Annotated in this window: 92 protein-coding genes and 1 riboswitch; of the genes, 53 read left to right on the top strand and 39 right to left on the bottom strand. The window is 68.9% G+C overall.

The window, feature by feature from the left end; all coding sequences use genetic code 11:
* Positions 1–966: 966 nt before the first annotated feature.
* The 4 genes from VKZ50_11420 to VKZ50_11435 all read left to right on the top strand — a co-directional run bounded on the left by VKZ50_11420 (position 967) and on the right by VKZ50_11435 (position 8,330).
* Entirely contained in the window at positions 967–2,688 is a 1,722-nt protein-coding gene (locus tag VKZ50_11420; GenBank protein ID HLJ60328.1) for a hypothetical protein, read from the top strand.
* A gap of 829 nt (positions 2,689–3,517) precedes the next feature.
* Positions 3,518–4,339, top strand: a complete 822-nt coding sequence (locus VKZ50_11425) for a hypothetical protein (GenBank protein HLJ60329.1) — start codon at positions 3,518–3,520, stop codon at positions 4,337–4,339.
* 344 nt (positions 4,340–4,683) lie between these two features.
* The gene (locus VKZ50_11430; protein HLJ60330.1) at positions 4,684–5,832 is read left to right on the top strand and encodes a glycosyltransferase family 4 protein; all 1,149 of its coding nucleotides are present in this window, start codon (positions 4,684–4,686) and stop codon (positions 5,830–5,832) included.
* Positions 5,833–6,086: 254 nt separating this feature from the next.
* Complete coding sequence (locus tag VKZ50_11435; GenBank protein HLJ60331.1) at positions 6,087–8,330, top strand: glycosyltransferase; 2,244 nt, start codon at positions 6,087–6,089, stop codon at positions 8,328–8,330.
* A 162-nt stretch (positions 8,331–8,492) separates the two neighbouring features.
* Here the strand turns inward: VKZ50_11435 and VKZ50_11440 are convergent, their stop codons facing one another.
* The 11 genes from VKZ50_11440 to VKZ50_11490 form a co-directional block, all read right to left on the bottom strand.
* Complete coding sequence (locus VKZ50_11440) at positions 8,493–9,326, bottom strand: hypothetical protein (GenBank protein HLJ60332.1); 834 nt, start codon at positions 9,324–9,326, stop codon at positions 8,493–8,495.
* Positions 9,327–9,905: 579 nt separating this feature from the next.
* Positions 9,906–11,771, bottom strand: coding sequence for a hypothetical protein (locus tag VKZ50_11445; GenBank protein ID HLJ60333.1), 1,866 nt, complete (start codon positions 11,769–11,771; stop codon positions 9,906–9,908).
* A 281-nt stretch (positions 11,772–12,052) separates the two neighbouring features.
* Positions 12,053–13,285, bottom strand: coding sequence for a glycosyltransferase (locus tag VKZ50_11450; protein ID HLJ60334.1), 1,233 nt, complete (start codon positions 13,283–13,285; stop codon positions 12,053–12,055).
* Positions 13,286–13,494: 209 nt separating this feature from the next.
* On the bottom strand, positions 13,495–14,802 hold the full coding sequence (locus VKZ50_11455; GenBank protein HLJ60335.1) for an ABC transporter ATP-binding protein: 1,308 nt from the start codon (positions 14,800–14,802) through the stop codon (positions 13,495–13,497).
* Positions 14,803–14,805: 3 nt separating this feature from the next.
* Positions 14,806–15,627 (bottom strand): ABC transporter permease, encoded by an 822-nt coding sequence (locus VKZ50_11460; GenBank protein HLJ60336.1) that lies wholly within the window; start codon positions 15,625–15,627, stop codon positions 14,806–14,808.
* Between the two features lie 118 nt (positions 15,628–15,745).
* A complete protein-coding gene (locus VKZ50_11465; GenBank protein HLJ60337.1) occupies positions 15,746–17,314 on the bottom strand; it encodes a hypothetical protein in 1,569 nt (522 codons plus the stop codon).
* Positions 17,315–17,390: 76 nt separating this feature from the next.
* On the bottom strand, positions 17,391–18,719 hold the full coding sequence (locus VKZ50_11470; GenBank protein HLJ60338.1) for a nucleotide sugar dehydrogenase: 1,329 nt from the start codon (positions 18,717–18,719) through the stop codon (positions 17,391–17,393).
* 7 nt (positions 18,720–18,726) lie between these two features.
* Positions 18,727–20,895 carry a Wzz/FepE/Etk N-terminal domain-containing protein gene (locus tag VKZ50_11475; GenBank protein ID HLJ60339.1) on the bottom strand — a complete coding sequence of 723 codons (2,169 nt, stop codon included), beginning with the start codon at positions 20,893–20,895 and terminating at the stop codon, positions 18,727–18,729.
* Between the two features lie 66 nt (positions 20,896–20,961).
* Complete coding sequence (locus VKZ50_11480) at positions 20,962–22,029, bottom strand: polysaccharide biosynthesis/export family protein (GenBank protein HLJ60340.1); 1,068 nt, start codon at positions 22,027–22,029, stop codon at positions 20,962–20,964.
* A 2-nt stretch (positions 22,030–22,031) separates the two neighbouring features.
* Positions 22,032–22,241 (bottom strand): hypothetical protein, encoded by a 210-nt coding sequence (locus VKZ50_11485; protein HLJ60341.1) that lies wholly within the window; start codon positions 22,239–22,241, stop codon positions 22,032–22,034.
* Positions 22,242–22,315: 74 nt separating this feature from the next.
* Positions 22,316–22,990 (bottom strand): response regulator transcription factor, encoded by a 675-nt coding sequence (locus tag VKZ50_11490; protein HLJ60342.1) that lies wholly within the window; start codon positions 22,988–22,990, stop codon positions 22,316–22,318.
* 644 nt (positions 22,991–23,634) lie between these two features.
* Here VKZ50_11490 and VKZ50_11495 point away from each other — a divergent pair.
* The 3 genes from VKZ50_11495 to VKZ50_11505 all read left to right on the top strand — a co-directional run bounded on the left by VKZ50_11495 (position 23,635) and on the right by VKZ50_11505 (position 26,007).
* Positions 23,635–24,339 (top strand): ATP-binding protein, encoded by a 705-nt coding sequence (locus VKZ50_11495; protein ID HLJ60343.1) that lies wholly within the window; start codon positions 23,635–23,637, stop codon positions 24,337–24,339.
* Between the two features lie 28 nt (positions 24,340–24,367).
* Positions 24,368–25,153 (top strand): response regulator transcription factor, encoded by a 786-nt coding sequence (locus VKZ50_11500; protein ID HLJ60344.1) that lies wholly within the window; start codon positions 24,368–24,370, stop codon positions 25,151–25,153.
* A gap of 135 nt (positions 25,154–25,288) precedes the next feature.
* Positions 25,289–25,366, top strand: a riboswitch (cyclic di-GMP riboswitch).
* Positions 25,367–25,431: 65 nt separating this feature from the next.
* Positions 25,432–26,007 carry a CAP domain-containing protein gene (locus tag VKZ50_11505; GenBank protein ID HLJ60345.1) on the top strand — a complete coding sequence of 192 codons (576 nt, stop codon included), beginning with the start codon at positions 25,432–25,434 and terminating at the stop codon, positions 26,005–26,007.
* Positions 26,008–26,011: 4 nt separating this feature from the next.
* Here VKZ50_11505 and VKZ50_11510 read toward each other — a convergent pair whose 3' ends face one another.
* Genes VKZ50_11510 through VKZ50_11520 form a run of 3 tightly spaced genes read right to left on the bottom strand, consistent with a single transcriptional unit; the run spans position 26,012 to position 28,676 of the window.
* Positions 26,012–27,115 carry a nucleotidyltransferase family protein gene (locus VKZ50_11510; protein ID HLJ60346.1) on the bottom strand — a complete coding sequence of 368 codons (1,104 nt, stop codon included), beginning with the start codon at positions 27,113–27,115 and terminating at the stop codon, positions 26,012–26,014.
* Positions 27,116–27,120: 5 nt separating this feature from the next.
* Positions 27,121–27,924: an ABC transporter permease gene (locus tag VKZ50_11515; protein HLJ60347.1), complete on the bottom strand. Its 804-nt coding sequence runs from the start codon at positions 27,922–27,924 to the stop codon at positions 27,121–27,123.
* Positions 27,921–28,676 carry an ABC transporter ATP-binding protein gene (locus tag VKZ50_11520; GenBank protein ID HLJ60348.1) on the bottom strand — a complete coding sequence of 252 codons (756 nt, stop codon included), beginning with the start codon at positions 28,674–28,676 and terminating at the stop codon, positions 27,921–27,923. Before VKZ50_11520 ends, VKZ50_11515 begins: the two co-directional genes overlap by 4 nt.
* A gap of 229 nt (positions 28,677–28,905) precedes the next feature.
* Here VKZ50_11520 and VKZ50_11525 point away from each other — a divergent pair, with 229 nt between their 5' ends.
* From VKZ50_11525 to VKZ50_11540, 4 genes are read left to right on the top strand one after another with little or no spacing between them, the layout of a single operon-like run.
* Positions 28,906–29,544 carry a hypothetical protein gene (locus VKZ50_11525; protein ID HLJ60349.1) on the top strand — a complete coding sequence of 213 codons (639 nt, stop codon included), beginning with the start codon at positions 28,906–28,908 and terminating at the stop codon, positions 29,542–29,544.
* Positions 29,516–30,130 (top strand): class E sortase, encoded by a 615-nt coding sequence (locus VKZ50_11530; GenBank protein ID HLJ60350.1) that lies wholly within the window; start codon positions 29,516–29,518, stop codon positions 30,128–30,130. Before VKZ50_11525 ends, VKZ50_11530 begins: the two co-directional genes overlap by 29 nt.
* Positions 30,117–30,434: a hypothetical protein gene (locus VKZ50_11535; GenBank protein HLJ60351.1), complete on the top strand. Its 318-nt coding sequence runs from the start codon at positions 30,117–30,119 to the stop codon at positions 30,432–30,434. The genes VKZ50_11530 and VKZ50_11535 overlap by 14 nt, the downstream gene beginning before the upstream one ends.
* Positions 30,431–31,261 (top strand): hypothetical protein, encoded by an 831-nt coding sequence (locus VKZ50_11540; protein ID HLJ60352.1) that lies wholly within the window; start codon positions 30,431–30,433, stop codon positions 31,259–31,261. Before VKZ50_11535 ends, VKZ50_11540 begins: the two co-directional genes overlap by 4 nt.
* A gap of 12 nt (positions 31,262–31,273) precedes the next feature.
* On the opposite strand, the gene VKZ50_11545 is transcribed toward VKZ50_11540, so the two are convergent.
* The 3 genes from VKZ50_11545 to VKZ50_11555 form a co-directional block, all read right to left on the bottom strand.
* Positions 31,274–32,128, bottom strand: coding sequence for an MBL fold metallo-hydrolase (locus VKZ50_11545; protein ID HLJ60353.1), 855 nt, complete (start codon positions 32,126–32,128; stop codon positions 31,274–31,276).
* Positions 32,129–32,155: 27 nt separating this feature from the next.
* Positions 32,156–33,433, bottom strand: coding sequence for a solute carrier family 23 protein (locus VKZ50_11550; GenBank protein ID HLJ60354.1), 1,278 nt, complete (start codon positions 33,431–33,433; stop codon positions 32,156–32,158).
* Positions 33,434–33,735: 302 nt separating this feature from the next.
* Positions 33,736–34,248 (bottom strand): DinB family protein, encoded by a 513-nt coding sequence (locus tag VKZ50_11555; protein HLJ60355.1) that lies wholly within the window; start codon positions 34,246–34,248, stop codon positions 33,736–33,738.
* 276 nt (positions 34,249–34,524) lie between these two features.
* On the opposite strand from VKZ50_11555, the gene VKZ50_11560 reads away from it, so the two are divergent.
* Positions 34,525–35,604, top strand: coding sequence for a dipeptidase (locus tag VKZ50_11560; GenBank protein ID HLJ60356.1), 1,080 nt, complete (start codon positions 34,525–34,527; stop codon positions 35,602–35,604).
* A 212-nt stretch (positions 35,605–35,816) separates the two neighbouring features.
* Here the strand turns inward: VKZ50_11560 and msrA are convergent, their stop codons facing one another.
* From msrA to VKZ50_11580, 4 genes are all read right to left on the bottom strand, one after another.
* Positions 35,817–36,374: a peptide-methionine (S)-S-oxide reductase MsrA gene (gene msrA / locus VKZ50_11565; GenBank protein HLJ60357.1), complete on the bottom strand. Its 558-nt coding sequence runs from the start codon at positions 36,372–36,374 to the stop codon at positions 35,817–35,819.
* 148 nt (positions 36,375–36,522) lie between these two features.
* Complete coding sequence (locus tag VKZ50_11570; protein HLJ60358.1) at positions 36,523–37,665, bottom strand: amidohydrolase family protein; 1,143 nt, start codon at positions 37,663–37,665, stop codon at positions 36,523–36,525.
* Between the two features lie 16 nt (positions 37,666–37,681).
* Complete coding sequence (locus VKZ50_11575) at positions 37,682–39,016, bottom strand: glutamine synthetase family protein (protein ID HLJ60359.1); 1,335 nt, start codon at positions 39,014–39,016, stop codon at positions 37,682–37,684.
* 755 nt (positions 39,017–39,771) lie between these two features.
* Positions 39,772–40,146 carry a VOC family protein gene (locus VKZ50_11580; protein HLJ60360.1) on the bottom strand — a complete coding sequence of 125 codons (375 nt, stop codon included), beginning with the start codon at positions 40,144–40,146 and terminating at the stop codon, positions 39,772–39,774.
* 279 nt (positions 40,147–40,425) lie between these two features.
* Here VKZ50_11580 and VKZ50_11585 point away from each other — a divergent pair, with 279 nt between their 5' ends.
* Entirely contained in the window at positions 40,426–41,433 is a 1,008-nt protein-coding gene (locus VKZ50_11585) for a plastocyanin/azurin family copper-binding protein (protein HLJ60361.1), read from the top strand.
* A gap of 150 nt (positions 41,434–41,583) precedes the next feature.
* Here the strand turns inward: VKZ50_11585 and VKZ50_11590 are convergent, their stop codons facing one another.
* The gene (locus tag VKZ50_11590; GenBank protein HLJ60362.1) at positions 41,584–42,144 is read right to left on the bottom strand and encodes a DNA-3-methyladenine glycosylase I; all 561 of its coding nucleotides are present in this window, start codon (positions 42,142–42,144) and stop codon (positions 41,584–41,586) included.
* Between the two features lie 206 nt (positions 42,145–42,350).
* On the opposite strand from VKZ50_11590, the gene VKZ50_11595 reads away from it, so the two are divergent.
* The 3 genes from VKZ50_11595 to VKZ50_11605 all read left to right on the top strand — a co-directional run bounded on the left by VKZ50_11595 (position 42,351) and on the right by VKZ50_11605 (position 46,558).
* Entirely contained in the window at positions 42,351–43,496 is a 1,146-nt protein-coding gene (locus VKZ50_11595; protein ID HLJ60363.1) for a hypothetical protein, read from the top strand.
* Positions 43,497–43,809: 313 nt separating this feature from the next.
* Positions 43,810–45,009, top strand: a complete 1,200-nt coding sequence (locus VKZ50_11600; protein ID HLJ60364.1) for a glycosyltransferase family A protein — start codon at positions 43,810–43,812, stop codon at positions 45,007–45,009.
* Positions 45,010–45,358: 349 nt separating this feature from the next.
* Complete coding sequence (locus tag VKZ50_11605) at positions 45,359–46,558, top strand: sodium:proton antiporter (protein HLJ60365.1); 1,200 nt, start codon at positions 45,359–45,361, stop codon at positions 46,556–46,558.
* Positions 46,559–46,576: 18 nt separating this feature from the next.
* On the opposite strand, the gene VKZ50_11610 is transcribed toward VKZ50_11605, so the two are convergent.
* Positions 46,577–47,155, bottom strand: coding sequence for a DcrB-related protein (locus VKZ50_11610; GenBank protein HLJ60366.1), 579 nt, complete (start codon positions 47,153–47,155; stop codon positions 46,577–46,579).
* A 313-nt stretch (positions 47,156–47,468) separates the two neighbouring features.
* Here VKZ50_11610 and ada point away from each other — a divergent pair, with 313 nt between their 5' ends.
* Positions 47,469–48,605 (top strand): bifunctional DNA-binding transcriptional regulator/O6-methylguanine-DNA methyltransferase Ada, encoded by a 1,137-nt coding sequence (gene ada, locus VKZ50_11615; GenBank protein ID HLJ60367.1) that lies wholly within the window; start codon positions 47,469–47,471, stop codon positions 48,603–48,605.
* Positions 48,606–48,623: 18 nt separating this feature from the next.
* Here ada and VKZ50_11620 read toward each other — a convergent pair whose 3' ends face one another.
* On the bottom strand, positions 48,624–49,511 hold the full coding sequence (locus VKZ50_11620; GenBank protein HLJ60368.1) for a DMT family transporter: 888 nt from the start codon (positions 49,509–49,511) through the stop codon (positions 48,624–48,626).
* A 69-nt stretch (positions 49,512–49,580) separates the two neighbouring features.
* Between VKZ50_11620 and VKZ50_11625 the strand changes: the two genes are divergently transcribed.
* The 4 genes from VKZ50_11625 (at position 49,581) to VKZ50_11640 (ending at position 53,041) form a co-directional block, all read left to right on the top strand.
* Positions 49,581–50,678 carry a Zn-dependent alcohol dehydrogenase gene (locus tag VKZ50_11625; protein HLJ60369.1) on the top strand — a complete coding sequence of 366 codons (1,098 nt, stop codon included), beginning with the start codon at positions 49,581–49,583 and terminating at the stop codon, positions 50,676–50,678.
* Positions 50,675–51,916, top strand: coding sequence for a D-alanyl-D-alanine carboxypeptidase family protein (locus VKZ50_11630; GenBank protein HLJ60370.1), 1,242 nt, complete (start codon positions 50,675–50,677; stop codon positions 51,914–51,916). The genes VKZ50_11625 and VKZ50_11630 overlap by 4 nt, the downstream gene beginning before the upstream one ends.
* Before the next feature lie 123 nt (positions 51,917–52,039).
* Positions 52,040–52,642: a DUF4337 domain-containing protein gene (locus tag VKZ50_11635; protein HLJ60371.1), complete on the top strand. Its 603-nt coding sequence runs from the start codon at positions 52,040–52,042 to the stop codon at positions 52,640–52,642.
* A 99-nt stretch (positions 52,643–52,741) separates the two neighbouring features.
* Positions 52,742–53,041 carry a hypothetical protein gene (locus tag VKZ50_11640; GenBank protein HLJ60372.1) on the top strand — a complete coding sequence of 100 codons (300 nt, stop codon included), beginning with the start codon at positions 52,742–52,744 and terminating at the stop codon, positions 53,039–53,041.
* 301 nt (positions 53,042–53,342) lie between these two features.
* On the opposite strand, the gene VKZ50_11645 is transcribed toward VKZ50_11640, so the two are convergent.
* Positions 53,343–54,320 (bottom strand): amidohydrolase family protein, encoded by a 978-nt coding sequence (locus VKZ50_11645; GenBank protein HLJ60373.1) that lies wholly within the window; start codon positions 54,318–54,320, stop codon positions 53,343–53,345.
* 211 nt (positions 54,321–54,531) lie between these two features.
* Here VKZ50_11645 and VKZ50_11650 point away from each other — a divergent pair, with 211 nt between their 5' ends.
* From VKZ50_11650 to VKZ50_11675, 6 genes are all read left to right on the top strand, one after another.
* Entirely contained in the window at positions 54,532–55,986 is a 1,455-nt protein-coding gene (locus VKZ50_11650; GenBank protein HLJ60374.1) for an aldehyde dehydrogenase family protein, read from the top strand.
* A 45-nt stretch (positions 55,987–56,031) separates the two neighbouring features.
* Positions 56,032–57,261 (top strand): M20 family metallopeptidase, encoded by a 1,230-nt coding sequence (locus VKZ50_11655; protein ID HLJ60375.1) that lies wholly within the window; start codon positions 56,032–56,034, stop codon positions 57,259–57,261.
* Complete coding sequence (locus tag VKZ50_11660; GenBank protein HLJ60376.1) at positions 57,258–58,109, top strand: energy-coupling factor transporter ATPase; 852 nt, start codon at positions 57,258–57,260, stop codon at positions 58,107–58,109. Before VKZ50_11655 ends, VKZ50_11660 begins: the two co-directional genes overlap by 4 nt.
* Positions 58,106–59,047, top strand: a complete 942-nt coding sequence (locus VKZ50_11665) for an energy-coupling factor transporter ATPase (GenBank protein HLJ60377.1) — start codon at positions 58,106–58,108, stop codon at positions 59,045–59,047. Before VKZ50_11660 ends, VKZ50_11665 begins: the two co-directional genes overlap by 4 nt.
* Positions 59,044–59,883 (top strand): energy-coupling factor transporter transmembrane component T, encoded by an 840-nt coding sequence (locus tag VKZ50_11670; protein ID HLJ60378.1) that lies wholly within the window; start codon positions 59,044–59,046, stop codon positions 59,881–59,883. Before VKZ50_11665 ends, VKZ50_11670 begins: the two co-directional genes overlap by 4 nt.
* Before the next feature lie 107 nt (positions 59,884–59,990).
* Positions 59,991–60,542, top strand: a complete 552-nt coding sequence (locus tag VKZ50_11675; protein HLJ60379.1) for an ECF transporter S component — start codon at positions 59,991–59,993, stop codon at positions 60,540–60,542.
* 57 nt (positions 60,543–60,599) lie between these two features.
* On the opposite strand, the gene VKZ50_11680 is transcribed toward VKZ50_11675, so the two are convergent.
* Positions 60,600–61,094: a QueT transporter family protein gene (locus VKZ50_11680; GenBank protein HLJ60380.1), complete on the bottom strand. Its 495-nt coding sequence runs from the start codon at positions 61,092–61,094 to the stop codon at positions 60,600–60,602.
* A complete protein-coding gene (gene queF, locus VKZ50_11685; GenBank protein ID HLJ60381.1) occupies positions 61,091–61,549 on the bottom strand; it encodes a preQ(1) synthase in 459 nt (152 codons plus the stop codon). Before queF ends, VKZ50_11680 begins: the two co-directional genes overlap by 4 nt.
* 193 nt (positions 61,550–61,742) lie before the next feature.
* Between queF and VKZ50_11690 the strand changes: the two genes are divergently transcribed.
* The 4 genes from VKZ50_11690 to VKZ50_11705 all read left to right on the top strand — a co-directional run bounded on the left by VKZ50_11690 (position 61,743) and on the right by VKZ50_11705 (position 66,142).
* Positions 61,743–62,438 (top strand): DEAD/DEAH box helicase, encoded by a 696-nt coding sequence (locus tag VKZ50_11690; GenBank protein ID HLJ60382.1) that lies wholly within the window; start codon positions 61,743–61,745, stop codon positions 62,436–62,438.
* Positions 62,439–62,506: 68 nt separating this feature from the next.
* A complete protein-coding gene (locus tag VKZ50_11695) occupies positions 62,507–63,355 on the top strand; it encodes a class I SAM-dependent methyltransferase (protein HLJ60383.1) in 849 nt (282 codons plus the stop codon).
* 154 nt (positions 63,356–63,509) lie between these two features.
* A complete protein-coding gene (locus VKZ50_11700; GenBank protein HLJ60384.1) occupies positions 63,510–64,730 on the top strand; it encodes a threonine synthase in 1,221 nt (406 codons plus the stop codon).
* Entirely contained in the window at positions 64,727–66,142 is a 1,416-nt protein-coding gene (locus VKZ50_11705) for an ATP-binding protein (GenBank protein HLJ60385.1), read from the top strand. The genes VKZ50_11700 and VKZ50_11705 overlap by 4 nt, the downstream gene beginning before the upstream one ends.
* 20 nt (positions 66,143–66,162) lie before the next feature.
* On the opposite strand, the gene VKZ50_11710 is transcribed toward VKZ50_11705, so the two are convergent.
* Together VKZ50_11710 and VKZ50_11715 are read right to left on the bottom strand one after the other, a co-directional pair.
* A complete protein-coding gene (locus VKZ50_11710; protein HLJ60386.1) occupies positions 66,163–67,071 on the bottom strand; it encodes an AEC family transporter in 909 nt (302 codons plus the stop codon).
* A 52-nt stretch (positions 67,072–67,123) separates the two neighbouring features.
* A complete protein-coding gene (locus tag VKZ50_11715) occupies positions 67,124–67,573 on the bottom strand; it encodes a VOC family protein (GenBank protein HLJ60387.1) in 450 nt (149 codons plus the stop codon).
* 269 nt (positions 67,574–67,842) lie between these two features.
* On the opposite strand from VKZ50_11715, the gene VKZ50_11720 reads away from it, so the two are divergent.
* From VKZ50_11720 to VKZ50_11800, 17 genes are all read left to right on the top strand, one after another.
* The gene (locus VKZ50_11720; protein ID HLJ60388.1) at positions 67,843–68,238 is read left to right on the top strand and encodes a cupin domain-containing protein; all 396 of its coding nucleotides are present in this window, start codon (positions 67,843–67,845) and stop codon (positions 68,236–68,238) included.
* A 132-nt stretch (positions 68,239–68,370) separates the two neighbouring features.
* Positions 68,371–69,363 (top strand): amidohydrolase family protein, encoded by a 993-nt coding sequence (locus VKZ50_11725; GenBank protein ID HLJ60389.1) that lies wholly within the window; start codon positions 68,371–68,373, stop codon positions 69,361–69,363.
* A gap of 84 nt (positions 69,364–69,447) precedes the next feature.
* A complete protein-coding gene (locus VKZ50_11730) occupies positions 69,448–70,740 on the top strand; it encodes an ABC transporter substrate-binding protein (protein HLJ60390.1) in 1,293 nt (430 codons plus the stop codon).
* A 78-nt stretch (positions 70,741–70,818) separates the two neighbouring features.
* Positions 70,819–71,676: a branched-chain amino acid ABC transporter permease gene (locus tag VKZ50_11735; protein HLJ60391.1), complete on the top strand. Its 858-nt coding sequence runs from the start codon at positions 70,819–70,821 to the stop codon at positions 71,674–71,676.
* Between the two features lie 2 nt (positions 71,677–71,678).
* Positions 71,679–72,698 carry a branched-chain amino acid ABC transporter permease gene (locus VKZ50_11740; protein HLJ60392.1) on the top strand — a complete coding sequence of 340 codons (1,020 nt, stop codon included), beginning with the start codon at positions 71,679–71,681 and terminating at the stop codon, positions 72,696–72,698.
* Positions 72,695–73,447, top strand: coding sequence for an ABC transporter ATP-binding protein (locus tag VKZ50_11745; protein HLJ60393.1), 753 nt, complete (start codon positions 72,695–72,697; stop codon positions 73,445–73,447). Before VKZ50_11740 ends, VKZ50_11745 begins: the two co-directional genes overlap by 4 nt.
* A gap of 2 nt (positions 73,448–73,449) precedes the next feature.
* Positions 73,450–74,148, top strand: coding sequence for an ABC transporter ATP-binding protein (locus tag VKZ50_11750; protein ID HLJ60394.1), 699 nt, complete (start codon positions 73,450–73,452; stop codon positions 74,146–74,148).
* Positions 74,149–74,308: 160 nt separating this feature from the next.
* Positions 74,309–75,547, top strand: coding sequence for an ABC transporter substrate-binding protein (locus VKZ50_11755; GenBank protein ID HLJ60395.1), 1,239 nt, complete (start codon positions 74,309–74,311; stop codon positions 75,545–75,547).
* Between the two features lie 36 nt (positions 75,548–75,583).
* Positions 75,584–76,630: a zinc-binding dehydrogenase gene (locus tag VKZ50_11760; GenBank protein ID HLJ60396.1), complete on the top strand. Its 1,047-nt coding sequence runs from the start codon at positions 75,584–75,586 to the stop codon at positions 76,628–76,630.
* Positions 76,623–77,972, top strand: a complete 1,350-nt coding sequence (locus VKZ50_11765) for a dihydroorotase family protein (GenBank protein ID HLJ60397.1) — start codon at positions 76,623–76,625, stop codon at positions 77,970–77,972. The genes VKZ50_11760 and VKZ50_11765 overlap by 8 nt, the downstream gene beginning before the upstream one ends.
* Before the next feature lie 66 nt (positions 77,973–78,038).
* On the top strand, positions 78,039–78,605 hold the full coding sequence (locus VKZ50_11770; GenBank protein ID HLJ60398.1) for a YSC84-related protein: 567 nt from the start codon (positions 78,039–78,041) through the stop codon (positions 78,603–78,605).
* Between the two features lie 185 nt (positions 78,606–78,790).
* Positions 78,791–80,653 (top strand): acyl-CoA synthetase FdrA, encoded by a 1,863-nt coding sequence (fdrA, locus tag VKZ50_11775; protein HLJ60399.1) that lies wholly within the window; start codon positions 78,791–78,793, stop codon positions 80,651–80,653.
* Between the two features lie 311 nt (positions 80,654–80,964).
* Entirely contained in the window at positions 80,965–81,915 is a 951-nt protein-coding gene (locus VKZ50_11780) for a DUF1116 domain-containing protein (GenBank protein ID HLJ60400.1), read from the top strand.
* A gap of 62 nt (positions 81,916–81,977) precedes the next feature.
* On the top strand, positions 81,978–82,802 hold the full coding sequence (locus VKZ50_11785) for a cyclase family protein (protein ID HLJ60401.1): 825 nt from the start codon (positions 81,978–81,980) through the stop codon (positions 82,800–82,802).
* Positions 82,803–82,814: 12 nt separating this feature from the next.
* Complete coding sequence (locus VKZ50_11790) at positions 82,815–83,996, top strand: CaiB/BaiF CoA-transferase family protein (GenBank protein HLJ60402.1); 1,182 nt, start codon at positions 82,815–82,817, stop codon at positions 83,994–83,996.
* Positions 83,996–85,756: an acetyl-CoA carboxylase carboxyl transferase subunit alpha gene (gene accA, locus VKZ50_11795; protein HLJ60403.1), complete on the top strand. Its 1,761-nt coding sequence runs from the start codon at positions 83,996–83,998 to the stop codon at positions 85,754–85,756. Before VKZ50_11790 ends, accA begins: the two co-directional genes overlap by 1 nt.
* A gap of 65 nt (positions 85,757–85,821) precedes the next feature.
* The gene (locus VKZ50_11800) at positions 85,822–86,358 is read left to right on the top strand and encodes a hypothetical protein (GenBank protein ID HLJ60404.1); all 537 of its coding nucleotides are present in this window, start codon (positions 85,822–85,824) and stop codon (positions 86,356–86,358) included.
* A 57-nt stretch (positions 86,359–86,415) separates the two neighbouring features.
* Here the strand turns inward: VKZ50_11800 and VKZ50_11805 are convergent, their stop codons facing one another.
* From VKZ50_11805 to cutA, 7 genes are all read right to left on the bottom strand, one after another.
* On the bottom strand, positions 86,416–86,913 hold the full coding sequence (locus VKZ50_11805; protein ID HLJ60405.1) for a hypothetical protein: 498 nt from the start codon (positions 86,911–86,913) through the stop codon (positions 86,416–86,418).
* Positions 86,914–87,108: 195 nt separating this feature from the next.
* Entirely contained in the window at positions 87,109–88,353 is a 1,245-nt protein-coding gene (locus VKZ50_11810) for a sugar ABC transporter substrate-binding protein (protein ID HLJ60406.1), read from the bottom strand.
* A 245-nt stretch (positions 88,354–88,598) separates the two neighbouring features.
* The gene (locus VKZ50_11815; protein ID HLJ60407.1) at positions 88,599–89,597 is read right to left on the bottom strand and encodes a DUF2877 domain-containing protein; all 999 of its coding nucleotides are present in this window, start codon (positions 89,595–89,597) and stop codon (positions 88,599–88,601) included.
* 66 nt (positions 89,598–89,663) lie between these two features.
* Positions 89,664–90,326, bottom strand: coding sequence for a (2Fe-2S)-binding protein (locus VKZ50_11820; protein ID HLJ60408.1), 663 nt, complete (start codon positions 90,324–90,326; stop codon positions 89,664–89,666).
* Entirely contained in the window at positions 90,326–91,198 is an 873-nt protein-coding gene (locus VKZ50_11825) for a xanthine dehydrogenase family protein subunit M (GenBank protein ID HLJ60409.1), read from the bottom strand. The genes VKZ50_11820 and VKZ50_11825 overlap by 1 nt, the downstream gene beginning before the upstream one ends.
* Complete coding sequence (locus VKZ50_11830) at positions 91,195–91,638, bottom strand: carbon monoxide dehydrogenase subunit G (protein HLJ60410.1); 444 nt, start codon at positions 91,636–91,638, stop codon at positions 91,195–91,197. Before VKZ50_11830 ends, VKZ50_11825 begins: the two co-directional genes overlap by 4 nt.
* Complete coding sequence (gene cutA / locus VKZ50_11835) at positions 91,635–93,968, bottom strand: aerobic carbon-monoxide dehydrogenase large subunit (GenBank protein ID HLJ60411.1); 2,334 nt, start codon at positions 93,966–93,968, stop codon at positions 91,635–91,637. Before cutA ends, VKZ50_11830 begins: the two co-directional genes overlap by 4 nt.
* A gap of 18 nt (positions 93,969–93,986) precedes the next feature.
* Between cutA and VKZ50_11840 the strand changes: the two genes are divergently transcribed.
* Positions 93,987–94,385, top strand: a complete 399-nt coding sequence (locus VKZ50_11840; protein ID HLJ60412.1) for a GIY-YIG nuclease family protein — start codon at positions 93,987–93,989, stop codon at positions 94,383–94,385.
* Between the two features lie 56 nt (positions 94,386–94,441).
* Here VKZ50_11840 and VKZ50_11845 read toward each other — a convergent pair whose 3' ends face one another.
* Positions 94,442–95,275, bottom strand: a complete 834-nt coding sequence (locus VKZ50_11845; GenBank protein HLJ60413.1) for an alpha/beta hydrolase — start codon at positions 95,273–95,275, stop codon at positions 94,442–94,444.
* Between the two features lie 410 nt (positions 95,276–95,685).
* Between VKZ50_11845 and VKZ50_11850 the strand changes: the two genes are divergently transcribed.
* Genes VKZ50_11850 through VKZ50_11865 form a run of 4 tightly spaced genes read left to right on the top strand, consistent with a single transcriptional unit; the run spans position 95,686 to position 99,703 of the window.
* Positions 95,686–96,663, top strand: coding sequence for a MoxR family ATPase (locus VKZ50_11850; protein HLJ60414.1), 978 nt, complete (start codon positions 95,686–95,688; stop codon positions 96,661–96,663).
* Positions 96,605–97,903, top strand: coding sequence for a VWA domain-containing protein (locus VKZ50_11855; protein HLJ60415.1), 1,299 nt, complete (start codon positions 96,605–96,607; stop codon positions 97,901–97,903). Before VKZ50_11850 ends, VKZ50_11855 begins: the two co-directional genes overlap by 59 nt.
* The gene (locus VKZ50_11860; GenBank protein ID HLJ60416.1) at positions 97,900–99,084 is read left to right on the top strand and encodes an XdhC/CoxI family protein; all 1,185 of its coding nucleotides are present in this window, start codon (positions 97,900–97,902) and stop codon (positions 99,082–99,084) included. Before VKZ50_11855 ends, VKZ50_11860 begins: the two co-directional genes overlap by 4 nt.
* A gap of 7 nt (positions 99,085–99,091) precedes the next feature.
* Positions 99,092–99,703, top strand: coding sequence for a nucleotidyltransferase family protein (locus tag VKZ50_11865; protein HLJ60417.1), 612 nt, complete (start codon positions 99,092–99,094; stop codon positions 99,701–99,703).
* Positions 99,704–99,760: 57 nt separating this feature from the next.
* On the opposite strand, the gene VKZ50_11870 is transcribed toward VKZ50_11865, so the two are convergent.
* Both VKZ50_11870 and fdhD read right to left on the bottom strand, forming a co-directional pair.
* The gene (locus VKZ50_11870) at positions 99,761–100,108 is read right to left on the bottom strand and encodes a hypothetical protein (protein HLJ60418.1); all 348 of its coding nucleotides are present in this window, start codon (positions 100,106–100,108) and stop codon (positions 99,761–99,763) included.
* 70 nt (positions 100,109–100,178) lie between these two features.
* Positions 100,179–101,105: a formate dehydrogenase accessory sulfurtransferase FdhD gene (gene fdhD, locus VKZ50_11875; GenBank protein HLJ60419.1), complete on the bottom strand. Its 927-nt coding sequence runs from the start codon at positions 101,103–101,105 to the stop codon at positions 100,179–100,181.
* Between the last annotated feature and the right edge of the window lie 234 nt (positions 101,106–101,339).

The raw sequence follows: 101,339 nt of genomic DNA on the forward strand, positions 1-101,339 counted from the left end.
ACCGTGCCCCGATGGACCTGTGTCAGGACCTGCACGCGCTGTTGATCCTTCTGACTCAACATGATCGTCTCCCTGGTCATAGTCCCAGGGTGACATAGTCACGGAACTGTTAGGGGGTGACATTATTGCTGAACTACTACAATCCGGAGAAGGCGGGATCATGTCTGCCGACCTTCTGTGATATAATCCAGCATGGTTGCGTGTGCAGTCGTCTGCTCGACAGCACAAATGAACGTTGTGCCCGAGGCATCGACGTTGTTCGAATCCACCGTACGTTGACCTGAGCGAGGCGGCGCCTGCGTGTTTGGGTTCTTTGACGAGATCCAGGGATCGACCGCGCGCACATGCATGCTCGATTCACTCCGATGTCCCGTTTTCGGTTCTGTGACTTCTTCGACCGTGCAACGTCGATTCACCCGATCCGGCTATCGGTGTGCGGCACTGTCGAGGTCGGAGCGCGGGCAGATATCGCGCCAACGCCCGCAGGGTGGAGGCGTGGCGCTTCTCCGTTCAAAACCCTGCAAAAGGAGAGTCGGCACGCAGTGAGGGACGATGCATAAATTGCCGATAGGGACCGTTCGCGGAGTCGCATTCAGTCGGAGGGTTCTTCTGCGCCTCGGAGCCACGCTCGCGGGCGCCGTTGGCGTCGGAGCAGCCAGCGTAGCATGCAAACCTATCTCCGGTGTAGATCCGCGGCACATCGCGTCGGGCGTGCTCGCTTCGGTCGCCCCGAAGAGCGCGTCGGGCGCAGGAAAGCTCACGCTTCAACAGAGCTTCATCACCGGGCAGGGAATGGCTGCCAATCTCGCGTGGAGTGATGACGGGACGGCGCTTTATGTCGCCAATGAAGAGTCTGACTCGACCGCTGCCATTCGGATAGACGCAAAGGTCCCGAGCCGTCCGTCGATTACCGGTGGGCTTGGCGGTCCGACCACCCAGGCTTGGGCAGTCGCGCAGAAGGATGGGTTGCTCGTCTTTTCGACCTCGCTCGGCAACACGACGGTGAGCCGGGTCGATCCGTCGACATGGAAGATCGCCTGGACCCAACGCATGCCGTCGCGCGGCCATGCGATCGCCACAGACGGCAAGTACGTCTACGTGCCGCTGGAGTCCAACCCCGGCCGTGTAGTTGTGCTTGATGCGCGTGGAGACCAACGCGGTGGCATCACCCTGGACCAGACCGACTGGTCAAATGGTGGAAGGGCGCAGACGATCTATAGCACCGTTTTCAACGAGCGCGTGAAGACCCTCGCCGTTGCGGTCGCCGGCGTCAATCGTGTCTTCCTGTTCGATGTTTCCAATCCGACCGCCCCGGCGCTGCGCGGAACGATTCCATCCCTCGGGAATCTGGCTACCGCCGGGACGAAGCTGTGGGTGAGCGAATCGAGCGAGATACACTGCTGGGACATTTCGGCACCGGCCTCACCCAAGCTGATGGGCACGCACAGCACGGCTGGGGCGCGTGTGGTCACCAGCTACGGCCAGGTGAGCGCAAACCGTGCGGGCACGCGTCTCTACGCACTGTACCAGGCCGCGAGCGTCGACGGGCATTCAACAAGCGCCGGGACGTCGGCCGGCCTTGCGGCGTTTGACTCGAGTGGGAGTACCCCGGGGCTCCTGCAGACGAACGAGTGGAAGCTCCCTGCCCAGAGCGCCGTTCCTACGGCATTGGCCGTTTCGTCAAAGGATGTTGTGGCGGTCACGTACTTCTGGTTCGGGGTCCGGTTGCATGCGGTGGCCGGCGACAACATCGTTCCGCTGAGTGTCGTGCAGACGGCTGGTGAATCCCGGGACGTCTATGTCGATGCCCAAGGCTATATCTATTCGTTTGGGGATTACCTGATCGGCGCCTACGATCCAAGCGGGAACCGACTGACAACGTACTACGACGGGCCCTATCACGAAGGAGGCTGGATCCGGTTCAAGGACGGCCTCGTGTTGTGCCCGGGAGGGTGGGCTGGCAATCAAGGTATCACCGGATGGGCGCTCTCGGGGGGCACGATCGCGAGAAAGTCGTTCTTCTGGGACGACGAACACAGTTGGGCCCTGGCGTTTGATGGCACGTACCTCTATCAGGGCGGGACGACCGGGGTCGTCGTGTATTCGGTTGGCTCCGCCGCAGATGGGTATCGCTTGACCCAGATCGGCGCTCTTGCCATTCCCGGTGCGGCTGGCAACACATCCGCCGTCGTACGGGCGATTGGATTGCACGGATCGGTGTTGTGGGGAACTGGGGACAAATGCGGCGTGGTGGCAGTGGACGTTAGCACGCCACAGTCCCCGAGGCTCCTGCGTCAAGATAGCTTCTCATACGCCACCAACGGTGGCCACTGTGCCGTCGTTGCCGCTCGAAACCGCATCTACGTCGGATGCGGCAGCGCGAGCGTCCGGATCTACAACCCGGCAACGATGGCCGCGAGTGGTTCGATCCCCGGGTATTTCGCGACCTTCCTGGACAAGGTCAACGACGACCTCCTGGTGCTCTCCCACTACGGAGATGGCATACAGCGCTTTGACAATGAGGGCGTGTATCTCTTCGATCTTCGACGGAACCCGGATTCCCCGACCCTCTTTGCACGCGCCCCGGACGACAGCTCCCCTAATTTTCGCGCACGGTACCTGAACGGGGCCATTTATCGGTGTCCCCTGTGGGGAGTCGAGAAACTCGCGATCGCAGGGTATCCATAGCACAGCAGGCGAGCCCGACGGGTTGATGGCCGCAGACGCTGTTCGACCTCCTTAGGGGTCCGGACAACGCGATGCCTGCCTGCGATGCGGATGCTGCCCCCGGTGTCTCGAGGGCGATCGTGCTGTGCGGGAAGCGCCCAAGGTCGTCGGGATGGGTCGAGACGACTTCGCCTCCCTGGGATGGCTCACCATCGTGGGCACGCTTGAGCGTCGGCCGGTCCCGCCCGTTCCCCTCGGGCGCCGCATGCCGCGAGGGCCCGGAACGGGCGCCGCTCGTTCCTCCCGCAAGACATGCTCTATACTTGACGTATATGGTGGAGTGTAGGGGTCCTGTGTGGTGACGGTGTCTGCGCGGAACATGCTGAGAGGGCTCCTTTTGGGCGGGCAGCTTCAGATCGTTCTCCCCATCCTTCAGGCGGAGCAATGGTTGGCCCCTCTCGAGATTCACGACCGGCAGGTGAGCCGGGCTCGCCAGATTCTCCGAAATGCCTATTCTCAGTTCGGGTTCTACCGCAGGAAGTTGGAAACGTCCGGGCTTGGCGGCGACATCATCGACACGTCCTTCGAATGGTCGCTCGTTCCTCCGCTACACCGATCGGAGATTAGTTCGTCTCTCGACGGTCAACTGTCAGCCCGGGCCTATGCCTGGCGCACGACGGGAGGCTCGACGGGGGCCCCTCTCAGAATCCCGCTTGACCGCAGTGCCTACTGTTGGTATATGGCCGGACAATGGCGGGGGCTCCAGTGGTGGGGGGTGGACGTCGGGGATCGAGGCGCCGTCTTGCTTTCCTCCGGCAGGCTAGGTCGGATCCAGGCGCTTGCAAGGCTGGTGAAGGACCGGGCCCTCAACTGGCTGACGTGGCCAGTCGATGATGCCTTCGATCAACGCGCGGACGCGGCACTGACGCGGATCGAGGCGTTTCGACCCGCGTTCATCTACGGGTATCCTTCGGCGCTGGCGCGCCTCGCGCAGCACCTGGTCCGTCGACGCTCGGCGCGAGGGCGCGGGCCTCGCCTGATCGTGACCTCTGGGGAGCATTTGTACGGATTCCAGCGGAAGCTGATCGAGCGCGCGTTTGGGAGCCCGGTCGTTGAGGAGTATGGGTGCAGTGAGGTCGGCTCGATCGCATTCCAATGTCCGGAAGGGAGGCTCCACGTCGCGGCTGAAAGCGTGCTCGTCGAAGCAATCGGCGCAGCAGAGGCCTCCGACCGTCCCGGCACGGTGCTGGTCACGGGGTTACGGAACCCGCTGGTCCCCTTGATTCGCTACGAAGTGGGCGACCTGGCTGCGCTCGGCACGGACCCCTGTCCTTGCGGCCGGGGGCTCCCCACGATTCGCGTCCTTGGACGGGTCGACGATCAGCTTTCGTTGAGGGGCGAACGAGTGCCTGCGCAAGTGGTCATCGATCGACTTCTGGCCTTGGTCAAGGGATCGGAGCATCTCGCGAGCGCGCGGCTCATCCAGCGTCATCCGTCCGCCCTGGTCCTTCAGATTGAGCTCGGCGACATTGGTCGGATCGAGGTGAATGATGTGGAGGACGCGGCGCGTCAGCTCGGCTATCCCATTACCGTCGAAGCCACGCCGCGACTTCCCCGGACGGCACAGGGGAAGATCCGCGCACTGGAGCACGAGTCGGGAGAGCGCGAATGACAACGACTCGCTCCGCCACTCCCGCTCGGCTGTGTCATGCGGCAACGATCCGTTGCATCGGACGTGTTGAGCCGCATTTGGCAGTCCGCCGCTGCTGTGCTGCCGCATGGCGGTTGCGCGCGCGTTGCGGAATCGCGAGACGGTTGTGAGGGGTTATACCTTGACGCCGGACGGCGCAGACTGGATGTCGTCCTTCGGAGAGGATAGGGGAATGCAAGTGATCAGGGCGGCCCATGTCGTGGTGAAGCCCTGTGGTATGGTTCGGGTTACGCGGTGATTGTCGACCCGCTGCAGAGTGTGCGCGCAACGACACGGGATCGCTGAGGGACCGAGAGGCTGTGAGCATGAGAAAAGTCCTGTTGATTACCGATGACTTTCCGCCCGTTATTGGGGGGCTGGCGAGATGGTACGAACGCGTGTGCACCGCCGTGCCACCGGATCGCGTGGTGGTACTTACCCCGCAGGTGCCCGAGGCTCACCGTTTTGATGTTCGGCAGCGCTATCGAATCGTCCGCCGACGCGTTCCCCGCGGCACTCACCCTCTGGGCCGATTGCTGCAAATCGCCCTTCTCGTGATCTATGCCGCGCGCATCGCGCGCCGCGAGCGGGCGCAGGTCATTCACATTGCGCATCTGCACTTGGGACTGATCGGGATCGCGCTCAAGCGCTGGCTCGGGACGCCGTACGTTCTCTATTTGCATGGCGGAGAGATGGCGCCTTACATGCGCTTTCGGCTCGTTCGGACTGTCGCACGGGCGATCGTTCGTGAGGCGTGCCTCATGGTGGTCAACAGCACGTTCACACGGCGGCACTTCGAGGCCTTAGGCATGAGCAATTCCCATGTTGAACTGCTGACCATGAGCGTCGAGACTGATCGGTTCCGCCCGGACCTGGACGTGCAGGAGACGCGAGTCAAGTACCATCTTGATGGGAAGCGGACTATCCTCACGGTGGGACGCCTCGTGGAGCGAAAAGGGCACGACATGATCATCCGGGCGCTCCGCAGCGTGCAGGAGCGTGCCGGTCCAACAGTGTACGTGATCGCGGGGACCGGGCCTCAGGAGGAGAAGCTGCGCAAACTCGCCGTTGACGTCGGGTGCGAGGGGGACGTTGTGTTTGCTGGCTACGTGGCCGAGGACCAGCTACCGCTCCTCTACGCGGCGTGTGATGTGTTCGCCATGCCAAGCCGTGCGCTCAACACTCGCGACGGCGTCGAGGGGTTTGGCATTGTGTTTCTTGAAGCCGGCGCCTGCGGGAAACCGGTGGTCGGAGGCCGCAGCGGCGGGATTGCGAATGCCGTGGCCGACGGGGTGACCGGGCTCCTCGTGGATCCGGTCGACGTCAACGACGTGACCGATGCGCTGGTCCGACTGCTCGTCCAACGGGAGGTGGCGCGACAATTGGGAGCAAGCGGGAGGCGACGGGCCGAATCGCTCAAGTCGGCATGGGAAGATGCCGTTCAGCGTATCTGGAATCTGCCATCGGTCGGGTAGCCGAGAGTATAGCCGCCGCATGTACCGGCAGGACGCGGGAAGACGGTCCGGGGATTCGGTCGCCGTTGCAGCGCGTCCTTGGCCAGAGATGTGCGGCCGGCCGGACCGGTTCGCTCTGACGGAATCTCGGCGGAAAGAACCCAGCGAGAGACGAACGGAGTCCGAACACGGGTTGCCTGGGTCTCACGCGGACTCTGGAAGCCGGTGGGAGCAACTGGCAACACCATTGCTGGCAAGGCGATAGGAGCGGAGTCGTGCGCGAGTTTCCCCATCTTGTGGACGTGATCGGTCAGTCCCGCAGCGAGGCGCCGCCTGCGCAGGACCGAGACGCGAGCCCGCGCGCCCCGCTCAAGGTATGTCTCGTCGCGCCGGTCGACGACGGGCAAGGATTCGCCGAGGACGCCGTACTCGGGATCACGACACTGGCGGATCATTTGGCCGGCGCCGGACATCTCGTGACCCTGCTCCTGCCTACCGCGGACGGGACGGACTCCGGCGCATTCGCCGAACGCATGCAGCGCGGGAAGAGTCGGGGGATCCAAGTCGTTCTCCTGCCCGCGGATACGGCTTTCGCGGTCGGGGCGTATGCGAATAACGGCCTTTCCTATCGCATCTTTCTGTGGCTGCGCGGTCAGCAATTCGACACGGTCCATTTCGCGGACCGGGGCGGCTACGCCTACTACAGTGTCCTAGCCAAACATCAGGGGCTTGCGTTTGGTAACACAGCGTTCGTCATCGACGCTTACGGGCCCACGCTGTGGGCGCAAGCCGGCGGTTTCCTCCCGCTCGGGGGTGTCGAACCGATAATCGCGGATTTTATGGAGCGTCAGAGCCTCTCGCTGGCGCAAGCTGTCGTAGCCTCAAGCCAGTATTTGCTGTCCTGGTTGGACCGTTCCGGTTGGCGCTTGCCCGATCACACGTACGTCGCGACCGGTGCGGGTACCGCGACCCCCAACGGCCGACCCGAGGATGCGCCGCGACCGCCCCGTGAAATCGTCTTCGCGATCTCCTGGGAGACCGACCTCGCGCTCTTTTGCGACGCGCTCGACCGAATCGGTCAACTGTCCCGCCCGGACGTGACCGTCATGTTCCTCATCAACACCGCGGGTTCGCAAAAGGAGGACATGCTCCGGAATGTCGCGCGTCGCGCCAAACGCTGGAAGTGGTCCGTACGCACACGCGCCTGCCGGACGTGGGCGGACGTTGGAGCGTATCTGGTGGCAGATGGGCAAATCGCGGTCATGGGCCCATCCGCGTGTGGCATCCCGTGTCACCTGTCTGACTTCCTGGCGACCGGCACCCCGCTCCTGGTCCCCGCGGTGGCCGGGATTCCCGAACTCGTGAGCGAGGTGGATCGCCCGCGTGCCTGCTTCGATCCGCTGCCTGGGCACCTCGCCGACCGATTGGCGCAGGTGGCTGTCGCAGGCATGCGGTCGGTGCGTCCAGGAGTAAGCGTGGACACGAACGCACACGCCTGGACGAAGTGGCATGAACTCCTGCGTCCACCGTTGGAGGGTGGGGGCGCCGCCGCGTCCCCGCAGCCGTCTTCTCCGCTCGTGACGGTCTGCCTGACCCACCACAATCGCCCGAGATATCTCGCGCAGGCCTTGGCATCGATTCGGGCTCAGGAATATCCTAACGTGGAAGTAGTTCTCGTCGACGACGGGAGCACGGACGCCGACGCGGTCGATTACGTGCGGCAGCTTGAGTCAGAGTTTGCCGCGCGAGGCTGGCCCCTTATCAGACAGGAGAATCGATTCTTAGGCGCAGCCCGCAACACGGCCGTCAAACACAGCCGAGGGAAGTATCTTCTCTTTATGGACGATGACAACTATGCGAAGCCGGGCGAAATCGCCACGTTCGTCACCGTGGCGGAGCGGACAGGCGCGCAAATTTTGACGTGTTTTGCGGACGTCTTCTCGGGGGAAGATGCCCCGGACGCGACCACCCGACCGTCCAAGCGGAACGTCGCACTCGGCGCAGCACTTGCCTTTGGAGTGTTTCATTGTGGATTTGGCGACGCGAATGCGCTGGTCCTGCGCGACGCGTGTCTTCGCGTGGGCGGGTTTTCCGAGGACTATGGCGTACCAGGAGTGGACTGGGAATTCTTCGCCCGGGCGGCGCTCGCGGGCACGAAGCTTGAGGTCGTGCCGGAGGCGCTCTTCTGGTACCGTGCGCATCGTAGGACGATCACGGGCAGCGGGAGGCAGCGTGAAGCCCATCTTCGGATCTTGCGACCCTATCTTGACGCGACGGGCCCCGAGTTGCGCAGTCTCCTGCTCTACACCACCGGCCAGTTCCTGGAAGACAGATATCCGAAGCCGGCTCGCGGTCTCGCCCAAGCCTTCTATCTGAGCCGGGCGATTGTCGCATGGGCCCGCGACTCCGATAGACGGATGGTGTCGTGGCTCTGGCGCAGTTTTGTCGCGACGGCGAGAGAATCCGGCTTGCGGAGCGCGGTGCGGGCCGCCATCCGCGCCGGGCAGAGGCGATGGTGAGGTTGGCGACGCTGGCTACAGAATGGGAAAACCCATGTGATCGTCCGCGGATCACTGTCAAGAGAAGAGCCGACCCCGCATCCTGAACTGGCGCAGAATCTCGCTTCAACACACGCGGCCATCGGTAGTGGTACCGTGACCGTGTCGGGGGCGGACCTCCCGTCAGGGCCTGCGCAGCCACCGAATCTCGGCGATCCGTTGCCAGACTCCCCGCGAAACTTCGACACACGCCCAGCCTAAGCAAAGCCCCCCGAACACCTCGGAGGTCCAATGATCGCCGAGGTCGACGAGCGATACCATCATGGCCGTCACGAGGATCGCGCCGACGGCCGGGGTCCGACGCAGCGCCGTGCCCGCGAGGAGCGTCATCCTTGTGACGTGGCCCGACGGGTATCCGTAGGCCGCATAGTCCCTCATCATGGCAATCAGCGCCCGCGGCACGCCGATGGCGAAGTGCTTGAGCAGCACCACAGTCGCTCCAATGGCGATCACGGCGGCGGCCGGCCACAACGATGTCGGTCGGCGCCGCCTGTCCCGCACGACGACGAGCAGCAACATGACCGTCACTGCCACCGCCACGAGCACCGCGGCGTTGGCGATCGAAGCCGCCGATACCCGCAAGTCGTCTGCCGGCCGCCGGAACTGCAGAAGCCTCAAGGCGTTAGGCGGACCGGGATGAACGATTACGTGTCCGAAGAAACCGACCACGAGACTCGCCCCGACCATGCCTACCGCCAGGGCCAGCATCGCGGACGCGTGTCGCTCATCACCCAGGACCAACAGGGCGAGGCCGATCGCTGCCACCAACGGGATGATCGTCGCCGCGTTTCCAAAGAATACAAGCGTCGCCGCAGCGCGCCCGACATCCACGCTCGGTATCGCGCTGTGCAGCCATATCGTGATGGCCCGATCGACGTCTGAGGCGACGGCAAGCGTTGACCCAACGGCAAGCGCGGCGAAGCAAATGAGGGCGACCGTCAGACGGAAAATGGACACGGGAGACCTTTCGCCACCGGACGGGTGCAGACCGATCCTTGCTTCGCTTCCCTCACTCCGTCCTGACCTGTGATGGACGCACAGGGCCATCGACGACGTGTCCGGTCCAGAACGGAAGCGATGCGCACAGACTCCAGTCGGCTCCTTTCTTGTCCCGCAGGATCTTACTGCGAGCGGTGTCATGACCTGCCGCGCCGCCTGCCTCAAATGAGGATACCACTGGGGCGGTGGGTTCGCGACGGATTTCTCGGACGATGCAGGTAATCAACGGAGAGGCGAGTGTCTTCGTTCATTCACGATCGGAGAGGAGGAGACACACGTCGATCATGCGCGAGATGACACGAATTTCGGGTCCCGCTGCCGTGCGTGCCGTGTGCTGGTGTGACCGTAGCGGGACAGGCTCTGCGCTGGGCGGTGTCCCGGTGGGCGGCGACGGGCACATGCCCGCAGATCCGTTAGGGACGCGGTGACGGCGAGGGCCCGACCGAACCGAGGATCGGTCAACACCGAACAAGCGACGTCACGGCGGACGCCAGCAGAACCACCGCGGCAGGAGGCGCGCCGCGTGCGTCGGTCACGCTAAAGACCGGTGAGCGCCAGCTCTTCGACGCCCCACAACGCGCAGCGGTAGAGACGCCCGTTCGCGACCCGGCAGCGGAAGTTGGGATCGTCGGAGATCGGGTAGTGGTCGACGAGTTCCGGTGCATCGGGATTGGTCAAGCCGTAGATCCGGAGCCCCTCGGGGGGATTGTACGACACCCCATCTCCGTAGTGACAGACGCACAGGTACGGCTTTTGCGTCGCGGGGCTGGTGTACGGCTCCACCCAGGTAGGAAAGATCCTGCCCGAATAGGGATCCGCGATGATGGCGCCCGTTCTCCTCAGGAGCCGCGGGTCGTAGATACGGACGCCGCTGCTTCCACACGCGGCGTAGACGCGGCCGGCGATGACGCAGAGACCGCAGATGCCATTGTCCTTGAACAAGTCGGCGTCGTGGAACACCACCACCATCGACGATGGATCGCGGACGTCGACGCACGCCACGCCGAACTTTGGACCAGCGACCCACGCTTGGGTCTTCCCGTTCAACATCACCCAGCGCGGGCGGACCGGGAGCGCACCGACCTGCGTCACGCTTAGTGGGTCCGATGGCACAATGCGTCCGGCAACGAACCCCCCGTCGCTACACACGTATAGATGCTCCGCCCCGTCGTACGCGGCGTCGGTCACACCCCCTCCGCCGAGACGGACCTCGCCGAGCCTTGATAGTTGGCCATCCGACACCGCGTACGCGCGCGGGAATCCGCTGCCCGTGTTGTTGTCGATGACCAGGATCGCCCCGCGCGCGTACGGACGCCACCCTTCGAATAGGCTCCCGATCTCGTTGTAGTGTGAGACCGCGCCGGCCGCAGATCTGCTGGTGACCACCCACCGGCCCAACACCGTTTGGTTGCCTGCGGTGTCCACATAGACGTCTCGGCACTCCCCGGTTGTTGGCACTGCGCTGGCGAGGCTCCATCCGTCGTCCGTGCTGCGGCGCCAGATCTCGACGCCGTAATAGTAGCTGGTCAGTGCAAGCACCCCGGCGGTTGCATCGACGGCGATGGCTCCCGGATCCACATATCTGCCATTCGTGAACTGGTGGGCAACGCGGCGCAAGGGCCGCGGCGTGCTATCGGAGACATCGAATACATAGAACCCGCTGACATGGCCGCCAGCGCTGGCCGGGCCGTCTTGAAACGTGACATACAGCCTCGTCCCGGCGGTGTTCACCGTCGGGCTGCCGAACGTGACCGGACCGTCCCCGCCGGTGGCGTGGCTCGGTGCCGCTGTGTATACACCGTGTTGACGGGGTGTCGCTGGAGTGCTCACGTCCCAGCAGCGCAGCGCCGGTCCGTCGCACATCCACACACGGGTCTTGTTCGCGGCGATGTTGCTCGTTCCCGGTCCGAACCTCGTGACATAGGACGGAGACGACGGATCCGCGACATCGAACGCGATCACACCGAGACGCGAGTCGCCGACGTACACATGGCCGGCGGCATGGACGGTCGCGTAGACTTTTTCGAACGTTCCGCCATGAAGCGCGCCGACTCCGAGGGTCGTTCCGTTTCTTCCGTTGAGCACGAGGAAGTTGCTGGTCCCTTCTTGCGCCAAGAACACGTTCGTGCCATCCGTGGCCACCGCATGCGTCTGCGCCGGGAGGGAGCGCTGCCAGACGCGGGCCAGCGTGGTCGGGTTGTACACCCCGACCGTTGCCCCCAACGACGACACGAAGGCCGCGAGCGATCCGGCGGCGCTGATGCCCCAACAGAACTGGAACGGAGCCGTCTCTGCAAGCAACGCCGGCGAGTCCGGCCTCGAGACGTCAAACGCGAGTTGATTCATGTAGGCGCTCTCTTCGTTCGCCATCAGCAGCACGGTTTTCGAGCCGACCGACAACAACGCACATTGCCCCGCGAATCCGTGCGGTGTACGAAGGAGAGCGACTCGAGCGAGCCGCGCCCTCGGCGGTCCGGGCGGACTGGCTGCCCAAACACGTGCCGTGCGAAGGGGGCGCTCCAGGCCCACCGCACCGACCGCGAAGAGCGCGACCCGCGTGATGAGGGCGCGTCGCGACGAGCGCGTGGCCTCGCCGATCCGCCTCGTCGGACGCTCCACCGTCATGCGGGTTGCCGATCCGGTCGGAGGCTCGTCCGGTTCATCGCGGACGCCGAGATGAACCGTCAAGGGCCGTGCGAGGATCGGCGTGAGCCCGCAGAGTCTCGATCACGGAGCTGAAGCCGCTGGTACACCGCGTTCAGTCGAGACGTGATGGTGGACCACGAGTATTCGGTCACCGCCGCGGAGCGCGCCGCTTCCCCAAGGCGCGCACGCCGGGCGGGATCTCGAAGGAGAGCGATCGTCGTCGCGGCGAACGTCTCGGCGTCGTCTGCGATCTCGATGTCTTGCCCCGCGCTGACGCGCAGCCCTTCGGCTCCGAGGGCGGTGGACACGACCGCCTTGCCCATCGACATCGCCTCGAGCACCTTGAGCCGCGTTCCCGAGCCCAGGCGGATTGGTACGATCGCGACGGCCGCCTTGGCGAGGTACGGACGGACGTCCGGGACCCAGCCGGTCACCTTCACTCCGGGGATGGTCTCGAGCTGCTTGATTTGCGGGCCGGGGTGCTGCCCTACGATACACAGACGGACGTCGGGGACCGCGCGTTGGATCAGCGGAAGGACCTTGCGGCAGAAGAACAGCATGGCGTCAACGTTCGGCAGGTACGTGAAGGTTGCCGTGAAGACCAGACCCTCGGGGTCTTCGTCGTCCGCCTGTGGGCGGAATTCGTCGATGTCGACGCCGTTTGGGATGACGGAGATGTTCGCCCGCGGCGCCAACCGCCGCAGTTGTTGCGCATCAACCTCGGACACCGCCAAGACCTCGTCATAACCGCGCAGGATCCTCTGTTGATACCTGGGCAACTTCACTGTGTCCGTGAGCAACAGAAACTTCGTCAGACCCGGACGGACGTGCTGGAGCAAGCGCCGGTAATACGTGGACTCGACATTGTGCATGTCGACCACCTTGGCGACGTCCCGGAGGTGCGTCGCGAGATGCGCCGTCTGCAGAAGCTCGACCTGCACGGCGTCGTATCGTCGCCGCTCGGTTTCCCGATGGAGCGCTTCCTCGAGGGCTGGGGAGTGCATCGTTACGCGGTAGTATGGCGCGGGCGACAACATGCCCGTTACGTGCGCGCCGAGCGACCGTCGTTGGGTCGGCACCATCACCGGGACGACTTTGTGGCAGTACGGTTGCAACGTGGAGGCCAGCTCATACTCGCGGTCATCATTCACGGCGGTGAGCAGGGTGAGGTCATGCCGCGATGCGAGCCCCCGGAGCAGGTGAAAGTTCCGAATCCGCCCGCCGGACGACGTGGCGGAGGGCAGGAACGGCGAAAGCATCAAGATGCGCATCACCGCACCCGGGCCGGCGCGGTCCGGCCCGGTTTCCGCGGCGCTCCCGCGGCTGGGCGTCTCATGCGGCCTGTCTCGTTACCGCGGCCGGTTGAGACGCACGCGGTCATCGATCTCCGTCTGCCGTTGGCGCCACGACATCCGCCGACCGTCGGGAAACCGGGGTCAAACGCCAGGACAGGGCCCTCCGTGAGGACGCAGACAAGTCGTCAGGGTCGCACGATTCCCGGCGCCGCCTGCAATTCCGGCGCATCAAGCATGGCGCGATCTGCCGGTGTCTCATCGAGACTCCATCGGTGCGGCACACGGATCGCGCCGAACTGCCAGGGTCCCGTGACGCCGGCGATCCCTTCGACCTCTTGGGGTACCTGGATCCGGAACGTGCTCGCGTGCGTCCAATCCACGAGTTCGGTCGCCCCGACGCTCTCCCGCACGGTCATCCACAACTCATACGTTCGGGGTCCCAGGGGGAGTGGCCCCATCTGGCAACTGACCATGTGGTGCCCGGGCGACAGGTGGAACGCTTGGTTGCGCTCGAGCATGGAGCACACGGTCAGCATCCCCGGGCGACCGTCGGTGATGCCGAGGCTGAACCACGGGCTGTGGATGTCGTGCTCCGCCTTCAGGTGGACACGAACGGTCACGGCTTCTCCGGTTTCGAATACAGAGCGCTCCCGGCCCGATCCGTCGTGGAGTGAGACATGCTCCACGATCAGGCCGCGCCCGCGAATCTCGGCACCGCCGGCCTTGCGCTGCACTTGCATCTGTTCCGTCCAGTCGATGTACTGTCGCAACACCTCGCGTACATCTCCGATCGCCGCGACCTTGCCACCAAGCAAGAACACAGCGCGTCGGCAGATCGCTTCAACGGTGGTGAGATTGTGCGAGACGAACAAGAGGGTCCTTCCGTCGCTCAGCAGTTGCGTCATTCGCTCGACGCACTTTGCCTGGAACCCGGCGTCCCCGACAGCTAGCGCCTCATCCACGACGAAGATCTCGGGATCCAGGTGGCTCGCGATCGAGAAGCCCAACCGCAGCTGCATCCCGGTGGAGTACATCTTGACCGACATGTCCAGCGAGTCCCACAGCTCGGCGAACTCGACGATCTCATCGAACCGGCGGGCAATTTGATCGCTGGACATGCCCATGATGCGGCCGTACAACCAGATGTTCTCACGACCGCTGAGCTCGGGATGCAGGCCAGCCCCCACCTCGATCAGGGCGCCGATGCGGCCGCGGACGCGAACGCGGCCTTTGGTGGGGAAGGAGATCCGGGTAAGCATTTTCAGCGCCGTGGTCTTGCCGGCGCCGTTCGGGCCGACGAGCGCAAACGACTCGCCCTCGGGCACCTCAAACGAGACGTGATCCAGGGCCAGACGACCCAGTGGCGCGGGCGCGTTCCGGCGAAGCTTCGCCACGAGCGCGCCTCGAAGGCGCGCGAGGTCGTGGCGGAGATGGAACTCACGCATGCCGCGGTACCGCTTGGAAACGTCCTCGAAGCGAACGGCCCAGCTCATGGCTTACACCGCATCCGCGAATCCCGGCTCCATGCGTTTGAAGAGCCAGTATCCCACGCACGCGATCGCGACCGCTTCAACGGTGCTGAGCGCCAGCAGCCGCGGATCCGGGGGAAGCCCCCGGGCCAGTACGCGGTGAAAGCCGTCGATCACGCCGGTCGCGGGGTTTGCGACGACATAGAGCGTCCGCCATCGTCCCTGCACGACCTCCAGCGGATACGCCACGGGAGTCGCGTACATCCACAACTGCATGGCCAGGGGGATCACGTACCGGATGTCCCGGTAGTAAACATTGAGCGCGCTGAAGGCCATGACGACGCCGGTGACTTGTACGGCAAGGATGGCCCACAGGGGGATCGCTAAGAACATGTACCACGACAGCCGGCCGCCGAGGAACGGCTCCAGGATCAGCACCAGGGTGAGTCCGATGCAGAAGTCGAGGCTGGAGCTCAGCACCGCCCCCAGCACCGGCGCTTCGCGGGGGAAGTAGATCTTACGAACCAATGCCGAATCCCGAAGCAGCGTCTGTGCGCCGAACGAGACGGAACTCTGCACGAAGAACCAAGGAACGAGCGCGGCCAGCGCCAGCGCGCCGTACGGCACGTTCCCGGTGTTGATGTGGGCGACCCGTCCGAACACCACGATGAATACCCCGAGGAATACTAAGGGTTGCAAGACCGCCCATGCGACGCCCAGCACGGCCTGCTTGTACTTGACTCGCGTGTCCCGCTCTGCGAACGCCCACACCACCTCGCGGTAGGCCCACAACTCGCGGAGACATCCCGCGAGATCCGAACGTTCCCCGTCGACGACGACCTCAATCACGATGACGCACGTCCCCCCAAGGTTAGCATTTCCATGTGCTTCCGACACCTGCAAGAACTCGCCGGCAGTCTGTACCGTCCCACAGACCGCGCCCAGCCGTCTGTTCTCATGGCCGGCCCTAGCCGTGTGGTCCGGAGAGAGTCCGCGGGGCGGTGAGCGCCGGCCGACTGCGCAACGGCGTCCAGAGTTCGCGGCGCGTACGGGGGGGCGATGGCTCAGGCTGCGGCCGCGGCGGTGTCTGCCGGAGCACCCTGAGTCGTCCCCACGGGTTCGCGGGAGCCGGTCCGGGGAGCAACAATGGATGACGCTCCCCCCCGTACGATCGTCGGCTCCCGATGCGTTCGCGAGGCGTTTCGGTGACCGACGCCGGCACGAGCACGCGATACAAGACGCCGATCACCGCCACGACCACGAAGAACGGGCTGCCCGTGTGCGTTGCCGAGATCGATGCGGCGAACACACTGTAGAAGGCGTAGCCGACGACGATCAAGCCGAGCCCCTGGACCAGTCCGGCCGATACCGGATCGGTCGCGGCGCGGCTCATCTCCCGAATGACACGGAACAGCGTCATGCTGAAGATCACGAAAATCGCCAGTCCGATGAGTCCGGTATAGAAGAGTTGCGTCACGTATTCGCTGTCGATGGCCCCCAGCGGAACGCTTCCCATCCCGAGACCGAGCAGCGGCGACGTTCCGAGCGCCCAGAGGGCGTAGTAGATTGGTGCCTGCGCCCGATAGAACACCGATGCGGATGCGGTCGAGGTTGGACCGGACGAGGTGTCCGGTGACAACACGCTCTGCAGCGTCACGATCCGGTGGGCGACACCCTCCGGATACACGAGCAAGGCGAGCGCGGCGATCGCCGGGACCGCGAACAGCAGCCACCGTTGTTCTTTCACGCCGACGTACAGCAGAATGAGCAGCGTGGCGACGATATAGTTCCGGCCGAGCGCGAGCGGCAGCGTGGCGATGGCGAACATCATGATCCCGCCAAGGATGACTCTGCCGGTCGGCGTGGACGAGCGCATCAACCCCAGCGCCAACGCCACGGCGACCATCGACGCCATCCCCGGCTCGTGGTACGGTGCGCCTTCGGGCCCGACCGCGATCGACTGGTTGGTATGGTACTGCCACAGCGAGTACAGGCTCAACGCGACCATGGACCCGAGGAGTACATACACCATCTTCCGCACGTCGGAGAGCGTCTCCAGCGTGTCTGCCGCGATGAGGAACAGCGCGACGAACTCGACCCGCTTGAGCATGTGGAGCGGCGAACTTTCATATTTATTGACCGTGAGCAGATGGACGGTGCCAAACAGGCTGCCCCACACGGTCGCCAAGATGCCGACGAGCGCGTAGGCGATCAGAATCCGGTCGAACGGCGTCTGGCGCCGCATCTTGCTGACGCACAGATGGGCCAGCCAGCCGATCACGAGCGGCACCATCATCAGATCCTCGCTGCGCACCGCCACCCCGTGCATTGGCAGATCCGGCGACAGCACCATCGCGGGGACGATCAGGTACAGGGCGATCCTCGTATTGAGCAGCGCCAGCACGGCCACCGCCGCGGCGATCATCCCGAGCAGCGCCTGGGCGCCCGGTAACAGGAGCGCGGCGAGCGCGCCGATCGCGCCGAGTCCGAGGGCGATGTAGAGTGGTGCCCGGCCGGGCGATGCGTGCCCGCTCATTCGGGTCGGTACACCCCGGCGGGCGTGACCCGCGCCGCCGAATCCGCGGCCGGGGTCCGGGACGAAGGCGTCGTCATCAGAGCCGAACCACGTGGGGCGCCCGGAAGGCGCGGAGCCGGTTCCGGGTGTCGACGACGAGCGACGCTTGCGCCACGATCCGTTCGTAATCGAGATCGCTGTGATCGGTCGCTAGGATGACGCAATCCGCGCCCGCGAGGGCCTCGTCGGTGAGCGGCACCGAGCGAATCGTTCCGGGATTGGTCAGCGCCACCTCCGACACGTGCGGGTCGTGGTAGGTCACCGACGCGCCGCGCTTCTCAAGCAGCGCCATGATCTTCAGCGCCGGGGACATCCGGACGTCCGGAATGTCCTTCTTGTACGCCACGCCGAGGATGAGGATGTTGGCGCCGCACACCGTCTTCCCCATCGTTTCGAGCGCCCCCGTCGTGCGGGAGACGACATAGTACGGCATGCTGTCGTTCACCGTCGCCGCGAGCTCGATGAACCGGGCGTGGAAATCGTACTCCCGGGCTTTCGCCGACAGGTAGTAGGGATCCACGGGGATGCAGTGCCCGCCGACCCCTGGGCCGGGATAGAACGGCATAAACCCGTACGGCTTCGTCGCCGCCGTCTCGATGATCTCCCAGACATCCAAGCCCATCCGATCGCAGAGCAGCGTCAGTTCGTTCACCAGCGCGATGTTCACGTTCCGGAACACGTTCTCGTAGACCTTGACCATCTCGGCCACGGTCGGCGAAGAGACGGACACGACCGTGTTCGCGACCTGTTCGTAGAACGACCGCGCGATCTGCGTCGACGCCGGTGTGACACCGCCGACCACTTTCGGGATGGTTCGCAGACTGTAGCGGCGGTTGCCCGGGTCGATCCGCTCCGGCGAGAATGCCAGCGCGAAGTCGGTTCCCGCCCGCAGCCCGCTGGTTTCCAGGATTGGCTGGACGACCTCGACCGTCGTGCCGGGATAAGTCGTGCTCTCCAGCACGACCAGGATCCCCGGGCGAAGCATGGGCACGCATGCCTCGGCCGCAGCCATGACGTGGGACAGATCCGGCTCCTTGCTCTTGGTGAGCGGCGTCGGCACGCAAATGATGATGACGTCCACCCCGCGCAGCTCGCCGTAGTTCGTCGTCGCGGTCAGCTTGTGGCTGTCGACGACGTGCCGCAGCATGTCGTCGGTGACGTCGGCGATGTACGGTTCGCCGGCGTTCACCATGGCGGCCTTCGTCGCGTCGATCTCCACGCCTACGACCGGAAACCCGATCTCGGCGGTTTCGACGGCGAGCGCCAGGCCGACGTACCCGAGCCCGATCACTCCAACGCGGGCCGTTCGCGCGTGAATCTTCGATTCGAGCGATGCATCGTGGTGCGGTGCGGTGACAACATTCACGGAACGACTACCTCCGGGTCGTGGTCGTTGTAATGGTCGGCGCGTTGGTCGTTGACTGGGCGAGGGCCCGTGCCGCGCTCCCGCCCGAGTGGAACCACAGCCACAATCCTATCGTGAGCCCGCCTGCGATGAGCAGCAGCCCCAGGCTCGTGGCGGCCGCCGTCGGCGCGATCTTGGCCACCGCGCGCGACCTGTAGAAGTACTCCTGATAGTAGTAGCTGTCAACGAGGTCGGGTCGGACCTTGCTCAAGACCGAACCGATCACCGGCGTGCCGAGCCGGTCGAATTGAAGCTTGACCTGTTCCTCGATCCCGCGCGGCGCCCGGCTTCCATCGAGCACGAGCAGCGCGCCGGACGCGAGCGGCGCGAGGGCGTAGACGTCCGCGAACGCGCCCGCAGAGGACGTATCGATCAGCACGATGTCCGCGCGTCGCCGAAGATCCGCGAGCACCGACGCCATCATCGTGGAGCCGAGCTGCATCCCCGTATCTGGTGTGCGTTCGGTGCCGCTAGTCACCAGCCACAGGTTTGGCTTCACCGGCGTGAGGATCTCGGGAAGCGTGGCGGTGCCCACGAGCGCCTCGGCGACGCCCTTCTCGTTGGCCACGTTAAACAGGAGATGTTGCACGGGGTCGCGCAGCGCCGCGTCCACAACGACCGTTCGCTGCCCCGCCGCCGCGAACGCCTGGGCCAGGTTGGCCACCACGGTTGACGTGCCCGAGTGCGGTTGCGGGCTCGTCACCGCGATGACCTCCCCACCGTCGTTGCCGGGGTCGTGCGCCATCAGATTGACGCTGAGCAGCCGATACGCCTCGTCGAACGGCGGGTTGTGGCGTGGGATCGCCGCCAGCGCCGGCACACCGAGCAGCCGCTCGGCAACCTCGGGCGTCTTGATGCTAGTGTCCACGTACTCCAAGAAGAACGCCAAGCCTACCCCGCCGAGTAGCCCGAGCACGCCCGCCAACGTCAGCTTGAAGGGTTTGCCCGAGAGCGGGGACGACGTCGCTGAGTTCGCATGGTCGAGCACGGTCAGACTGCCGAGATTCTCCAGTTCCTGCTCGCGCACGCGCGCCTGCGCGAGCTGGTCCTGCAGGGCCGTGACTTGGCTGGTGAGGATATCGGCCGTCCGGTTCAGCCGGGATGCATCGAGCTGCGTTTGAGCGACGCCGGGGAGATGCGCCGCTGCTCCGGTGAGCGCCTGCTGGATCGCCTGCTTCCGGGCCTCGAGCGCGATCTTGTCGGTCTCGGCGGCGACGCGATTCACCGCGAGCGCTTCGTAGATCGGCGTATGCTGCCCTTGCCCCGTAGTCATCATCTTCTGGAGCTCCACGTTGAGCCGGCTCTTGACGGCGTCGATCTGCGCCTTGAGCGCGACGACCGCGGGGTAGGCGTCCGTGTGGACAGCGAGCTGGGCGGCCAGGGCGACTTCCAGTTGGGTCAGCTCCGATCGGAGCTGGAGCGTCACCGGATTGTCCTGGATCTGCGCCGGTGAAGTCGCACCCGCCGCCTGCATCTGCGCGGTGTACGAGGCGATCCTGGCGTTCGCTTCCTGAAGCGCGAAGTCGTTTTGCTGGTCCTCCGCCTGCAGCGCACCCAGTTGGGCGTTCTGGCTTGACGCCAGCACGGTGCCGTTTTTCTGCTGGAAGGCGAGCATCGAGTCTTCCGCCGCGCGCAGATTCGTCTGGGCGTCCGCGATCTGTTTTTCGATGAACTCCCGCGCGAGCGTCGCCTGGCGGCGCTGCACTTCCTGGCTGAACGACGCCGCCGTGTCGGCGACGGAGTTCGCGAGCATCACCGCGGCGGCCGGCGTCGGGCCTTTCGCCGTGACGTGGATCGTGCCGGTGGTCGCATCCGAGAACACCACTAGCCGGTTCGTGAGGTCACCCGGGCTCGCGTTGAGTTGCAGCTGTTGGATGACGCGATTGGCCACGTCTCGGCTCCTGACGAGATTCGCCGCGAGTTGCAGCAGTTGGTCCGATGTCGGCATCGACCCGCCGCCCACGTTCGCGATGAGCAGGAACTGCGACGCCGTCGGCACCGCGAGCGTCGCGCTGGCTGCGTACTCGTCGGTGTTGGTGCGCGTCCCAAGCAAGCCCACCACAAGCGCCGCCGCCATCGCGACCATGACGACCGGCCAGCGCCGCCGGAGCACTCGATAGTATCGCCAGAACTCCATACCCTATACCCTCCTCACTATCACATCACCGCGGCGCGTTTGGACGCGCCGCGGACCCGGATTGACTCAGTGCACGAGGAGGAACAGCCAGCCCATGCTCCCGAGCGAGTTCAGGAAGGCGTTCCAGACGACGTGCTGCCCCTGGTCCGGCACGTAGACGATGTCGCCGGAGTGGAGCTCCAGGTTCTGGGTCATATCCCCGCTCTTATAGAACTTGGTGAGATCGACCTCGGTGACGGTCGGCTTCGTCGCCGACGTAGGGGCCGGTACCGCTTGACGGACCACGCCAACGTCGTTGATCTTCGCGGTCTGCGTCATGCCGCCCGCGGCCGACAGCAGATCCACAAGACGGTCTCCCGGACTGATGATGTACGGGCCCGGCCGGACGACGGCGCCCATCAGCACCACACGGTCTCGGCCTTCGGGGACGATGATGACGTCGCCGGGTTGAATCACCATGTTGGCCTGCGTGTTCCCATCGATCAGCAGTTGCTGGAGATCCACCGGGATCGTCTGGGTCTTACGCAGAACGAACGCGCGCGGCAGCGCGGCGCTCGGGGTCGGGCCGCCGGCCGCGGCGATCACGGCCGCGATCGTCAGGCCGTCCCCGATCTGATACGCGCCGGGGCGCACGACCTGCCCGAGCAGATAGACGAACTGCTGCCGCGTGGCCGTCTGGGTGATCGTGATCGCCACCTGCGGATCCCGGATGTACGTTTTCAGCGCCTGGGTCACGCGGTCGGTCAGCTGCGGAAGCGTCGCCCCGCCGGCTGGAATCCGACCCACCATCGGCACCATGATCGAGCCGTCCTGGCTGACCGTGACGGAGCCGCTGACTTCGGATTCGCCGACGACCGCGATCTGCAGCACGTCCCCCGGCTGCACCGTGTATTGCTGATCCGGTCCTGTGGTTGGCACGGCGCCCCCACCGATCGCCGGCGTCTGCGTGGCCGGCTGCCCGGGAGGCGGTGCGCTCGGTTGTTGCCCTGCGGCCGGGGCGCCGGGCTGCTGCGGCGGAGGCGGTCCTTGATACACCGGCGCGGGCGCCGCCTGGCCGACGGCACCCAGCAACACTACGGCGACGGCCAATCCCACCGTGGCGTTCCGTCGAAGCATTCCGAGAATCCGTTCCATCACTATTCGCCTCCGCTGTCGAGGTCCGAAACCTCTGGTTTCTGCTCGTCCAGGATCCACCACAACTCCCGGCTCCCAGACGATGTCGCTGCAAGGTAGAGTCCCTGAACACGCCAGATGGACGACTGGTACGCGAACGCCGAACCGATCGGCCACCGCGGATGCTGGAGACCGCCGTTTTTCTCGCTCAGCTTAACGTGTCGTTCCGCCATCGTCCCCCCCCGTTCTGCCAGCGTGGGCGTGGGTGCTGCCGTTCGCTGACTCGACCCCTGCTCGATCTGCCGCGCTAGGTGATCAGTCGGTTCTTGAGGACGTACACAACGGCCTGAGTGCGGTTGCGTGCGCCGATCTTCCTGAAGATCGACCGAATGTGGCTCTTGACCGTGGTGGTGCTCACGAAGATTTTGTTCGCGATCTCCCGATCGGTCGCGCCCTTGGTCATCTCGAGCAGAATCTCGAACTCGCGCGTCGTGAGCCCGCCGAGGTGCGTCCCGTCCGTCTTCGTCTGTTCGCGCGCGAGGGTGCGGAACCGCTCGACGAGTTGCCGGGTGACATGCGGGTGGATCAGCGTCCGGCCGTTGCAGACGCCTTCCACCGCCCGGGCGAGGTTCTCGGGTGTGATATCCTTCAACACGTAGCCGGTCGCGCCGGCCTCCAGGGTGCGGAACGGCTTTTCGTCATCCGCCCCCTCCGCCAGCACGATGATCTCGGACTTCGGGTGGCGCGCCTTGATCAGCTTGATCGCCTCGATGCTGTCGAGGCCGGGCATGTCCTGATCGAGCAGGATCACGTCCGGCTCGAGCGTAGCGGCCAGTTCCGTCGCTTCCTCGGCGCTCGACGCTTCCCCGACGAACTCGATCGTGCTGCGCTTCTCGAGAAAGCTCTTGATTCCCTGACGCATCAGGGTCGTGTCGTCGACCACGAGCACGCGAACTTTTGATGTCGTCCGGCTACTCTCCACTGGAACCATCCTTTGCCCCATTGTCGTTTGGACGCTCCTGCTCCTGATGAAGGAGCGATTGGCGCACCTGCACCCGACTCCCCACGTCCTGAAGAAGAGTCCTGGGAGGTTTTTTGGAGGAACTTCCGCACATTTGGATGCGAACAAATGTTTGGTTTCCTTCATAAATATGTGATCGGACGGAGGAGAAGCTTCGAGCGAATGTTACTGATCATTCGACGGGTGATACCGTGCAGATATAATCGCGCGGGGTTAAACATTCAAGAGAATTTCACGCATCGTTCCGGTCTATGCTATAATGTGCCCGCCGAAACATCGCAGGTTGGCAATCCGAGGTCGCGGTTAGAGAGTCAGGTCACCTTCAGTTGATGACCCGTCCGCGATATCGCTTGTGCGATGCCCGCCGTTCCGGGAACCCGCCGGTAGGGCCCAGAGGATCATTCTTCCGATGCGCTCGGAGGATATCACCCCGATGACACCCGTCCACGTCGGTGAGCGTTTCACCCGCCAAAAGTTCGTCAACGCGTGGTCAGGATGATACGCAAAACGGGTATGTCATAATGGGACGTAGTCGCGTGCGAGCCGAGCGCATCCATGGTCTCCCTGTGAATGCATTGAGCGATGTGAAGCGATTGAGCAAAGCGATGACGGACGCAAGTCCGCCCGACGTCCCGAGCGACGCCGAGGAGAAGCTGCTGCAGGTCGCCTTTCAGATTCACAACGGACCGGCGCAGTGTCTCGCGACGGCGCTCGCGCTGTTTCGGGCCATGGACCGGCACTTGCCGCCGGAGATGGCGGAGGCGCGCGAGTCGTTGCGGGCCACGATCGCAAGCACCGAAGCGGCGCTTGAGTCTACGCGCCGGGCCATCGGCGCGCTGCGCTCGCCTGCGTCCGGTCCCGCGATCGGCACGTTTGCCACGTATCTGCGCGACGCGTTCGAGGAGGTTCGTGCGCACACCGAGGCGGAACTTTCCCTCGACATCGGGCCGATCGACGACCTGCCGTCCGGGACGGTGACGGGGCTCGCAGAGGTGGGGCGCGAGGCGCTGGTGAACGCGGCCCGGCACGCAGCGGCGCGGCACATCTGGGTCACCCTGCAGCGCACGCGTCGCGCGGTCGTGCTCGAGGTGAAGGATGACGGCCGCGGGTTCGAAGTTGGGCGCGCCGGCGAAGGCCGGCGGGAGGGCGGATTCGGGCTGGCCCTCATGCATGACCAAATGCGCCTGCTCGGGGGCACATTGAATATTCGGAGGGTTCCGGACGAGGGCACGGTGGTGCGGGCGTCCATTCCGTTAGCGGAGGGGGCGGGCGCGTCGGTGCGGCGGGTACGTCGCTCCGCCACCGCGTGATTATTTCTCCCGGGACGGGGGCAATCTGATGACGATCCGGCTGCTGATCGTGGACGATCAGAGCTTGACCCGTGTGGGACTGCGGGTCGTGCTGCAGGACGCCCAGGACGTGGAGGTTGTCGGGGAGGCCGAGAGCGGCCCCGAGGCGGTGCGTCTTGCAGCCCAGCTCAATCCCAACGTCGTCCTCATGGATCTCAAGATGCCGGGCGGCGACGGGATCGAGGCGACGCGCGCGATCAAGCAGCAGTGCCCGGCGACGCAGGTGCTGATCTTGACGGTGTACAGCGAGCCGGGGCTGTTCCGCAAAGCAATCGCCGCCGGCGCCGTGGGATACGTGCTCAAGGACATCTCGCCGGAGAATATGATCCGCGCGATCCGGGCCGTACACCAGGGCAGAACCATGATCAACACCAACGTCGCGCGCCAGTTGCTTGAGGAACTCGCCAGCAACGGATTCGGCACCGAGCCGGTGCGGCGGGGTCTCCACGGTCTGACGGACCGCGACCTCGAGGTGCTGGTGGAAGTCGCCCGAGGTCTCGCCGACAAAGAGATCGCGGCCAAGCTCTTTCTGTCCGAGTCCACGGTGAAGAGCCATCTCCGTTCGATTTATCGTCGCCTGGGTCTGCGGAACCGCGCGCATGCTGCGGCGTGGGCGATCGAGAAGAACCTCCTCCAGCCGCAGGCCGCGTGGCCGCGGCCCGACATCGCGGCGGAGGAAGCCCCGGATGCCGTGGCGCCCACAAAAGAAGGCTTGCCGCCAAGCGACACCGGCCCGGCCGCGAAGCCCGGTCGGGCGTCCCCTTCGACCGACTAACCGCCGGAGCTGAGTTCGACGCGTCCGATCTGACGGAAACAGCACGCTGCCTCCGCGCGTGTAGACGGTCCACCGTGGATCCACGCGGAGCAGACTAGGCCGGCCGTTTCCTGGGCATAGAAACATACTGCGGGGCTTCCGAACGGGCAAACCCGTCGCGAGGCGGGGACGCAAAGCCACGGGACTTCTAGCGAAGTCGGCCGGGCTGCCGAAGAGCCGGAACCAGCCCCGAATGGAGGTACATCATCATTCGCGGCTGGTTCCTGATTGCGTGCGCGTTGTCGGCACTGCTTGCGTGGTCGACGCCACTCGCCTTCAAGACCTCGCGTGCACGGGTCCCGCTGGCACTCGGAACGACGGAGCCCGTCGCGTACGCGCTGCCGTATCACCTCGAAGCCGTGCCGGCCCGCCCGGATCTCGCGACGACGGTGCTCAACCTCCTCAACGAGACGCGCGTCGCCGCGGGACTCGCGCCGCTGATGCCTCATGAGACCCTGCAGCGAATCGCGCGCGCGTACGGCCGGGAACTGTTCGCCCGCGGCACCCTGTCGCACGTTTCACCCGATGGGAAGACGCCGCGGGACCGCGTCGTCGGCGCTGGTATCCAGGTCCGCGTGGTCGGGGAAAACCTCGCGTACGCCGACGACGTGACCGAGGCCCACGATGCGCTCATGGCGAGCGCGCCCCACCGGTCGAACATCCTCTACCCGGGGTACCGCCTCGTTGGGATCGCCGTGCTCGACGGCGGCTCCGATGGCGTAATCGTCGTCGAGGACTTCACCGACGACAGCGTGTCCTACCCGTTGGCCAAGTGGTGGAACAGCCCGGCGACCGCCTCGACGCCACGCCGCTGACCGGTTATCGTGCCAGCAGGCGATGGCGCAACCGCCGGGCGCCGGCGGCGCGCCGGTGCGCATATGCGCGCGCCCGTGCCCACTGCACGTGGACCCGATCCGCGACGAGCGCCGCGTAGCGCGGGGACGCATCCCCGTCGGCCCACCGCATCACCGCGATCCGTACGAGCGCTTCGAGCGGCGAGGGGCGGCGGAGCACCGTCGTCCAGGCGCGGCGTTGTACCAGCCGGTCGATGGAGTGACCACGACGGGGGCGGATCGCCGCGAGCACCGGCGCCGGAACGTCCGCATCCAGGAGCGCCTGGGCCGCCCGCAGGGTCAGCCGGAGCGGCGCCCGGAGATGCCGGCTCGCGCGCGCGCACGCGACGAGGCGGTCCCAGTCGACGCGGTGGCGGCGCATCGTCTCTGCGGCGTCGTACAGATATCGAAGGACCGGCTTGCTCTCCCACGTCTCCCGCGCGACGTGTACGCTGAGGGCCACAAGGAGATCCTCGGGGGACGGCAGCAATGCCGTTTCGTGTCCCACCTGCACGAGCGCCGCCCGAGCAAACAGCCCCGCGTAGTCCATGTCGATCGCGTGGAACGGTTCCGCGTACTGCCAGTGGATGTCGACCGGCAGGCGCTGCCACGAGGGCGCGAAGTAGCAGTGTTCGTACGCGCCGGTTCGACGCTCCGGACCTCCCGGGGCGTACCCGGCGCCGCGCATCGCCTGGGCGGCCACGGCGATCTCGTCTGCGGGCACGAGGAGATCGAGATCCGTGAACGGTCGGAGCGACGTGTCCTCGTAGATGAAGCGCGCCAGCGCGGCCCCCTTCAATAACATCGCGCGGACCCCGGCGGCCGCAAGCGCCCGCAGGACCGTTTCGAGTTCCGCGTAGGCCCTGGCGGTGCGCTGTGCACCTTCGTTGTACTGGCGCGTCAGCGTCGCGGACGCGGACGCCGGCACGCCGGTCGCCGGTGCGCCCCCGCGCACCCGCGCGCATACGATCGAGGAGATCCCCTCGCGTTGCGCGAGAGCCAGGATCGTCTCCCAGGTGCCGTCCGGCAGCACCGTGGCCGGGCGCCCGTCGCGGAGGAGGTCCAGGAGTGCGTGCTCGGCCGGGGACATCGCGACTATGCGGTGAATCCGCCGGACCGCCGGACCTCGTAGAGCGCCACCCGGCACGCCAGCAGCGCGACCGGCAGGAGTACTGCGGCGAAGACGAGCAGGGCGCCGAGATCGCCCTGAAGCGCCGCCGGTCCGTCGCCGCGGATCGCGGCCAGGCGGAACGCCCGGAGGGCGTGCGTCAGCGGCACAAACTCGGCCGCGCGCTGCAGCACGGGCGGGAGTACGGTCGACGGGTAGAACACGCCGGCCAGCAGCACTGAGATGCTGGCGAGTGTTCCGGTGAGGACGTCGGGGCGCCGGAACAGCAGCACAAACGCCGCGGACAGCATGCCGAGCGGGATGAACGTCGCGATGGTCGCGGCGGCGACGACCGCGACGCCGGCCAGGTTCGCGTGGGCGAGGTGCATCGGAAACACCACACTCGCCAGTACGAAATAGAACAGCGCCTGCCCCGCGGCGATCACGAGCGTCCACAACGACGATCCGAGTGCCATCACCGGCAGAGACGTGGGCATGACGAGCAGGGTCTCGAAGGTCCCGCCCAGCTGCTCGTTGCGGATCGCCGCGGCACACGCCCCCATCATTGCGGCAAAGAACGTCGCGGTGGAGACGCCTAGCACGACGAAGGTGAAGTAGTCGCCCCCCGCTGCGCGCAGCGACGGGATCGCCGACGGGTAGATCAGCCGCCCGAGATAGTATAACGTGGGCACGGCGAACCCGACCGCCATGATCTGCCATGCGAGTGCGAGGCGCGACGTGCTGGCGAGGAGATAGTCCCGGCGGAACAGCGCGAGCACCGGCGCGGTCATTCCGTCGCCCCCAGCAGCGCGCGGTAGCGCCGCGTCAGCCCACCTGCGCCGTCCATCGAGACGATCTCTCGAACGGTGCCGCCGGCGAGAATCGCGGCCCGGCGGCACAGTGCCTCCGCTTCGTCGAGGTTGTGGGTGGCCATGACCACGGTGCGCCCTTCCTCTCTGGCGAGCTTCGCGGCCAGCGTGCGGAATCCCGCGGCGGCCATCGGGTCGAGGCTCCGCGTCGGCTCGTCGAAAAGGAGCACCGGCGGGTTACCGAGCAGCGCCCTGGCAATCGCGAGGCGCTGGCGCATGCCGCTCGAGTAGCGGCCCACCGGCTCGCGGGCCATCGGGAGCAGATCCAGACGCTCGAGCGCGTCGACTGCTCGCCGCCGGGCCTCGGACGCCGGAAACCCGAGCAACCCTGCAAAGAAATCCAGGTTCTCGAGCCCGCTCAACCGCCAGTAGAATCCGCGATCGTCGCCGGCGGCCAGTCCGATCGCGCGCCGGACCCGGTGTCCCTCGCGCGCCACGTCCGCGCCGTTCACCCGCGCCGTTCCTTCCGAGGGAAGCAGGAGGGTGGCGAGTATTCTTAGAAGCGTTGTTTTACCGGCGCCGTTGGGCCCCACGAGACCGAAGACTTCACCAGACGCAATCTCCAGGGTCGCGCCGTGGAGAGCGCGGACCGAGCGAGCGCCGGTGCGCGGCCGGGAGACGATCGCCCAGGGCGGTCGGCGGAAGGTTTTTCCAAGGTTCTGCGTCGTAATCATCGGTGCCGCCCCACCGGCCCGCTGGGGTCACCGAATGACCGGTGCGGCGACAATCGAATGATACCAAGCGGCGCCGGTCTCGGCCGATTGATCGACGGGATGATCGGAAGTGTCAAACAGATAGAGACAACCTGATCCTTTGGGTGATCGGGACGCCGGCCGTCCTAGGATACAATTGCTCCACCGCAGCCGGGCGGGACCCCACGCGGCACGAGCGCGTGGGAGGGCGATGGCGGGAGACCAGAACATGTTCGGTTTTCGTGGCGGGGTAACGGTGCAACCGATCCCATTCGATCTCGGGGTCATGACGTCGTTTTCGCCCGCACCCCCCGGCCCGCCGCCACCGTCCGGTGGCGGTGGCGGTGGGGGCGGCGGCGGTACTGGCGGTGGTGGTGGCGGCGGTGGCGGTGGCGGTGGTAATGGTGGTGGTGGTGGCGGCGGTGGCGCTGGTTGGCTCGCGCTCGGGCTGTTACCGCTCCTGTTTGGAATTCCGCTGTTGGCGCACGCCCCTCAGCCAACGGCTCCGGTCGCCGCGGTCGTTGCGCCGGTAGTGACGAGCGGCACGACCGGGGCGACAGACGGTGCATCAACCACGACGACTACGCCGCCTACGGGGACAGCCCCGGTGGTACTCGCTCAGGGCCCGCGGACGGTCGCGCCCCCGCACAGGCCGGTGGCCGCGGTCGCTGGCCCGATGACTCACGGCGGCCACGTGTTGCCGTTTACAGGGGCGAACCTGTGGCTTCCGTTTATGGCCGGCGCGCTCTTGATCTGGACCGGTGTCTGCCTGCGGTTCCTCCGGAAGCGCGTCCTCGGACCGGGTGCGGTCGCGCCCGACGATGACTCGCAGTCGCCGCTTCCAAGCTAGCCTCCTCGGCGTCCTCTCCGTCGCCTGTGTGCTCGCAGGCATTACCCTTGTTTTCTTGCCCGGCGTCTGGACGGTCACGACGGGGTTGGGGGCCGGGAGCGCTCAGATCAACGCCCTCGCCGCATGGGACAAGGACACCGGGACTGAGCGCACGTCTCCGGCGGACGCGCTCGTGATCAGCATCCCGCGCCTCGGTGTGCGGCGGTACGTGCCTGATGGGGCGACGCCAGACCATCTGCGCCGCTATGGCGTGGGCCGGATTTCCTGGACGGGGTGGCCCGATCGCCCGGGTCTCGTGGGCATCGCGGGACACCGCACCACGTACGGCGCTCCATTCTTCTGGATCAACAGGCTGCAGCCTGGAGACTCGATCGAACTCGACTACCACGGTCGGCGTTACGCGTACCACGTGGTCCGGCAGGAGACTGTCACGCCCGACCGGGCGGATGTGCTCGACCCCGACATGCTTCAGCACCAGGTTGCGCTCGTGTCGTGCACGCCGTGGTACAGCGCCGCATATCGCCTCGTGGTGTTCGCGGACCTCGCCGACGTCACGGCCCTTGCTCCTGCCCATGCCGGGCGGTGACGACGCCGGGGAGACCGTACCGGTTTCTCCGGCACACCAGGACGATTCGACCGATCCTGCACGGGTAACGTTTCTGGCTGCGGCGCTTGACGACGAGGTCGTGCTCCTCGACCTCGTCCGGGGACAACTCGTGTTGCTGGATCCCGCCGCGGCGCGGGTCTGGCGGGCGTGTGACATCCCCGCGACGTCGTTCTCAGGGTCGGCCGGCCGGCGCGCGGCCGGAATCCTGCGCCGTCTCGCCAACGCCCGTGCGGTCGTTCGTCACGGCGACCGGTGGGCGTGCGCGCCCGTGCGGTGGGTGTGACGGCCCCGGTCCACCTCACGCTCGGCGACTGGGGCGTTCAGATCTCTGGTCCGGAGTCGGCGGCAACGACGCTCGCCACCGTGCTCGCGGGATTGCGCGTGTACGGCGAGACGCCCGCGGCGTTCGAAATCGCCATCTCGCCCGACCTGGGGTCCGCGACCGGCAGCGTTGAGATGCGCCCCCTCTGGACGATCGCGTTGCCCTCCTCCGGCTGGCTTGGGACCCTCGTGGGGCACACGATCGCCACGCTGGCGACATTGCTCACGCGGCTCCTGTTCGTCCACGCGGGAGCTGTCTCCGTGGACGGGCGGGGATGCGTTGTGATCGGCGAAAGCGGCGCGGGAAAAACGTCGCTCATTGCGTCGCTCACACGCCTCGGGGCGCGCTACGTCTCGGACGATCTGGCGCTGCTCGATCCGGGGGCGGGAACGATCGTGCCGGTTACGGTTCCACTCGCGGTAAAGGTGTGGACCGCTCGCGCCGCAGGGACGCTGCCGCCCGGCCGCGAGGTGGCGTCCGAGGGAGGCACCCGCTACTGGCTGCCGGACGCCGTCGCCGCCGGTCCGGTTCCGGCGGCAGAGTTCGTGTTTCTGCGGCCTGGGGGGCGGGTGCCCCGCACCCGCGCGCTGACGCGCGCCGGCGCGTTGCTCGCCCTGGCTCGACACACCTCATCGTTTGCCCACCGTCACCGGGTGGAGGACGCGTTTATCGGCTTCGCAAGAATCCTCACGGCCGCGCAGTGCCTTGCGGTCGAGAGCCGCAGCCCCGCGGCGTTTGCGCCCGCGATGTTGGCGCGCCTGCGCGCCGCCTCCCCGCAGGGGCACTGAAGACCGCCCGCGCTACGCGTCGCGTTCCCAGCGCGGGCCGGACGCGGCCTGTACGATCCGGCCCCACGCCGGAAACTGTTCGTGCGAGAACACGAGCAGCGTCGGGCGTCCGGCCACGGCGGCGATGATCCGTTCGCGCGAGGCGCGCAGCGCCGCGGCGTCGCGGTTGGGCGGCACCCAGTCGATGCGTGCGACCTCGCACGGATGATGGAACAGGTCCCCGAGATAGTAGAACTCCTTCCCCGCGGCTCTCAACCGCACCGCGAGGTGGCCGGGTGTCTCGCCCGGGGTCGGCACGAGCGTGACCCCCGGGACGATCTCGTGCTCGCCGTCGATCGGGTCGAGGAGGCCGAGCCGCTCGATCAGCCCGAGGCGCGTCACGTGGTCCGATGCCGGGTCGCGGCGCGCCGGATTGCCGTCCCAATCCTGACGGCCGATGAGGTGGCGGGCGCGAGGAAAGCGGGGCACCAGTCCGCCAGCGCGTTCGGCGGCGACCCCCGCGAAGTGGTCGGCATGCGCGTGTGTGATCACGACGTGCGAGACTTCGTCGGGCCGTTCCCCGATGCGCTCCAGCGCCGCCGCGAGGCCCGGCGACCGCGTGAGGCCGGGCCACTTTGCGGCGAACTCGCGCTGCCACGCGGACGCGGGATCGTCCAACCCGGGGTCCAGCACGATCGACGCGTCGCCCACGCGCAGGTGCGCCGCGATCAGCCCGAGTCTGACCTTGCCCTCCGCGTCCGCGTCCGGCATCGCACGGCGGCGTTCCTCATCGGAGATCGAGAACCGCGGCGTCCACACGAGCGTGCCCTCGGAGACGACGGTGACGACCGCGTCCCCCACGCGGCGCGACGCCACGAACTCTGTCACAGGCAGACCTCCTCCCGCGCGCCGGTGTTACGCGTATACGTCGTCCCGCTCGATCCCCGAACCCGGCCGCAGCAACTGATACAGGATGATTGCGCCGAGCGCGCCGAGGCCTAGGTTGTTGATCTCAAACGCGCCCGCCTTGATGTCGGCGCCGCTCGCGGCCAGGATCAACGGGATCGCCGCGGTCGCGAGATTCGCCCGGTTCGAGAAATCCACGCGGCCGTCCACCCAGATCTTGCCGCCGATCGCCGCGATCAACCCGAACAGATAGAGCTCGATGCCGCCGAGGACGCTCAATGGGATGCTGCCCACGAGGCCGCCAAATTTCGGGATGAACCCGAGGAGGATCGCGACGACCGCCGCGGTCGCGTACACGGAGATCGAGAACACCCGCGTGACGCCCATGACGCCGATGTTCTCAGCGTAGGTCGTCTCGCCGGTGCCTCCAAACAGCGCGCTCAACATCGTGCCGAGTCCGTCGCCCATGAACGCGCGGCCGAGAAAGCCGCTCAGATCCCGCTTCATCAGGCCGCTGATCGCGTACACGTGGCCGGTGTTCTCCGCGATCAGCAGAATCGGGACGAACCAGAACAGGCTGAGCGCCTTCCAGGTGAACTGCGGCGGGAAGCTCAACTTCGGATGGCCGAGCCAGGGTGCGCCGCTGACGAGCTGCCAGTTGACGTGGCAGCCGGCCGCGGCCGCCGCGCACGCGGGATCGAGCAGCGCCACCACGTAGCCGACGACGATCCCGATCAAGATCGGCAGGAGGCGGAGGAATCCCCGCAGGTAGACGCTCGCGAGCACCGCGGCCAGAATGGTCACCGTGGCCGTGACGAGGTCCTTCGAATAGCTCCCCCAGGCGACCGGGGCGAGAGCCAAACCGATGACCGCGACCACGGCGCCGGTCACGACGGGCGGCATGAAGGCCCGGATGATCCGGGTGCCGGCCCGGTGGACCACGAACCCGGCGACGAAGTAGAGGGCGCCCGCGATGAAGATCCCGGCGAAGGCGAGCGGCTGATTGTGTCCAGCGCCGCCCTGGATCGCGAGCACGGAGCCGATGAACGAGAAGGACGAGCCGAGGTAGCTCGGTACCTTGCCGCCCGTGATGGCGAGGAACAGCAGCGTCGCGATCCCGCTGAACAGCAGCACCGTGTTGACGTTGAAGCCGAGGATCAGCGGGACCACGACCGTGGCGCCGAACATCGCCATCACGTGCTGGATGCCCATGAGCGCCGTCTGCCCCCAGGGCAGGCGGTCCTCGGGATAGTAGATCGGTTCCTGCGCGGCGGTCGAAGCGGCCATCGTGATCAGCCTCCCCCCGACGAATCGACCTGAGGGAGGGCTGTTCGCTGGTAACGGCGCGGTACCCTCCGGCGCGAGGCGACCTGTTTTCGGCGGTGGCTACGGCTTGAGCGAGGGAGGGTTCGGAGCGGACGGATGTTCCTGAGGAGAGCCGCTGATGGCGAACCGGCAAGCTGTCCGTATGGACGCGATCTGAAGCCTGATGAACAAATAGCAGCCGGACCTTTCGTTGCTTGAGGCTACGTTGGCCGCCATTTGTCTCAACAAACGACCCGCCTCACCGGGAGAGCGCGCGATGACGATTACTCCCAGCCCGTCCGGATCCACTTGAGGGCGGTCCGGTTCTGGAGCGTCTCATCGATGCGCCGCAGATAGGCACTCAATTGACCAGCATGATGCTGTACATGGCGGATGTTGTACACGTGCAACTCACCGCGCGAAAACGGCAGCCAGGCGAATCCCGAGTTGCGTTCGAGGGACTCACGTGTTTCGGCGGCAAGCGTTGCTACCGCCTTCTGCCGGCAGATCGCCACGTATGCGCTTAGCTCGCTTTTGTCGAAGCGTCTGCTCGGAATCTCCGCGTGGAACTCGTCCCACCCTCGGGGATGAAGACCGTCCCGCGGCTGAAATGACTCTTCGTTCGGTGAAAGGTACAAATCGACAAAGCAGAGCGTGTGGTAGGCGACGGTCCAGAACGTGAATTTGGCGATTCTGCCGTCCCAATGCGTCGCAGGACACTTCTGGATGCACGCATTGAGCATGCACAGCGACGCCCCGAATTGGCCCGTGAGAATCTTCCGGACGTAGTCGATCATGGCTGCCCCTCCCTTGCACGGATCCGCCGCGCTCTTCGACCCTTGCCCACATCTGCCCACTCCCCGAGCGGCGGGAACACATGTCTGCGCGAACAGAAGGCGCGTCTGTACGGTATTGGCCCCGCGCCGAATTTCCTCCCGAGACGGCGTTGGGGCGCACGGTCATGTCAGGCGCGGATGTACGATCGTCAGACGTACGCCCCACGGCCGGCGTTGTGATGGGCCGCGAGGATCCGGGAGCAGGGGGAACAACGCGCTCGATGGAAGACAAGGAGCATGGCACAGTCACCGGCATTCCCACCGATCTTCGACGGTCACAACGACACGGTGCTCAGCCTCGAAAAGACGGGGCGATCGTTCCTGGAGCGATCCGCGGAGGGGCATATCGACCTGCCTCGGTCGCGCACCGGCGGCCTCGGCGGCGGCTTTTTCGCGGTCTACATTCGCGATCCCATCATCGCGGACAAAGAGCGGGCGGGCGCGGGCGGGCTTGACCCCGTGCTCGGCATCTACGGCGACGAGCGCACGTGGCCCGAGCCGATGTCCCTCGGATACGCGCAGTCGATGGCGGTGGATCTCTTCGGGCGGTTGCTCCGGGTCGCCGAAGGGTCCGGGGGACAGGTCAAGGTCGTCCGCACCGCGTCCGAGTTGCAGCACAATTTGGATCACGGGATCTTCTCGATGTTGCTGCACTTCGAGGGCGCGGAGCCGCTCGATCCGGAGGGGCGTGCGCTCGAGACGTTCTACGCGGCGGGGCTCCGGTCCGTTGGTCTCACGCACAGCCGGCGCAACCGGTACTGTCAGGGCGTGCCGTTTAAATTTCCCAGTTCGCCCGACCTCGGGCCGGGCCTCAACGACGCCGGCAAGGCGCTCGTCCGCCAGCTCAACGTGCGGAAGGTGATGATCGATCTCTCGCACCTGAACGAGCAGGGGTTCTGGGACGTCGCGAAGCTGAGCGACGCCCCGCTCGTGGCGACACACTCCAATGCGCACGCGCTGTCGCCGACCCCGCGAAACCTCACCGACCGGCAACTCGACGCGATCCGCGACTCCCGGGGCGTCGCCGGGTTGAATTTCCACGTCGGGTTCCTGCGCAAGGACGGCGGGCGGGACGTGAACACACCGATCGCCACCATGGTGGATCACATCGAGTACATGGTTAAGCGAATGGGGATCGACCATGTCGCGCTGGGGTCCGATTTCGACGGCGCCACCATGCCGGAGGAACTTCGGGACGCGGCGGGGCTGCCGGCGTTGGTGCGGGGCTTCCAGGATCGCGGATACCAGGGTGAGGACCTGCGCAAGCTGCTCCACGGCAACTGGGTGCGCGTGCTGCGGGAGACCTGGGGCGGCTAGCGCGGGACGCACGGGGTCCGACGTCGGTCCCGGCCGATGTCGACGCGGCCCGCGCCGGGTCAGCGGTCGAGCACCTCGGATCGACCCATCGGGCTGACGTATTCCCGCACCTCTGCGATGCGGTTGTCGCGGACGCGGAGCCCCTACACGAAGGGCATACAGAGCGGGGTCAGCCCCGTATGTCGCGACGAACGCGAGTGTGCTGACCGGTACTACGTCGCGGCGCGAACCAGCTTCTCGCGATAGTGTTGCCGGAACTTGGCCAGCTTGGGCGCGATGACCGCGCGGCAGTACGGCTGGCCGCCGTTGTTCGCGTAGTACTCCTGATGGTAGGCCTCGGCTTTGTAGAATGTTGCAAACGGCGTGATCTCGGTTACGATCGGCTTCGGCCACAGCTTCGCCACGGTGATCTCCCGGATCACCTGCTCGGCCACTGCCTTTTGCTCCGGTGTGTGGTAAAAGACCGCCGACCGGTACTGCGTTCCGACGTCCCCACCTTGCCGGTTTAACGTCGTGGGATCGTGCGTGGTGAAAAAAACCTCCAGGATCTCTTTGAGGGAGATCACGGAAGGATCGAACGTCACCTGGACGACCTCTGCGTGGCCGGTCGCACCGCTGCACACCTGCTCATACGTCGGGTTCGGCCTCGTCCCGCCTGAGTATCCCGATTCCACCTTCTCGACACCCCGCAGCTCCGAGAACACCGCCTCGGTGCACCAGAAGCAGCCTCCCGCGAGCGTGATGACCTCGTGTCCTTGTGCGTGCTCCATCGGTCCACCCTCCGTCGTGTCAGGCCGTCGCGGCGCTGTTCGGCGACGCCCCATTCTCCATACGACGGCCGCATCGGAATTCATCCCACCCGCGAGTTCGTGCGCCGGGCGCCCGATGCGAGCGACACTGTTGGGATCGCTCGGACGGTTAGCGCGAACCGTGCGACCCGATTCCGTAGAGCGCGGCCGCGTTGTCGTGGAGCAGCAGCCGCGCCAGCGCGTCGCGGTCCGCCCGCGGGAGGTAGCCGCGCGCCTCGACCGCCTGCGCCGCGACATCGAGCGCCTGCCGCGCGTGGCGGGCGCCCAGCCAGAACAGCTCCGGGATCGAGAACGCGTCCGTGGCCAGCAGGATCTTTGTGGCCGGCGCCATCGCGAGCGCATCGGCGATCGCGTCCGCGGCGCCGTGCGCGAGAAACGGGATGGTCAGGGAGAGATCCACGTGCACGTGCGGGTAGACCGCAGCCAGCCACGCCGCCTCGCGGACGTACGGGTGGCTGTGGAGGAGTACGAGCGGGGCGCCACGGAACGCGGGCTCCTCGATGATCGGCCGCAGCCATACGGGGTTCACGAGGCGCAGGTCGAGGTCGCGATCTCCGAACCCGGCGTGGATCTGCACGGGCAGGCGCCGTCGCGCGGCCACCTCGAGGGCGCGTCTCAGGAGGGTGTCCAGAAGCGGTTTGGACTGCAGGCGCGGGCGGCCCGCCAGGAACGCGGCGCGCGTCTCGCTGAACGCCGTCTCGCGGGCGTCCTGATCCCACAGGTCGATCGCGAGCCCGGTCCGGTACGCGATGATCGTCTTGAACGCCCACAGGTCCGCCTCGGCGGCGGCCTCCACCGCCGCGACGAACCGATCTTGAAAGTCGCGCCACGTCGTCGCCCCAGGGACGAGGCGCTCCGCGAGCGTCTCCAGCCGAAGCACGGGAAACGCCGGGCAAGGGAGGAGGGCCCGCAGGCCTTCGAGGTCGTAGTGCTCCTGCACGCGCAGCCCGAGATCGACCAGGATGCCCGCGATGCCGGCGTCCGCGAGCATCTTGCGGACGAGCCGGTCGAGTGGCCACCCCGCCCGGGCGGCGAACACCGCGTCCTCAGTCGGGGCACACCCGAAGAACGTCGCCAGATCGCGCAGCGCCCGTCGGTAGAAGAGGCTCCACGGCACGTGTCGTTCGATGATCTCGGCGGCGTCGCTCTCGGTGAAACAGGCGCGGAACTCGCGCGGCGTGGCGGGTTGCCGGAGCAGCAGAGAGTGGGCGTGCTGGTCCAGGAGGGGAATATGGGCGAAGGGGTCGTCCATCACCGCACCGGTCGCCTCAGTACTTCAGGAGGTGCGCCTGCACCTGGGTGTCGTCGGGCAAGTCCCGCAGCCCGTCCCATTCGCCGCGCCGGACGGCGATGTAGGAGCGGGCGAGCGGGGCCCCGAGCGCGTCCAGCAGCACGGGATCGTCCAGGAGCGCGTCCACGGCCTCGCCGAGGGTGCGCGGCAATGCGCGAATGCCCCGCGCGGCGCGCTCGGCTTCGGGCAGGTCCGCCGGATCTCCCGTGACGGGAGCGCCGGGCGGCAATTCCCGGCGAAGGCCGTCGAGTCCGGCCGCGATGACGCCGGCGAGCGCTAAGTACGGGTTCGCGCTGCCGTCCGCGGTCTTAAGCTCCAGGTTGAACGAGGTGGGACCGCGCCGCGGCGATACGATTCGGACGGCCGCCTCCCGGTGGTCCACGCCCCAGCAGGCGAATGCACCGGCCCACGTGCGGGGGCGCAGACGCGCGTAGGAGTTCACGGAGGGCGTGGTCAGCGCGCACAGGCCCGGCAGGTGGTGGAGCAGGCCCCCGACCCAGGCGTTGCCGTCCCGCGAGAGGTACGCAGGATCGCGTTCGTCATACAGCGCATTGCGCCCACCCCGCCACAGGCTGAGGTGCAGGTGGCACCCGCTGCCGGCCGCGTCCGGCACCGGCTTCGGCGCGAACGACGCCACCGTGCCGTGGCGGAGCGCGACGCCGCGCACCGCGTCGCGCAGCAGCACGTGACGGTCGGCGGCGGCGACCGGGGCTGCGTGGTGGATCGAGATCTCAAATTGACCCGGGCCGGACTCGGGATAGAGCAGGCCGACCCCGAGCCGCATCGTGTTGAGCGTGTCGATCAGGTCCCGCACCGTGTCGTGCGCCTGATCGTGCGCGACCGTCATGGCGAAGTTGGTGCGGTCCACGGGCTCGTAGCCTGCGCCGGTCGGCCGGAACAGATAGAACTCCGGTTCGAACGCCGCCTGGATCTCGATCCCGTCGGCGGCGGCCGCCGCTACGGCGCGCTTGAGACACGCGCGCGGGCACTGCTCCCACGGCGCGTCGGACATCGTCACGAAGTCGCCCAGCATCGTCGCGCATCCGGCACTGTACGGAAGCGGCGTGAACGTCGCCGGATCGGGAATGAGCCACGCCTCGCCCGCCGCGGTGAGGCCACTCGCGGCCAGGACCGTGTCCCTCATCATGGGGAGCGCCTGCTGGGCGACGCTGAACCCCACGCCCCACCGGAGGACATCCTCAAGTCCGTCGAGCGGGACGGTCTTCGCCCGGATGAGGTTGGCGTTGTCGCAGTATGCGATCCGGACGAGGCTCACGCCGGCGGCGCGCGCGCGGTCGGTCAGCGACTCCATGGCACGCTACCGATTCGAGGCGCGCGAGCCGATCACCCCCGCACGGCCGCGGCGTCCTCGGCGAGTGGTCCGGCGCGCCGCCGGGAACCGGGCGGCGCCTCGCGGACGTTTGACGACGCGGGCGGAATCGGGGAATAATCAACGGAGGAACGCGAGTGTGGCCGCTGCACCGTTCGGCTCGTGCGTCTTGGGGGTGCGCGGAGTGAGGACGGTATGATGGATCCTGGCAGGAAGCCTATCGCCCTGTTCGTTGCGGCCGGCGCGACGATCGCCGTGCTCGCCGCCGGGTTGGCGTATGTGGGGCGCAACGGCCTCCCGGGCGGCCTGGTGGCACCGGCGGGACACTCGCAGGTCTCGCCTCGCTCGGCCGGCGGAGCCCACGGGCCGGTTTCCGCCCCGCCATCGGTACCCGCGCAGAGATCCGGCGGTGCGAGCGGAACCGGCGCGGAGGGCCGCGGCGCCGCTTCTGCTCCCGCGTCGGGCGTTCACCCGGCGACGCCGCGTGTCCACACGTCAACGCCGAACGGTCTGGGTGCGTCCACTTCGGCGCGCACCCGGGCGTCGATCCACCTCACGTTCCCCCGACACTGGCGCCCGACCACCTATGAGATCGGGCCGGCGAAGCCTCGGCCACCCGTCACCCTTGTTTCACCGGTTCCGCTCGACTGCGCCGCCTGCCCGCCGAACGCGGTCAACCACTGACGACGCGGCCCTTGGCCGCTTTCCCGCGGTGACCGCCGCGCAGCCGGCCGGGATCACCCGTCGTAGCTGCCCAAGATCGTCGTGAATTCGATCAGGTTCCCAAACGGGTCCCGGCAGAAAAACCGAGGCCGGTTGTGAATCGGCGGCGCGGCAAGCGGCGCGTGCCCGGCTGTCTCGAGCCGGCGGTGCACGTCCTCGAGGTCGTCCACCGCGAGTGACAGGTGGCGGCGATGCGTCGGATCGGGCGTGCCCTCGAAGAAATGCAGCTCGAGATCGCCGCGGCCGGCGGCGAACCAGACGAGGCGACTCCAATCCAGCGTGGCAGGAACCGGAATCTCGCGGAGACCGAGCAGGCGGCCGTAGAACTGGCGTACCTCGTCCTGCCCCCCTGGCCAGAACGGCGACGACACGTGCTGTAGTCGGGCCATCGCAGATCCTCTCCTCCTCGGCGCTGTACCGGCGGCACCCCGAGGGAGAAGTTCGCGCCGCGTGGGACGCGTCCTCCGGTCCGGCTGGGGATACGGGCGCGTCAGCCGACGCGTCCCGGCGCAGGGCCGGGCGTGTTGACGAGGCCGGAGCCTCGAGTTCGTCAGGACCGGAACAGGGTTTCGCGCCCGCCGGTGAGAACACTACGTTCTCACGTTCACGCGAAATGTGCGACTCGCGCCGGTCGGTGGACCGCTCGCGGCGCGAAGAGGGGGGAATCGATGGCAAGGATCGCGGCTGCACTGGTCTCGGTGGCACTGGGGATTGGCCTTTTTGTCGGATTGGGGAACGCGGCCCCGGGGAAGACGTGGAAGGTGGCGGTCGGCGCGGACTCGCCCGACCACGCGGTGCAAGTGCTAGACTACTTTCCGCGGTCGATCACGATCGACGCCGGCGACTCGATCACCTTCACCATGGCCGCCGTCGCGGACCACACGGTGACGTTGCTCTCGGGGGCGAAGCCGCTCCCGCTGGAGGAGCCACAGAAGGACGGACGCCTGCGGTTCCCGTCCAATGTGGCCTTTCCACAAGGGGGTCCCGCCTACAACGGTACCGGCCTCGCCAGCTCGGGCTTGATGTCCGGTCTCGGGAAGAGCTGGACGGTGACCTTTACCAAGCCCGGCCGGTACACGTACCAATGCCTGTTGCATCCGGCGCAGGTGGGGACCGTCGTCGTCCAGGCCGCGGGAGCGCCGTACCCTAAGACTCAGGCCGACTACGACCGGTTGGCCGCGCAGGCTCGGACGCAGGCGCTCGCCGCCGGCGCAAAACTGCGGGCGGCGACCCGAGCCACCGCGTCCAAGGGCGCACACGGGGCCGTGTACACCGCGCCGATGGTGGGCAACTATGCGCAGCGCCTGGCGCTATACCGGTTCGGCAGCGACACGTTGACGATCAAGGCCGGTGACACCGTCAAGTGGGTGATGACGGACCCCGACGAGATCCACACGGTCACGTTTGCGGGAATGGACTCGCTCCCCGACTTCATCGTGCCCTCGCCGAAGCCGCAGGGACCGCCTGATCTCTACTACAATCCGAAGGTGCTCGCGCCCGCGGGCGGCCCGACGCATACGGGCGTCGGGTTCTACAACTCCGGCATCCTGGTTCCGGTAACCCCGCCGGGGCCGACCACCTACAGCCTCAAATTTACCAAGCCCGGGACGTACACCTATTGGTGCGTGGTGCACGTTCCGGAGGGCATGCGCGGAACAGTCGTCGTCACGCCGTAGCGCGCGGCGCCAGGGTGAGACGCGGGCGGCGGGCGAGACCCCGCCGCCCGCGTTCGTTCCGGATCCGCCGACAACCGCCGGTCCGGAATCCCGCCCGCACGCGGCGGTTGTGGTCGTGGAGGTGCGCACGGAGGCCGCCGGCCGCGCCCATCAGCCGCGGATCCGCCGGAAGCACGTCACCAGGTGGTCGTCGACGAGGCCGACCGCTTGCATGAACGCGTAGCACGTCGTCGGACCGACGAAGGCGAAGCCCCGGCGCTTCATGTCCTTGCTCATCGCGCGCGACTCGTCCGTCTCGGCGGGAACGTCCCGGGGACTCCGCCGGGTTCTTTGGATCGGCGTGCCGTCGACGAACTGCCATACGTACGCGTCGAAGCTGCCGAACGCGTCACGCACGGCGAGGATCGCGCGGGCATTTGTCACCGCCGAGGCGATCTTGAGCCGGTTCCGGACAAGGCCGGGATCGCGGAGGAGCCGTCGGCGCCGGGCGGCGTCGAACCGCGCCACCGTCTCCGGATCGAACTCCTCGAACGCGGCACGGTAATGCGGGCGTTTCCTGAGGATGGTGATCCAACTCAGGCCGGCCTGCGCGCCTTCGAGCACGAGGAACTCGAACAATACGCGGTCATCGTGGACCGGCGTGCCCCACTCGGTGTCGTGGTAGGCCGTCAACAGCGGATCGCCCGCCGCCCACCAGCAGCGCGTCACCATATGCGGTCCCCCCGTGCGGCACCGATTGCCGGCGCCGCACCGCGCACCTTCTGCAGACGTGGGTCTGTCCCTGCCGTCGACGGGCCGCGCCTCCTCAGCGGCGTCGGCGCGGCCGGAGCGCCGATTGTGCGGAGGGGAGCGGCGCGCCGCGCTGAAGACCACCGGGACGTCCACGCGTCGGACGCGACGGCCAACGGGAGGCGCGCATGACGGGCCACGCAGGTCGGGTGAACGGGTTTACACAGATCGGGTATCTGGACTGCCCGGGGGGCGGTCAGGTCATCGTGGAGGGGCGCTATGCGTATGTGGGGCATATGGCGCCGCCCCATGGCACCAGCATCATCGACGTTGCGGATCCCGCTTCGCCCCGGCTCGTGGCGCGCCTGCCCGTCCCGGACGCCGTGCACTCCCACAAGGTGCGCGTCCTCGGCGACGTGATGCTCGTCAACCATGAGCGGTACGGCGCGGGCGCGGGAGACGAAGGTATCACGCCAGAGGTGGGCCTCAAGATCTACGATATCGGCGACCGGTCGCGGCCGCGCGAAATCGCGTTCTTCCGCACGCACGCCCGGGGCGTGCATCGCTTCGACTTGCAGGGTCCGCGCGTATTCATGTCCACCGAGTGGGAGGGTTTCGTCTCGAACATCCTCGCGATTGTGGACATTGCTGACCCCGCACGCCCTTCGCTTGTCGGGCGCTGGTGGCTTCCGGGACAGCACGCGGCCGGGGGAGAGGTGACGCCGGGCGGAGCGCACTATTGGATGCACCTCGCGCTCGCTCGCGGCGATCGGGCGTACGCGGCGTGCGGGCGCGCCGGCGCCGTCATCGTGGACATCTCCGATCCCCGTCGTCCCGCGACGGTCGGCGCCGCGGCGTGGAGCCCCCCCTACGATTCGCCGACGCACACGTTTCTGCCGGTGCCGCACCGCATCCGCGGCCGGGAGTTCGCGGTCGTCACCGACGAGGACGTCACCGATGACGTGCTGGAGGATCCGCCGGCGTTTATGTGGGTGCTGGACATTACCAACGAACGCCTGCCGGTGCCCGTGGCGACGTATCAGGTGGATCCGGCCGGGCTCGCGGTCGCGGGGAAGCGGTTCGGCGCGCACCAGCCGTGGGAGCATATCCGGGAAGACAACGTGGTGTTCCTCGCGTGGTTCAGCGGTGGAGTGCGCGCGGTCGACATTGCCAATCCCTACGCGCCCCGCGAGCTGGGATGGTACGTCCCCGCGGCGCCGGCGGGCGCAAGCGTGCCCCAAACCAACGACATTGCCGTGGATTCGCGAGGCCTGGTCTTCGCGATCGACCGGCATCGCGGGCTCAGCATTCTCGAGTTCGATCCCGCGCGCTAGCCCCGCGCGTGTGACCGGGTGTCTCGCACGCCGCACCACCGGGGTGCGGCCCACGGCCGGACCCGGCGTCTTGCCCGATCGGCCTGGATGGCTCGTTGCGGTTCGGCATGAGGTTCGGACCTCGCCGGAGAAGTAGCGCGCGACCGAATCGGGGGAGCGCCGCCGGTGTTCGTCCTGCGCCCGGACGTCGGGTCCGTCGCCCGATCGCGCGACGTCGGCGTGGCGATACGGGGCGACAGATCAGCGTGACCGCGGTGCGGCCGCGGGCGCCGGCGTGAAAACGGGCGCAACTTCCCTTCCGGTATCCGGGACGATGGTGAGACCCCTCGTCAGCGCGATCATTACAACTCACAACCGCGCCGGCCTTCTCGCAGAGGCGCTCTCTTCGGTCTACGCGCAGGAGCGGCGCGGGGAGTTGTTCGAGTTGGAAGTGATCGTGGTCGACGATGCGTCCTCGGACGACACCCCGGCGGTGGTCGCTCGATTCCCGGCCACGTACCTGCGTCACGGCGTGAATCGGGGCGCGGCGGCCGCCCGCAATACCGGCGTCGAGGCCGGCCGAGGCGCCTACGTCGCCTTTCTGGACGACGACGACCTTTGGTTGCCAAGCAAACTGCGGACCCAGGTGCCGGTGCTCGAGGCCCATGCGGACGTCGGGGTCGTGTACAGCTCCTTCGTGTTGACGCAGGACGGCCGGGAGAAGGAGTGGCCCGTGTTCGGACCGTCCGGCGATATCTTTGATCAGCTCCTGATGGGGAATTTCATCGCGATGATGACGACGCTTGTGCGCCGATCGGCGCTGTTGCAGGTCGGCGGGTTCGACGTCGAACTCGCCAGCGCAGAAGACTATGACTTCTGGCTCCGGCTCAGCCATCGCGTCCCGTTTCACTTCGTTCGTGGGCCTGTCGCCGCGGTGCGCCCGTCGCTGCAGGGTCTGGGGTCCAGCGCCGTGGCGACCGGCGCCAGTCGAAAGGTGCATCGCCGCATCGTCGCACGGGCGTTGGCGCTCGAGCCGAACCTCACGCCCGAGGCAGTGCAGGACGTGATCGACAACATGGAGTTGCGGAACGCCGAGCTCCTGTACATCATGCCACGCGCCGTCGCCCTCGCCCAGATGCTCGCCCACCTTGGGGAGTATCCGCGAGTGATCCGACATGTGGGGGTTCGCGAGCAGTTGGCAGCGCTCGCCTGCCAGGAGGCGGTCGACTCGCCTGATCCGTTTCACGCGGCCGCAGCGGTCTGCGGCGCGGTCGCGCAGGCTGCGGGTACCACGGGGGAGGCGCGGCGTCTCGCAAGCGCGGTGTGGACCGAGCTTGCCCTTCGGCTCTTGCGACAGCGGCGCGTGGGCCTCGCCGTGCGCGCGGCATGGGGAGGCGTGCGTCGTGATCCGGTACAGTTCGTCGGACGCGGGTTCGACGCCGTGCGCCACGCCGCGGGGCTCCGTGAGGTCGTGCGGACCGCCCCGCGCGATTTCACCCGTCGTCTGCAACGGCGTGCCACACTACCCGGATGACCGCACCGGGCATCGCGGCGGCGAGCGCCGACAGCGCGGTCATGGATCAGACCGTCCGCTGGACCTGCGGGTGATCCCGGCCCGCTCTCGTGGCAGTTCCGACGCCCAGCTGCGGACGGTGCCCAAACGCCGCGCCGGTCGGCGACTCGCGAATCCGTGCGGTCGGGTTGACCTCCCTCCTTTCCGAGCGTCGCGCGGAGTGCGTACGTTCCGGCCCGGCGGCGCGCGCTGAGGCGGACGTGACGCCCGGCGCAGGCGTGCGCTCCTTCGTCGTCGCGCGCGTTCTGTCGCCCGGGGGCTTTCGGGTCGCGAAGCAGGCGACGCGCTCAGTCGCACGAAACCTCCGTTCATGACGGCGCTCAGTCTTGCGCTCCGATTCATGCTCGTCGCCGCGGCCGTGTCGATTGTCACGGAGCAACTGCGCGTGCCGTACACGATCGCGCTCGTCCTCGCGGGTCTCGTGATCGGCAACATGCACCTTGCGCCTGCGATCCCAGTCACCCCCGAGATCCTCCTGACGCTGCTCATCCCGCCGCTGCTGTTCGAGGGCGGACTGCGCCTTCCACCCCGTCACCTGAAGACGTACTGGGGGCTGATCGGGCTCCTGGCGGTGCCCGGCACGCTGGTGACGGCCGCGGCGCTCGGCTGGGTCGCAAGCGCGCTGTTTCACCTGGACTTTCGCAGCGCGCTGCTGCTCGGCGCCATCGTTTCCGCGATCGACCCCGTGAGCGTGCAGGCGTTGCTGCGCGAGGCCAGGTTGGACCTCCGGCTCGGCACCGTGCTGGACGGCGAGGCGATCCTGAACGACGGTGTGGCGATCATCTTGTTCACGATCGTGGCCGGCGCGGCCGTTGGGCCCGTCGGCGCAGCCCTCCGGTTTGTCTGGCTACTCGTCGGCGGCATGACGATCGGCGGACTCGTGGCCCTGGCGACATCGTACGCGCTGGGCCGTACGCAGCGCCCGCTCGTCGAGGCGCTCGGCAGTCTGATCGCGTCGCTGGGCGCGCTTCTTGTCGCCGGCAGCGTGGGGGCGAGCGGGGTGATCGCCGTGGTCACCGCGGGCGTCGTGTTCGCCAGTTACGGCCCCCGCAACCTCACCGACACTGGCCGCGAGACCGTGAACACCATCTGGGACATGATCGCGTTTCTCGCCAACTCGGTGTTGTTTCTCCTCATCGGCATCGAGGTGCCCGCGGCGCTGCTCGGACACTACTGGCAGCTCATCGCGGTCGTGGCGGGGGCGGGGTTGATCGTGCGGTGGGCGGTGGTCCACGGGTCGATGGCGATCTGGCAGACTCGAACGCACCTGCTGCCGAATGCGTGGCGCCCCGTGCTCGTGTGGGGCGGGCTGCGCGGCGGCGTCGCCATCGCGCTCGCGCTCGGTATCGATCCGGCGCTTCCCGCGCGGGACGCGATCGTGGCCGGCGCGTTCGGCCTCGTCGTGTTCACCCTGCTCGTGCAGGGACTCTCGATGCGGCCGGTGATGCGGTGGGCCGGCATGCTGTCGGCACCCCGCGGAGGCACGGAGGCGGCGGACGCGACCCCGTAGACGTCGCGACACGCCGGTCTAGCGGCCGTTGCCCCCCGGTTGCGTCGCGGGCGCGGACTCGCGGCCCCGCGCCGTCAGCCGGAACGTCCCGATGATCCTGGTCAACAGCGGGGCGTCCTCTTCGACCCGGGTCGCCGTGTTGGTCGTCGTGCCCGTCATGAGGAACGCCTCGCGGTTCACCACCACGCACACCTGCAGGCTCCAGCGGTCCTGGCCGTCCTTCGTGCGCCAGGTGTAGGCGTGGGTGTACCCGGGCAGGTCGCCGACCGTCGTCGGCCCCTCGCTCGCGGTCGCGAACGCGATGTGCCCGAACACCCGCATCACCCGCTCCGCCTCGCGTACGCAGGTCTTCGACGACATCGCCACGACGGTGTCGTGGGCGATGATGTTCACGGTTTCGGGGAGCTCGCCGGCGCGGGCGGGGCCCGTCGCCACGACCGTGGGATCTCCGGACGAGGTTCTGACGTTCCACGACACAGGGACAGCGATGGTAAAGCGGTCGCCGGGATCGTGCACGAGCCGCGATCCTCCCGGTTGGCCGGCGGCGGGCGCGCCGAAGAGCGCTCCGGCGACCAGCGCCGCCACGACCGCCAGCACGCCCGTCGCACGCCGGCTACGGCAAAAAGGCGGCGCCTGTGCGGGGCCCGCGTGGTCGTCGCGCGACGGGTGGGCGAAACGTGAACGACGCGTCATCGGTCGTCACACGGGTGGTGCGTCATCTGCAGCGCTCGCTTCGAGTGCGGTTCGGCGCGCGTGGCGGGGTTCTCCTGCCCGCGATCCGGATGGCATATACTTGGCGTAGGCTGCGACGCGTGCGCCGGCCTCACCACTCCCGATGAGTTTGGCCGCAAGAATCGGATAGCGGCGACCGCCTCGGCGTCCTACGATGGGCCCCGGAGGTGGACGCGCGATGCTGATGAGAGCGGAAGTGCGATCAGAGACGGGAACGGGAATCGACGATCCGAGATGGCTCGCCGTGTTGGCCCGTGACGCGGCCGCGGACGGCGCGTTTGTGTTCGCGGTGCGGTCGACCGGGATCTACTGCCGGCCGTCGTGTCCGGCGCGCCGTCCCGGCCGGGCGCAGGTGGTGTTCTTCGGGCGCCCCGCCGACGCAGAGCGCGCGGGCTTCCGGGCATGCCGGCGGTGCCGGCCGACCGCCGCGAGCGTGGAAGAGCAGCAGGTACAGTTGGTGCAGGACGCCTGCCGGTACATCGAAGCCCGGGTCGACGACGGCGCGACGCGCTTGGCCGAACTCGCCGCGCACCTCGGGCGGAGCCCCCATCACGTGCGTCGGGTGTTCACGCGGCTCGTGGGGATCTCGCCGCGGGACTACGCCGACGCGTGCCGGCTCGACCTCGTGCGGGCTCGGCTTCGCGCGCAGGAGGCGGTCGCGTCCGCGCTGTACGCGTCCGGGTTCGGGTCGAGCAGCCGTCTCTACGAGCGCGCACCCAAGGATCTCGGGATGACGCCCGCCGCGTACCGGCGGGGCGGCCGCGGGATGCGGATCGCGTACACGACCGTGTCCACGCCCCTCGGGCGCCTCCTCGTCGGGGCGACGCCCCGGGGCGTGTGTGCGGTCAGTCTCGGCGCCGACGACCGGACGCTCGAGACGGCGCTCGCCGGCGAGTATCCATTCGCGGAGCGCCGCCGGGACGACACCGGCCTCGGGCCGTGGGTGGCCGCGATCGTGGCCTACGTTCGCGGCCGGCGTCCCCACCTGTCGCTCCCCCTCGACATCCAGGCCACGGCGTTCCAGCGCAAGGTGTGGACTGCCCTGCAGGCGATCCCGTACGGAGAGACGCGGTCGTACGCCGAGGTCGCGCGCGCGCTCGGCCGGCCGTCGGCGGTGCGGGCGGTGGCCCAAGCGTGCGCCGCGAATCCGGCGGCCCTGATCATCCCGTGCCATCGGGTCGTGCGGTCCGACGGGAATCCGGGCGGGTACCGGTGGGGCGCGGAGCGCAAGCGCGCGTTGCTGCGCCGCGAGCGCGAAACCGCGGGTGCGCCGCGCGAGCGAGAAGAGCGACGAGCGGCGCACGCCGCGCACTAACCGGCGCGTTCCGCACCGTCACCGCCGCGCCAGCGCCACACCCGCAAGGACGCACGCCGCGCCGAGCGCTTGGCTGGTGGTCAGGCGCTCTCCCAGCAGCCACCACGCCGCGGCTACCGCGACGACGGGGTTGATATTGGTCAGGATCGCGGTCCGCGTCGTACCGATCCGGCGCAGCGCCAGGGACCAGACCGCGTACCCGAGCGCGATCGTTAGCACGCTCGTGTAGAGGACCGCGCCCCACGCCCGCCAGTCGAGTGCCTGCCAGGACTGCGCCCGGAGGTCCGGGAGTCCGAGCGCGACGAGCACGAGCGTCGAGATCGAGATCGTCACGGCGGTGAGCGCGGCGGGCGGATACCGCACGGCCAGCGGCCGGCTGACGAGGGTGTACGCCGCCCAGCACACGGCGGACCCGAGCGTCAAGAGGTCTCCCCACACGGCGGTCGCGGGGAGATTGGACGCGCCCGGGCGGACCAGGAAGGTCAGTCCAACCAGCGAGAGGAGGATCCCCGCCCACGCCCTCGCCGACACGCGATCCATACGCAGCGCCATCGCGCCAAGCGCCACCATGACGGGGGAGAGCCCCATGATCAGGGCCGAGTGCCCGGCGGTCGTCAACCGGATGCCGTTAATGAAGGTGAGCTGCTGCAGCACGATCCCCACGGCCGCGAGCGCGAGGACGCGGCCGCGATCGTCCGGCGCGATGCGGAGCGACTCCCGCCGCGCTGCGGTGATCGCCAGCAGGACGATCGAGGCGAGCACCCAGCGCATCGCGTTGAATGCAGCCGGGGAGGCGAACGCGGGCAGCGCGCCCTTGATCACGATGAAGTTCAGGCCCCACACCACGGGGACGAACGCCACGATGGCCGCGTCCTCGAGCGCCGTGCGGCGCCGCTCGTTCGTCATCACACAAGGATTCCACGCGGGTCGGCAGGAAAGCCTCTGCGCACGCTCCGGAGGGAAGGAGGCACGCGCATGCGGGCGGCCGTCTTCTACGATGTCGGCAAGCCGTTGGTGGTGGAGGAGGTCGAGCTCGCCCCGCCGCGAGCCGGCGAGGTGCTTGTGCGAATCGCCGCGACCGGCGTCTGCCACAGCGATCTGCACTACATCAAAGGCGATCTGGCGATGCCGTTGCCCGTCGTCCTCGGGCACGAGGCCGCGGGCGTCGTGGAGACGATCGGTCCCGGCGTCGAGTCGGTGCGGCCGGGCGACCACGTGGTGCTGCTGTTCGCGCCGGCGTGCGGCCACTGCCGCTACTGCGACAGCGGCCGCCCCCATCTGTGCGAGATGCGCTATCGGGTTCGCGGGAAGATGCCAGACGGCACGACGCGGCTGCGCTGCGGCGACCGGGAGCTCCATCACTTCACGTGCGTCTCGTCGTGGGCGGAGCAGGCCGTCGTCCCGGAGTCTGGGGTGCTGCCGATCGGCAAGGACGTGCCGCTGACCATTGCCGCGTTGTTGGGGTGCGCGGTGACCACCGGTGTCGGCGCGGTGGTCAACACCGCCCGCGTGCGACCGGGCACCAGCGTCGCCGTGTTCGGCCTCGGCGGCGTCGGCCTAAACGTCGTGCAGGGGGCGCGGATCGCCGGGGCGGTCATGATCATCGGCGTGGATCTTCTCGATCACCGGCTGGAGGCCGCGCGGCGGTTCGGCGCGACGCACACGCTCAACGCCAAAGCGAACGATCCGGTGCAGGCGATCCTGGACCTGACGGGCGGCGGCGCGGACTATGCGTTTGAGGTGATCGGGCGCGCGGCGACGGTGCGGCAGGCCGTAGACAGCGTCGCGCGCGGCGGCGTCGCGGTTGCCGTGGGCCTCCCGCCGACGCGCGAGGAGCTGGTGGTGCCGGGTCCGACGTTCGTGCTCAACGAGAAGACGTTGCAGGCGTGCTTCTACGGGTCGTCGCGGCTGCGCTCCGACATTCCCCGGCTGCTCGCGATGTACGACGCCGGCCAGCTGATGCTCGACGAGCTCGTGACCGCTTCGTTTCCGCTCGATCGCGTCAACGACGCGGTGGCGACGCTCGATCGCGGCGACGGCCTACGCAGTATTCTTCAGATGTCCGCGGCATGATGCGCGCCGTCCGCCCGTCGCTGGTGCTCCTGTTGTGCCTGGCGCTTGGCGTCCCGGCGTCCTGGGCCGCTCCGCGCGCCCACCCCGTGCGGCCCCCGGCGGACGCCGCGGCCGAGTCCGGCCCGACGGCACCGCCCGCCACGTTGCTGATGGAGGTGTCGACCGGGCAGGTCCTCGCGTCGAGCGATGCGCACCGGCACCTGCCCCCGGCGAGCCTCGACAAGCTCATGACCCTGTATCTCGTGCTTCAGGCCATTCGCGGCCACCAGATTACGCTCGACACCTCGGTCACCGTGAGCGCCACCACGTGGCGGATCGGGCGGACCGCGGGGAGCAGCCGGATGTTCCTGAACGTCGGGGACGTCGTTCCCGTGCGGGACCTGCTCAGCGGTTTGATGGTGGCGTCCGGCAACGACGCCGCCGAAGCGCTGGCCGAGGCCGTCGGGGGTTCCGGGGAGCAGTTCGTCACGCTGATGAACGCGCAGGCGGCACGACTCGGCATGCACGACACGCACTACGTCACCCCGCACGGGCTGCCCGCGCCGGACGAGTACACGAGTGCGTGGGACATCGCGCTGCTGGCCCGACGCGTCCTGCTCGACTTTCCGGACGTCGTGCAGATCACCGGGGCGCGGTACGAGGCGTACGGCGGGATCCGGCAGGCGAACTGGAACAACCTGGTCTTCCGCGATCCGCGGGTCGACGGGTTGAAGACCGGACACACCTCCGAAGCCGGGTTCAGTATCGCCGCGACGGCACAGCAGGGTGGGATGCGCCTGCTCGCGGTCGTGATGGGCGCGCCGACACTCCGGCGTCGCACCGACCTGGCGGAGGGACTGTTCGCGCAAGGGTTCGGCCGCTACGCGCTCGTGCCCGTGCCGTGGCAGCGGGTCGTCCCCGCGTCGCTGCGCGTCTACGGCGGCACGACCGGGGAGGTGTCTTTGGAAACCTCCGGGCCGGTTGCGGTGCTGGTTGGGCGTGACACGCGCCCCTCGCTGGTGATCGCCGAGGCGATCACGGCGCGGCCGTTTGCGCCGGTCGCACGCGCGCAACAGGTCGGCGTGCTCACGGTCAGCGTCGACGGACGCGCGCTCGCCGCGACACCGCTGCTCGCGGCGCAGCCGGTGGCGCGCGCCGGGTTGTTCGGGCGCCTATGGGGCTACATCCGATACGAGGTGGGGGTGCTGTTCCACCGCCACCGCGCCCGCGCTCAGGGAGCGTACGAGCCTCCGCAGTAGGCCGGGCGGACCGCGCGTCGCCAGTCGGCCGCCGGTCCCCCCGCGCGCATTTTTCGCCGCGCGACTGTTCCGCGGTGAACTTCCGCAGGAGTGAGCCTGCGCGGTCCCGAAATTCGGCGTGGGATGAGCGAAGACTTTGAGGTCGACGCGCGCATCGAGCCGGAGGAGGGGGCATCGCGCACCTGGTTGATCCCGGCGATCGCGGTGACGACCGCCGTGTTGGCCGTCGCCGCGGCCTACAGCAGCATGCTCGCCGGCGAGTCCGCGCACGAGTCGCTCGCGCAACTGAATCGGGCGGCGATCCTCCAGGCGCAGGCGTCCGATCAGTGGGCGTTTTACCAGGCGGAAGGCATCAAGCGGCACACGTTCGAGGTGCAGCGCGACATCGGCCGGCTGCAGACCGACGCGCCGCACGTCGCGCTCGTCGCGGCGCAGGATGCGCAGGCGAGGCGGTACGCGACGCAGCAGGCGGCGATCCGCCGCGACGCTGAAACGCTGGAGCAACGGCGAGACGCCGCGCAAACGATCGCGGAGCGGTACGATGCGCGCTACCAGCGTCTGGGCCAAGCGGTGGCCGTGTTCCAGGTCGGCATCGTCGTCTGTTCCGTCGCAGCGATCGTGCGCCGTCCGGCGCTCTGGTACCTCGGGCTGGCCGGCGGGCTCGTCGGCGCCGCGATCCTCGCACAGGCCGTGTTCGCGTCCGCTGCAGGTGCTCGCGCGGGCTGATCGCCGCGGAAAATTACTGTGGAGAATTGCTGTAGAATGGCAGGAGGCCCGGTGCGGAAGACGTAGCATTGCCTGGACAGGAATGCGTGGAGGTGTCGTGTGGAGAATGAAGCACATTCGGCGGAAGGTGCCGGGGCCGCAGCGGCGCCGGGAGCCGGACAGGAGCGTCGCGCCTGGGCCGAACCGCTCCTGGCGGGCGTTGTCGTCTCACTGATCGCAGAAGCGAAGGACGCTGGGTGGAGCGGCAGGCTCGAATACGTGGTGGAGATGTGCGTCCAGGAAATGACCTCCACGCTCGGGATGTCTCACGATGAGATCGTTGAGGTCTTGCTGCGGTGGGCCGGCGAGTTGGGCGAGGACCTCAGCCGGGAGGACGTGGAGAAAGCGATCGAAGCATAGCGCGGATCCCGTCCGGCGTGTCGACGTCGTCCGCCCCCTGCTGCGGGGGGCGGACGACGTTTAGGGCCCGCGCGGGGCGGGGTAAAACAGCGGCGCAAGCGGGCAGGGAGAGGAGGTGGGGGACGATGCTTTTGGCCGGGCTCCTGGCCCTCATCGGCATCGCGCTGTGGGCCACCGGGCACCTGATCCTTCGATGACGGCGTCATCGTGATCCGGCTTGGCGTGACCGGGCTCCGGCACCGCTGACCATCGGGTGCCGGAGCCCGGAGCTTTTCCGCGCGATCGCGGACGGCCGCGGACCCTACGAACTTCTCGGATGCAACGCCGACCGCGCGGCGATCCCGAACGCCCGCTCTGCGTTTTTCCAGTAGATCTGCGACAGCACGTCTTCGGGGAGGTCGAGGCCGCGCAGCATCGGAGTGCCGTCGGCGTCCGGATCCGGGATCGGCGACGGGCACTCGAGATCCGTTTCCCAGAACATCTGGTGCACCCAATAGCGCACCGTATAGCGCACGGGGTCGGACTCCTTCAGGACCACCTGGTCGGTCCCGAAGCAGATCCGCTCCGCCCACCGTCGGAAGAACTCCCTGGCCTGGACCCGTTGTTTCCCCAGTTCACGGACGATCCACTTCGTCGCGCTCGTGTCTAGGTGGAGGTTCGGATACCGCTTCAACAGGTCCGTGAGGTGGTCCAGGTGCTCGGGATCGCCCCCCATGTGCGCGGCCAGGAACGGGACCCCGGGGAACTGCCGCAGGCGCGTCTCTAGCATCGGATACTGTTGCTGTTTCGTGCCGTACTTCGCGGGGTCGTATTTGCGCTCGAACCAGCGGTCGGGGTCGCTGACGTGGACCAGCACCCCGAGTCCGTGGTCGGCGATCGCCCGAAACACCGGGTCGAGCCGCGGGTCGTCGAAGAGCAGGTCCAGACGGTCGCGGACCCGCGGCGCGAACCAGAACTTGATGAGCGGCGCCCCGTGGGCACGCGCCTTCGGGATCATCCGGAGCGTCCGGTCCTCGAACGGCACGGGGGACTGCCAGTGCTCGCGCGCCGCGATCACGATCTCGTCCGGGTAACGCGCACGGAGCTCCACCCCCTCCTCGAGCGGCGTGATCGCGACGATTCGGTTGACGCCGTAGACCCGCGCCGCATCCACTAGTTCGTGGTTGGTGGCCGGTTCGGTCATGTGCGTGTGGACGTCCACGATGGGCCCGCGGACCTTGCGCGGCGGCGGCGTCCGGAACCCCGTGGCCTGTGCGTCGTCGAGCGGCTGTCCGTGCATTCCGATCTCCCGGGAGCGCCGCGTGCGTGCACGGCGGTCCCCGTTGGTGCACAACGCCCTGATCCATCGCAGGCTTCCAAGGGGAGGAGTTTCGTTTTGGCGGGCGGAAGACCCTCGCGCCGATATGGACCGCACGGCGCGGCGGGCTGCCCGGCCGCGCCCAGGACGCCACCGCGGGCCCGGCCCGCGACGCGAACGGCGAGGAGAATCCATGAGCACCGCGCAGGACGCGCAGCGCACCCGCGTTATCGTCGACACCAATCCCGCCGACTCCGGCGACGTGCTGGCCGAGGTGGCCTCGCAAACGGCCGCCGATGTCGCCCGCGCGATCGAGGGGGCCAAGCGCGCCTACCCCGCGTGGAGGGCCACGCCGCCGCCGGAGCGAGGACGGATACTCGCCCGCGCCGCGGCGCTCGCGCGGGCCAGGCTCGACGAGCTTGCGCGCCTGCTCACGCGCGAGGAGGGCAAGATCCTCAGCGAGGCGCGGGGCGAGGTGCTGAAAGGGATCAACCTGCTCGAGTGGTACTCGGGCGAAGGGTTCCGGCTCGGTGGCAAGACGCGGCCGTCGGAGATGCCGACCACGCTGCTGTGGACGATGCGGCAGCCCGTCGGCGTGGTCGCGGTGATCACGCCCTGGAACTTTCCCTGGGCGGAACCCGCGTGGAAGGTTGCCCCTGCGCTCGTCGCCGGCAACACGGTGCTCCTCAAGCCGGCGTCCCTCACGCCCCTCGTGGCCCAGCGGTACGTCGAGATTCTGACAGAAGCGGGCCTTCCGGACGGCGTGCTGACGTTGATCGTCGGGGCAGGTGGGGAGGTCGGGAATGCGTTGGTGACCGACCCCGAGATCCGCGCTGTGTCGTTTACGGGGTCGTGCGAGATCGGCGGCGACGTATATGCGCGCGCAGCCGGGCGCCTCGCCAAGGTCACGTGTGAGATGGGCGGGAAGAACGCCGTGGTGGTCATGCCCGATGCGGACCTGGACCTGGCCGCGACCGGGATTGCGCAGGGGGCGTTCGGGAGCACCGGCCAGCGTTGCACGGCGACGAGTTTGGGCGTCGTGCATCGCGACGTGTCGGCACGGATGCGCGACCTCGTCGTCGATCGGGCGCGGGCGCTTCGGGTCGGCAACGGGCTCGAGGACGGCGTCGAGATGGGGCCGCTCGTGGACGCCCACCAACTCGAGACCGTGCTCGGCTATATCGAGGCCGGCCGTCGCGACGGCGCACGCCTGCTGACCGGCGGGCGTCGGCTCGCCGACGGGGCGCGGGCGCGCGGGTTCTTCGTCGAGCCCACCGTGTTCGCGGACGTGCGGCCCGCCCACCGCATCGCGCGGGAGGAGATCTTCGGGCCCGTGCTGTCGCTGATCGAGGTGACATCTCTCGACGAGGCACTTGAGGTGACGAACGGCTTGCGCTACGGCCTCACGTCATCGATCTACGCCAGCGACGCGAACACGATCATGCGGTTCGTGGACGGGGTCGAGGCGGGGATGGTGCACGTCAACTCACCGACGGTCGGCGGCGAGGCGCAGATCCCGTTCGGGGGGATCAAGTGGAGCGGGGCCGGCGGTCGGGAGATGGCGGAGGAGGGCTTGGAGTTTTTCACCGAACTGAAGAGCGTGTTCTTCGACTACACCGGCCGCGCGCGCTCGGGCAACGTCTACTAGCGCGTGCACCGGCGCCCGCCCACGTCGTGCCGGTGCCATCGGTCGATGAGTGACGCCCCCCGCGCGGTTGACGACGCGTTGGCCGCCATCGACGACGCGTACGTGGTCGACCTGGCGCGCCGGCTCGTGCGGACGCCGAGCGTCTTTCGCCCGGGCGAGCCGGGCGGCGACGAGACCGCGGCGGCGGGTCTCGTGGCGTCGGAACTCCGCGCGCTCGGCCTCGAGGTCCACGTCGAGGAGGTCGCGCCGGGCCGCCCCAACGTGATCGGGGATTGGATCAGCGCCGCGCCCGGTCCCCTGCTGATCCTCGAAGGCCACACCGACGTCGTGACCGAGGGCGACGCGTCACTGTGGTCCGTGCCGCCGTTCGACGGCATCATCCGCGACGGGCGGCTCTACGGGCGCGGCGCGGCCGACATGAAGGGCGGCGTCGCCGCGGCGATCGCGGCCGTGCGTGCGCTGCGGGACGCCGGCGTCCAACTGCGCGGCCGCGTGCGCCTCGCGATCGTGGCGGACGAGGAAGGCATGATGCTCGGCATCAAGACGTTCGTCCGGAACGGTTGGGCCGACGGCGCCGTGGGCGCGATCATCTGCGAGCCCGAGGCGAACTGTCCCTGCCTGGTCCAGAAGGGCGCGATGCGGGCGGTGGCGCGGTTTCAGGGCCGCATGGCGCACGGGGCGATGCCCACGACCGGGATCAACCCGATTCCCTCGGCCGCCGCGTTCGTCGGGCGCGCCGCGGAGCTGGAGACGGCGTACGCGGCGCGGTACGGGGACCACCCGCTGCTCGGCCGGCCGAGCGTCACCCCGACGGTGTGCCGGGCCGGGGACCTCGCGCAACTGAACGTGATGCCGGCCGATGCGCTCGTCGCGCTCGACATCCGCACGATCCCCGGGCAGGCCCACGCGACGATTCACGCGGATCTCGACCGGGCCGCGGCGGCTGCCGCCGCGGCGGTGCCCGGCTGCCGGGGCGCGGTCGAGGTCATCGAGGAGCGGCCCTGGACCGAAACGTCTCCCGAGGCGGTCGTCGTGCGGGCGGTCGAGCAGGCGTGTCGCCGCGTCCAGGGGCGCGAGCCGGAACGTCGCGGGGTGCCCGGGGCGACCGACGGGACGTTTCTCAACGCCTGGGCGGCGGTGCCGATCGTGACGATCGGCCCCGGCGACGTGACGATCCCGCATCAGGTCGACGAGTTCGTTCGGATCGCGGATCTCGTGGAGGCCGCTCGTATCTTCGCGGCCGCCGCTTGCTACTGTCTCGGCGCTCCGTTGTGACCGGCGCCCCGCTGATCGCCTGCGAGGGCGTAGAGTTCGGGTACGGGGTTCGGTCGGACGGCGGAGCCCTCGTGCTGCGGGGCGTGTCCCTGCGGTTGGCGGGCGGCGAGCATGTGGCGATCATTGGTCCGAACGGCTCGGGGAAGTCCACGCTTGCGCGACATCTGAACGCCCTGTTGCGGCCGTGGGCCGGGACCGTTCGCGTCTGCGGGCTCGACACGCAAGATCCGGCGCACACGCGCGCGATCCGCCAAACGGTCGGGATGGTGTTCCAGCATCCCGACAGCCAGATGGTCGCGACGATCGTCGAGGAGGATGTCGCGTTCGGTCCGGAAAACCTGGGCGTGCCCCACGAGGAGCTGCGCGAACGCGTGCGTGAGTCGCTGGCGTTCGTCGAGATGTGGGAGGATCGGGCCCGACCGCCGCACATGCTCTCGGCTGGGCAGAAGCAGCGCGTGGCGATCGCCGGCGTGCTGGCGATGCGGCCCGCGTGCGTGGTGCTGGACGAGGCGACCTCAATGCTCGACCCGCGGGGGCGCGAGGACATCGCGCGCATCGTCGCGGGCCTGCGCCGGAAGGGCACGGCGGTCGTGTCGATCACGCACTTGATGGGCGAGGCCGCGGTCGCGGACCGCGTCGTCGTGCTGGCGCGCGGCGCCGTCGTGGCGGAGGGGCCCCCGCGAGAGGTCTTTGCCGAGGCGGCCCGCCTGCAGGAGATCGGGTTGGACCTGCCGCCCGTGACCGCGCTCGCGCTGCGCCTCAGGCGCGAGATCCCAGATTTTCCCGCGAACGTCCTGACCGTGGACGAGATCGTCGACGCCATCACCGCGCGCGCCGAGGCTCAATGACGGCGCGGGACGCCGCCGGGGATCGAGGCCAGCCGGTGTCCGGCGGCACCGTGGGTCGGGACGCGGCGGGTCGCGCCGAACCGCTCATCCACGTCGAGGACCTGTGGCACACCTACATGAAGGGGACCCCGTTTGCGCAGACGGCGCTGCGCGGGGTGACGGTGGAGATCCGCGCCGGCGAGGTCGTCGGGATCATCGGCCACACCGGGTCGGGGAAGTCGACGCTGATGCAGTACCTGAACGGCCTGCTCCGGCCCGCGCGGGGCCGTGTACGTGTGGCGGGCCACGACTTGGCGCGCCCCGACGTCGACATCGCGGCGGTGCGCCGGTTCGTCGGCGTTGTGTTTCAGGATCCCGAGGACCAGGTGTTCGAGCCGCTCGTCGGGGACGACGTCGCCTACGGCCCGCGTCAGCTTGGGTGCGCCCCGGCGGAACTGCGTGAGCGCGTGCGCTGGGGGATGGACGCCGTGGGGCTTCCCTTCGAGGCGTTCAAGGATCGCTACACGTATACGCTGAGCGGCGGCGAGCTGCGCAAGACCGCGCTCGCCGGAGTGCTAGCGATGCGCCCGCAGGTGCTCGTGCTCGACGAACCCACGTCGGGGCTCGACCCCGGCGCCCGGCGGGACCTTCGGGAGCGGCTCCAGGCGCTGCGCGACCGCGACGGGCTCACCCTGGTCCTCGTGTCCCACGATATGGACGAGATCGCGCGCCTCAGCGACCGAGTGTACGTCCTGCACGCCGGCGCGGTCGTCGCCTCGGGCCCGCCGCGGGACGTGTTCGCCCGGGCCGACGCGCTGGCACCGTACGGGCTCATGCCGCCGCATGCAACCCAGGTGTGCGACCGCCTCCGGGCCCGCGGGCTGGCAGTGCGGGCCGACGCGCTCACGATTGAGGAAGCGGGGGACGCGATCGCGGCCCTGCTCCGGGGGAACCGGTGAACGAGTTCGAGCTGCTCCGGAACATCACGATCGGTCAGTACTTGCCGACGGGCTCCTGCCTCCACCGGCTGGATCCCCGCGCCAAGATCGTCGCGGCGATCTTCGTGGTCGGCGCGGTCACGTTCACCCCGAGCCTCGTCGGCAACGCGTGCCTGTTGGTCGCGTGCCTCGCGATCGTGTGGCTCGGCCGCATCCCCCTTTCGTACGCGCTGCGCGGCCTGCTGCCCGCGGTCCCGCTCCTGGTGGTCCTCGCGGTGATGCAGCTGCTGTTCTTCGGACGGAACTACGACCCGACGAGCCCGGTGGTGTTCCGATGGGGATGGATCGTCGTGACCGCCGCGGTGCTCAAGCTGGTCGTGATTTCCGCGGCGCGGTTCGTGGAGCTGCTGCTGGTGACGAGCGTCTTCACGCTCTCGACCAAGACGACCGAGCTCACGCTCGGCATTGAGAGCCTGCTCCGCCCGCTGCGGCGGCTGCGGGTGCCGGCGCACGAGCTCGCCCTGGTGGTCACAATCGCGATCCGGTTCGTGCCCACGCTCGCGCTCGAGGCGGAACGGCTGATGAAGGCCCAGGCGTCGCGCGGCGGACGCCTGGGCGCGAGCCGCTGGCGGCTCGTGACGCGCGTCCGGCAACTGCTGCCGATCCTCGTTCCGCTGTTCACGTTCGCGCTGCGGCGCGGCGAGGAGTTGATCGTCGCGATGGAGGCGCGCGCCTACACGGGCGGCGAGGGCCGGACCTCCTACACCGTGCTGCGCAGCGGGCCGGGCGACTGGGCCGCGGTCGCCGCCGGGGCGCTTTTCCTCGCGGCGATGCTGCTGGCGCCGTTTCCCGTTTGACGGAGCGTCCGAGTGAGCAGGGAGCGTGTCGGCGTATGGGGAATCCCGCGGCAGGCCCCGCTGGGGGTGGTCCGACACGCACCGTGGGATGAGGGGAGGGAGCGGTGATGCAGGACGCAGGACGAAGTGCACTCTCCACCCGGGGCATCGTGATCTCCGCGGTCCTCGCGGCAGTCGCAATCTTCTTGGGCGCGACGCGCCTCGGGTTCATACCCACGCCGACGGGGATCGCCGCGACGATCATGCACGTGCCGGCGATCATCGGCGGCGTTCTGGAAGGGCCTGTCGTCGGCGGCATCATCGGGACGATCTTCGGACTGTACAGCTTCTTCTACGCCACCGTGCCGATGTTCAAAGACCCGATCGTGGCGATCCTGCCGCGTATTTTCATCGGCATCTTTGCGGCGTGGGCCTATCTGTCGCTGCGCCGGTCGAGCGAGTTCTGGGCGATCGTGGTGGCGGCGATCGTCGGCACCGCGACGAACACCGTGCTCGTGCTCGGGTTCGGCGTCGTCCGGCACTACCTGCCCGCCAAGGTGGCGTGGGTCGTCGGGGTCACGCACGGCATTCCGGAGGTGGTCGTCGCCGTGATCATCTCGGTCGCCGTCCTGGTCCCCTGGAAGCGCGCGCACCGCGGACAAGCGCGGGCGCGAGTCTAGCACAGCCCCGGCGCGGGCGACGGCCGCTGCGGCGGCCGCCGCCCGCCCGGCGGGGACCTATCGGGCGTCGGCCGCGCGGGCGCCCAGCACGCGGCGGAGCGCCAGGTGTACGGGCCACATCACCGGCACCCCCAGCACGATCAACAGCGCCTCGCTCGCCAGGATCGGCGGTGCGATCGCGGCGAACGGAGCGCGCAGCAGCACCGACAACATCGTCCCCACCGCCGCGGCGGTGATCGCCGCGTACACGGCGGCGCCGAGATACGCGTTGACCCGTCCCACCCGCCAGCACGCCCACGCGCCGACCAAGTTGGCGAACGGCATCCACACGAGCTCCCACGGACCCGCGAACGGGCTGCCGAGATTCCCAAGGAAGTTGCCGATGACGAACGCGGGGATGAGCTCGGGTTCCCAGAGGACCAGCGGTTTGAGCGTCTCGGCCAACCGCAACTGCAACGGTCCGTACGACGCGGGGGCGAGGTAGAGCGTCAGCGCGGCGTATGCGGCCGCCACCACCCCGATCTGAGCGATCCTGGCCACCGGCGTTCTCACCGCGGCGCTCCGGGCCAACGGACCCTGACGACGGTATGGATTCCCCCGCGCACCCGGTAGTCCAGGTCCACCTCCATCCACGCCGGCGCGCAGGAGGCGACGAGGTCCCCGAGGATGCGGTTCGCGGCGTGCTCCTGGTAGATGCCAACGGGTCGATACGTGAGCAGATAGAACTTCAACGACCGAAGCTCAAGGATCCGGTCCTGCGGCATGTACCGGACCGTGACCGTCCCGAAATCTGGCAGCCCGGACCACGGGCAGACCGCCGTGAACTCATCCGTCGAGATCTCGACGGTTGCCGGGGATCCCGGGTACTCGTAGGAAAACGTCTCCAGCACATCCGCCCGGATCGCCGACGTGTCGCGAATCTCGAGGTCCGGCGGAGCCGGCTCGCCCACGGCTCCCCGTCCGGCCACGGGGACGGCGGGCGGCCGTGTGTTCTGATGGTGTGCCACGTCATGGGCTCCTTTTCGAAGAAATTGAACCCCTGGTCGTCCTGTGGTAGAATAGTAGCAGAAAGTTCACTTTTTCGCGTCCTTTGACGGCGGGAGGCCGAAGGGCTCTCCCGTTCTGTGTGTGTCCCAGACCCCCGGTCTCGCGCGTCTGCGGGCACACGACGCAGACCCTCACGAGGGGCGTGTGATTGCGATGGCTGTGGAATCCCGCACGGCTGGTTTTTCCGGTCTGGTAGATGCTAGGATCCAGCGAGCGATCCAGGAAATTGGGTGGGCGACGCCGACCCCGATCGAGGCGCGCGTGATCCCGAGCTTGACGATCGGGAGGGATCTGGTCGGGCAGGCGGACCCCGGGTCGCGCACCACCGCGGCGTTCGGCATCCCGATGCTGCAGCGCCTCGACCCGCGGAGCAAAGCGGTACAGGGGCTCGTGCTGGCGCCGACCCGTGAGCAGGCGCGGCGCGTGGTTGCGGATCTTTCGAAACTCGGCGCCCACACCCGCCTCCGCATCGTCGCGATCTACGGCGGCGAGCCGATCGCGCGGCAGATGCAGCGCCTTCGCGAGAAGCCGCACATCGTCGTCGGGACGCCCGCGCGCGTGCTCGAGCACCTGGGCAAGGGCACGCTGACGCTGCGTAGCGTACACATGCTCGTACTCGACGACGCCGATCGGATGCTCAAGATGGGGCTGCGGCCCGAGGTGGAGCAGATCCTCGTGCGGACGCCGTCGACCCGGCAGACGGCGCTGTTCTCCGCCGCGCTGCCGGAGCCGATCCGTGCGATGGTCGGGCGGTACCTGCGCAATCCAATCTGGGTGACCCCCGGACCGTCGGACGCCGATCTTTACCAGGAGACCCCTCGACGGAGCCAGCGGACGGCGGTATCCTAGGCCGCGGGTTGCGGCGTCGCCCGGGTGTCACTATAATAGGGAAACGAGGTCGCCGCGAGGGGGAAGTCGTGGAGGAGTTGCGCGCGTCTTCCGGGGCTGACGAGTTGGCAACCGAGGGCGATCGATTCGGGTTCTGGCGGTTTGCGAGACACCCGTTTTTCACCGACGTAAACCGCTGGCTGGTGCAACGCGTGGCCGAGCTCGGTCCCCGCATCGTCGACCTGGCGTGCGGTCCGGGCGCGATCACCGAGCTGATCCTGGCCAGCGTCAAGGAGCGGAGCCGCGTCCTCATCTACGCGGTGGATCCGTCGCTTGCCGAGCTGGACCGAGCGCGCCGCCGGATCGCCTCCGGGCTCGTGCGGTTCGTCCAGGGCGGCGCCGAGAACCTCAGCCGCCTCGTTCCACAAGTCGATGTCGTCATCTTCTGCAACGCCATCCACCTCGTGGCCGACAAGAGCCGGGCGCTGAGCGAGATCCGGCAGGTGTTGGGGCCCGGCGGCACGCTCGCGTTCAACACCACGTACTTCAAGGGCTGCTACGTGCCGGGCACGGAACGCTTCTGGCGGTACTGGGCGCTGCGGGCGGCGCAGTACCTGCGCGACCGGGGCATCCCGGTGCTCCGCACCGGCAAGACCCAGGCAATGGAGTGGTTTACGCCAGAGGAATACAGTGCGCTCGCGGCCGCGTCGGGCTTCGTCGGGGCGTCGTGGCATCTGCAGGAGGCCACGCTGTCGCCGGAGAGCCTCGAGGACATCGGCCAGTTCTCGATGTTCATCGAGGGCGCGCTGCCGGGCGTGCCGCTGGAGATCGGCGCCACGGCGTTGCGCGAGTCGGTCCGGATCGCCATGAACGACGTGCATCTCACGGACGGCATTCCGCGGTACTGGTTGCAGTTCATCGCGCAGGCGCCGGCCTGATCCCGGCGGTCGTCGCGCAGGTGCCGACACCCGTTCCGTCGGGGCGCTCGATGCCGGGTGCGGCCGGTCCGCTCGTGGCACCGGTGATCTACTGGTGACTAATCGACGGCCCGCGCCACAGGGCGCGGGCCGTTCTCCGTGGAGAGGGGATCCGATGGGCTACCTGCGTCATCTCGAGTGCACCGCCTGCGGCGCCACGTACAGCGCCGACGAGCTCCACACCGTGTGTGCCAAGTGCGGTAAAGTGCTGTATCCGCGGTACGACCTCGAGCGAGCCAGGTCGGGGGTATCCCGCGAGATCATCGCCGGGCGGGCGCCGACGATGTGGCGGTATCGCGAGTTGATGCCGGTCGACGATCCCGGCAACATCGTGACCCTCGGCGAGGGGATGACGCCGCTCCTCCCACTCCCGCGCGTCGCGGCGAAGCTGGGGCTCCGCCAGGTGTTCGTCAAGGACGAGGGGATGAACCCGACCGGGTCGTTCAAGGCGAGGGGGCTCTCCGCGGCCGTGAGCAAGGCGAAGGAGCTCGGGGCCCGGGCCGCGGCGCTGCCGTCGGCCGGCAACGCGGCGTCCGCGGCGGCGGCGTACTGTGCGCGGGCCGGCATGGATTGCTACATTGTGATGCCGGTCGACGCGCCGCACCCCAACAAGGCCGAGTGCGACGTGTACGGGGCGCACACGTATCTCATCCGCGGCCTGATCAACGACGCCGGCAAGGTCATCCGGGAAGGCAGTCAGGAGCACGGCTGGTTCGACATGTCGACGCTCAAGGAGCCCTACCGCGTCGAAGGCAAGAAGACGCTGGGATACGAGCTCGCCGAACAGCTCGGCTGGAGCCTCCCGGACGTGATCATCTACCCGACGGGCGGCGGCACGGGCATCGTGGGGATGTGGAAGGCGTTCGCCGAGATGGAAGCGCTCGGCTGGGTCGGCGCGCACCGGCCCCGGATGGTGATCGTGCAGGCCGCCGGCTGCGCACCGATGATCCGCGCCTACAAGGCCGGGACACCCCACGCCGACGTCTGGGAGAACGCGCAGACGATCGCCGCGGGGCTGCGCGTGCCGGTGGCGATCGGCGACTATCTCATCCTGCAGGCGGTCCGCGACAGCGGCGGCGACGCGTACACGGTCACCGACGAGGAGATCGTGGCGGACATGCGCGAGCTCGCGGCCGCGGACGGGCTCTTTGCGTGCCCCGAGGGCGCGGCCACGTACGGTGCGCTCAAGGCGATGGTCCGGGAGCAGAAGATCCAGCCGGACGAGCGCGTGGTGCTGTTCAACACCGGCGCCGGGCTCAAGTACGTGGACTTGCTCCGCCCCGAGCTCCCGATCGTGGACGCGGCACACCCGATCGCGGCCGCGCGCGCCAGGTGACCCGCCGCGCCCGCTCCGCGGGGCGCACTCGGGCGTCGTCCCGGTCCATCCCGCCCGCCGTGTGGGAGGACGTACGGCGGGCGGTCGCGGCGATCTCCGTGCTGCGGGATGTGCTGGATGACCCGGTGGGGCGGACGTGGCGCGAGGTCGTGGCCGCCGTGGCCGCCGCGTCGCCGGATCCGGCGATCGTTGCCGCGGCGCACGCGCGGCTGTTCTCGCTGATCGCACGGGAGGCCGAGTTTTCGGCCGATCCCATCGTTGGGGACGCGTGGCAGCACCATCTGCTCTCGCGCTTGCTCGATGTGGAGAACGCGTTCAGTCAAAAGGCGGAGCGGGCCGGGTGGGCCGCGATCGGTCCCGCCCTCGTCGCGCAGACGCGCGCGGATCTCGTCGTGCTCGAGCGGTGTCACCGGCTCAGCGGGACAGCGCTCGCCCGGGTGGTCTCGCGGATCGCGCGCGTCCCGGCGGCGTCTTGGGCCGAGTTCCGCCCGCTTGCCGCCGACGGCCGGGGCGCCCCCCGCCTGGCGATGATGCGGCGGTTCCACGCCGCGCGCGGATGGGACCGTCTTGCTCGGGAGCTCGCCGCGCACTTCGCCGAACACGGCGTGGGGTTGTTCGGGCGCTTCCGGGCGTTCCGATGGACGCGGGCCGACGGACGCGGCCGCCTCGAAGGCGTGTCGAACGTCGACCCGATCCGTCTTGACGATCTCGTCGGGTACGAGCTCGAGCGACACCCGGTCGTCGAGAACACCCGGCAGTTCGTCGCCGGCGCCCCCGCGAACAACGTCCTCCTCTACGGCGACCGCGGAACCGGCAAGTCCTCTACCGTCAAGGCCCTGCTCAACGAGTTCGGCGACCGCGGGCTCCGTGTGATCGAGGTCGCGAAGGATCACCTTCCGGACTACCCGGAGATTGTGACGGCGCTGCGGGGACGCCGCGAGCGGTTCGTGTTGTTTGTGGACGACCTCTCGTTCGAGGAGCACGAGACGCAGTACAAGGCCCTGAAGGCGGCGCTCGAGGGCAGCCTCGAGGCACGCGCCGAGAACGTGGTGTTGTACGCGACGAGCAACCGGCGTCACCTCGTGAGCGAGCGCTTCGTGGACCGCCAGCGGGCGTCGTTGGACGACGACGTGCATCCGGAAGACGCCGCCCAGGAGAAGCTCTCGCTCGCCGACCGGTTCGGCGTGCACGCGCCGTTTCTCATCCCCGATCAGGACCGGTATCTCGAGATCGTCGCCGGCTTGGCCGCGCGCTACGATCTCCGAGTCCCGGCCGGCGAGCTGCGGCGCCGGGCCCTCGTGTGGGCACAGTGGCACAACGGCCTGTCGTGCCGGACGGCGCGCCAGTTCGTCGACGCGCTGTGCGGCGAGGCGATGCTCGAGCGGGAGGCGCGCGGACGCGGCGGGCGATAGCGCCTGCGCCGCGTGCCTCGCTACCGCAGCAGCGCCAGCAGGACCGTGACCGTGAGCGGGCTCACGAGCGTCGTCACCACGACGATGCTGCTCACGAGCCCCGGGACCACCCCGAACTCCGACGCCCAGATCGCCGCGGTGATGGCGGTCGGGAGACTGGCCTGCAGGATGCTCGTCTGCCGCACGAGGCCGTCGAGCCCCATCAGCGGCGCGGTGGCCCACGCGAGCGCGGGCGCGACCGCCAGACGCGTGACGGTGGCGAACGCGACGCCCCGCCACTCACTGTCGAGCCGGGTCGCCGAGAGCTGAACGCCCACGAGGAGCAGCATCACCGCGATCGCGGCGTCGGCGAGCAGCTGCGCCGCCTTGAGAATCGGCACTGGCGGCGCGGCGCCGAGGAGATTGACGCCGAGACCCGCGACGGCGGCATAGGTCACCGGCAGACGGAGGAGGGCGCGCAGCGCCCGCCGGGCGTCCGCCCCCGCGTACGCCGCGAGAAACGCCGCCAGCACGCTCGACGCGACCGCCTGAACCGCGAAAAACCCGACGGCCGCGTCCAACCCCGCACGGCCCCACGCGAACAGGGCGAGGGGCAGTCCGGCGTTGCCCGCGTTGCTGAACATCGTCGCGAGCGACACGCCGACGGTGCGCGTCCGGTCCCAGCCGGCGACGCGCGCCGCAGCCAGCGTCGCGGCACCGAGCAGCGCGAATTGCAGCATGAGGTACGCGGTGATCCGGAGCAGCGTGACGTGCGCCACCGCGGAGGTCGCGAGCGCGTAGAACGTGAGCGCGGGGACGAGCACGGCGACGGAGAGCGATGTGAGCGGGGGCACGTCCACGACACGCGTGCGGCCGACCCCGTAGCCGACGGCGGCGACGAGCAGCACCGGGCCGATGACGCCCGTTAACACGGGGAGGAGGCCGGTCACGAGGACACCATCTACGGTCGCGACGCGGCCGTGTCCTTCCCGCAGCCGCGCGCTACGGTGCGGACCGGATCTGCTGCACCAGTTCGATGAGCGTGCCGCCGGTCGCTCCGGGGTCGAGAAACACGCTGAGCACGCTCCCGGCCTCACGGCGGGGTCGGCGGTCCAGGAACCGAACGCCCCGCGCGTCCAGCGCGGCGATCGCCTTGGGGAGATCTGCGACTTCGAGCGCAACGTGGTGTGCGCCTTCGCCTCGGCTCCGTAACGCCTCCGCCCACGGCGAGGCTCGACCGAGCGGTTCGATCAGCTCCAACCGCGTCTCGCCGACCTCCACGAACACAACCCGCGAGATGCCCGGGCGCTCCTCTACGGCGAGCGTCGCCAGCCCGAGCCCGCGCCGGTAGGCCTCCGCGGCCTGCGCCGCGTCGCGAACGACGACGCCGACGTGGTGGATGCGAAGCATGCCGGGGTCTGGAGCCGGATCGGGGACGGGTCGTGCGGGCACGGTGCACCTCCGGCGCGCGGATCTCCTGGGGCATGCCATTGGACCGCGTGCGCGCGACTCCTGCCGGCGCGCACGGAAGGAGAGGGAGGCGCCCAGGGTTGTCGAACAGCCGGGGCGGGGGCGCCGAGTGGCGCCGCGCAACCTCCAGTCGGCGCTTGTGCCGCCCGCCGCCGCGCGGTTCCGCGGGCACGCACGTCGACCTCGCGCGGCGCTCTTTCGAGATGCGCCCCACGGTGGATGAGCCCGAGGCGCGGGCGGGAGGATGGAGCATGCCGCAGGTCGCGATCGTGGATTCCGAGAAGATCGGCAAGGACGTCACGTACGAGCCCCCGCTTGTCATCGCGTTTGGCGTCGACAAGCACAGCGTCGGCGCGCACACCGTGACGATGGGCCGTACCCGCATCCCGCCGGCGGGCCGGAACCAAGCCCACTACCATTCCTGCGAAGCGTCGTTCTTCGTGCGCAAGGGCACCCTCAAGTTGTTCGTCGGCGAGGCGCGCGAGGAGCACACCGTCACCGAGAACCAGTTCGTGTACGTCGCGCCGGGCATGATCCACGGTCTCCAAAACATGAGCGAGACCGAGACCGCGGAGCTGATCTTTCGTACGGGAACTGCCCGAGCAAGGACGACGCCGGGACGGTGTTCGTCGAGAAGTCGTGGGTGACCGCGGGGGACGCCGCGCGCTGACCGACGCGACCCGGGCGAACGGTGGAGCGTGCGGTGACGCGACGGGGCCGCGTGGCGGCGTCGCACACCGCGCATCGCGGCGCGAGCAGTGCGATCGGAGGGGCGATGCATGATCGTTGACGTGCACAGCCACTTCTTCCCCGACCGATTCCTCAAGGTGCTTGCGCGGGAGGGTGCGACGCACGGCGCCCGCGTCGAGGAGCACCCGTCGGGCCGCATCGTCTGGAGCAGCCCGCGCCAGTCGGCGCGCGTTGGCCCGGTATTTTACGACGTCGCCGCGCGGCTCGAGGCGCTCGAGCGCTGGGGCATCGACGTACAGGCACTCTCGCTTTCGCCCCCGATGCTGTATTGGGCGCCGTCTGCGCTCGGCCGCGAGCTCGCCGCATCGTTCAACGACGAGCTCGTGGCGATCTGCCGCGCGCACCCGGACCGGTTCGTCGCGCTCGCGACGCTTCCGCTACAGGACGTAGAGGCGGCGGTGGCCGAGACCGAGCGCGCGGCGCGGGCGGGATGCCGGGGCGTCTATATCGGGACGAACGTGAACGGCCGCTACCTCGACGACGCCGCGTTTGCGCCGCTCTGGGAGGCCGCCGTGCGACTCGGCCTTCCGGTGTTCACGCACCCCGTGAACAACGCCGGGGAGGATCGGATGGTCGGGTGGCATCTCGCGAACTCCGTGGGCAACCCGGGTGAGACCGCACTCTGCGGCGCGCGGCTGATCATGGCGGGCGTGCTCGATCGGTTCCCGGACCTGCGGATCGTGTTGGCGCACGGCGGCGGCGGCCTCGCGTTCATCGCCGGCCGCCTGGATCACGCGTACGAGGTGCGGCCGGAATGCCGGACGGCGATCCCCCAGGCCCCGTCAGCGTACCTGCGGCGGCTGTACTTCGACACGATCACGTTCGACGATCGGGGGTTGCGTTTTCTGATCGACGCCGCCGGCGCGGACCGGGTGGCGCTCGGGACCGACTACGCGTACGACATGGCCGACCCGGACGTGCTGCCGCGGATCCGCCGGCTCGCGCTCCCGCCCGGCGATACGGAGGCGATCTGCAGCGGAACCGGCGCGCGGCTCCTTGGGGTGAACGCGGAGAGCGGGTGACGTTGGGGCACGCGGGTTCACGGAAGGTGCTGTCGGACCGACACCGAAGCGGCACGCGCGACAATCGGGACACGGAGGTGCGACATGCGGCGGTTGTTCGGCGGCTCGTGCCTTGTGCTCGCGTTACTTCTGGCGGGAGTGACCGTCAGGGTGGTCGCGCCTCGCGGCCTGCCGGCGGGCGGCGTGGCGGCGGCGAGTCCTTCGATCAAAATCGGCCTCTTGGCGCCGACCACAGGCGTCGCCGCCGCCCCGGGCCACGACATGATCAACGGCTGGAAGTTGTGGTGGGCGCAGCACGGCGACACGGTGGCCGGCGTGAAGATCGACACGACGTACTACGACACCTCGTCGAATCCCAACACCGCGTTGACGCAGGCACGGCGGGCGGTCGAACAGGACGGCGTGCAACTCCTGATCGGGCCGTACCTGGCGAACGAAGGATTGGCTGTTGCCCCGTACGCCGAGCAGCACAAGGTCCCGCTGTTCCTGCCGACCGTGTCGGCCGATGATCTGACACAGCGCAAGGCCAGCCCGTACGTGACGAAGGTGGCGGGTTGGTCGTCCAGCCAGACGACCCATCCCGCGGGGGGATGGGCGTACGACAAGGGCTACCGCACCGCCGCGACGCTTGGAAACGCGTACGCGTTCGCGTACGAGAGCGTCGGCGGGTTCGTGCAGACGTTCACCGAGAAAGGCGGCCGCGTCGAAAAGCAGCTCTGGACGCCGCTCGGGACGACGGACTTCAGTCCCTACCTCTCCCAGATCCAGGCGCAGCACCCCGACGTCGTCTTCGTCTGCGTGGTCGGGGCCGACGCGGTGCACTTCCTGCAGCAGTGGAGTTCGTTCGGGCTGAAAGGCAAGGTGCCGCTTGTCGTGCAGGAAACCGTGACCGATCAATCGAGCATCCGCACGCTCCAACCCGAGCAGGTGCTCGGGATCATCGCGTTCTCCCACTACGCCGAAGGCCGCGACGACCCGGCGACGCAGCGATTCGTGTCGGACTACGCAGCGGCGAATCACGTGTTGCCTTCCTACATGGCCGCGGGATTTTATACGGCCGCGCAATGGATTCAGACCGGGCTCCAGACGGTCCACGGGGACGTGGCGGATCAGGCGAAGTTCCTCGCCGCGGTGCGGTCGGTCGCGCTCAGCGACTCGCCATTCGGGCCGCAACGGCTGGATCCGTACGGCGCCCCGGTCGAGAACGTCTACGTGCGCGAGGTCCAGCGGGTGCCCGACCGGTACGCGGCCTACGCCAAGACGTGGAACGTCGTGATCCAGACGTACCCCGCCGTGTCGCAGTTCTGGACGTACAAGCCCGCGCAGTACCTGGCGCAGCCCGTATACTCGAACACGTTTCAGGGGATCGTCAAGTAGCCGCCGCGTCGTGAGATCGGCGCGGCGCCCCGGCGCCGACGCGGGCCGCGACCGGGCGACCCCTCCCGGTGCCGAGCGATGACATTCTACGCGCAGAACCTGCTGGGCGGGTTGGCGTACGGGAGCCTGCTGTTCCTCATCGCGTCCGGGTTCACGCTGATCTTCGGCCTGATGCGCGTCGTCAACATCGCGCAGACGTCGTTCTTTCTGGTCGGGGTGTACACCGGGCTCACGCTCCTTCGGGCCCACGTCCCGTTCTGGCTCGCGGTCCCGCTGGCCGGCGCCACGGTCACCGTGATCGGCCTGTTCATCTATCGGGTGTTTCTGCACCGGTACCACGCGGACGAGCTGGTCGCGCTGTTGCTCACGCTCGGGTTCGCCTTGATGCTGGACGACGGTGCGCTGGCGCTGTGGGGCGGGAACCCGGAGTCCGTGCCCGCGCCCGGCGCGCTCGCGGCATCGCTGCAGCTGGGTGCGCTCGTGTTTCCGTCGTACTGGCTGGCGCTGATCGGGATCAGCCTGTTGATCGCCGCGGCGCTCCGGACGATGGAGCGCCGCACGATGCTGGGCGCGATCATCCGGGCCGGCGTGGACGACGAGGAGATGGCCCGGGGCCTCGGGATCGACGTGGACCGCGCGTTCTACGTCGTGTTCGCCATCGGGGCGTTCCTGGCGGGCGCCGGGGGCCTGCTGGGCGGACCGATCACCGGCGCGTATCCCGGCCTGGACGGCGACCTGCTCCCGCTCGCGTTCGCCGTGATCATCATCGGCGGTATCGGCAGCTTGGAGGGCGCATACGTCGGCAGTCTGATCATCGGACTCGTGAGCACCTTCGGCAAGGCGCTGTTCCCGGAACTCTCCTACTTCACGATCTTCGTGCCCGTGGCCGCGATCATGTCGCTGCGCCCTCAGGGGCTGCTGGGGAGAAGGCGCTAGCCGTGCCGCGCGCGGCGGTGGCGGCGACGGTGGTGGCGGCGGGCGCGCTCGCGGCGCTCGTGCCATCGCTCGGGCTGCCGCAGTACTATGTCTCGCTGCTGACCCAGACGTGGATCTTCGGCATCGCCGCGATGAGCCTCGACCTGTTGGTCGGGTTCACGGGGCTGGTCAGCTTCAGCCAGGCCGCGTTTTTCGGCACGGCCGCCTACATCGTCGGGATCGCGCAGACGCAGTACCACCTCGCGGCGTTCTGGCCCGCGCTGGGGCTGGCGGTGCTGGGCGCCGCGGGCCTCGCGGCCGTCTTCGGACTCTTGGCGCTCCGGGGGGAAGGCGTGAGCTTCATCATCATCACGCTCGCGCTCAACGAGATCGTCTGGGGGCTTGCGTATCAGTGGGTGTCCGTGAGCGGGGGCGACAACGGGATCACCGGGTTCGTCCGCCCGGTGGTGGCCGGCGTGGATCTCACGGGCACCGCGCCGTTCTACCGATTCTGCCTCGTCGTCCTCCTCGTCTGCTTCGGCCTGCTCGTCGCGATCGTGCGCTCGCCGTTCGGATTAGTGCTCCAGGGCCTGCGGGAACGGCCGCGCCGGATGGCCGCGCTCGGGTACAACGTGCGGATGTTCCGGTACGCGGCGTTTGTGCTCGCCGCCGCGTTCGCCGGCGTCGCCGGCGTGCTGTTCGCGTACTACAACGAGTTCGTCGGTCCCGTCAATCTCAGCCTCGACACGACCGTGCAGATCCTGATCATGGTGATCCTGGGCGGCGCCGGCACGCTCGTCGGGCCCCTCGCCGGCGCCGCGGTCGTCGTGTTCGTCAGCAACGCTCTCAGCAACCTCACGCAGCGTTGGGAGCTGATCCTCGGCGCGGTGTACGTGGCCATCTTGCTATACGCGCGCGACGGGTTGGTCGGTATCGGCCGCCGGCTGTGGCGGGCTGCGAGCGGTCGTGACCTGGGACGTCCCGGCGCCGCGTCCGCGATCCGACCCGCGGTGTCGCCCGGCGATGCGGAGCGCGAGCCGTGACGACGGACGCGTGCCTGGACGTCCGGGGCGTGTCGGTGCGCTTCGGGAGCCTGCAGGCGCTCGACGACGTGTCGCTCACGGTGCGCCCCGGGGAGCGGCGGGGGATCATCGGCCCGAACGGCGCCGGAAAGTCCACGCTCTTCAATGCGATCGCGGGCGAGGTCATGCCAAACGCCGGGACCGTCCTGTTGCAGGGGCGGGACATCACGCGCCTACCGCCGCACCGGCGGGCCCAGTTGGGCGTCGCCCGCACGTTTCAGACGACGATGCTGTGCCCGCGGCTCCGCGTCATCGACAACGTCATCTTGTCGCTCATCGCGCTGCGCCCTGAGCGGTACCAGTGCCTGCGACCGGTCGGCCGGTACGCAGCGCTCCGGGACCACGCGCTCCGGCTGCTCGCGCACGTCGGCCTCGACGGGCGGGCCGAGTGGCCGGTGCGCATGCTCGGCCACGGCGAGCAGCGGCAGGTCGAGATCCTGCTCGCACTCGCCCAACGCCCGACGCTGCTGCTGCTCGACGAGCCCACCGCCGGGCTCGCGCCGGGCGACGCGTCGCTGATCACCACGATGCTGCGCGAGTACCCGCGCGACGTGACGATCGTGCTCATCGAGCACGACATGGACGTCGTGTTCGACATCGTGGAACACATCACCGTCCTGCACCACGGCCGCGTCGTCGCCGACGGCGCGCCGGCGGCGATTCGCGCCCACGAGATGGTCCAGGAGATCTACTTCGGAGGCGTGTTGTGACGATGGCGCCGCTGCTCGACGTCGCCGACGTGCACACGTACTACGGCGACAACCACGTGCTGCACGGCGTCTCGCTGAGCGCGCGGGCCGGCGAGGTGACGGGGATGCTCGGGCGAAACGGCATGGGCAAGACGACCTTGATCCGCTCCGTGATCGGGTTTACGCCGCCGCGTCGCGGCACGGTGATGTTCCGCAGCGAGGAGATCCGCGGGCTGCCGAGTCACGAGATCGCGCGGCGCGGCATCGGACTCGTGCCGCAGGGACGGCGCATCTTCCCGTCGCTCACGGTGGAAGAACAGCTCCGCGTCGTCGCCCGCCCCGGAGGCCGGTGGACGCTCGACGCCGTGTACGAACTGTTCCCCCGATTGCAGGCGAGGCGACATCACCTCGGCGGGCAGTTGTCCGGCGGCGAACAGCAGATGCTGGCGATCGGGCGCGCGCTTATGACCAACCCCGCGTTGCTCTTGATGGACGAGCCGTCGGAGGGGCTGGCGCCGCTGATCGTCCGCGGGCTGCGGGACGCGATCGTGCAGCTCAAGGCGATGGGGCTGGCGGTCCTGCTGGTCGAGCAAAATCTGCCGCTCGCGCTCGCGGTGTCGGACTCCTGCTACATTCTCAGCCGAGGGCGCGTCGTGCACCACGGGCCCGCGTCGGAACTCGCCCGGGACGAGTCGACCCGACGGCGGCACCTCGGCGTCTGACTGGCGGCGGGGGAGGAACGGATCGGAGGAGCGGCGAACCCGGCCCGCTGGACGCGCCGCGGCTCGTCGCGCCTCCGCGCGGTGCGGAAGGGGGAGGCGCCCCGATCTGGTCCCGGTCCCGACGGTACGCCCCACGATGCACCCATGTGAGGTGATGCCCGTGAGATGGCTCGTCTCGCTCGCGTTGTTGGTGCTGCTCGCCGCGTCTGGCACGGCCTGGTCGGCGCCGGGAAACATGGGGACGCTCAGGGTCGGCCTGCTCATCCCGGAGACCGGCTATCTCGCCGCGCCCGGCCGGTTCATGCGCGAGGGCTTCCAGCTCTATCTCGGACAGCACGGCAACAAGCTCGGCGGCCGCGAGGTGCAGGTCTTCACCGGCGACGAGGCGGGGAACCCGTCGATCGGGCTCACTCAGACGCGGCGGCTTGTCGAGCAAGACCGCGTGGACCTGCTGTTCGGGCCGCTCAACGCGGCCGTCGGCTCGGCGCTGGCGCCGTACATCACCGAGCACAAGATCCCGGCGATCTACCCGATCGTGTCGGCGGACGATCTGACCCAGCGCAAGATCAGCCCCTACATCGTCCGCACCGGGTGGACGAGCAGCGAGACCACGCAGCCGCTCGGCGACTACGCGTACAAGACGCTGCACGATCGCAAGGCGGCCACGATCGCGTACGATTTCGAGTTTGGCTGGCAGAGTGTCGGCGGGTTCGTGCAGACGTTCCAGGGCGACGGCGGGAAGGTCACGAAGCAGACGTGGACCCCGCAGACCACGACCGATTTTTCGCCGTACCTGTCGCAGATCCCGCGGGACGTCGACGTCGTGTTCTGCAGCTTCTCCGGGTCGACGGCGATCAATTTCTTCCAGCAGTACCGTTCGTTCGGCCTCAAGATGCCGCTCGTGTGCCAGGGCAACGCGACGGACGAGAGCACGCTCGCCGCGACGGGACCGTCCGCGATCGGCGTCGTCACCGCGTTGCAATACAGCGCCGCGCTCGAGACGCCGGCGAACCAGGCGTTCGTCGCCGCGTATCAGAAGGCGTACGGGCACGTCCCCTCGTACTACGGCGACGGCACGTACGTCGGCGCGATGTTTCTCGACCGCGGCCTGCAGGCCGTCCACGGGGATATCTCCGATCCGCTTGCGTTCGCGAAGGCACTGCGCGGCCTCACGATCGCCGACGCGCCCCGCGGACCGGTCTCGCTCGATTCCTATGGGAACCCGATCGAGAACGTGTACATCCGCCGGGTGGCGCAGGTGAACGGCGCCCTCGCCAACACCGTGCTCTACACGTACCCTCACGTCTCGCAGTTCTGGACGTACGCCCCGGCGCAGTTTCTCGCGCACCCGGTGTACTCTCGGACCTATCCGCCGTGCAACGCGTGCGGAGGGAAATAGCGGCGCGGCGCGGCGGCGGCAGGCGGCGGTGGGCTGATGCGCGCGATGGTCATCGAGCGGTATGGTGCCCCGCTCGCGTTGCGCGACATTCCGTCGCCCACGCCGGGACCCGGGGAGGTGCTCGTCCGCGTGCTGGGCTGCGGCGTCTGCCGGACCGACCTGAAGATCGCCTCCGGCGCGATGCCGTTCTCGGCGACGCTGCCGCTGCCCCACGTGCCGGGCCACGAGATCTCCGGGGAGATCGCCGCCTTGGGGCCGGGTGCGCGGGCCTGCGTCGGCGATCGCGTCGTCGTGTTCAACTACTGGGCGTGCGGGCGATGCGCGCATTGTCAGGCCGGCGCGGAGACGCTCTGTGAGCGGCTGCGCGGGTGGGTGGGGTTCACGGGCCCGGGCGGCTTTCAGGAGTATCTCGCAGTACCCGACGACTGCGTGCTGCCGCTGCCCGACGTCGTGCGGCCGGAGCACGGCGGCCCGCTGTCCTGCGCGCTCGGGACCGCGTACCATGCGGTGGTCTCGCGCGGCGGCGTGCGGGCCGGGGAAGCGGTCGCGGTCGTGGGCGCGGGCGGCGTGGGGCTTCACATCGTGCAGGTGGCCCGCGCGGCCGGCGCCGCGGTGTTCGCGGTCGACGTCCAACCTCACCGGCTCGAGGCGGCGCGCGCGGCCGGCGCAGACGCGGCGTTCCTCACCGGCGGCGACGCCGTGGCCGCGGTGCGGCGCGCGACCGGAGGGCGCGGTGCGGACCTGGTGCTCGATACCGTCGGGCACCGCGATACCGTGCTGGCCGCGGCCGAGCTGGCTCGGGCCGGGGGACGGATCGTGCTCATCGGGTACACCGGACACCCCGAGGAGTATCCGCCGCTGCCGACGCAGCGCGTGGTGTTGGGCCAGCTCACCCTGATCGGCTCGCGCTACGTGACGCGCCTCGAGTTGCGCCGGGCGTTGGACCTCGTCGCGCGCGGCCTGGTGCGCCCTGTGATCTCGGGCGAGGTGCCGCTCGAGCAGGCGAACGAGGCGCTCGCCATGGTCCGCGACGACCGGACGACCGGCCGGGTCGTCGTCCGCGTGGGGGGCGTGCGTGCTTGACCTGACGATCCGCGGGACGGTGCTCGTGACGCCCCGGGGCCGGTTTGCCGCGGACCTGCACATTAAGGACGGGAAGATCGTCGCGCTCGGAGCGCTCGACGCGCCGGGCGCACGCGTCGTCGACGCGGGCGGGTTGCTCGCGCTGCCGGGGGTCGTCGATAGCCACGTGCACTTCATGGACCCGGGCGACGTGACGCGGGAGGACTTCGTGACGGGCAGCGCAGCCGCCGCTGCCGGCGGGGTCACGACGGTCATCGAGCACACCCACGGGGCGCCGGTGCGCGACGCCGGCGAGCTCCGGCGCAAGGTCGATCACCTCCGGCAGCGCTCCCTGGTGGACTTTGCGCTCGGCGCGCACGTGTGGCCGGACCGCTTGCCGGCGCTCCCGGACCTCTGGGCGGCGGGCGCCGCGTACCTGAAGGTGTTCACGTGCGAGACCCACGGCGTCCCGGCCCTGCTCGCGGGCGATCTGCTGCGCTGTTTTCAGGACGGCGCGCGGTGGGGAGGAACGTTCCTGGTGCACTGCGAGGACGACGCGATCACGCGCGAGCGCGAGGCGGCGCTGCGACGCGCCGGGCGCACCGACCACGGCGTCGTGCCCGAGTGGCGGTGTCGGGAGGCCGAGGCCGTCGCCGCGTGCGAGGTTGCGCTTCTTGCCCGGCTGACGGGCGCCCGCGTGGTCGTCGCGCACACCAGCCACGCCCCGGTCGTCGATCTGATCGCGCGCGAGCGCGCCGTGGGAGCGCGCCTGTGGGTAGAGAGCTGCCCGCAGTATTTCTACCTGTTCGAAGACGAGGTACGCGAGCACGGCCCGTTCCGGAAGTTCACGCCTCCGGCCCGCCTGCGTGACGGCGCCGACGCCGACCAGATGTGGCGGCGGCTCGCATCCGGCGCGATTACCCACCTCAGCACCGATCACGCGCCGTCGACCCGCGCGCAGAAGCTCGAGGGCGACATCTGGACATGTCACTTCGGACTGCCCGGTGTGGAGACGACCCTAACGATGCTGTTGCACGCCGTCTCCGAGGGCAAGATCACACTGGAGCGGCTGGTGGACGTTCTCTGCGCGCAACCGGCTCGGCTGTACGGTCTCTACCCCCGCAAGGGCACGCTCGAGCCCGGCGCCGACGCCGACGTGACGTTGGTGGATCCGGCGCGGCGGCGGACGCTCGCGGACGGTCAAGTGATCAGCAAAGCGGGGTGGACGCCGTACGCCGGGACCGAGGTGGTCGGCGCGCCCGTCATGACCTTCGTCCGCGGCCGCCTCGTTGCCAGGGATGGCTGCCCCGAGGGCGAAGCGGGATGGGGGCGCTGGCTGGCCGGGCCGGGTGCCGGCGCCTGAGGGTGGTTAGGGTGTCCGTGGACGCGGGTACCTGATAGCCAGAACGACTTCGAGGGGAGGGGCATCGTGACGCACGCACGGAAGGTCGGCAGGTATGTGGCCGCGGCGGTCTGCGCCGTATTGCTCGGGAGCCTGGCGCTCCCTAGCCCGTCCGAGGCCAAGACGGCGGCGGAGATCGACGCGAGCGTGGATGCGGCGCTCGCGCGCTTCGAAAAGCAGGTGAAGGGAGCCCACCAGTTTCTCCGCAACGCCAAGGGCGTCCTCGTCTTCGCGAACGTGATCCAGGCAGGCATCGGGGTCGGCGGGCAGTACGGCGAAGGTGCCCTGCGGATCGGCGGCAGGACCACCGCGTACTACAGCATCGCATCCGCGTCCGTGGGGTTCCAGCTCGGCGCGCAGACGAAGGATATCATCCTGGTGTTCTTGGACAGCGCGGCCCTCAGAAACTTCCAGACCAAAGAGGGCTGGCAGGTGGGCGTGGACGGGTCGGTCGTGCTGGTGAACGTGGGAGCCGCCGCCGACATCAACACGATGAAGCTCAATCAGCCGATCGTGGGGTTCGTCGTCGGCCAGAAGGGTTTGATGTACAACCTCTCGCTCCAAGGTTCGAAGATCACGAAGCTGCACAAGTAGGTCCGCCGGTTCCGCCAGACGACCCGAGACGAGGCCCCGCGGGAGCATCCCGCGGGGCCTCGAGCGGCCTCGGGAACGGGCGGCGCGACACGGGTGCGCCGAGGGGCCTGCGCATGGAATCCGTGCGCCGACGCCGAAGACACGTCATCGATGACACAGCAACTCGAGCACCGCCCGAGGCACGCGTGGCCCGGGACGTACGGGCGGGTTCGCACCTGATGGTTGTACGGAGCGCGGTCAAGCGCAGCGCCTACTACGACTCCGTGACGCTGATGCAGGCCCAGCAGGCCCTGCGGGCGTTGCCCGGCGTGGAAGAAGCGGGGGTCGTGATGGGCACCGAGGCCAACGTCGCGCTGTTGCGGCAAGCCGGCCTCGTCATCGAAGACGCCTCCGCGAAGGCCGACGACCTGATCGTGGCGGTGCGCGCGGACACTGAGGCTCACGCCCGCGGTGCGCTCGACGCGCTGGACGGGATCCTCTCGCGGCGCCCCGCCGCCACGCCCCCCGATGCGGCGTATCGCCCGCGGACCGTGGCCGCCGCCGCCCGTATGCTGTCCGGCGCCAACGTGGCGCTCGTGTCGGTGCCGGGGCGGTTCGCCGCCGCCGCGGCCCGCGAGGCGCTGCGGGCCGGCCTTCACGTCATGCTCTTTAGCGACAACGTCCCGCTCGACGAGGAGATCCGGCTGAAACGGGACGCGGCGCGCGGGGGGCGTCTCGTGATGGGGCCGGATTGCGGGACGGCGCTGATCGGCGGCGCCGCGCTCGGGTTCGCCAACCGCGTCCGGCGAGGGCCGGTGGGCATCGTGAGCGCCTCCGGGACCGGTCTGCAAGAGGTCGCCACCATCACCCACCGCCGCGGCGGCGGTGTGTCGCATGCGCTCGGCACCGGCGGCCGTGATCTCGCCGCCGCCGTTGGGGCGGCCACGACGCGCCGGGCGCTTGTGGTGCTGGGGCGTGATCCCGCGACGGCGGTCATCGTGCTCGTCTCCAAACCGCCGGACCCCGAGGTCGCCGACCGGGTGCTGGAAGACGCCGCCGGCATCGGGAAACCGGTCGTGGTGGCCTTCGTGGGCGCGTCGCCGCAATCTTCGGCCGGAGGGCTCTATTGGGCGGCCACGCTCGAGGACGCGGCGATGCTCGCCGCGCGCCTCGCCGGCGGCGCGCCTCGCGATCCGAACGACGAGGGGGCGGCATGGCGGCCAGCCGTCGAACGCCGGGCCGCGGCCGAGATCGACCGGTTGGCTCCGTCGCAACAGTATCTCCGAGGGCTCTACAGTGGAGGAACCCTGTGCGCCGAATGCGTCGCGGTGCTGCAGGGAGCACTGCGGCCGCTGTTCACGAACGCCCCCGTGGGCGCCGCGCGGCACATCGACGGCGTTGGACCCAGCCGCGCGCACACCGTGCTGGACTTGGGAGACGATCTTTTCACGGTCGGCCGCCTGCACCCGATGCTCGATCCGACGCTCCGCGCTCAGCGGATCGCCCAGGAGGCGGCCGATCCGGAGACGGCCGTGATTCTTCTCGACGTGGTGCTGGGAGAAGGGGTGCACGCCGATCCCGCTGGCGCGCTTGCGCCCGCGATCGCGGCTGCGCGCGCCGGCGCGGCCGGCGCCGGTCGCCACCTCGCGGTCGTGGCGTCCGTGTGCGGCACCGACGAGGATCCCCAATCTCGGGTGGAGCAAGTCAGGCGCCTCGCGGCGGCCGGCGTGCTCGTTGAGGACAGCAACGTCCGCGCCGTCGCGCTCGCGGGGATGATCGCCGGTCGCGACCCGGCACTCCCGCTGCCCCCGCTGCGCTCGGACGCCGCCGTTCGGGACGACGCCGACGGCGAAAGCGGTCCCGCGGTGGCCGAACCGCACGGCACCGACGGGCGCGATCCGCATCCCGAGGACGCGCTCCTGGCGGGACCGCCGCGCGTGGTCAACGTCGGATTGGAGATCTTCGCGAAGAGCCTCCGCGCCCAGGGAGTGGCGGTGCTGGAGCTCGACTGGCGCCCTCCGGCCGGCGGTGATCGCGACATGATCGCGCTGCTGGAGCGCCTCGAATGAGCGGGCCGGGCCCGAGTGCCGGCCGCGTGGATCAGGCAAACGCGGAGGCGATCCGGCGCGTGCTCGGTGCGACCCCCGTGCTCGTGGGGATCAGACGGGCGCAGGACGTGGTCCCCGGCATGGCGGACGACCTGCTCCTGCACGCCGGCCCGCCGATCGCGTGGGACCGCATGTCCGGGCCGGTCAGGGGCGCCGTCATCGGCGCGCTGCTGTACGAGCGTCGCGCGGCGAGCGAGGCCGAGGCGGTGCGGCTTGTCGAGTCCGGGCGGGTCCGGTTCGAGCCCTGTCACCACCACGCGGCGGTCGGTCCGATGGCCGGGATCGTCTCCTCGTCGATGCCCGTCTACGTTGTAGAGAACGCCGCGGGGCGCACCCGAGCGTACTCCACGCTCAACGAGGGGTACGGCACGGTGCTCCGCTACGGGGCGTACGGCACCGATGTGCTGGCGCGTCTCCGGTGGCTGGAGGAGACGCTCGCCCCGGTGCTCGATCGCGCGCTCGAGTTCTCGGGCGGGCTGGATCTGCGAACGCTCATCGCACAGGCGCTGCAGATGGGAGACGAGGGTCACAATCGGAACAAAGCCGCATCGGCGCTCCTGGGCCGCCAACTCGCGCCGCACATCGTGCGCAGCGGCGCCCCCGCCGATGCCCAGCACGAGGTGTTCCGGTATCTCGCCGAGACCGATCTCGCGGCCCTCAACCCGATCATGGCCGCGTGCAAGGCGACGATGGACGCGGCCCACGGCGTCCCCGGGAGCACCCTCGTCACGGCGATGGCCCGCAACGGCACGGAGTTCGGGATCCGCGTGAGCGGGCTCGGCGAGCGGTGGTTTACGGGGCCCGCGGAGGTGCCCCGCGGACTGTACTTCCCCGGGTTCTCGGCGGACGACGCGAACCCCGATGTCGGCGATTCCACGATCACCGAGACGGCGGGCATCGGCGCGTTTGCGATGGCGGCCGCGCCCGCGATCGTCAGCTTCGTCAGCGGGACCGCGCGCGACGCGCTGCAGTCCACGCTCGAGATGTACGAAATCACGCTGGCGGAAAACCCCGCGTTCGGGATCCCCGCGCTCGACTTCCGCGGCACGCCGACGGGGATCGACATCCGTAAGGTCGTCCGCACCGGCATTCTTCCGCGGGTCAACACCGGAATCGCCCACCGGGAGGTCGGGATCGGGCAGATCGGGGCCGGGCTCGTGCGCCCGCCCCGCGTCTGTTTCGAGCGCGCGCTGCAGGCGATGGCGGAGACGATCGAGCGATAGCCGCGTGGCCGGGCGCGCCCGCGGGTCGGGCGCGCCACATCGGGGAACAGAGGGGGTGTCGCATGGCCTTGAAACCGGCGGACATGAGCCGGGTCCGCGTGCTGGACCTGTCACAGAACTTCAGCGTCGACTCGCCGCCGTTCGCGTACTACGAGGGTCCCACCGTGAAATGGGTCAAGAAGATGGCGTTCGAAGGCGTCAACGCGCAGCTGATCAGCAGTACGAACCACATCGCGACGCACCTCGATTCTCCGCTGCACTTCAACGATCCCGGCCCCGACGTCGCGGGTATTCCGCTCGAGGAGCTGCTCGGGCCGGCGTGCATCGTCGATCTGGCGCAGTTCGGCATCGGGGACTATGACATCTACGGCCCGGAGCACTTCGAGCGGTGGGAGAAGACGTATAAAACGAAGATCCAGCGGGGCGACATCCTGGTGATCCACACCGGGTACCATCACTACTACAACGAGGACTGGTACAAGGTCCGCAACCGGGAGAAGCCCAACTTGCCGCGGGCGTTTCTCCGGCACCCCGGCCCGCAGCTGGAGTTTTGCGACTGGGTCCTCGCGCGGGGGATCCGCTGGCTCGCGATCGACGCGATCTCCACGGACCATCCGTTCAACACCAACGTCCGCCGGGCGCGTCCGGATCTCGTGCCCGAGGTGGAAAAGAAGATCGGGATGCCGATCGACCGGGCGTTTCCCTGGCCCAAGGCGTACCAGGCCACGCACACGTACCTGTTCCCGAAGGGCGTGTTCCACGTCGAGAACGTGGGCGGCATGATCGACGAGGTACTGAACATGCGGCTGTGGTTCGGCGCGTTTCCGTTCCGGTTCAAAGGCGGCGAGGCGGCGTTCTGCCGCTGCTTCGCGTTCGTGCAGCGCTAGCGAGGAGGCACGGTGTACCCTCTCGACGACCTGACGGTGGTGGACCTGACCCGCGCGCTCGCCGGGCCGTACTGCACGATGATGCTCGCCGACCTCGGCGCGCGCGTGCTCAAAGTCGAGACGCCGGGGACCGGCGACGACACACGCGGGTGGGGACCGCCGTTCGTGAACGGCGAGAGCGCGTACTTCCTCAGCATCAACCGCAACAAGGCCAGCGTCACTCTCAACCTCAAGGCGCCGCGCGGGCGCGAGCTGCTGTGGCGCTTGCTCCGGCGCGCGGACGTCCTCGTGGAAAACTTCCGCCCCGGGGCGATGGACCGCCTCGGCTTCGGGTACGACGCGGTGCACGCGGCGGTCCCGCGCCTCGTGTACTGCTCGATTTCGGGGTTTGGGCAGAGCGGGCCGTATCGCGAGCGCGCCGCGTACGACCTCATCGTGCAGGGGATGGGCGGGCTGATGGGCATCACGGGCGAACCCGACGGAGCCCCGATGCGGGTCGGCGTGGCGGTGGCCGATATCTGCGCCGGGATGTTCGCCGCGTACGCGATCCTCGCCGCGCTCCGGGTCCGCGAGCGCACGGGCGCCGGCCAGTGGGTGGACGCCGCGATGCTGGACGGCCAGGTCGCGTGGATGACCTACATGGCCGCGAACTACTTCGCCACCGGGCACGACCCGCAGCGCGTGGGATCGGCCCACACGAACCTGGTGCCGTATCAGCCGTTTCCGACGCGGGACGGTTTCATCAACGTCACCGTGGGGAGCGAGGGGTTGTGGCAGCGGTTCTGCCAAGCGCTCGACGTCCCGATTGCGGCCGATCCTCGGTTTGCCACCAACGCGGAGCGCGTCGCGCACCGGCGGGAGCTGCTTGCTCTGCTGGACCCGGTGTTCCGAACGCGCTCGACCGCGGAGTGGGTCGCCCGGTTCCTGGCGGCGGGCGTGCCGGCCGGGCCCATCTCCCGGATGCACGAGGTCATGGCGGACGCTCAGGTGCGTGAGCGCGAGATGGTGGTCGAACTCGACCACCCGCGGGCGGGGCGCATCCGGGTGAACGGGGTCCCCGTGAAGTTGTCCGACACCCCCGGTGCCGTCCGGACCCCGCCGCCGCTGCTCGGGGAGCACACCGACGCGGTCCTGCGCGAGTTGGGGATCGACGCCGGCGAGATCGCGGCGCTCCGACAGGAGGGCGTGGTCTGATGTTCCGCCGGCGTCGGCCCGCAGCGCAGCCGGTCACGTGCTCGTCGTGCGGCCTGGCCCATCCCGTGGACGCCCTCGCGGCGGCGCTGTACGTGTGCGCGGGATGCGGTCGTTCGTTGGCGATGCCGTCCGCCGCGCGGATCGCCCTGCTCGCCGATCCGCGGACGTTTCGGGAGCTCGACCGGCAGCTGATCTCGGTCGATCCGCTCAGCTTCATCGACCGCAAACCGTACCGCGAGCGCCTGCAGGAGGCGCAGCGGCAGACCGGGCTGCGCGAGGCGGTGACGACCGGCCTCTGCCGGATCGGCGGCCACCCTGTGGTGCTCGCGGTGTTCGATTTCGAGTTCCTGGGTGGGACGATGGGGTCGGTCGTCGGCGAGAAGGTGGCCAACGCGTTCGAGCACGCGGCCCACCGCCGCGTCCCGGTCGTCTGCGTGGCCGCGAGCGGCGGCGCCCGCATGCAGGAAGGCATGTTGTCGCTGATGCAGATGGCGAAGGTGTCGGCGGCCGCGGCGCGGCACGACCGCGCCGGGCTCGCGTTCATTTCGGTACTGACCGATCCGACGTTTGGAGGCGTGACCGCGAGCGTCGCGTCGCTCGGCGACGTGATCATCGCGGAGCCGGCGGCGCAGATCGGTTTCGTCGGACCGCGCGTGATCCAGCAGACGACCGGCGTCGCGCCGCCGCCCGGCTCGCATCAGGCAGAGACACTGTGTCGCAACGGGTTGCTGGACCTCATCGTGCCCCGTGCACAGCTGCGGGAGACGATCGCCTACCTCGTGGCCCATCTCAGCCGTCTGCCGGTGGCGCGCGGCCGCGCGGACCGGCTGCCGCCCGGCGTGGAGCAAGGGCCGCTGCCGGCGTGGGACGAAGTCCGCCTCGCACGGCACACCGCCCGCCCCACGGCGCTCGACTACATCGGCCACATGGCCACGGGGTTCGTCGAGTTGCACGGTGACCGCCAGGGCGGCGACGACCCGGCGATCGTGGGCGGGGTCGCAGAGATCGACGGGCAGCCGGTGATGATCATCGGGCACGAGCGCGGCGGGACGCCCGAGGCCCTGGAAGCGCGCCACCGGGGGGCCGCCGGCCCGAGCGGCTACCGAAAGGCGCTCCGCTTGATGGAGCTCGCCGCGAAGTTCCGGATTCCGGTGATCACGTTGATCGACACCCCCGGTGCCGATTCCAGCTATGAGGCGGAGCGGCACGGGATCGCGCAGGCGCTGGCGCACACGCTGGCCACGATGACCGTGCTGCCCACCCCGATCGTGTCGGTGATCATCGGCGAGGGTGGGAGCGGGGGCGCGCTTGCCCTCGGCGCCGCCGACCGGGTGCTGATGCTCGAGCACGCCATCTACTCGGTGATCTCGCCCGAGGGCGCCGCGGCGATCCTGTACCGGGATACCGCCCAGGCCGTTGCGCTCTCAGAGGCGCTCAAGCTCACCGCGCAGGATCTCCGACGGCTCGGCGTGATCGATGTGGTCGTCCCCGAGCCCGTGGGAGGCGCGCATGTCGACCACGCCGCGGCCGCGGCTGCGCTGCGGCGCCACCTGGTCGCGTCGCTGAGAACTCTGCGGCGCGTCGCGCCCGAGAAGCTGCTGGGCCGGCGGTACGCGAAGTACCGGCACATCGGCCGCACCGGCGTGTACTGGCGGGAGATCGTGCGGGCGGAGATGCAGGACGCGCTGGACTCGATCGCCCGGCGGTTCCCCAGGGGCGAGGGGCCGTCGCGACGGGCGACGGGCGCCCCGCAGGGCTAGTGGTGTCTCCGACCGCCACCGCCCGTTCCACGCGGCCTCGGGGCGCGCGCGCGGACCTCGGGGCGGTGTTCGCACGAGCGGGCGCGATCGTGTGGCTCCTGGTGGCGCTCGCGGCGATCTCGGCGGCACGGTCGCCCGCCGAGCTCTTCCTTATTGCGCCAGGAGAAGGCATCGGCGCGCTCCACCTGGGCATGACCCTCGGAGAAGCGGAAGCCACAATGCGGCGGCCCAAATCGACGTTCCCCCTCGCGAACGGCGAGGATACGATCCACACGTGGTTTGCCACGGTCCGCAACGCGGACGGAACCGTCGCGATGGGGGGCGCGGGCGGTTTGTACGCGGTCGTGGACGCGTCAGGGAAGATCCGACAAGTGGGCGCGCACTACGCACCGCGCTACATGACATCCAACGGGCTGCACACCGGTGTCGCCGAGGCGACGGTGCGAGCGGTCCTTGGGGAACCGCCGAACGTTTACCCCCAGCAGGGCTACCACGAGCTGGCCTACCCCGCGCTCGGCATCACGTGCTCGATCGTGGACGATCAGCGGATTGGTGGATACAAGACCGTGTATGAGATCGTTGTGTACCCGCCCACGCAGTGAAGCCGCAGGGGCCGGGACGCGCGGACGTGCCCAGCCCCTGCGCGATGGTGTGCGTCTCTACCAGCCGTTGCTGCTCTTGGTGGTTCCCCCGTTGGACGTGCTCGGGCCGGGCGACATCGCCGCCTTGAGATCGACCGATGCCACCCACCATTTGCTGGCCACACCCTGGCCGTTGGCTTGACCCGCGGCGGTATCCGCGGAGTAGCGGTACAGCAGATGGCCGTTGTACGCCACCTGCGAGCCGTTTGCCGTCTTGACCAGCGACAGCTTTCCCGGGAGCGGGTCCTCCGCGGTTGGCGCGGACGCGCTGAGGAGCGGGGGCCAGGCCGACGCGCAGCCGGCGGTGCACGCGCTCTGCGTCGGGGTGTCCGAAGCGAAATAATACAAGGTCATGCCCTTCGCGTCCGTCAGGATCTTGGCTTGCTTGCCTCCCACGGTGACCATCCCCGTCTCCACCGTGTACGCGGCGGCGGCGTAGCCGCCGACCGCGGCGAGTCCGGCGATCACGCTGACGCCTGCGAGCAACACGAACAATCCACGTACCCTCCTATGCATGAAGCGTCCCCCTTGTGCGACGTATCGGACGAACGCATGGCGCACCCGCGTCCATGCACCATGGTGCGATCCGGGGTTCACGAGGGCGTCAACGATCCGTAACAAACCTGCCACGCGCGCGGGCGAGGCGGCGCGGGGCCGGGCGGTCTGTCTCGGGGCCGTGCGTCGAGTGACGGTCGCGGACGTGGCTACGGGTCAGAGCCGGCTGTTCCACTCTCTCGTGGCCCACGACAGCGCCTGCGCGGGCGTCATGCGGCCGAAGAACGCGTTCTCCACGGCCTCGCGGAAGATGCGGAAGAGTTCATCGCTGTGGGGTGTGACGATGGTGAGGTCGCGCGCGATCCCGAGCTCCCGCGCGGCGATCGCGCGGCCGCGGTCCACGGGGGTGGTCCCGGCCTGGGTGAAGTACGGATCGGCCGCGGCCGCGCGGGTGGAGGGAAAAGCCACGACGACATGGGAGAACGCGAGCTGATTTTCATCGTTCGTGACGAACAGCGCGAAGTCGACCGCCTCGGCGCGGTGGCGGCTCGCGGTCGGCACGGCCAGATCCATCGTCGGCAGGTCGAGCACGTGTCCAAGCCCGATCGGCTCCGGGGCGACCAGGGTCTCGCGGTAGACGTCCGGACCGTCCGAGCGCACCCGGAGCAGAAACTCGGGACCGGTCACGAGCATCGCCAACTGCCCGGCAGCGTATCGTTCGGTGGCGCCGAGATACCCGCGCCGCAGGGTGTCGGCGGGGAACAGGTCGTGCTTGAATGCATCGACGTATCGCGCGAGCAACGCCACGTGGGCCGGACTGTCGAAGACCGCGCGGTGCCCGTCCGGGCTGAGCACCGGCAGTCCGTCTTCCTGGAACAGCGTGAGCAGCCGGGTCGTGTCGACGTTCGGCATGAACCCATACACGCCGGTCTTCTGCTTGATCGTCGCCGCAGTTTGGATGAACTCGTTCATCGTGCGCGGGGGATGGGCCGGGTCCAACCCCGCCCGCCGGAACAGCGCTTGATTGTAAGCGAGCACATCGGGCTCCACGTACCACGGGATGCCGTAGGCGCGACCCTGGACGCGCAGCGACGCCCAGACATTGGCGAAGTAGCGGGCCCGTGTGGTCTCGGGGACGGCGGCATCCATATCCACCAGCGCGTGGACCTGGGCCATGCGGATCGTGATCTCGGTGTTCAGGTTCACGACGTCGGGTGCGACGCCCCCCGCGATCGCGGCAAGGAGCTTCTGGTCGAGGGCTTCCAACTGCAGGTCGATCCAGCGGACACGCACGCCGGGATGCACATGTTCGTACCGGGCGATCGCGTCCTGGACGTAACTCGTAAGCAACGGCTGGAGGGAAATCGTCCAGAACTCGAGCTGTGCCTGTGATCCCGCGGAGGCGGCGCCGGCTCCGAGCAGAAGCGCGAGTACGGCGGCGACGGCCAAGCGGCGTCTCATCGGCTGGCTCCCTCAGGGCGACTGGTGGCGCTCTTCGGCGTCGCGGAGACCCGTCCCCACTGCCCGTGCAACGTGGAGGGAACACTCGGCATGCTTCGTCCCTCTCCACTCACGATAGTGCTTGCCATCGGTGTCGGCGCTGCCCCAGCGTGTGCAACACGGGGCGGTGCTTCCCGCGGTCTCCGGGAGCACGAGAGGCCACCTGCGCTCTGCCGTGGCGACGGACGATGGCCGGTGTGGGAGCGCTAGGCGCGGGCGTCGCCCGCCGGCGGCGTGGGCCCCGACGGCTGCGCCCCGACGTTGGGGAGGACCGTCTCCGTCCACGGGAGCGGCGCGATCCGGTAGATCGCCCCGAGCCCGCCGATGAATCCTGCGAGCATGTCCGCCCCGGATGTTTCCCCGATCTCGGTCACGCCCCGGGCCGCCGCGCCCGCGCCCGCCGCATCCCCGGCCGCGATCGCGCCGATGAGGGGGTGCCAGCGATCGCTCACCTCGCCCGCATATGCTGCCCGGAGATACGCCGCGCTGATCTCATGCGTGCGCGGCGCGGCCGTCTCCACGAGCAGTCCGGCAATCTCGGCCAGCACCGGATCGGGGCGCTGCTCGTGGGCGAGCGCGAGCGCGATGAGGACGCCTGCGAGGAAGTCGTCCCCGGACGGCGTGAGGCCCGGGCCGAGCCCCGCGAGCGACGACGTGACGACCTTCAAACTTCGACGATTCCGCTGGCCGAGCGCGTCGACGAGCCCCGCGATCAGCGCGTGGCTGCGCGGGAAGTGCGTGACCTCTTGCATCGGCGCGGGGAGATCCTCATCTTGCAGGTGGGGGAGCAGGCGCGCCAGGCTCTCGGTCGGAGACGCGCCGACGGCCGCCTGGTAGGCCGCGACCAGGCAGCGAGACAGCGCCAGCTCGTCCGCGGCGAGACCGGGATACGCTTTGGGATCCCACAGCGTCGCAGCGCCGAGCCCGATCCGCACCGCGTCCCCGATGGTGACATAGTCGCCCGTGCCGGCGGCCGGTGTCCCCACCGACAGTTCGTGGAACGCCGAGGCAGGGACAGCGGGGATCACCAAGTTGAGAGGGCCGTTGCCGAGGGGCTGCTGGACCACCGCGGAGATGCTGCCGTCTTCATCCACGAGATAGCAGCTGCGCGAATGCACGGCGAGCACCTCGCCGCTCCACCCCGGCTCGCGCAGTGCCCGCGCCACCCGCCAGCTCATCGAGAGCGCTTGAGTCTCGTGCGTCATACGTGCCCCCATTATGGCACGCGGGCGCCCGTCGTGCACGGCTGGCCTGCGGTCCGTGTCCACGGGTCAGGACCGCCGTCGTTTCGCCGGGCGCGACTGGTCCCGGGCGCCTTTCCGGCGAGTTCCGCTGGCCGCGCGTGTCTTCTTCGAGACGGGCGGGTTCGGCGCGTCGGACGCCGAGGCGCACTCGGGCTGCGTCGCCGGAGCGGGCACCGCGACCGACCTGGCAAACGCCGGCCACGCGTCGGGGTGCGCACCGGAGGCCAGCGTATCCGCCGCGGCGGCCACCGCCTTGACGATGTTCTGGTACCCGGTGCAGCGGCACAGGTTGCCGGCGAGCGCCTCGCGGATCTCCCGCTCGCTCGGCCGCGGGGTGTCCCGGAGAAACGCCAGGGTGGTCATCAAGAATCCCGGCGTGCAGAAGCCGCATTGCAGCGCGTGCTGCTCCCAATAGGCCTGCTGGATCGGATGAAGCCGGTTGCCGTCGGCGAGCCCTTCGACCGTCATCAGCTCCGCGCCCTCGGCCTGCACGGCGAACATGAGACACGATCGAACCGCTTCGCCGTCCATGAGAATCGTGCACGCCCCGCACACGCCGTGCTCACATCCGAGGTGGGTACCGGTGAGGCCGCACTCTTCGCGGATGAAGTCGGCCAGCGTTTTGCGCGGTTCCGCGCGGCCCGTGTGCGTCCGGCCGTTGATGCGCAGCGCGATCTCGCGCACCGCCATCACGCCGCCTTCGCCGTTCGCGCGCAGGCCTCGGCCAGTGCCCGCCGCGTCAGGACGCCCGCGACGTGGCGACGATACTCCGCGGACGCGTGGATGTCGCCCTCCGGATCGATCTCCTCGCGGACGGCGTCAGCGGCCTCGGTCCACAGGGCGTCGGCAGGCGCCCGGCCCGCCAACGCCCGCTCGGTTCGCACCGCGCGCATCGGCGTCGGCCCCACACCGGTGAGCCCGATCCGGGCCTCAGCGATTCTTCCCCGACGCACGGCGAGCACGACGCCGACGCCGGCGAGGGCGAAGTCGCCGTGTCGTCTCGCGATCTCCATCCACGACCACCCGGCATCCTCTGGAAGCGTGGGGAAGCGGGCCTCCGTCAGCAACTCGCGCGGGTCGAGGGACGTGGTGAGGTACGACACGAAGAACTCATCTGCCGGAATGGTCCGGGTTCCGTCGGGCCCGACGGCCGTGACCGTGCCCCCGAGCGCCGCGAGCACCGCGGTCAGTTCGGCGGCGGGATCGGCGTGGGCGAGGCTCCCGACCACGGTGCCGCGGTTCCGGATCTGCACGTGGCCCACGAGCTGGAGCGCCGCGTGGAGCAGCGGGCACCGCGCCGCAACGATCGCGGACCGCTCCGCGCTCCGCTGCCGGCAGAGCGCCCCGACGCGCAGGGCGTCGCCGTCCGGCGTGAGATGGTCCAACGCGTGGATGCGGTTGATGTCGACGATCACGGCCGGTCTCGCCAAGCGCATATTCATCAGCGGCACCAGGCTCTGCCCACCGGCGAGTACCTTCGCCTGGTCGCCGTGGGCCTCGAGCAGCCCCAGGGCCTCCTCGACGGTGTCTGGCGCGTGGTACTCGAACGCGGCCGGCTTCATACGTCCTCGCCGAGATGCTGTTCGAGACACTTGAAGAACTGTCCGATCAGCATCTTGCCCACCCCCCCGAGCATCCGCTGGCCGACGCCGGCGATCAGCCCGCCGATTTGCATGTCACCGGTCCACTTCAGCAGGGTCCCCTCGCCCTGCGGCTCAAGGTCGACCAACCCCACGCCCTTCATGAACCCCGTGCCACCGCTGCCCTCCAGGACGAGCATGTAGTGCGACGGCGCCCGTTTGTCCGAAATCGTGAGCGTGCCCTTGTACGTCCCCTTCACCGCGGCGATTCCGACGTTCAGCGTGGCCTCGTAGTGGTCCGGTTCGATCTCCTTAAGTTCTTTCAGCCCTGGCGTGCATCGGCGGAGCGCGTCGGGATCGTTGATCATCTTCCACACGGTCTCGATCGGAGCGGCGAGCGTATTCGTGCCTTCGAGTTTCATGGGCTCCTCCGGCCTTCGACGATGAGCTGCCGCAGCCGGCTCGGGCTGAGCGGCGCCTCTGTGATATGGATTCCAAACGGAGCGAGTGCGTCCTCCACGGCCTGCACGACCACCGCGGCGACGGGGATCACGCCCGCTTCTCCGGCGCCCTTGACGCCGAGAGGATTCAGCGGCGACGGCGTCTCCAGGTGCGCGATGGCGAGCGGCGGCATCTCCGCGGCGGTGGGCAGCAGGTAGTCCATGAACGTCGTGCTGAGCGGTTGGGCCTGGTCGTCGTAGGCGAGCTTCTCCCAGAATGCGCCCCCGAGCCCCTGCGCGACACCCCCCTGGATCTGCCCCTCCAGGATCAACGGGTTGATCACCCGCCCGCAGTCGTGGACGACGACGTAGCGCTCGATCGTCAGCCCGCCCGTCTCGGCGTCCACCTCGACGACGCACGCGTGCACGCCGTTGCTGAACGCGCCCTGGGACGGCGCGAAGTACCGGACCGCCTCGAGCCCGGGACCTTCCCACTCCTTCGGCATCGCGAACCGGAGCGGGTTCGCGGCACGGGCGAGGGCACCCAGCGTCACGGAGCGGCTGGCCACGCCGCGTACAAATGCGTTCCCGTTGCTGAGCTCGATCTCCTCGGGCGGCGCCTCCAGGAGCGACGCGGCGACGATGCGCGCCTTGTCACGGACGGCCTTCGCCGCCAGGGCGACAGCGTTCCCGGCCACGGTCGCGGCGCGGCTCGCAAAGGTCCCGGTCCCCCAGCCGAACAGTCCCGTGTCGCCCGTGCGCACCGTCACGTCCCGCGGCGACACGCCGAGCACGTCCGCGGCGATCTGGGCGAACGTGGTCAGGTGTCCCTGTCCCTGCGTGCCCACGCCCGTGGCGACGAAGACGCGTCCGGAGGGCTCGACGGTGATGCGGGCGCCCTCGTACGGACCGATGCCGGTCCCTTCCACATAGCACGCCACGCCGCACCCGAGCAACCGGCCCGCGGCCCGCGCGGTGCTCTGCCGCGCGTCCCAGCCGCTGTAGTCGATCAGTTCGAGCGCGCGGTCGAAGCATGCCGGGTAGTTTCCGCTGTCGTACCGCAGTGGGGCGTTATCCTGGTAGATGAGCCCAACGTCGTACGGGAACTCGTCCGGTTGAATGAAGTTGCGCCGACGCACCTCGGCGCGATCCACACGGAGTTCGCGCGCGACGCGGTCGAGCAACCGCTCCATGACGAAGACCCCGTGCGGACGTCCGGCGCCGCGGTAGGGGCTGACCATCGTCTTGTTCGTGAAGACGGCGCGAAACTCGCAGTGGTAGTTGGGGACCCGGTACGGGCCCGGTAGCGTGGTGCTCGCCACGATCGGCACGATCAGGCCATACGGGATGTACGCGCCGGCGTCGTACAAGAAAATCGTTCGGACGCCGAGGATTCCTCCGTCGGAGTCGACGGCGATCTCGGCGTCGTGGATCTGTTCCCGCTCCTGATTCGTCGCGACGAGGTGTTCGCGGCGGTCCTCGATCCACTTCACCGCGCGCCCGAGTCGCATCGCGGCGAACGGGACGAGGATCTCCTCCGGGTAGAACATCATGATCTTCGGGCCGAATCCGCCGCCGACGTCCGGGGCGACAACGCGGACGTCCTGTTCGGCGAGGCCGAGCATCTGAGCGAGTCCGTTTCGGATCGGGATCGGCGCCTGGGTGCTGTCCCAGATGTCCAGCCGGCGGGTGCGTGCGTCCCACGACGCAACGACCCCGCGGGTCTCCATCGGACACGAGGCGCCGCGATCGATGACGAAGCGCTCGCGGAAGCGATGGGCGGCCTGGGCAAACGCGGCGTCGACATCGCCGACGCGCTGCGTGTAGTGCGCGCAGATGTTCGAGTCCATGTCGTCATGCACGCGCGGCGCGCCGGCCGCGGCCGCCGCCTCGAGCGTGGCCGCGGCCGGAAGCGGTGTGTAGTCGACCTCGATCAAGTCGCAGGCATCCTCGGCGGCGTACCGGCTCTCCGCGACGACGAACGCCACGGGTTCGCCGACATAGCGCACGGTGTCCGGCGCGAGCGCGTGCTGGGTCTTCTGGTGCGTCAGCGCGGGATGGGGGATGAGCTTCGGCAGCGGGTCGCCGAGCGTCCCGAGATCCGCGTGCGTGAACACCGCGAGCACCCCCGGCGCAGTCCGCGCCCGCCGCGCGTCGACGCGCCGGAGCCGCGCGTGGGCGTGCGGACTCCGCAGGACCGCGCCGTGGACCATGCCGGGCAGGCGCACGTCGTCCACGAACAGGCCGCGTCCGGTGAGGAGAGCCGGATCTTCGTTGCGCGTGACGCGGGCTCCGAAGTAGCGCGTGCTCATAGGGGAGTCTATCCTTCGATGGGCCCCAACACGATTCCTATACCAGGGGGGCGCCCGCTTCGCGCGAATCTCCTCCCGGTGATGGACCGCACGCCACGCCGCGTCACCGCACGGTACTTCGCCTACCTGCTTCGTTGCGGGGACGGGACGTTCTATGCCGGCTACACGATCGACCTGGACCGGCGTCTCGACGCGCACCGCCGGGGCGGTGCGCGGTACACGCGCGGGCGGGGTCCGTGGGAGTTCGCGGCGGTGTGGCGGTGTCCCACGCGGCGCGCGGCGCTGCGGCTCGAGCGGCTGCTCAAGCGCGTGGGCCGGCCGCGTCGACTGCAACTCGCGCAGGGCGCCCCCCTGTCGGCGTTGGTGCCAGCGGCGGTGGGTCTGGGCGCGCGCCGCGTCATCCTTCGGGGCGCCTGAACGCCGCGCGGACCGAGCGGTCCGCCGCCGTGGCCGTCCACACCGGGGCAGCCGCGCTACTCGGCGGCGAAGAACTGGTGCAGTTCCTTGTAGGTTTCCGCCGGCGCTTCCTCAGGGAGGAAGTGGCCGCAGTCGAGCGCGCGACCCCGCACGTCGTCCGCCCAGTCGCGCCAGATCGCCAAGACGTCGTACCACCGCTCCAGCATGCCGCGCCGGCCCCACAGGGCGAGCACCGGACACGCGATGCGTCGTCTCCCGCGGTCCGCCTCGTCCAGCGAGAAGTCGATCGTCGCCCCGGCTCGATAGTCCTCGCACATCGCGTGGATCGTGTCGCGCTTGTGGAAGCAGCGCGTGTAGTCCTGGAGCGCGTCGGGCGCGAAGAGGTCGCGCTGGCGCAGATAGTAGGCGTCCGGGTCGGCGCCGATCATCCGTTCCGGTAGATCATACGGCTGCGCCAGGAAGAACCAGTGCCAGTATCCCAGGCCGAACGACATGTTCGCGCGCCGGTAGGCCTCCCCGGTCGGCACGATGTCGAGCACCGCGAGCCCGCGCACGCGATCGGGATGATCGAGCGCCATCCGATAGGCGACCCGCCCGCCGCGGTCGTGACCGGCCACGAAGAACTGCTCGAAGCCGAGCCGGCGCATCACCTCGATCTGGTCGAGCGCCATCCGGCGCTTGGAATACGGGGCGTGGTCCGGTGTCGTCGGTGGCTTGCTGCTGTCGCCGTACCCGCGTAGATCGGCGGCGACCACGGTGAAATCCCGCGCCAGCAGCGGCGCGAGATGGTGCCACATCACGTGTGTCTGCGGATGGCCGTGCAGGAGCAGCAGTGGGGGGCCGCTGCCGCCGTGCCGCGCGCGGATCACCGCTTCCCCCGTCTCGATCATGGCCAAGGTGAAGCCGTCGAATATCGACTCGGTCCCCGCGACGCCGGGCGTTCCTTCGCGGGCCTTGGCCCGCTGCCGGCGACCGCACGGGACGATCGTAGCGTTCGGGCGCGGTCGGCACAAGGGGCTCCGGTATCGAGTCCAGTCGGCACGCGTCACGGCACCGCGTCGTGGCCGCGTCCAACGCGCCGGCGGAGGGGCGCGCGCCCACCGGCGTTGGACCCACGCGGTCGGCGTGAGACGGGCACCGCGGGCCCCCGCGCGCAACCGTCGCTTCCGTCGGCGCCCTGAAGGGGCGGCCGGGACTCACAGGCAGGGGTGCAGGCGTTATGCTAAAATGTACTGGTTTATGCGACGTGGCGGCGCGGCCGCCCACGGTATGGATCTCACCCGTTGAAAAGGAGTTCCGGATGGTGTCTGCGTCTCGTCCACCTGTAGAGTTCGGCGGCATTCCCCAAATCTTGGATATTCTGAAGTCGCAAGGGTATATTGCGGGTCGAGACCTGGCCACGTCGGTGCACCTCAGCGTCGTGCTGAACAAACCCTTGCTCATCGAAGGAGAGGCCGGCGTCGGGAAGACCGAGGTCGCCAAGGTCATGGCGCGCGCGCTGGACACGGACCTGATCCGGCTGCAGTGCTACGAGGGGCTCGACGTTCACACCGCGCTCTACGAGTGGAACTACCAGCGGCAGATGCTGCGCATCAAGCTCGAGGAGACGAACGGGCGGCCGGTGGAGGAGAAGGAGCACGTCATCTTCAGCGAGCCGTTTCTCCTGAAGCGCCCGCTGTTGCAGGCGATCACGGCCGAGCGCGCGCCCGTGTTGTTGATCGACGAGGTGGACCGCGCGGACGAGGAGTTCGAGGCGTTTCTGCTCGAGGTCCTCTCGGACTTTCAGGTGAGCATCCCCGAGATCGGGACGATTCGGGCGCGACAGATTCCGTACGTGGTGCTCACCAGCAACCGCACGCGCGAGTTGAGCGACGCACTGCGCCGCCGTTGCCTGTACCTCTGGATCGACTACCCGACGTTCGAGAAAGAGTTGCGGATCGTCCACACGAAGGTGCCGCAGATCAACGACGATCTCGCGAACCAGATCTGCGCGTTCATGCAGCTCGTCCGGACTGCGTCGCTGTCGAAGGTCCCCGGCGTCGCCGAGACGCTCGACTGGAGCGCGGCGCTCATGGCGCTGCACCGCGATCACCTGGATGCTCAGGCGGTCGAGGAGACCCTCGGATGCCTCTGCAAGGACCAGGAGGACGTGGTGCGCGTTCGCGCGCAGTACCTCGGCCCGATCCTGGAAACGATCAACACGATAGGCACGAGCGGCGATGGCTGGACCTCCGAGCGGATCGCTTCCCTCGCTGCCCAACTCCCCAAGGCCCGCTGACGCGGGCGGCGGTGCGCCGCTGCGGCATCCGCGGCGGGTCCGTCCCGGGAACCTGGCCGCGAACGTTACGCTCTTCGGCCGGCGGCTGCGCGGGCGGGGATTGCTCGTGGGACCGGCGGAGATCGGCGATGCCCTCCGAGCCTTGACCTCCGTGAACGTTGGCGATCGCGAAGAAGTGCGGCTGGCGCTCCGGACGGTCTTCGCGTCCTCCACCTCCGATCTCTCCGTCTTCGACGAGGAGTTCGCGCGGTTCTGGAGTGAGCCGGTCGTTGCGGACGCGCCTGCGATGCCGGACGCTGACGAGGGCGAGACGTCCGGCCCCGACGCCGGGCCCGGCGGCGAAGAGCGCTCAGAGTTGAGCGTGACCGACTGGTCGGGCGAGGAAGGGGCTCCCGACGACGAGCGGTCTGTGCCGGCGTACAGTCCGGCGGAGGTCCGGGCGCGCAAGGACTTCAGCGCGTTCTCCGCCGACGACCTTGCGGCGATCTCGGAACTGATCGTGTTGATCGCGCGGCGAATCGCGACGCGGCTGTCGCGGCGGATGCGGGCGGCGCGCCGGGGCACGCTCGTGGATTTGCGGCGGACCATGCGCCACAGCCTGCAGTTCGGCGGGGACGCGGTCGAGCTCTTGTGGCGGCGACGCCGGATCCGGAAGGCCAAGCTCGTGCTGCTGTGTGACGTCAGCGGTTCCATGGACATCTACAGCCGGTTTCTCGTGCAGTTCGTCTACGCGCTGCAGGACGCGCTCGGCCGGGTCGAGTCCTTCCTGTTCAGCACGTCGCTGACACGGGTCACCGACGCGCTCCACCGACGGGACATCAGGCAGGCGCTTGCGGAGGCGTCCCGGCGGGTGCCCGACTGGTCCGGCGGAACGAAGATCGGCGCAAGTCTGCGCATGTTCAACGAGACGTACGGGCGGCGGGTGCTCGATCCGCGTACGATCGTCGTGATCTGCAGCGACGGATGGGACACAGGCGATCTCGGAATTCTCGTGGATGCGATGCGCGCGCTCCGCGCCCGGGCGGGCAAGGTCATCTGGCTGAACCCCCTGCTCGGCAGTCCGGGGTACGAGCCCGTCACCCAGGGTATGAGCGCCGCGCTGCCCTATGTGGACGTGTTCGCGTCTGCGCACAACATTCGGAGTCTACGGGATTTGGAGCGACACCTGCGGGGGCCTCGCCGGTACACCGGCCCGCGGCCCGCCGCGCTGGCGAGGAGCCTCGGAGGAAAGCCGTCATGAGGGAGCTTCGGGATATTCTGGATCGCCTCGTGGCACTGCGCGCCCGAGGGGAGAAGGCGGCGATCGCCACGGTTGTACGCGTCCGTGGATCCACCTATCGGCGCGAGGGAGCCCGCCTGCTGATCCTGGCCGACGGTCGGACGGAAGGCTCGATCAGCGGAGGATGCCTGGAAGGCGACGTCGCCGAGATCGCCCGTGAGGTGCTGGCGACCGGTCAACCGCGCCTCGTCAACTACGATCTGACCTCCGACGATGATGCGGTGTGGGGATTGGGGCTCGGGTGCAACGGCGCGATCGACGTGTTCATCGAGGCCGTCGCGGACGCCCGCGCCGACGAGGCGGTCGCGCTGCTCCGCGACAGCGTGGAGCACCGGCGGACGATCGCGCTCGTCACCGTACTGACGGCCGCGCCCGGGGGTGCCGTCCCCGGCGCGCGCGTGTGCGTGCCGGCGGACGGGGAGGTGCGGGGTACGCTCGGCGGCGGGCTGGACGCGCGCGCCCTGGCAGCGGCCCGGAAACAGCTCGCCGCGGGACGCTCAGCGGTGTTGTCGCTGGAGGCGCTCGGTGGGACCGCGGAGGTATTCGTGGAGGTGGTGACCCCGCCGGTACCGCTGCTGATCTGCGGCGCCGGGCATGACGTGTTGCCGGTGGTACGGCTCGCCCACCAGCTCGGGTGGTGGGTCATGGTCGCCGACAGTCGCGCGGCGTACGCGACGCGCGACCGCTTTCCGGACGCGGACGAGGTCGTGCTGGCCGACGATGCCGAGGTCGCGACCAAGGTGCGCATCGACCGCGACACGTTCGTCATCCTGATGACGCACAACTACCTGCACGACCTGGCGCTCTTGCGCGGGCTGCTCGCGACCCCTGCGCGCTACATCGGCCTGCTCGGGCCGCGGCGGCGGACCGAGCGCCTCCTCTCCGACCTCCAGAAAGAGGGGGCCGCTCTGGACGACGAGGGGCGCGCCCGGCTCTTCGCTCCGGTGGGCCTGGATCTCGGGGCCGAGACGCCCGAGGAGATCGCGTTGAGCATCCTCGCCGAAGTGCTCGCCGCGCGCAACGCACGCAACGCGTTGCGGCTGCGGGATCGCCAGGGCCCGATCCACCACACCACCGAGGAACCCCCGGCGCCGGTGGGCGCGCCGGTGCCGGTTCGGAACGTGGTCGTGTGCCAGGACTGACGCCCGCATGATCGCGGCGCTCGTGCTCGCCGCTGGGCGCGCCGTGCGGATGGGCTCGCCCAAACTTCTTGCTCGGGTCGGGGGACACACGTTGCTCGAGCGGGTGATCGCCGCGGCACGCGCGTCGCGGTGCGGCGACGTGCTCGTCGTGCTCGGGGCAGGCGCCGACGAGACCGGGAAGGTGGCGGGTGAGGCGGGCGCGCGGACCATGCTGAACCCGCGGTACGTCGAGGGGATGGGGACGTCCGTCGCCGCCGGTGTCGCGGCACTGCCCGCGTCGTGCGAAGCCGTGGTCGTGCTTCTGGGGGACCAGCCGTTTGTGACACCTGCGATCATCGACGCCTTGATCGATGCGCACCGGTCGACCGGCCAGCCGCTCGTTGCGTCGCGCTACGGGACGGTGCGGGGAGCGCCGACGCTGATCGCCCGGTCGATGTTCGACGAGGCGAAGTGTCTCAGCGGCGATACCGGCGGCCGTCCGCTACTGCAGCGGCATCCGGATCTCGTGGCCGAGGTGGATCTCGGGGTGGGTGCTGCCGTGTGGGACGTGGACACGCCCGAAGATCTCGAGCGGGCGCAACAGATGTCGGCCGGTGGGATTCCGCCGGCCGACCGATAGCGCGGCGGACGCGACCGCCCCGCGGGGGCCCCGTCCGCCTATCCGCCGCCTACGCGCCTACCACTCGTCGTCGTGCTGCGGGCTCCAGTCGTCCTCCTCGTCCTCGACGATCTGGCTGCGCGGGTCCTCGTCCTCGTTCAGCCAGTCGAGGTCTTCGTCTTCCTCCGCGTGCACCACGTGCACCTGATCCCGGCGGAGCTCGTCGGATTTGGGGGTCGACTCAATCCCCTGGCTTGCCGCCCCGCGTGCCGCGAGGCGCTTCCGCTCGACGGTAGGCCTGGCCGCCGGCTTCGTCGCGCGGGCGCTCGCCGTCTTCTTGCCGGTGCGGGTGGCCGCTCGCGACGCTGGTTTGGCCGCGCGTGCCGTACCCGCTTTTCGCCCGCGTGTCGACGCCTTCCGGGTCATGCCACCACCTCCATCCCAAATGTCACGATGTCTATTATAGCCAACAAGTCAAGCGCTGCAACGGCACAGATCACACCGCGGGCGTGTGTGGATCCTCGGGCAGCCGGATCCGTTGCGTGTTCGTATAGACACTGAACCGGCCGTCGCGCACGAACCCCACGAGCGTGATCCCAAACGCGGCGGCGACGTCGCAGGCGAGGCTCGACGGCGCCGAGACCGCGGCGACGACCGGGATCCCCGCAGCCGCGGCTTTCTGGACGATCTCAAAGCTGGCGCGGCCGCTGACCATCAGCACGTGGCGGTCCAGGGGTAGGCGGCGCCCCAGGAATGCGTGCCCGACGAGCTTATCCACGGCGTTGTGGCGGCCGACGTCCTCGCGAAGCGCCACCAGGTGCCCCGAGGCGTCGAACGCGGCGGCCGCGTGGAGCCCTCCGGTCTTCGCGAACAACGCCTGCGCGTCGCGCAGCCGCGTCGCGATCGTGCGGAGCGACCGGCCGTCGACCGCGAATCCGTTGTCCCGGACCGGCGCGACTCCGCGCACGTGAATCGCGTCGATCGACCCCTTCCCGCAGACACCGCAGCTGGAGGTCGTGTAGAAGTTTCGCGTCACGCGATCCGCATCGAACGTCGCGCCCGGCCTGAGGAACACGCTTACGATGTTGTACTGTTGATCCCCGTCAAGCCTCGCGTCGGTGCAGTAGCTGATCGTTTTCACGTCCTCGGAGGCCCGCACAACACCCTCCGTGAACAGGAAGCCGGCCGCAAGCTCGAAGTCGTGCCCCGGTGTCCGCATCGTGACGGAGACCTGCACGTGCGCGCCTCCGTCCGGAGGGTGCAGCCGGATCTCGAGCGGTTCCTCCGTGGCCAGCACGTCGGTCCGCGCGCGTGCGGCACCATCGGACACCTGGATAACCCGGCGCCGCACGGTGTTGGTTCGAACGGCGTGCGTGACGGGATCGTGGGTGGGGCTCTGCGGTCGATTCACACGGCTGGTCATTCACGCCACCATGGCCGACGCCGACGGGATGGGGGGGCGCCGTCCGTCATCGTGATGCTAGCACCGGCAGGTCGACACCGTCAACGCACCGCTGGGGTACTTGACAACCGGGCTGGACGTGGCACTCCAGGGTACACTCCTGCTCGGCTCGGTCCTGGTCTGCGGAGGCGGCGACAGGGCTGGGCCGGGCCGGGGGTCTCAGGGCTGGGCCGGGCCGGCTGGTCCTGGGCTGGG

It is taken from the genome of bacterium, from assembly GCA_035295165.1.
In the GTDB taxonomy this organism is placed as follows: domain Bacteria; phylum Sysuimicrobiota; class Sysuimicrobiia; order Sysuimicrobiales; family Segetimicrobiaceae; genus JAJPIA01.

Excerpts from the sequence above, each read along its gene's own strand:
- msrA (HLJ60357.1), bottom strand. The coding sequence starts at position 36,374 with ATGGAGCACGCACAAGGACACGAGGTCATCACGCTCGCGGGAGGCTGC.
- VKZ50_11605 (HLJ60365.1), top strand. The coding sequence starts at position 45,359 with ATGACGGCGCTCAGTCTTGCGCTCCGATTCATGCTCGTCGCCGCGGCC.
- VKZ50_11465 (HLJ60337.1), bottom strand. The coding sequence starts at position 17,314 with ATGAGCGGGCACGCATCGCCCGGCCGGGCACCACTCTACATCGCCCTC.
- VKZ50_11860 (HLJ60416.1), top strand. The coding sequence starts at position 97,900 with ATGAGGGAGCTTCGGGATATTCTGGATCGCCTCGTGGCACTGCGCGCC.
- VKZ50_11690 (HLJ60382.1), top strand. The coding sequence starts at position 61,743 with ATGGCTGTGGAATCCCGCACGGCTGGTTTTTCCGGTCTGGTAGATGCT.
- VKZ50_11735 (HLJ60391.1), top strand. The coding sequence starts at position 70,819 with ATGACATTCTACGCGCAGAACCTGCTGGGCGGGTTGGCGTACGGGAGC.
- VKZ50_11635 (HLJ60371.1), top strand. The coding sequence starts at position 52,040 with ATGAGCGAAGACTTTGAGGTCGACGCGCGCATCGAGCCGGAGGAGGGG.
- VKZ50_11430 (HLJ60330.1), top strand. The coding sequence starts at position 4,684 with ATGAGAAAAGTCCTGTTGATTACCGATGACTTTCCGCCCGTTATTGGG.
- VKZ50_11560 (HLJ60356.1), top strand. The coding sequence starts at position 34,525 with ATGGCACAGTCACCGGCATTCCCACCGATCTTCGACGGTCACAACGAC.
- VKZ50_11585 (HLJ60361.1), top strand. The coding sequence starts at position 40,426 with ATGGCAAGGATCGCGGCTGCACTGGTCTCGGTGGCACTGGGGATTGGC.
- VKZ50_11815 (HLJ60407.1), bottom strand. The coding sequence starts at position 89,597 with ATGACGCACGAGACTCAAGCGCTCTCGATGAGCTGGCGGGTGGCGCGG.
- VKZ50_11455 (HLJ60335.1), bottom strand. The coding sequence starts at position 14,802 with ATGAGCTGGGCCGTTCGCTTCGAGGACGTTTCCAAGCGGTACCGCGGC.
- VKZ50_11550 (HLJ60354.1), bottom strand. The coding sequence starts at position 33,433 with ATGGCCGCTTCGACCGCCGCGCAGGAACCGATCTACTATCCCGAGGAC.
- VKZ50_11865 (HLJ60417.1), top strand. The coding sequence starts at position 99,092 with ATGATCGCGGCGCTCGTGCTCGCCGCTGGGCGCGCCGTGCGGATGGGC.
- VKZ50_11600 (HLJ60364.1), top strand. The coding sequence starts at position 43,810 with ATGGTGAGACCCCTCGTCAGCGCGATCATTACAACTCACAACCGCGCC.
- VKZ50_11525 (HLJ60349.1), top strand. The coding sequence starts at position 28,906 with ATGGCGGGAGACCAGAACATGTTCGGTTTTCGTGGCGGGGTAACGGTG.
- VKZ50_11535 (HLJ60351.1), top strand. The coding sequence starts at position 30,117 with ATGCCGGGCGGTGACGACGCCGGGGAGACCGTACCGGTTTCTCCGGCA.
- VKZ50_11700 (HLJ60384.1), top strand. The coding sequence starts at position 63,510 with ATGGGCTACCTGCGTCATCTCGAGTGCACCGCCTGCGGCGCCACGTAC.
- VKZ50_11520 (HLJ60348.1), bottom strand. The coding sequence starts at position 28,676 with ATGATTACGACGCAGAACCTTGGAAAAACCTTCCGCCGACCGCCCTGG.
- VKZ50_11480 (HLJ60340.1), bottom strand. The coding sequence starts at position 22,029 with ATGGAACGGATTCTCGGAATGCTTCGACGGAACGCCACGGTGGGATTG.
- VKZ50_11485 (HLJ60341.1), bottom strand. The coding sequence starts at position 22,241 with ATGGCGGAACGACACGTTAAGCTGAGCGAGAAAAACGGCGGTCTCCAG.
- VKZ50_11665 (HLJ60377.1), top strand. The coding sequence starts at position 58,106 with ATGACGGCGCGGGACGCCGCCGGGGATCGAGGCCAGCCGGTGTCCGGC.
- VKZ50_11595 (HLJ60363.1), top strand. The coding sequence starts at position 42,351 with ATGACGGGCCACGCAGGTCGGGTGAACGGGTTTACACAGATCGGGTAT.
- VKZ50_11830 (HLJ60410.1), bottom strand. The coding sequence starts at position 91,638 with ATGAAACTCGAAGGCACGAATACGCTCGCCGCTCCGATCGAGACCGTG.
- VKZ50_11850 (HLJ60414.1), top strand. The coding sequence starts at position 95,686 with ATGGTGTCTGCGTCTCGTCCACCTGTAGAGTTCGGCGGCATTCCCCAA.
- VKZ50_11870 (HLJ60418.1), bottom strand. The coding sequence starts at position 100,108 with ATGACCCGGAAGGCGTCGACACGCGGGCGAAAAGCGGGTACGGCACGC.
- VKZ50_11805 (HLJ60405.1), bottom strand. The coding sequence starts at position 86,913 with ATGCATAGGAGGGTACGTGGATTGTTCGTGTTGCTCGCAGGCGTCAGC.
- VKZ50_11750 (HLJ60394.1), top strand. The coding sequence starts at position 73,450 with ATGGCGCCGCTGCTCGACGTCGCCGACGTGCACACGTACTACGGCGAC.
- VKZ50_11730 (HLJ60390.1), top strand. The coding sequence starts at position 69,448 with ATGCGGCGGTTGTTCGGCGGCTCGTGCCTTGTGCTCGCGTTACTTCTG.
- VKZ50_11515 (HLJ60347.1), bottom strand. The coding sequence starts at position 27,924 with ATGACCGCGCCGGTGCTCGCGCTGTTCCGCCGGGACTATCTCCTCGCC.
- VKZ50_11645 (HLJ60373.1), bottom strand. The coding sequence starts at position 54,320 with ATGCACGGACAGCCGCTCGACGACGCACAGGCCACGGGGTTCCGGACG.
- VKZ50_11450 (HLJ60334.1), bottom strand. The coding sequence starts at position 13,285 with ATGCGCATCTTGATGCTTTCGCCGTTCCTGCCCTCCGCCACGTCGTCC.
- VKZ50_11500 (HLJ60344.1), top strand. The coding sequence starts at position 24,368 with ATGACGATCCGGCTGCTGATCGTGGACGATCAGAGCTTGACCCGTGTG.
- VKZ50_11675 (HLJ60379.1), top strand. The coding sequence starts at position 59,991 with ATGCAGGACGCAGGACGAAGTGCACTCTCCACCCGGGGCATCGTGATC.
- VKZ50_11530 (HLJ60350.1), top strand. The coding sequence starts at position 29,516 with ATGACTCGCAGTCGCCGCTTCCAAGCTAGCCTCCTCGGCGTCCTCTCC.
- VKZ50_11840 (HLJ60412.1), top strand. The coding sequence starts at position 93,987 with ATGGGCCCCAACACGATTCCTATACCAGGGGGGCGCCCGCTTCGCGCG.
- ada (HLJ60367.1), top strand. The coding sequence starts at position 47,469 with ATGCTGATGAGAGCGGAAGTGCGATCAGAGACGGGAACGGGAATCGAC.
- VKZ50_11625 (HLJ60369.1), top strand. The coding sequence starts at position 49,581 with ATGCGGGCGGCCGTCTTCTACGATGTCGGCAAGCCGTTGGTGGTGGAG.
- VKZ50_11590 (HLJ60362.1), bottom strand. The coding sequence starts at position 42,144 with ATGGTGACGCGCTGCTGGTGGGCGGCGGGCGATCCGCTGTTGACGGCC.
- fdhD (HLJ60419.1), bottom strand. The coding sequence starts at position 101,105 with ATGACCAGCCGTGTGAATCGACCGCAGAGCCCCACCCACGATCCCGTC.
- VKZ50_11785 (HLJ60401.1), top strand. The coding sequence starts at position 81,978 with ATGGCCTTGAAACCGGCGGACATGAGCCGGGTCCGCGTGCTGGACCTG.
- VKZ50_11580 (HLJ60360.1), bottom strand. The coding sequence starts at position 40,146 with ATGGCCCGACTACAGCACGTGTCGTCGCCGTTCTGGCCAGGGGGGCAG.
- VKZ50_11555 (HLJ60355.1), bottom strand. The coding sequence starts at position 34,248 with ATGATCGACTACGTCCGGAAGATTCTCACGGGCCAATTCGGGGCGTCG.
- VKZ50_11855 (HLJ60415.1), top strand. The coding sequence starts at position 96,605 with ATGGCTGGACCTCCGAGCGGATCGCTTCCCTCGCTGCCCAACTCCCCA.
- VKZ50_11825 (HLJ60409.1), bottom strand. The coding sequence starts at position 91,198 with ATGAAGCCGGCCGCGTTCGAGTACCACGCGCCAGACACCGTCGAGGAG.
- VKZ50_11495 (HLJ60343.1), top strand. The coding sequence starts at position 23,635 with ATGACGGACGCAAGTCCGCCCGACGTCCCGAGCGACGCCGAGGAGAAG.
- VKZ50_11475 (HLJ60339.1), bottom strand. The coding sequence starts at position 20,895 with ATGGAGTTCTGGCGATACTATCGAGTGCTCCGGCGGCGCTGGCCGGTC.
- VKZ50_11630 (HLJ60370.1), top strand. The coding sequence starts at position 50,675 with ATGATGCGCGCCGTCCGCCCGTCGCTGGTGCTCCTGTTGTGCCTGGCG.
- accA (HLJ60403.1), top strand. The coding sequence starts at position 83,996 with ATGTTCCGCCGGCGTCGGCCCGCAGCGCAGCCGGTCACGTGCTCGTCG.
- VKZ50_11845 (HLJ60413.1), bottom strand. The coding sequence starts at position 95,275 with ATGATCGAGACGGGGGAAGCGGTGATCCGCGCGCGGCACGGCGGCAGC.
- VKZ50_11720 (HLJ60388.1), top strand. The coding sequence starts at position 67,843 with ATGCCGCAGGTCGCGATCGTGGATTCCGAGAAGATCGGCAAGGACGTC.
- VKZ50_11760 (HLJ60396.1), top strand. The coding sequence starts at position 75,584 with ATGCGCGCGATGGTCATCGAGCGGTATGGTGCCCCGCTCGCGTTGCGC.
- cutA (HLJ60411.1), bottom strand. The coding sequence starts at position 93,968 with ATGAGCACGCGCTACTTCGGAGCCCGCGTCACGCGCAACGAAGATCCG.
- VKZ50_11575 (HLJ60359.1), bottom strand. The coding sequence starts at position 39,016 with ATGGAGTCGCTGACCGACCGCGCGCGCGCCGCCGGCGTGAGCCTCGTC.
- VKZ50_11570 (HLJ60358.1), bottom strand. The coding sequence starts at position 37,665 with ATGGACGACCCCTTCGCCCATATTCCCCTCCTGGACCAGCACGCCCAC.
- VKZ50_11820 (HLJ60408.1), bottom strand. The coding sequence starts at position 90,326 with ATGGCGGTGCGCGAGATCGCGCTGCGCATCAACGGCCGGACGCACACG.
- VKZ50_11620 (HLJ60368.1), bottom strand. The coding sequence starts at position 49,511 with ATGACGAACGAGCGGCGCCGCACGGCGCTCGAGGACGCGGCCATCGTG.
- VKZ50_11655 (HLJ60375.1), top strand. The coding sequence starts at position 56,032 with ATGAGTGACGCCCCCCGCGCGGTTGACGACGCGTTGGCCGCCATCGAC.
- VKZ50_11510 (HLJ60346.1), bottom strand. The coding sequence starts at position 27,115 with ATGTCCCCGGCCGAGCACGCACTCCTGGACCTCCTCCGCGACGGGCGC.
- VKZ50_11780 (HLJ60400.1), top strand. The coding sequence starts at position 80,965 with ATGGCCGGGATCGTCTCCTCGTCGATGCCCGTCTACGTTGTAGAGAAC.
- VKZ50_11810 (HLJ60406.1), bottom strand. The coding sequence starts at position 88,353 with ATGAGACGCCGCTTGGCCGTCGCCGCCGTACTCGCGCTTCTGCTCGGA.
- VKZ50_11650 (HLJ60374.1), top strand. The coding sequence starts at position 54,532 with ATGAGCACCGCGCAGGACGCGCAGCGCACCCGCGTTATCGTCGACACC.
- VKZ50_11725 (HLJ60389.1), top strand. The coding sequence starts at position 68,371 with ATGATCGTTGACGTGCACAGCCACTTCTTCCCCGACCGATTCCTCAAG.